The following is a 114,799-nucleotide window of genomic DNA, read 5'->3' on the forward strand; positions in this document are numbered from 1 at the left end:
GCATGACGACGGTGGCGAGCTTGTCGGCGGGGCGCAGGGCGTACGACTTGCCCGAGCCGGCGTCGGTGAAGTCGATGTTCCGGGTGTAGGCGTCGATCAGATTGAGCTGGCCGAGGACGACGTTCTCCCAGGTCGGCGCGGAGGCGTCCTCGAAGTCCGCGAGCCAGATCCGGGCGCCCGAGTTCAGGGCGTTGATCGTCATCTTGCGGTCGGTCGGGCCGGTGATCTCGACCCGGCGGTCCTGGAGCGCGGGCGGGCACTCGGCCACCTTCCAGGAGTCGTCGGCGCGGATCGCGGCCGTCTCCGGGAGGAAGTCGAGCGTGGAGGTGCGGGCGATCTCGGCGCGGCGCTCGGCACGGCGGGCGAGGAGGTCGTCACGGCGGGGTGTGAAGCGGCGGTGCAGCTCGGCCACGAAGGCGAGGGCCGCGTCGGTGAGGACCTCCTCCTGCCGGGGCAGGGGCTCGGCGTCGACGATGGCCAGCGGGGACGGCGCTGGTGCGGACATGAGCTGTCACTTCCTTCAGCGGGCTGGGGGACGAGCGGTCGAGCGTGGCACCGGGTGCCAGTCTTCCCGGATGCGGGGGTGAGCGCCCGCCGGACGGCCGGGGCGCTTCTGATCAGTGGATACTAGTTTCCTCATGGTGGAAGTTCAATGGTTTGTTGATATCGAGATTCTCCGGGTCGAGGAGAGGTGGCGCCGAGTGCCACCACGGTCACTCCAGGTGTGCCAGATCGGCCTCCGTGTCGATGTCGTACGGCCGTGCCACGTCCCCGCACTCGACGAGCGCCACCGACGCCGCGTGCTCCTTCAGATAGGCGCGCGCCCCCCGGTCCCCGGTGGCGGTCGTGGCGACACCGGCCCAGTGGTCCGAGCCGAACAGCACGGGATGCCCCCGGACCCCGTCGTAGACGGCGGAGACGAGCGACGACGGGTCCCGGTACGCCCTGAGGACCCGCGCGACCGCCTCCGGCCCGATGCCCGGCTGGTCGACCAGCAGCACGAGCGCCGCACGCGCGTCCGTACCGGCCAGCGAGTCAAGACCGGCCCGCAGCGACGAGCCCATCCCCTCGGCCCAGTCCGGGTTCTCCACCAGCACGCACCCGTCGAGCGCCGCCCGCTCGCGTACGTCCGCGGCGCGCGCCCCCAGGACGACATGCACGCGCGCGCAGCCGCCCGCGCGCAGTACCCCGGCGGCGTGCTCGACCAGGGGCCGGCCGCGATGCGGCAGCAGGGCCTTGGGCCGTCCGCCCAGTCGTCGTCCACCGCCGGCCGCGAGAAGCAGACCGGCCACCGGGAGGGCTTGTGAGTCCGTCATGCGTCCTGCATACCTGACACCTGCGCGACGAGCCGACCCGCAGGGCTGAATTTCCGTCCGCGCTGTGGCGGATCGGTACGGGGTGGCGTTTACTGACCGGCGTCCCCGGCGCCCGGAGGGGCGTTCGGCGAGGGCGCGCGGCTGGTGGCGCACAACGGCGTGCGAGGGGGAGAGCTTTGTTGCGGAGCTTGGGGCAGAGGTCGGTGACGGGTACGGGCGAGGACCCGAGGGTGGCGGAGCTGCGGACGGCCGTGTCCCGTCTGCGCCGCGAACTCGCCGCGCATCCGGTCGAGTTCCCCGACCGGGGGATCGCCGAGGAGGAACTGGCCGCGCTGGCCGCGATGACGGCCGACGGGGCGCCCGAGGCGCCGCGGCTGCGCCGGTCCTTACTGCTGATCGCCGGGGCCATCGGCTCGGTGAGCGCGCTGTCGCCCGGACTCACCCAGGTCCGCGACGCGGTGGAGATGTTCGGGTCACCGCCGCGCGGGCGGGGCTAGGTCGTGTCCTTCGCGATCTGGAGTGAGGCTCAGCTCGCCAGGCCGTGACGGAACGCGTAGACGACCGCCTGGACGCGGTCGCGCAGGTTCAGCTTGGTGAGGATGCGGGAGACGAACGTCTTCACCGTCTCCTGGCTGATGACGAGGGCGGCGGCGATCTCGCTGTTGGACAGGCCGTCCGCGATCAGCCGCAGCACCTCCAGCTCGCGGGGGGTGAGCGGAACGTCCTCGGGGGCGCCCTCGGTGGGGCGGATGCGGGTCGCGTACCGGCCGACGAGCTGCCGGGTCACCTCGGGGTCGAGAAGCGCCGCGCCCATGGCGACCGTGCGGATGCCGTGCAGCAGGCGGTCGGGCGGGGCGTCCTTGAGGAGGAAGCCGCTCGCTCCGGCACGCAGCGCCTCGTAGACGTACTCGTCGAGGTTGAACGTGGTGACCACGAGGACCTTGGCGGGGTGGGCGACCCCGGCCCCCGCCAGCAGGCGGGTGGCTTCGAGGCCGTCGAGGACCGGCATGCGGATGTCCATGACGACGACGTCCGGGTCCAGCTCGCGGGCGAGGTCGACTCCTTTCCGGCCGTCACCGCACTCGCCGACCACCTCCATGTCGGGCTGGGCGTCGATGATGGTGACCAGGCCCGTGCGGATCAGCGCCTGGTCGTCGCAGACGAGCACCCGGGTCGGTGCGGCCCCCGGGGGAGGAGGTGTGGTCACGAGCGGCCCCCGGCCGGTATCCGCGCCCGGACGACGAAGCCGCCGCCCGCGACGGCGCCCGCGCTGAACTCCCCGCCGAGCACGTCGACCCGCTCGCGCAGACCGGCCAGCCCCCGTCCGCCGCCACCGACGGCGGCGGCCCGTGAGCCGGTGCCGTCCGTGCTGACCTCCACGGTGATCTCCCTCTCGCCGTGCCGCACGGCGACCGAAGTGCGGCTGCCGTGAGCGTACTTGAGGGCGTTGGTGAGTGCTTCCTGCACCACCCGGTAGGCCACGAGGTCGGAACTGCCGGTGGACTCCGGCGGGGTGCCCTCCTCGGTGAACTCCACCGGCTGGCCCGCCCGGCGGGTCTGCTCCACGAGGGTCAGGACGCGCCCGACGGCCGGTGTCCTCGGCTCGGCCGCGGCATGATCGCCGTTCCCGGTGCCGTGATCGGGGTTGAGCAGGTCCAGCAGGTGCCGCAGATCGGTGATCGCCCGGCGCCCGGTGTCGGAGACGGCGCTCAGGGACTGCTCCAGCCGCTCGGGCGCGGCGGTCAGATAGCGGGCGGCCTCCGCCTGCACCACCATCGCCGTCACATGGTGGGTCACGACGTCGTGCAACTCCCGTGCGATCCGGGTGCGTTCGGCGTTCCGTGTCTCCACCGCGACCCGCTCGCGGCGTTCGGCCTCCGCCCGCCGGGTGGTGCGCAGCCAGCTCCCAGCGCCCCACGCGAGGCCCAGCGCCATGTAGAAGGTCGTGAACTCCGTGGCGGTCTCGCCCGTGCCGAGGCGGGAGAGGCCCACCGCCAGTGCCACGTACGCCACGGTGAGGCCGGCCAGGAAGAGCCGGCGGTGCCGTTCCAGGTGCGAGCCGGTGCTCACCAGCGCGACGCCCAGCGCGGAGGCCGCGAACGTGTGGTAGCCGAGGAGCTGGTCGGCGGCGAACCCGCCCGACACCAGGGTCAGGGAGACGGCCGGCCACCGCCGGCGCACCGCAAGGGGCAGGGACTCCAGGAGGATCACGACGACGGCCAGGGCGTCGTGCGGGCGGTCGGGGACACCCCCGATGACCGTTCCGTTGCCGCGGAGGGCCGGGAGGAAGGAACCGATCAGGAGGAGCAGCCCGAACGGAAGGTCCCGGACGACGACGTCCAGCCGGTACCAGACTCCACCGACTCGCTTCCGGGCGCTGTCCGGACGGTGCCGGATGCCGTCCGGGCGGGACTCGCTGGCCAACGGCCGGAGCCGGAGCCCGGCCGTCCGGAACCCGGCACCGCTCTCGCGGGGTCCGGCTCCGGCCGACCGGTGCTCCGGCGAACCGGCGGATCGCTGATCCGTCATCGGGCGAGCGTCGCGAGGCTGTCGACGCGCTCGGCGCGGCGCCGGGGGACGATGGTGCCGCGGCGGTGGGCCACGACCAGGAAGCCGACCGTCAGCAGCGCGCCGAAGAGCACCGAGTAGACGCTCGCCTCGGGACCGAACTCGCCGCCCGTGATCAGGTGGTTGCCCGACAGGGTGGAGTCCAGCAGGCCGTGGGTCTCGCCGCTGCCCGAGACCTGGGTGCTGAAGACGCCGGACTCCATGAAGTTCCAGGCGAAGTGCACGCCGATGGGCAGCCACAGGGTGCGGGTGGCGGCGTAGGCGGCGGCGAGCATGGCGCCGGCCTCGATGGCGATGGCCAGGGCACCGGTGACGGTGGCGTCGTCGTTGAGGAGGTGCATGGCGCCGAACACGAGGCCGGACAGTATCAGCGCGATGTAGGTGCCCGTGCCGCGTTCCAGCAGCCGGAACAGCAGTCCGCGGAAGATGATCTCCTCCGTCGTGGCGGCGGCCGCCATGAAGCCGATCAGCCCGATGGCCCCGCTCACCGAGTCGATGCCGTGGACCTCGTAGTCACCGAGGAGGTAGATGTTGCCGATGACGCAGAGGAACATCAGCGTGCCGATGACCAGGCCCCGGAAGGCCGCGCCCACCGCGCCCTCCCCCCGCAGTTCGGTCACCTCGCGGTTCTCGGTGCGCCGTACGGCCCACCGGTAGACGAAGGTCATCACGGCCACGGTGAAGGCGCCCACCAGGAGCGAGAGCCAGGGGTTGTCCTTCACCCCGTTGGCGAGACCGCCGCACAGCGCGTAGACCGCGAAGACGACGACGATCTGCAGGACTGTCTTCCAGGCTTTCATGACGTGGACTCCCCTTGCCGGTTCCGACTCCGGTTCCTTCTCCGACCCGCGGCCCGGCGTTCCGCGGTGAGTCGAACACTAGGAATTCGGGGTCGGGGGAGTCGTCACCGTGGAGTGGACACTCGCTTGTGGCTCGCGCGGGGGACAGCGGGGCGGGACGTCCCCCGGAAGGGGCTCACGTGCTGTGGGACGCGGCCGGTGTCCGTCAGGACTGGTTCTGGCTGGCCAGTGCCTCGGCCAGTTCACCGGCGATCTGCTGGAGCACCGGCACGATCCGCTCCGTCGCCGCCTCGGTGACCCGGCCCGCCGGGCCCGAGATCGAGATGGCGGCCGGGGTGGGGGAGTCGGGCACGGGCACCGCGAGACAGCGCACCCCGATCTCCTGCTCGTTGTCGTCGACGGCGTAGCCGGTGCGGCGCACGTCCTCCAGTGCCGCGAGGAAGCCGTCGGGCGTGGTGATCGTGCGCTCCGTGGCGGCCGGCATACCGGTCCGCGACAGCAGCGCGCGCACCTCGTCGGCCGGGAAGTCGGCGAGCAGGGCCTTGCCGACGCCCGTGGAGTGCGGGAGGACGCGCCGACCCACCTCGGTGAACATGCGCATCGAGTGCTTGGACGGCACCTGCGCGACATAGACGATCTCGTCGCCGTCGAGCAGGGCCATGTTGGCGGTCTCGCCGGTCTCCTCGACCAGGCGGGCCAGGTAGGGGCGGGCCCAGGTGCCCAGCAGCCGGGAGGCGGACTCGCCGAGCCGGATCAGCCGCGGGCCGAGCGCGTACCGGCGGTTGGGCTGCTGGCGGACGTATCCGCAGGCCACCAGGGTGCGCATCAGACGGTGGATGGTCGGCAGGGGCAGACCGCTGCTGGCGGACAGTTCGCTCAGGCCGACCTCGCCTCCGGCGTCCGCCATCCGCTCCAGCAGGTCGAAGGCGCGCTCCAGGGACTGGACGCCGCCGCTGGACCGGGCGGAGTCGGTGGTGCTGGCGCTGGACGTCGGCACGGCGCGTTCCTTTCGGGACCGGAGAGGGCAGAAGCCTACCCGCCGGTCGGTCGACTCCCCGTGAGGGCGTCTACACGTTCTGCGTGCCGGAAGTGTAATTCCGCTCTACGGAACTGTCCAGAGCCGCGAGGTGAGGTGCACTGTGGAGAAGTGTGCCCTTGACGGCGCCGCGACGGGAGTGAAGACTCCTTCAACAGAACGTTGAATTCCCGTGGTCCGAGTGGCCATGGGAACCAAGGCGGCAGAGAGGGGTCCGGGTGTCCGACGTCGAACTGGTGCTGCGCTCGACGCGCGTCATCACCCCGGAGGGGACACGGCCCGCCTCGGTCGCCGTCGCCGCCGGAAAGATCACGGCCGTCCTCCCGTACGACGCCGGCGTCCCGTCCGGCGCCCGGCTGGAGGACCTCGGCGACGACGTCCTGCTGCCCGGCCTCGTCGACACGCACGTCCACGTCAACGACCCCGGGCGCACCGAGTGGGAGGGGTTCTGGACCGCCACGCGCGCCGCGGCGGCCGGCGGCATCACCACCCTCGTCGACATGCCGCTCAACTCCCTCCCGCCCACCACGACCGTCGACCATCTGCGCGTCAAGCGGAAGACGGCCGCCGACAAGGCGCACGTCGACGTCGGCTTCTGGGGCGGCGCCCTGCCCGGCAACACCGGGGACCTGCGCCCGCTGCACGAGGCCGGGGTGTTCGGCTTCAAAGCGTTCCTGTCGCCGTCCGGCGTGGACGAGTTCCCACACCTCGAACAGGGCCAACTCGCCCGCTCCCTGGCCGAGATCGCCTCCTTCGGCGGACTGCTCATCGTCCACGCCGAGGATCCGCACCACCTCGACGCCGCCCCCCAGCGGGGCGGCCCCCGGTACGCCGACTTCCTCGCCTCCCGGCCCCGGGACGCCGAGGACACGGCGATCGCCCGGCTGATCGACCAGGCCAGACGCCTCGACGCGCGCGTGCACGTCCTGCACCTGTCCTCCGCCGACGCGCTGCCGCTGATCGCCCAGGCCCGGCGGGACGGCGTACGCATCACCGTCGAGACCTGCCCGCACTACCTCACCCTGACCGCCGAGGAAGTCCCGGACGGCGCCAGCGAGTTCAAGTGCTGCCCGCCCATCCGCGAGGCCGCCAACCAGGACCTGCTGTGGCAGGCCCTGGCGGACGGCACCGTCGACTGCGTGGTGACCGACCACTCGCCGTCCACGGCCGACCTCAAGACCGACGACTTCGCCACCGCCTGGGGCGGTATCTCCGGTCTCCAGCTGAGCCTGGCCGCCGTATGGACGGAGGCGCGCCGGCGCGGCCACGGCCTGGAGGACGTTGTCCGCTGGATGTCCACCCGGACCGCCGAACTGGTCGGCCTCGGCCAGAAGGGCGCCATCGAGGCTGGCCGCGACGCCGACTTCGCCGTGCTCGCCCCCGACGCGGCCTTCACCGTGGACCCGGCCGCCCTCCAGCACCGCAACCGTGTGACGGCGTACGCGGGCAGGACCCTGCACGGGGTCGTGCGCTCCACCTGGCTGCGCGGCGAACGCATCTACTCCGACGGCGAGTTCACCGACCCGAAGGGACGCCTCCTCACCCGGGCCGGCCGGCTCCCCACCGACGACGAAAGGCAGACCTGATCACCGTGACGGCGATCCCCAGCTTCACCGGCGACGCACGCCCCTACGGCGGCGGCGACCCGTACGCGGACTACCGCACCGCCGACTTCGACTTCACCCGCCACGCCGATCTCGCCGACCGGCGGCTCGGCGCCGCCGTGATCGCCGCCAACGACGAGTTCTTCGCCCAGCGCGAGAACCTCCTGCTGCCCGGGCGGGCCGAGTTCGACCCCGAGCACTTCGGCCACAAGGGCAAGATCATGGACGGCTGGGAGACCCGGCGGCGGCGCGGCGCCTCGGCCGAGCACCCGTGGCCGACGGCCGAGGACCACGACTGGGCGCTGGTGCGCCTCGGCGCCCCCGGCGTGATCCGCGGCATCGTCGTCGACACGGCCCACTTCCGCGGCAACTACCCGCAGGCGGTGTCCGTCGAGGGCGCCGCCGTGCCGGGCTCGCCGTCGCCCGAGGAACTGCTCGGAGACGACGTGAAGTGGACGACCCTCGTCCCGCGCACCCCGGTCGGCGGCCACGCCGCGAACGGCTTCGCCGTCGCCGTCGAGCAGCGCTTCACCCACCTCCGGGTCAACCAGCATCCCGACGGCGGCATAGCGCGTCTGCGCGTGTACGGCGAGGTCGTGCCCGATCCCGCGTGGCTGGCGGCCCTCGGCACCTTCGACGTCGTCGCCCTGGAGAACGGCGGCCGGGTCGAGGACGCCTCGGACCTCTTCTACTCGCCCGCCACCAACACCATCCAGCCGGGCCGCTCCCGCAAGATGGACGACGGCTGGGAGACCCGCCGGCGCCGCGACCGGGGCCACGACTGGATCCGCTACCGGCTGGCGGCCCAGGCCGAGATCCGGGCCGTCGAGATCGACACCGCGTATCTCAAGGGCAACAGCGCGGGCTGGGCGTCGGTGTCGGTCCGGGACGGCGAGAGCGGCGAGTGGACGGAGATCGTCCCGCGCACCCGCCTCCAGCCCGACACCGACCACCGCTTCGTCCTGCCGGCCCCGGCCGTCGGCACGCACGCGCGCGTGGACATCTTCCCGGACGGCGGCATCTCCCGGCTGCGTCTGCACGGCTCCCTGACCGAGCAGGGCGCCGCGCGACTTCGTGCCCGCCACCAGGAACTCGGCGGCTAGGGTCTTTCGTCTGGATCAGGCCGGATCAGGGTGCGGTGCCAGACCCCGCGAGCCCGGCGTGATCCAAACGAGAGGCCCCAGGGAACGGTCTCGCCCCGCGGCCGTGGTGCTGTGGGGGGTCCGCGGGGCGAGCGATCGGTGGTGCCTTGCCGTCAGGCGTCAGGCGTCAGGCGTCAGGCGTCAGCAGCCGTAGTCGATCAGGTCGAAGGACGCGTAGTGGTCGGCCGTGTAGTAGTCCTCCTGCGGCTCCTCACCGGTGACGATGCGCCGCGCGCCCCGGGTGTCGGAGCCCGGCGTGATCACCGTGTACTCGTGGTAGTAGCCGGTCGACTGGCTCGGCAGGATGGCTTCCCGGTTCTGGAAGACGGTGCCGTCCTGTTCGAAGGGGAAGGGGCCGCCCTGCTCGATGAGGTCCAGGGTGTCGTGGGCCTGCGAGGGCAGGGCGCTCTGGCAGATGCTCCCGACCGCCGCCGCCGCGGGGGTGGCGGACACCGTGCCGCCCACGAGGAGGGCGGACAGCAGCGCCGCCGCGGAGCCGATGCGTGTGAGGTGTGGGGGGAATCTCATGGCCGTATGATGACGCGCGTAGAAGATGGCATGTCAACGTCAACCTCGCGGTTCTCCGCCGGATGTCCCCTCAATTTTCACGCCGTTGCCATCGGCGCGCGAGGCGGTCAGCCTGACTCCCGGTTCTCCGCCACCGCGAACAGCGCGATCGCCAGTACCAGCAGGACCACGCTCGCGTAGATCTCGTAGCCGTCGAGGAATCCGACGCGCTGCACCAGACCCCAGTGCCAGTCGGTGAACTCGTGGACCAGGCCCATGACGCCCTGGACGAGACAGATGAACCCCAGGAACTCCAGCAACTGCTTCATGCCCCGACTCTCGCCGCCCGGCGCCCCGCGCACATCGGCCACCGGGCGCGGACGGTAAGGCCGAAGTCGACGGTCCGGGCGGAGCGATGCCACCAAAGTCTGCGGTGCCGCGACTTTGGTCGCCGATGCCGTCGCGGGACCGCCGCCGGTTCCCCGCGCTGCGTAGATTTGTCGACTGTGAACCCCGATACGCAACAGCCCGCACCGCAGCTCCTCGTGGGGCGGCGCTGGCTGCTGCCCTCCGCCCTGGCGAAGGAGTTCGACCTCGATCCCGACCGCCCCGGCCGGCCCCGGCGCACGGCCCGCGACTGGGTGGTCGACTTCGGCTGCTTCCTGCTGGCCGTGTTCCTCGGCCTGGTCACCGCGGACACCGTGGCACGGGAGGACATCCCGAGCGGCCTCGCCGCCGCCGACCAGCTGATCGGCGCCCTGGCCTGCGCCGCCGTATGGCTCCGGCGCCGCTGGCCGCTCGGGCTCGCCGTCGCCCTGGTCCCCGTGTGCTTCGTGTCGAACACCGCGGGCGGCGCGGGCGTCGTCGCCCTGTTCACCCTCGCCGTGCACCGGCCCTTCCGGTACGTGGCCTGGGTCGCCGGCGCGTCGGTGGCGCTGAGCCCGCTGTACTTCTGGCTGCGCCCCGACCCCGACCTCCCGTTCGCCTCGGCCGTCGTCCTGGTCGTGGTCCTCACCGGCGCCGTCGTCGGCTGGGGCATGTTCGTCCGGTCCAAGCGGCAGCTCATGGTGAGCCTGCGCGACCGTGCGCGGCGCGCCGAGACGGAGGCCCGGCTGCGCGCCGAGCAGGCGCAGAGGCTGGCCCGCGAGGCCATCGCCCGCGAGATGCACGACGTCCTCGCGCACCGGCTGACCCTGCTCAGCGTGCACGCGGGCGCGCTGGAGTTCCGCCCCGACGCGCCCCGCGACGAGATCCAGCGGGCGGCCGGCGTCATCCGGGAGAGCGCCCACGAGGCCCTGCAGGACCTGCGCGAGATCATCGGCGTCCTGCGGGCCGGCGAGTCCGACGACTCCGGCCGGCCCCAGCCGACGCTCGCCGCGCTGGAGGGCCTGGTCGCCGAGTGCCGCGAGGCCGGCATGAAGGTCACCCTCGACCAGCGCGTCCCCGACCGGGCCGGCGTACCGGCCTCCGTGGGCCGCACCGCCTACCGCATCGTCCAGGAGGGGCTGACGAACGCCCGCAAGCACGCCCCCGGCACCGAGGTCACGGTGACGGTCACCGGCGTGCCCGGCGAGGGCCTGACGGTGGCGGTGCGCAACGGGGCGCCCCAGGGGGAGGTGCCGCCCGTGCCCGGCTCCGGCCAGGGGCTCATCGGGCTGCGCGAGCGCGCGACACTGGCGGGCGGGCGGCTCGAGCACGGGCCCGCCGCCGACGGGGGGTTCGGCATCCGGGCCTGGCTGCCGTGGGGGTGAACCCGGGTGTCCCGGACGTCCGGGACCGGCCCGCTCCCGCGCACCGGACGACCGTGATTACGTGAGGGCCATGACTGCCATCAGACTGCTTCTCGTCGACGACGACCCGCTGGTCCGGGCCGGGCTGTCCCTCATGCTGGGCGGCGCCGACGACATCGAGATCGTCGGCGAGGCCGCCGACGGAGCCGACGTCGGACCGCTGGCCGACCGCACCCGGCCCGACGTCGTCCTGATGGACATCCGTATGCCCGGCGTCGACGGCCTCACCGCCACGGAACGGCTGCGCGCCCGGCAGGACCCGCCGCAGGTCGTGCTGCTGACCACGTTCCACGCCGACGAGCAGGTGCTGCGCGCCCTGCGCGCCGGGGCCGCCGGGTTCGTACTGAAGGACACCCCGCCCGCCGAGATCGTCGACGCGGTGCGCAGGGTGGCCGCCGGCGACCCGGTCCTGTCGCCCACCGTGACCCGGCAGCTGATGGACCACGCCGCCGGCACGGCCGCCGACACCCGCCGCGCCCACGCGCGCGAGCGGCTGACCGCCCTCAACGACCGTGAGCGCGAGGTCGCCGTCGCCGTCGGCCGGGGCCTGTCCAACGCCGAGATCGCCGGGGAGCTGTACATGAGCGTCGCGACCGTGAAGACCCACGTCTCCCGGGTCCTGGCCAAGCTGGACCTCAACAACCGGGTGCAGATCGCGCTGCTGACGTACGACGCGGGGCTCCTGGTGGAGGTCGACGACGTCAACGACTAGAGGGGCGCCTCACAGGGCGGCGGTCGTCGTTCCGCCCGGGAGCTCGCCGAGGGCCACCGGTCTTCGATCGCGCCGGGACAGCTCGCACGCCTCGGAGATCCGCAGCGCCTGCAGGGCCTCCCGCCCGTCGCAGGGGTTGGCCCGTTCGCCGCGCACGACCTCGACGAAGGCGTTCAGCTCGGCCTCGTAGGCGGGGCCGAACCGCTCCAGGAACCCGGTCCACGGCTTGTCCGCGGCGGGCGGCCCGGTCGGCTCGGTGGACGCGATCGGCGTACGGTCGTCCAGGCCGACCACGACCTGGTCCAGCTCGCCGGCCAGCTCCATGCGCACGTCGTACCCGGCGCCGTTCAGCCGGGTCGCCGTGGCCGTGGCCAGCGTGCCGTCCTCCAGCGTCAGCACCGCCGCAGCCGTGTCCACGTCGCCCGCCTCGCGGAACATCACGGGACCGGCGTCCGAACCGGCCGCGTACACGTCCACGACCTCCCGCCCGGTCACCCAGCGCAGCATGTCGAAGTCGTGGATCAGCGTGTCCCGGTAGAGCCCGCCCGACAGCGGCAGCCACGCGGCGGGCGGCGGCGCCTGGTCGCTGGTGAGGGCCCGCACGGTGTGCAGCCGCCCCAGCCGGCCGGACCGCACCGCCTCCCGCGCCCCGGCGTACCCGGCGTCGAAGCGGCGCTGGAACCCCATCTGCAGAATCGTCCCGGCCGTCTCCACCTCGGCGATGGCCTGCAGCGTCCCCGGCAGATCGAGCGCGATCGGCTTCTCGCAGAACACCGGCAGACCCGAGCGGGCCGACCGGCCGATCAGCTCGGCGTGCGCGGAGGTCGCCGTGGTGATCACCACCGCGTCCACACCCCACCGGAAGATCTCGTCCATACCCGGCGCCGCCGTCTCGCCGAGCCGCTGGGCCAGCTCCTGGGCGCGTGACGGATTCGCGTCCGTGAGGATCAGCGACCCGACGTCACGATGGCGACTGAGCGTGTTCGCGTGGATGGTGCCGATGCGGCCCGTCCCGATGACCCCGATGCGCATGGAAACAAAGTGCGCGTTCGGTGTGGACGCTGTCAATGACAATGTCCGGACAATCGAACTACACAACTTCCCGTCAATGGGTCGTAGAGCTACAGTCGGGCCGTGCCGAAACCAGAAGTGGACCCGACCGTGGAACTCGAGCTGAGCGTGGACCGGAGCAGTCCGGTGCCGCTGTACTTCCAGCTGTCGCAGCAGCTCGAGGCCGCCATCGAGCACGGAGCGCTCACGCCCGGCAGCCTGCTCGGCAACGAGATCGAACTCGCCGCGCGCCTCGGTCTGTCCCGTCCCACCGTCCGCCAGGCCATCCAGTCCCTGGTCGACAAGGGTCTGCTGGTGCGCCGTCGCGGCGTCGGCACCCAGGTCGTGCACAGCCAGGTCAAGCGCCCGCTGGAGCTCAGCAGCCTCTACGACGACCTGGAGTCGGCGGGGCAGCGTCCCGCGACCAGCGTCCTCGTCAACACCGTGGTCCCCGCGTCCGCCGAGGTCGCGGCCGCCCTGGGGGTCCCCGAGGGCAGCGATGTGCACCGGATCGAACGGCTGCGCCTCGCGCACGGCGAACCGATGGCCCACCTGTGCAACTTCCTGCCGCCCGGCCTGCTGGACCTGGACACCGAGCAGCTCGAGGCCACCGGCCTGTACCGGCTGATGCGCGCCGCCGGGATCACCCTGCACAGCGCCCGGCAGACCATCGGGGCCCGCGCCGCCACCGCCGCCGAGGCCGACCGCCTCGCCGAGAAGGAGGGCGCCCCGCTGCTCACGATGCAGCGGGTGACGTTCGACGACACCGGCCGCGCGGTCGAGTACGGCACCCACACCTACCGGCCGAGCCGCTACTCGTTCGAGTTCCAGCTCCTCGTACGGTCCTGACCGGACCGGCCGGTACGTAGCAATGTCAGGACAAATGGACGGCCACTTCGCGTGTCCCGGCGCCCACCTCCCGCTGCGCATTCCCGCCCGATCCGGGTCACTCGCGGCAACCGTCCCATTGTTCCCCCGCTCGGCACCCCGTGTGGGCGTGCGGCAGAATCGGGCCTGATGAGCACCTACCGCGACTTCACCGCACCGATCGGCTCCCGCCGGGCTCCCGTTCTGCGAACGGTCGGCTCCAGAGAGCGCCGCTCGCATCTGTCGGCTCCCCGCGTGCCCACCGTGGGCATCGACATCGGCGGCACCAAGGTGATGGCGGGCGTCGTGGACGCGGACGGCAACATCCTGGAGAAGCTCCGCACGGAGACGCCGGACAAGTCCAAGAGCCCGAAGGTCGTCGAGGACACGATCGTGGAGCTGGTCCTGGACCTCTCCGACCGCCACGACGTGCACGCCGTCGGCATCGGCGCGGCCGGCTGGGTCGACGCCGACCGCAACCGCGTCCTGTTCGCCCCCCATCTGTCGTGGCGCAACGAACCGCTGCGCGACCGTCTCGCGGGCCGCCTCGCCGTGCCCGTCCTGGTCGACAACGACGCCAACTCCGCCGCCTGGGCCGAGTGGCGCTTCGGCGCCGGACGCGGCGAGGACCACCTCGTCATGATCACCCTCGGCACCGGCATCGGCGGCGCGATCCTGGAGGACGGGCAGGTCAAGCGCGGCAAGTACGGCGTCGCCGGAGAGTTCGGCCATATGCAGGTCGTGCCCGGCGGCCACCGCTGCCCCTGCGGCAACCGCGGCTGCTGGGAGCAGTACAGCTCGGGCAACGCACTCGTCCGCGAGGCCCGCGAGCTGGCCGCCGCCGACTCCCCGGTGGCCTACGGGATCATCGAGCACGTCAAGGGCCAGATCTCCGACATCACCGGGCCGATGATCACCGAGCTCGCCCGCGAGGGCGACGCCATGTGCATCGAACTGCTCCAGGACATCGGCCAGTGGCTCGGCGTCGGCATCGCCAACCTGGCCGCCGCCCTCGACCCGTCCTGCTTCGTCATCGGAGGCGGGGTCTCCGCCGCCGACGACCTGCTCATCGGCCCCGCGCGGGACGCCTTCAAGCGCCAGCTCACCGGCCGCGGCTACCGCCCCGAGGCCCGTATCGCCCGCGCCCAGCTCGGCCCCGAGGCCGGCATGGTCGGCGCCGCCGACCTGGCCCGCCTGGTCGCCCGGCGCTTCCGCCGCGCCAACCGGCGCCGCGTCGAGCGCTACGAGCGGTACGCGCGCTTCACGGAGTCCCGCCGGACCTCCCAGGGGTCGGCGTGACCGTGTCCGTACCCCGTCAGGCCGACTCCCCGGACGAGCCGAAGCAGCCCACCGAGGACCGCCGCCACCGCAACCGCCGCCGCGCGCTCACGCTGCTCATCATCGTGCTGCTCATCGGCGTCCCCGCCGGCTATCTGGTCATCTCCGCCAACCAGAGCCGTGACAGCGGCAAGGACAAGGAGGCCAAGTACTCGGCGACCGGCCTCACCGCGGGCTGGCCCGCCCGTGTCCAGCGCCACATCTACAAGGTCACCATCCCGGTCCCGTCGTACAAGGTCGCCTACTACGAGACCAACAACTGGAAGACCAGCCGGCTCTACGTCCAGTTCGAGACCGTCCCCGCCGGACTCGACTCCTATCTGAAGACGATGGGGCTCGACCGGGGCGACCTGAAGCGGGACGACTTCACCATCAGCGCCCGCGACCAGAAGATCACCGGCTGGAAGTTCACCGGCGAGGGACCCTGGTACGGCGTCGTGGACAAGCGGAAGAACCCGGCACCCACCCACGACATCGTGGTGAACCTCGCCGATCCGCAGAAGCCCTTCGTGTTCGTCGTCGCCCGCACCGTCCCGTAGCCCGCGGACACGGCCCAGGGGCGCCCGCCCCGGTGGCCGGGGCCGATTGTCAGACCCCGCCCGTAGAGTCGGAGACAGTCGGTCCGACGTCGGGGAGGGAGGTGACAGGACGTATGAGCAGCGCACCCGCGACGACCGTGAGCACGGACGAGAGCGTGCCGCCCGTCCGGCTCGCCGCCGTGTTCCTGCCCGCACCGCTCCCGCGCGAGGGCCGGATCGCGTTCTGGGACCCGCGGGGCGGCCCCCTGCCCTCCCCGGACGGCGAGCTCACCGTCGTACGGCCGCACGGATCCACGGTCCGCCGCCGCACCACCCCGTCGCTGACCCTGCCCCTCACCGAGGCGCTGCCCCTGCTCGTCCGAGCCCGGCACGACCCGGCCGCCCACCCCGCCACCGCCTGCTGGGGCGCCGCCGCCCTGCACGCCCTGCGGCTCACCGCGCGCGGCCGCCTCCTGCCCGGCCTGACCTCCACCGGCCACGACGCCTGGCGGGCCGGCCCCCTCGACCCCGACGACATCACCCACCTGCGGGCGATCGCCGCCGCCCTGCCCCCCGAGGGGCATGCCGTCCCGCTGCCCGGCCCGGGTCCGCTGCGGCTGCCCGACCCCGAGGCGCTCCTGCGGTCCTTCCTGGACGCCGTCGCCGACACCCTGCCCCGCACCCCGGCCGCTTCCCACGCCGCCGGCCGCCCCTTCGCCGCGCGCGAGGCGCAGCCCCTGCCCACCGCGCAGGCCTGGGCGGCCGAGGTCGCCGCCGGCATGGACGCGGGCGTACGCATCTCGCTGCGCCTCGACCTGTCGGCGCACACCCTGTTCGACGAGGACGGGGGCGGCTCACGCAGCGCGGGCGCCGCGATCGTCCAGGTGCACAGCCTCGCCGACCCCACCCTCGTGGCCGACGCCGCCGCCCTGTGGTCCGGCGAGGCGGACGCCGCCTTCGGGCCCCGCGCCCGCATCGACGCCGCGCTCGCCGTCCGGCGTGCCGCCCGCGTCTGGCCGCCGCTCGACCGCCTGGCCGAGCAGGACGCCCCCGACGTCCTCGCCCTGTCCGACGAGGAGCTCGGCGATCTCCTCGGCGTCGCGGCGACCCGCCTCGCCGCGGCCGGCGTCGCCGTGCACTGGCCGCGGGACCTCGCCCAGGACCTCAGCGCCGCCGCCGTCGTACGGCCCGCCCCCGGCTCCGCCACCGACGGCACCGGCTTCTTCGAGAGCGAGGCACTGCTCCAGTTCCGCTGGCAACTGGCCATCGGCGGCGACCCGCTCACCGAGGCCGAGATGGACGCGCTCGCCGAGGCGCACCGCCCGGTCGTCCGGCTCCGCGACCAGTGGGTGCTCGTCGACCCGGCCCTCGTCCGCAAGGCCCGCAAACGCGAACTCGGGCTCCTCGACCCGGTCGACGCCCTGTCCGTCGCCCTCACCGGCACCGCCGAGGTCGACGGCGAGACCGTCGAGGCCGTACCGGTCGGCGCCCTCGCGGCCCTGCGCGACCGCCTCACCGCCGGGATCCGCCCGGCCGAGCCCCCGCCCGGACTGCGGGCCACCCTGCGCGACTACCAGCTGCGCGGCCTGGCCTGGCTGGACCTCATGACCTCGCTCGGGCTCGGCGGCTGCCTCGCCGACGACATGGGCCTCGGCAAGACGATCACCGTCATCGCCCTGCACCTCAAGCGCGCCCGCACCGCGCCCACCCTGGTCGTCTGCCCGGCCTCCCTGCTCGGCAACTGGCAGCGGGAGATCAACCGGTTCGCCCCCGGCGTCCCCGTCCGCCGCTTCCACGGCCCGGACCGCACCCTGGACGACCTCGACGGCGGCTTCGTCCTCACCACCTACGGCACCATGCGCTCGGCCGCGCCCACGCTCGCCGCCGCCGACTGGGGCATGGTCGTCGCCGACGAGGCCCAGCACGTCAAGAACCCCTACTCGGCGACCGCGAAGGCGCTGCGCACCATCCCGACACCGGCGCGCGTCGCCCTGACCGGCACCCCCGTCGAGAACAACCTCTCCGAGCTGTGGGCCCTGCTCGACTGGACGACCCCGGGCCTGCTCGGCCCCCTGAAGTCCTTCCGCGCCCGCCACGCGCGCGCCGTGGAGAACGGCGAGGACGAGGAGGCGGTCGAGCGGCTGGCCCGCCTGGTCCGGCCGTTCCTGCTGCGCCGCAGGAAGTCCGACCCCGGGATCGTCCCCGAGCTGCCGCCCAAGACCGAGACGGACCACCCGGTGCCGCTCACCCGCGAACAGGCCGCGCTGTACGAGGCGGTGGTGCGCGAGTCGCTGATCGCCATCGAGACCGCCGAGGGCATGGCCCGCCGGGGCCTCGTGCTGAAGCTGCTGACGTCGCTGAAGCAGATCTGCGACCACCCCGCGCTCTACCTGAAGGAGGACCCGTCGGGCGAGCGCCTCGCTCTCCGCTCCGGGAAGCTGGCACTCCTGGACGAACTGCTCGACACCCTGCTCGCGGAGGACGGCTCGGCGCTGGTCTTCACGCAGTACGTCGGGATGGGCCGGCTGATCACCTCCCACCTCGCCTCCCGGGCCGTCCCGGTGGAGATGCTCCACGGCGGCACCCCGGTCCCGGAGCGGGAGCGGATGGTGGACCGCTTCCAGAGCGGCGCGACCCCGGTCCTCGTGCTCTCCCTCAAGGCGGCCGGCACCGGGCTGAACCTGACGCGTGCGGGCCATGTCGTCCACTTCGACCGCTGGTGGAACCCCGCCGTGGAAGAGCAGGCCACCGACCGCGCCTACCGCATCGGCCAGACTCAGCCGGTCCAGGTCCACCGGCTCATCACCGAGGGCACCATCGAGGACCGCATCGCCGAGATGCTCGCCTCCAAGCGGGCCCTGGCCGACGCGATCCTCGGCACCGGCGAGTCCGCCCTCACGGAGCTGACGGACCGTGAGCTGACCGACCTGGTGTCGCTGAGGAGGGAGTCATGACGGGGGGCGACGAGCGCGCGCAGAGCCCCGCCGATGCGGCCCGGGAGGCGTTGCGGGCCGCCCGGGAGAGGCGTGAGGCGGAGCGGGAGGCGGGTGCCGACGGCGAGGTGTCCGGCGGCGGGTCCGCGCGGGCCGAGGTCCGGCCGGGGGACGCGGCTCGTGCGGCGCTTCGGCGGGCTGCGTCGGCGTCGGCGCCGGATGCGGATACCGGTTCGGAAGCGCGTGCCGACGCCGGTTCCGGTTCCGATGCCGGTGAAGGTGCGACCGCCGGTCACCGCTCGGCGCGGCGGGCCGCCGAGGGGGCGGCTGTCGGTCCCAGCCCGGCGCGGCGGGCCGCCGAGGGGGCCAGGGAGGCGCTGCGCGCTGCCCTGGAGGAGCGGCGGCGGGCCGCGGAGGAGGCCGCTCGGGAGGGCCGGGACGCAGCACGTCGGCCCCTGCGCGCGGCGCCCAGTGGCGCGGCGGGGGAGCGGACGGGAGGGGGAGAGGCCCAGGACACCGCCGCCCAGCGTGCCCGCGAGGTCAGACGCCTGGTGGCGGGCGCTTTCCGGATGCCGTCCTGGGACGAGGGGGACGACGCCGAGCGCCGCGACGATCCGGGCCGCGCCGACCTTGCCGACGACACCGGCAGCGCCGACCGTGCCGACGGCGCCGGCCGCGCTGGGAGTGCCGACGGTGCCGACCGTGTCGGCCACTCCAGCCGTGTCGGCCACTCCGGCCGTGCCGACCGCCCCGGCGACGCCGACGACCTGGGGTCCGACCCGGCCCCGGCGTCACGCACCGACTCCACGATCCGAGCCGCCGACGACGCGCCCCCGGCCGAGCCGTCCCGTACCCCAACCCCCGCCCCGGACCCCGCCCCGCCGGCCACCCCCCAGGTGCCCCGCTCCATGGCCGCCCCCGGCCGGGACGGTGAACTGCGGCGTACGTTCCCGGCGTTCGCGCCGCGTCCGACGGACGACGCCGGGTTCGCGGAGACCTGGTGGGGCAACGCCTGGGTGGCGGCTCTGGAGGAGGGCGCCCTGGACGTCAAGCGCCTGGCCCGGGGCCGCGGTTACGCACAGGAGGGACATGTCGACGCCATCACGGTGACACCGGGGCTGGTGCTGGCGTACGTGCGCGGCAGCCGACCGAGGCCATACCGCGTGCAGGTGCGGCTGCGGACGCTCGGCGACGACGACTGGGCGCGGTTCCTGGACGCCGTGACCGAGCGCCCGGCGCATATCGCGGCGCTGCTCGACAAGGAGATGCCGCAGTCCCTCGCCGAGGGGGACGTGCCGCTGCTGCCGGGTCCGGGTGACCTCGACCCCCGGTGCAGCTGCCCCGACCGGGGGCACCCCTGCAAGCACGCGGCGGCGCTCTGCTACCAGACGGCACGTCTGCTGGACGCCGACCCGTTCGTGCTGTTCCTGCTGCGCGGCCGGGGCGAGCGCGAACTGCTCGACGCGCTGTCCCGGCGCAACGCCGCGCGCGCGGCCCGTGCCGCGCAGGAACGGGAACCGGCGCCCCTGGCGGGCGTACGCGCCACCGAGGCACTGTCACCCGAACGCCGGCTCGCGCCGTTGCCGCCGCCCTTGCCCGCCCTGTCGCACCCCGAGCAGCCTCCGGTGTATCCGGCGGCGCCGGGCGGCCCGGACCCCTTCGCGCTGGATCAGCTGGCCACGGACGCGGCGGCCCGGGCGCACACCCTGCTGCAGTCCGGCCGGGACCCGGTCGGCGGGCTGACGCTCTGGCAGGACGCCGTACGGCTCGCCGCCGCCCGCCCCGGTTCCGGCCTCACCGCCGGCAGCCGTGCGCTGTACGCCTCGCTCGCCTCGGCGGCCGGCCGTACGACGGCGGACCTCGCCCGGGCCGTCGCCGCCTGGCGCCAGGGGGGTCTGGAGGGGCTGTCCGTCCTCGAGGAGCCGTGGGACCCACCGGCGGGCCGCTTCGACCGGGCCCGGCCACTGCTTCTGGCCGCCGACCTGCCCGCGTTCCGGCCCTGGCGCAACCACCTCACCCATCCGCGTGGACACGTCCAGCTCCGCCTGGGCCGGGACGGCTTCTGGTACCCGTACGAGTCCGAGCCGGGCCGGGACGACTGGTGGCCCCGGGGGACCCCCGACCTGGACCCGGTCGGCGCCCTCACGGGACTCGGCGCCGCCCAGGACTGACGCCGAGCCCGGCCTCGGCGGCCTCGGTCGTCAGGCCGGTCAAGTCGGTCAGGCCGGTCAGGTGGTTCACCACGCTCACCACGCCGTCGACGCGCCACACCGACCGGACGATGCCGATCAGCCGGTCCTCCTCGTCCACCACGGGCAGCCGGTCGACACGGTGACGCTCCATCACCCGCGCCGCCGCCGCGACGCGCTGCTCGGGATGCACCGTGACCGCGGGCGTCGACATCACCTCGGCGGCCGTGCAGCGTGCTCGACGTCCGGCCAGATCCGCCCGGGCCACCACGCCCACGACCTTGTCGTCGTGGTCCAGTACGGGCAGACCGCCGATGCGATGCCGGTCCAGCAGACGGGCCAGTTCCCCGGCCGGTGTCTCACCGCGCCTCGACGACCTCCCCGGTCATCACCTCACCGACGATGCGGGTCATCATGCCGACTCCCTTCCCGCGCACGGCCGTTCGGCCCGGGTGTCCCCTCCAGGGCGGCCCGTCCCGCCTCGAGCCGGGCGACGGGCACACGGAACGGGGAGCAGGAGACATAGTCGAGGCCGGCCGTGTGGAAGAAGTGCACCGACTCGGGGTCCCCGCCGTGCTCGCCGCAGACGCCGATCTTCAGATCGGGCCGGGCGGCGCGGCCCTCGGCGACCGCGATCCCGACCAGCCGGCCGACGCCCTCGCGGTCGATCGTCTCGAACGGGGACACCTTGAAGACGCCCTTGTCCAGATACGCCGAGAAGAACGCCGCCTCCACGTCGTCCCGGGAGAACCCCCACGTCGTCTGGGTGAGATCGTTCGTGCCGAACGAGAAGAACTCCGCCTCCTCGGCGATCCGGCCCGCCGTCAGCGCGGCCCGGGGCAGCTCGATCATCGTGCCGACGGGGCACTCCACGACGACGCCGGACTCCTCGGACACCTCCGCCAGCACTCGCCGCACCTCCTCGCCGACGAGCCGCAGTTCCTCGACCGTGTCGATCAGCGGCACCATGATCTCCGCGCGCGGATCACCACCGGCGCGCCTGCGCTCGACGACCGCCTCGGCGACCGCCCGCACCTGCATGGCGACCAGGCCGGGCGCGACCAGACCGAGCCGCACCCCGCGCAGGCCGAGCATCGGGTTCTCCTCGTGCATACGGTTCACGGCGTCCAGCAACTCCCGGTCGTGGGCGCTGGGTTCGGTGCCGCGGGCCTGGGCGGCGGCGAGGCGGACGGCGAGTTCCGTGCGGTCGGGCAGGAACTCGTGCAGCGGCGGATCGAGTAGCCGGATCGTGACGGGCAGGCCGTCCATCGCCTCCAGGATGCCGGTGAAGTCCTGCCGCTGCAGCGGCAGCAACCGGGCCAGCGCGCGGTCGCGTTCGGCGTCCGTACGGGCCAGGATCATCGCCTCGACCAGGGGCCGCCGCTCACCGAGGAACATGTGCTCGGTGCGGCACAGCCCGATGCCCTCGGCGCCGAACCGGCGGGCCCGGGCCGCGTCCTCGGGGGTGTCGGCGTTGGCGCGCACGCCCAATCGCCGTACACCGTCGGCCCGTTCCATGAAGCGGGCCACCGCCTCGACCAGTTCCGCCGACGGCCCCGACCGGTCACCGGTCTCGAAGTACCGCATGACGGCGGAGTCGACGAGCGGGGCCGCGCCCGCGTACACCGCTCCGGCGGAGCCGTCCACGGACAGGACCGCGCCCTCCTCGACGACCGTGCCGCCGACCGTGAAGCGACGGCGGCGCGGGTCGACGTCGATCTCCTCCGCCCCGCACACGCAGACCTTGCCCATGCCCCGCGCGACCACGGCGGCATGGCTGGTCTTGCCGCCCCGGCTGGTCAGCACGGCCTGCGCGGCCACCATGCCCGGCAGGTCGTCGGGTGTCGTCTCCTGCCGGACCAGGACCACCTTCTCCCCGGCGGCGGCACGGCGGACCGCCTCGGCGGAGTCGAACACGGCGGCCCCGACCGCGGCACCCGGCGAGGCCGGGATGCCCCGCGCGAGCGGCTCGCCGATCCCCGAGGTGTCGAACCGGGGGAACATCAGCCGGGCCAGCCCTTCGCCGCCGACGCGCCGCAGCCCCTCGTCGGCGTCGATCAGCCCCTCGTCGACGAGTTCGGCGGCGATCGCGAACGCGGCCTCGGCGGTGCGTTTGCCGACCCGGGTCTGCAGCATCCACAGCCGCCCGCGCTCGATGGTGAACTCGATGTCGCACAGATCCCGGTAGTGTTCCTCCAACGCCCGCATATGCGCACGCAGTTCGTTGTACGACGTCGGGTCCAGGCGTTCCAGCTCGGCCAGCGGAACCGTGTTGCGGATACCGGCGACGACGTCCTCGCCCTGCGCGTTCGGCAGGTAGTCGCCGTACAGACCGGGCCGGCCGGTGGCCGGGTCGCGGGTGAAGGCGACGCCGCTGCCGGAGTCGGGGCCCAGATTGCCGAAGACCATCGTCTGCACGTTGACCGCGGTGCCCAGGTCGTCCGGGATGTGCTCGCGGCGCCGGTAGAGCCGGGCCCGTTCGACGTTCCAGGACGAGAAGACCCCGAGGACCGCCCGGCGCAGTTGCTCTGCCGGAAGCTGCGGGAAGTGGTCGCCGGTGTGCTGGTGGATCAGCTCCTTGTAGGCCTCGACCAGCTCGGCGAGATCGCCCGCGTCCAGGCCGAGGTCGTCCGCCGCGCCCCGGTCCTGCTTGAGCCGGGTCATGACGTCCTCGAACAGCGCGCCGTCGACCCCCATGACCGTACTGCCGAACATCTGCACGAGACGGCGGTAGGAGTCCCAGGCGAAGCGCTCGTTCCCGGAGGACTTGGCGAGCCCTTGGACGGACGCGTCGTTGAGGCCGACGTCGAGGATCGTCTCCATCATGCCGGGCATGGAGAAGCGCGCCCCCGAGCGGACCGACAGCAGCAGCGGGTCGTCGGGCTGGCCGAGCCGCCGCCCGGCGGCCTCCTCCAGCGCGGTGAGATGCTCGGAGATCTCTTGGGACAGACCGTCCGGCTCGGCACCGGTGGCGAGGAAGACCCGGCAGGCCTCGGTGGTCACGGTGAACCCGGGCGGCACCGGCAGCCCCATCCGGGTCATCTCGGCGAGGTTGGCGCCCTTCCCGCCGAGCAGCTCGGCCATGTCCCGGCCGCCCTCGGTGAACGCGTACACGTAACGGACCATGGCGGTGCTCTCCCTTCCGGTCACGCCCGCCCGGGCGCTCCCGGGACGGCCCCGATCGGTGCCGGGCCCCGGAGCGGGCCGCCCGGCGGCTCGGGCCGGTGTGCGGTACCCCTCCAGCGTCGTCCGGGAGACCGGGGTACGGCAGCCGCTGGACGTCCCCGGAGTGAGGCCGATCGGCCCCATGGCGCAACGCCCGCCCCGCTCACTCGGGGGAAGGGCCCCTGACGCGCCCCGCCGGATGCCGGGGGCGGCCCGGCGGGCGACGCTGGTGGAGATGGGCGACGACGGCGAGGGAGTCATCGTGAGCGGTGCGAGCGGTGTCAGCGGTCAGGTGGTCGTGGGCGTGGACGGATCGGCGTCGAGTCTGGCCGCCGTGGAGGCCGCGGCGGCGGAGGCGCGGTTGCGCGAGGCCACGCTGAAGGTCGTCCACGCCTTCGTCTGGCCCGCGCTGCATGTGCCGCTGGGCCCGTCCCCGCTGGGCCCGGACGACGGCGGGCTGCGCAACGAGGTGGAGACGATGGTCGCCCAAGCCGTCGAGCGGGCCCGGACGGTCGCTCCGGGGATCGACGTCACCTCCTCCGTCGTGAGCGGCGAACCCCTGGCCACCCTGGAGGTCCAGTCACGCTCCGCGGAGCTGGTGGTGGTCGGGTCCAGGGGGCTGGGCGGGTTCGTGGGCCTGCTGGTCGGCTCGACGGCCGTCCATCTCGCGGCGCACGGCCGGTGCCCGGTCATGGTCGTCCGCGAGGAGCCCAGGACCGACGGCCCCGTCGTCCTCGGCGTCGACGGCTCGCTCTCCGCCGAGGCGGCGACGGACTTCGCCTTCGCCGAGGCCGACCTGCGCAAGGCCCCGCTGCTGGCGCTGCACGCCTGGACCCCGTGGAACGCGCCGCTGCCCGCCCCGGACGAGGGTCCGTACGCCGCCGCGCCGGGCGCACTGGCGCAGGACGAGGAGCGGCTGGTGTCCGAGGCGATCGCCGGGCACCGGGAGCGCTTCCCGGACGTGCCCGTCACCACCGAGGCCGTGCGCGGCCCGACCCGGGAGACCCTGATCGACGCGAGCCGCTCCGCCCAGCTCCTCGTGGTCGGCGCGCGCGGCCGCGGCGGCTTCACCGGCCTCCTGCTCGGCTCGGTGAGCCAGGCGATGCTGCATCACGCGCACTGCCCGGTGGTGGTGGTACGCGGCGACGTGTGACGTCGGCCGACTCCGCCTCTCTCCGCAGACCCGCCGCCGTCGCAACTCTCCCCACACCCGGCGCCGCCGTCGTGTGTCCCCCGTCCCGCGTCGGGCACTCGGGGGCGGAACGCGATCCGTGAGGGAGGCAGTATGCGGTGGTCGTCACGCCAGAGCCCGCTCCCCGCCCGTGCCGGACCGCCCGTCCTCGACCGTGCCGGACCGCACCTCCCCGCCCGTGCCGGACCGAAGCTCCCTGGCCCCGCCGGACCAGCACTCCTCGCCCGAGTCGAACCGCAGCTCCTCGCCCGCGCCGGACCGAACCTCCCCGGCCTCGCCCGACCGCCCCTCCTCGCCCGCGCCCGACCGTCCCTCCCCGCCGCAGGCGTCCGGAAAGCCGTCGGCCGGTGACCCCGGCAGCCGTCGGCGTCGTCATCGCCACCCGCAACCGCGCGCCCTCGCTCGCCCGGACCCTCCGGCAGCTGACCCGGCTGCCCGAGCGGCCGCCCGTCGTCGTCGTGGACAACGCCTCCACCGACGGCACCCCCGACCTCCTCGCCCGCGAGTTCCCGCAGGTCCAAGTGGTCCGCCTCCCGGCCAACCGCGGCGCCCTCGCCCGGACCGTCGGCGTCCGCGCCCTGGACACGCCGTACGTGGCGTTCAGCGACGACGACTCGTGGTGGGCGCCGGACGCGCTGAGCCGGGCCGCCCGCCTGTTCGACGCCCACCCGCGCCTCGGCCTGGTCTCCGCGCACACACTGGTCGGCCCGTCCGCCGACCCCGACCCGCTGAACGACGTCCTCGCCGTGTCGCCGCTCGGCCCGGCGACCGACCTCCCCGGTACCCAGGTCCTCGGCTTCCTGGCCTGCGCCAGCGTCGTCCGCCGCAGCGCCTACCTGGACGCCGGGGGCTTCCACCCGGTGCTGTTCTTCGGCGGCGAGGAGACCCTGCTCGCCTACGATCTCGCGGCGCGCGGCTGGGGCGTCATCCACTGTGCCGACGTCGTCGCCCACCACCACCCGGCACCGTCGCCCCGCACCGGTCGCCCCGTCACCGTCCTCCGCAACGCCCTGCTCACCGCGTGGCTGCGCCGCCCACTGCCGTACGCGCTCGCCCGCACCCGCGACCTGGCCGGTCAGGCGCGGCACGACGCCCGTGCCCGCCAGGCCCTGCGCGGCGCCCTCGCCCGCCTGCCCGCGGCCCTCCGCGCACGCCGCCCCCTGCCACCGCCGGTCGAACGGGCCGCCCGCACCCTGGACACGGCGACCCGCGAAACAACAGGAGCACCGGGAGCACCGGTATGACCGACCCCACCGACCCCCGTACGACCGTCGTCGTCATCACCCACAACCGCCGCCCCGAACTCCTGCGCACCCTCGACCGGCTGGCCGAGCTCCCCGAACGGCCACGGGTGATCGTCACCGACAACGGCTCCACCGACGGCACCGCCGCCGCCGTCACCCGGCACCACCCCGAGGCCCTGCTGCTGCGCCCCGGCCGCAACCTCGGCGCCATCGGCCGCAATCTGGCGATGCGGCACGTGCGCACGCCGTACGTGGCCTTCTGCGACGACGACTCCTGGTGGGCGCCGGGCTCGCTGACCGGGGCCGCCGACCTGCTCGACCGGCACGCCGGGCTCGGCACGGTCACCGCCCGCATCGTCGTCGAACCCGGCGGCACGGAGGACCCGATCGTCACCGAGCTGCGCGGCTCGCCCCTCACCGGCCCCGCGTGGCTGCCCGGCCCCGCCCTCGGCTCCTTCCTGGCGGCCGCGACCGTCCTGCGCGCCGACGCCTTCCGCGCCGCCGGCGGCTTCCACCCCCGGCTGTGGCTCGGTGGCGAGGAGGAACTGCTCGCCGCCGACCTCGCGGCCGACGGCTGGTGGCTGACCTACGCCGACCACCTGACGATCCATCACCACGCGTCGGTCGTCCGCGACCCGACCCGGCGCCGCACGCACGGCATCCGCAACACGCTGTGGTTCACCTGGCTGCGCCGCCCCGCGGGACGCGCCCTGCGCCGCACCCTGCACCTGGCCCGCACGGTCCCCCGGGACACGGCGTCGCTGCGCGCTTTCGCGCAGGCCGCGGCCGCCCTGCCCTGGGTCCTGCGCGAACGCCGCGTCCTCCCACCGGACGTCGAGTCGCGGCTGCGCCTCCTGGAGTCCGCCCAACGCCACTCGACGGCGCGGCGGTACGTCGGCTGAGCACCGCGAGGGGTGCGTTCAGCGGTGAGGCCGCTCACCGCCTGCCGCCCCCAGCGCCTCCAGCAACTCCTCCGTACCGTCCCCGCCCGTGGTCCGCCGGAAGCCCTCCGCGATCACCTGGGCCGCCCCGCGGCCGGAAGTCGTGCACCACTCCCACCACCTGTCCAGCTCGGCCGCGTCGAGGCGTTCCGCCGGGACCAGCGCGGGCCAACCGCAGGCGCGGGCCTGCGCGGTCACCTTGGCGCCGCCCTCCACCGGGTCGACCGCGAGGGCCGGCACCCCGGCCCGCAGCGCGAGCACCATGCCGTGCAGCCGGTCGGTCACCACCACGTCCAGCCGCGCGAGGACCGCCTCCAGCTGGGCGGGCGTCGCGCACAGCCGCCAGTCGCGCACGTCGAGCCGGGTCTCCAGTTCCAGCCGGGCGCAGTCCCGGCCGGACAGCCAGCGGGTCACCCCCTCGGCGACCCGCGCGTGCAGCTGGCGTGCCCCGTACTCGTGCTGCCCGTGCGTGAGGATCACCCCGGCCACCGGCCGGTCGGGCGCAGCCGGCGCGCGCGCCGCCAGATCCGGCCTCGGTTCCGCACCGGGAGCGTCCCGCGCCACCACCCGGTGGAACCCGGTGACGGCCGGGCAGGAGGCGTCCACGACGGACGTGCCCACGGCGATCCGCACACAGTGCGCGAACCGCCGGTGCAGTTCCTCGAGCTGCGGGCCGTGCAGGGGACCGCAGACGAACACCAGATGGGAGTAGTCCTCGGGCCGGACCTGCGTCAGCGACGGCCCCTCCGGCCGGAACCCGGGACTCCACGCGACGTCATGCTGCACCCCCGCACGCCGGAGCACCTCCCGCACCCGCTCCAGCGCCAGCACGTCCCCGGCGGTCGCCTCCCCGTGCAGAAAGGCGAACCACCCCGTCAGCAGAACCCTGCTCCCCGGCGCCACCGCGCCCGGGTGCCCGCGCCGGCGCACGGGCAATCACCGTCCCCGAAGGCGTGGGCGGCCGGGCCGCTTGCGGTCCCCGGGGAGCCCGTGTCTCATGGGGGAGCGGCCACCCCCGCACGGTGACGGGACGGTCCGGTTCCGCCCGGTGCCGCACGGGAGGCGGGATGTCCGGACGGTCGTACGGCCCCGGTGTCATGGCGGTGGTCCTCCTCGCCACGGCCGGTGCCTGCGCCACACCGGCCGAGCGGCGCGACGCGGTCACCGCGCAGGTGACCCGGTTCGAGCAGGCCCTGGACGCGGAGCAGCCACGACGGCTGTGCGCCGCCCTCGCCCCCACCACCCGCGAGGAACTGGAACAGTCGGCCGGGCACCCCTGCGACCGGGCGATCGGCGAGCAGCGGCTCCCACCGGCAGGCCCGGTCCGGCACGTCGACGTCTACGGCGAGCAGGCGCGCGTGGTGCTGGCCCACGACACCGTCTTCCTCGCGCACTTCCCCACCGGGTGGAAGATCACGGCGGCCGGGTGCCGGCCCCGGCCGCAGCGCCCGTACCAGTGCGAGATCAAGGGCGGGTGAGGACGAGTGCGGACCCTCTTCGTCACGACCCTGCTCGTCATCGCCGTCGGTCTCGCCTACTTCACGGCGGTGGGACTGATGCACCGATGACCCCGGCACCCGAAAGGCCCGGCGGGACCACTGCACGCAAGGTGCGCCGCTTCCTCCGCGACAACGGCCTCGGCCTCTTCTTCCTGATCGCCTTCCTGCTGGCCCTCGCCGGACAGGCGCTGGCGGGGCGTGCGGAGTTCAACGACCAGCTCGTCGCCGAAGGGTTCGCGCCGGTCGGTCTCGGCACGTATCTGACGTCGTCGGACTTCGCCGTGGACGTCACGGAGAACTGGCAGTCGGAGTACCTGCAGTTCTCGCTCTACATTCTCGCCACCGTCTGGCTGGTGCAGCGCGGTTCACCGGAGTCCAAGGAACCGGGGAAGACCGGCACGGAGTCCGACCGGGAGCAGCGGACGGGCCCGTACGCCCGTGAGGACTCCCCGCGCCGGGCCGCGGCCCGCGACTGGCGCGGCCTGCTGTACTCCAACTCCCTCGGCCTGGTGATGGGCGTCGTCTTCCTGCTGTCCTGGCTGGCCCAGTCGGTCACCGGGGTCGCCGCCTACAACGAGCAGCGACTGCGCCGGCTGCAGGCCCCCGTCGACTGGACCCGGTACCTGTCCTCCGCGGACTTCTGGAGCCGTTCCCTGCAGAACTGGCAGTCCGAACTGCTGGCCGTCGCCTCCATGGCCGTCCTGGCCATCTACCTGCGGCAGCGCGGCTCTCCGGAGTCCAAGCCCGTCGGCGCGCCGGACTCCGCCACGGGCGTGGAGGGCTGAGCGCCTGCGGGGCGGGGCACGCCGGGGCGTGCGCGGGGCGCGGGTTGGTACCCCGGGACGACACAGCCGCCGTAGGCCCGCACCCGCACTCGCATCGCGCGGCGCGGCGGATCGTCCCGGAGGTGGGGATGCGTCTCTATCACAGCCGTCCCACCGACCCCGGGCACCGCCGGCTGCGCCACGGCCGCGGCTTCCGCTACCTGGACCCGTACGGGGAGCCCCTGCGCGACCCCGAGGAGCTGGCCAGGATCAAGGCCCTGGTCATCCCGCCCGCCTGGCGCGACGTGTGGATCTGCACCAGGGCCGGTGGACATCTGCAGGCCGTCGGCACCGACGAGGCGGGCCGCCGCCAGTACCTGTACCACCCGCGGTTCCGCGCCGAGCAGGAGCAGGCCAAGCACGAGCACGTGCTCGACGTCGCCGAGACCCTGCCGGCCGTGCGCGAGGCCGTCGAGGGACACCTGGGCGACCGGGGACTGACCCGGCAGCGGGTCCTCGCCACTGCCGTACGCCTGCTCGACCTCGGCTTCTTCCGTGTCGGCAGCGAGCGCTACACCGAATCGAACCACAGCTACGGCCTCACGACGCTCCTGCGCGAGCACTCCCGCTGCCAGGCCGGCGCGGTGCTGATCACGTACACCGGCAAACACGGCAAGGAGATCGTGCGGACCGTCGTGGACCCCGCCGCCTGCCGTTCGCTCACCGCGATGCTGCGGCGCCGGGGCGGCGACGACCGGCTCCTCGCCTACTGGGAACAGCACGCCTGGCACTCCGTGACGGGCGACGACGTCAACACCTACCTCAAAGAACTGGCGGGCTGCGAGATCAGCGCCAAGGACTTCCGCACCTGGCACGCCACCGTCATGGCCGCCGTCGCCCTGGCCGTCTCGCACCCCGTCGCGCGCAGCGAGACCGCCCGCCGCAAGGCCATCGCCCGCGCGGCCCGCGAGGTGTCCGGCTACCTCGGCAACACCCCGGCGGTCTGCCGCGCCTCCTACATCAACCCGAGGGTGATCGAGCTCTACGAGGAGGGCGTGACCGTCGCCGAGGCGCTGCCCCACCTGGGTGACGAGGGCACCGACGGCCTGCCCGCCACCCACGGGCCGGTCGAACAGGCGGTGCTGCGCATGCTGCGGGCAGGTGTTTAGCCGGCACCGCTGAGGTTAGTCGGTCTGTCCCGCCGCCCGTCAGGACCGCCGCCGGAGCCGGCAGCCGGAGGACGGGCCGGCCAGACCCGCGAAGCGACAAGGGGCCGTGATGACCACTCCCGAAGAGAACCGCCCGAAGACCGACACGACCGACGAGGTCCTCACCCGGAAGAACGCCTCGGAGGCCGGCACCCCCGACGCCGGGGCCACCGGACGCACGGTCAAGGAAGCCCTCGAGGAGGCGGGCGTGAGCCCCGAGGACTTCGAGGAGAAGTGACCCAGAGGTTCACGGAGACCCAGAGGTTCACGGAAACAGGAGCCCATGAACAAGGCACCCACGGCCGACCCGGCGGCCCCGGTATCCGACGATCACCTCCCGGCAGGACGCCTGCACGGACTCCTGCGGCGCACCCGACGGGAGTACGCGGCGGGCCACGACCGCCCCCTCGGCGGCTACCTGGCGGCCATGGCGGGCTTCGCCGGCTACACGGCCGCCTGGGCCACCGCCGTACGCCTGCGCGGCCGGCCCCTGCCGGACCGCCCCGAGCCGTGGGACGTGGCCCTCACCTCGATCGCCACGTTCCGGCTCAGCAGACTTCTGACCAAGGCATCGGTCACCAGCCCGCTGCGCGCCCCCTTCACCCGGTACGTCGCCCCACAGGGCCCGGCCGAACTGCACGAGGAGGCGAAGCCGGAAGGCGGCCGCCACACCGCCGGGGAACTGGCCACCTGCCCGTTCTGCATGAGCGTCTGGGTGGCCTCCACGCTGACCGCCGGCCAACTCCTCTGGCCCCGGGCCACCCGCACGGCCATGGGCGCCCTGGCCGCCCTGGCCGGCGCGGACGCCCTGCAACTGGCGTACGGCCGCCTGATCGACAAGACGACGGGCGACTGACCGCGCATACATCGCACCCTCGTCCTGTGTTCCGACGGGGGCGACGCGGGCGGCGATGACAAGCGACCGTGATCGGGTCGATCGGGCCCGCCGCGCGGCGGCTCGCTCCGGTGCGAAATACTTTCCCGATGAGTGCACGCCGTTCCCCGGTCAGCCGACCGGTCATGATCCGGAGGGCCGTCGCGCGGGATGCCAAACGGCTCACGCGGCTGGTGCGTGGCTCAGGGGCCTACCAGGGCAAGTACGCGGCCGCGGTCGCGGGCTACCGCGTCGGTCCGGATTACATCGAGGCCCACCGCACCTTTGTGGCCGTCGGCGCCGACCAGCAGGGAGAGCGGGTCCTCGGGTTCTACTCGCTCGTCCTCGATCCACCGGAGCTCGACCTGCTGTTCGTCGCCGACGAGGCGCAGGGACGGGGTATCGGACGGCTGCTCGTCGCGCACATGCAGGCCGAGGCCCGTGCGGCCGGGCTCGACCGCGTCAAGGTCGTGTCGCATCGTCCCGCCGAGGACTTCTACCACCGTGTCGGCGCGGTGCGGACCGGGACCGCGTTCGCGAACCCGCCCGCCGTGCCGTGGGACCGCCCCGAGTTCGAGTTCCGCATCCCTGCGGAATGACGCGGTGTGCCGGTCGGCGAGGCACGGGCGATCGGTGTCAGCGGCGCGAGGTCGTGCCGTGTGTTAGTGTCACGGGTTTGCGTGGTCGTCGCGGTGGGCGTTTCCGCCCGTTCCGTTCAGCTTCCGCGTGGGCTGTTGAAACCTGCCGGGCCTTCCTCGGTACGTTCCCTACGGAAGGCTGTTCATGAAGCACCCCCATGACTCCGGCGTCGCTCACGTCAGTCCCGCTCAGCCCGGGGCGACGACCCCGGCCGTCACCTTCGCCGGTCTGGAACTGCCGACCCAGGTGCTGCGGACCCTGAGCGAACTCGGGGTGCGCGAACCCTTCCCGATCCAGGCCGCCACCCTGCCCGACGCCCTGCGGGGGCGGGACGTCCTGGGTCGCGGGCGCACCGGATCGGGCAAGACGCTCGCCTTCGGCCTGCCGCTGCTGACCCGTACGGCCGGGCGGCGCGCCGAACCGAAGCAGCCCCTCGCTCTGATCCTCGTGCCCACCCGCGAGCTGGCCCAGCAGGTCACCCAGGCGCTGACGCCGTACGCCGAGGCACTGCGGCTGCGGATCGCCACGGTCGTCGGTGGAACGTCGATCGGCCGGCAGATCGCCGCGCTGCGCGAGGGGGCCGAGGTGGTCGTCGCCACCCCCGGACGCCTGCACGACCTGATCGAGCGCAAAGCCTGCCGTCTGGGACGGGTGAAGATCACCGTGCTGGACGAGGCCGACCAGATGTGCGACCTGGGATTCCTGCCGCAGGTTTCCGACGCGCTCGACCAGGTGCACCCCGACGGACAGCGGATGCTCTTCTCGGCCACGCTCGACCGCGACGTCGATCAACTGGTCCAGCGCTACCTCCACGACCCCGTCGTCCACTCGGTCGACCCGGCCGCGGGCGCGGTCACGACGATGGAGCACCACGTCCTGGTCGTCCACGGCCCCGACCGCTACGCCGTCACCACGGAGATCGCCGCCCGCGACGGTCGCGTCCTGCTGTTCCTCGACACCAAGCACGCCGTCGACCAGCTCACCCGGCATCTGCGGGCCAGCGGGGTGCAGGCCGGGGCCCTGCACAGCGGCAAGTCCCAGCCGCAGCGCACACGGACCCTGGCGCAGTTCAAGAACGGCCAGATCACCGTTCTGGTGGCGACCAACGTCGCGGCCCGTGGCCTGCACGTCGACGATCTCGACCTCGTGGTCAATGTCGACCCGCCCACCGACGCCAAGGACTATGTGCACCGGGCGGGCCGCACCGCCCGCGCCGGTGAGTCCGGCAGCGTGGTCACGCTCGTACTGGGGAGTCAGCGCCGTGAGACGAGCCGCATGATGGCCGAGGCCGGTATCGAGCCGACCGTCACCAAGGTGCGCTCGGGCGAGGCGGAGCTGAGCCGGATCACCGGCGCCAAGGCTCCCTCCGGGATCCCGCTCGACGGCGGGCCCGCCGCCCCCCGGCCCAAGAACACCAACGCCCCCTTCCGCGGCCTCGGCACCAGCAAGGGCGCCTCCCGCGGCACCGGCGGCAAGTCCCGGAAGACGGACGAGGCCCGCAAGCTCGCCGAGGCCCGCAGGGCCGCCCTCGTGCGCCGCAACGGCTGAGAGCCCTTCCCGGGTGCCTCACCCACCGTGCCGCCCGGCCGCAGCTCAGGCGGCCCAGGCGGCCCAGCGGCTCAGGCGGCTCAGGCGTCGATGATGACGGGGATGATGAGCGGCTTGCGGCGGTGGGTGCGGAACGCCCAGTTCGCCACGGCACGGGCGATGAGCTGTTCGAGCTGGCGCGCGTCCCCGACGCCTTCCTCCGCCGCGGTGGCCAGGGTCTTCTCGATGACGGGGATGACCGGCTCGAAGGTGCTGTCGTCGTGCACGAAGCCGCGGGCCAGGAAGTCGGGGGCTTCGGCGAGGGCGCCGGTGTCCGCGTCCACGATCGCCACCACCGTCACGACGCCCTCCTCCGCGAGGGTGAGGCGGTCCTTGAGGGACGCCTCGGTGGCCCCGCCGACCTCCATGCCGTCCACGTAGACGTTGCCGGCGGGCACCTTGCCGGTGATGGACGCGCGCCCGTCCACAAGATCGACCACGACGCCGTCCTCGGCGATGACGACCCGCTCGGGGTCGACACCGGTACGGATGGCGAGGTCGCCGTTGGCCCGCAGGTGGCGCCATTCGCCGTGCACCGGCATGACATTGCGGGGCTTGACGATGTTGTAGCAGTAGACGAGTTCACCGGCGCTGGCGTGCCCGGAGACGTGCACCTTGGCGTTGCCCTTGTGGACCACGTGGGCGCCCCACCGGGTGAGTCCGTTGATCACCCGGTAGATGGCGTTCTCGTTGCCGGGGATCAGGGAACTGGCGAGCAGGACGGTGTCGCCCTTGCCGATGCGGATCATGTGGTCGCGGTTGGCCATCCGGGACAGCGCGGCCATCGGCTCGCCCTGCGAGCCGGTGCACACCAGGGTGACCTTGTGGTCCGGGAGCTTCTCCAGTTCCTTCGTGCTCACCACCAGACCGGACGGAACCTTCAGATAGCCCAGGTCACGGGCGATGCCCATGTTGCGGACCATCGACCGGCCGACGAAGGCCACCTTGCGGCCGTGCTGGTGGGCGGCGTCCAGGACCTGCTGGATGCGGTGCACATGGCTGGCGAAGCTGGAGACGATGACCCGGCGCGGCGCCGTGCGCATCACCTGCTCGATCGCCGGGTTCAGCTCACGCTCGGAGGTGGTGAAGCCGGGTACTTCGGCGTTGGTGGAGTCGGTGAGGAAGAGGTCCACGCCCTCCTCGCCGAGGCGGGCGAAGGCGCGCAGATCGGTGATGCGGTCGTCGAGAGGGAACTGGTCCATCTTGAAGTCGCCGGTGTGCAGCACCATCCCGGCCCGGGTGCGGATCGCGACCGCGAGACTGTCGGGGATGGAGTGGTTGACCGCCACGAACTCGCAGTCGAAGGGCCCGAAGCCGCGCCGGTCGCCCTCCCGCACCCGCACCGTGCGCGGCCGGATGCCGTGCTCCTTGAGCTTGGCCTCCAGGAACGCCAGCGTCAGCTTCGAGCCGACGACGGGGATGTCGCGCCGCTCGCGCAGCAGGTACGGCACGCCGCCGATGTGGTCCTCGTGGCCGTGGGTGAGGACCACGGCGACGATGTCGTCCAGCCGGTCCCGGATCGAGGTGAAGTCCGGCAGGATCACGTCCACGCCGGGCTGGGTCTCCTCGGGGAACAGCACGCCGCAGTCGACGATGAGCAGCTTGCCCGCGTGCTCGAAGACGGTCATGTTGCGGCCGATCTCACCCAGGCCGCCCAGGGCGACGACCCGCAGCCCTCCCTCGGGAAGAGGCGGTGCGGCTTTCAGCTCAGGGTGGGGATGACTCATACCCTGACGGTACCCGCACAGCGGGACACGGTGATCCACCGCCTGTGCGATCTCCACGGAGCAAGTGCCCGTCGGGCCTGTGCAGTCGCAACCCCCGTCATGGGGGGAGCCGTGATACGTGAGAGGGTCTGGGGCGTGAGTGAGACACCCCCGAACACCCTGCAATACCGCTTCGACGGGCCGGAAGAGGCCCCGGTCCTCATCCTGGGTCCCTCACTGGGCACCACCTGGCACAGGTTGTAGAGACCGTCCAGGTACGTCTCTGCCAGTCCAGTGAGGGCATGGAATTGCAGGTCGGAGCCTCTTGGTCCGGGTGGGTCTGACCAGTTGGTGATGGCTGTGTGACACGTGGGTGATACGCCGAGACCCCACCGAGGTCCGTCCGGACGGGATCTCTGCGCAGATCCGTGAGACGGCGAAGCCGCACCGGAGCACTCCGGTGCGGCTTCGCCGTGAGGTCGAACGCGGTGGCGCACAGGACGCGTTCGGCTCCTCACTCAGTGCAGCCGTGAGACGACGGAATCCCGCGGGGAGGCAGGGCGGGGCTGGCGCCAGAAGAGTCTCGTATCAGGGACCATTGAAGCTCCGCCGTGGCTGCGACCACGGACCGACCCGGAGTTTCAGTGCCCCGTCACCGGGGTGAGGGGGTCGTGCTCATGTGCGCAGCTCTCGCAGGAGCCGAGGGTGGACGAGGCAGGGAAGGGATCGGGAGCGGGCAGGGGTACGCCTTCCTGCATGAGGCAGCCGTTCAGGTCGGCCCGCGGCAGATAAGGGTTGGCGGTGTCACGAGCAGAGGAAGGCTCGAAGCGAGCCTCCGAACCGGCCTGCGGCCACAGCCCCGTCACCCAGGGCCGGCTGGCGACGGTGAAGAGACCCTTGGACCTGAGGACCTGCTCGTAGGCGCCGCTGCCCGGAGTCTCCGTCACCAACGTCCGAACCGTCCGGGGTGGAAGGGCTTCCGGAGCAGAGGACGGTCGAGGAGATGGCGTACTGAACGAAGTTTCGAAGGAAGGCGTGAACACCGTGTCGCCGGGCACAAGGGCTATCGCACCGAGGTCCTGAAATTCGGAGCTGGTCGGGATCTTCCCGCCAAGGGACGAACTCAGGCCCTTGTGAAGCACATACGCACACGCGCCTGAGCCGGAATTGACGATGGGGTTAAAATGATCATTCTTGGCCTTATTCTGCTGATCATCGGCCTGCTTGTCGGCATGGGTCTGCTGACGACGATCGGTGGCATCCTCATTCTGGTTGGCGCCATCCTGTGGATCCTGGGTGCGACCGGTCGCGCGGTCGGTGGACGCAAGCACTTCTTCTAAAGTCAGGGCGCCTCACCAACTCCCTGCGGCGACGTGTCCATGACTCCCTCTGCGTCGGGAAGTCCACACAGTGAGGAGCTTCTGGACCACTCGAGGCCGGGACGAGGTGAGAGCCCGGCCAGAGAGACAGCTGGGAACCCCGTGGGCGGGGCCATGCGCCGCCCACGCCCTGTCTCGTGGGCGATGAGTTTGCCCTGAGCCGGGCCCTGCCCTCAGGTCGTCGAGCGCAGAGCCTGGCTGCGGCGTGAGGCGGATGCTGCCGCTTTGGTACAGGAAGCGACGGGCGTGCCGGGCTGGGGCGCAGGGTGGAACGGGCTACGGACCAGGGTGCGCTCGGGCGACCCCTGACGCTTCCCGGACCCGGACGCTTTCGCACTGCACCGTGTCGGCGACCGCCTCGACCCGGAGTACGGCGGCACATCAAGCCACTTCGCCTTCGGCGCAGGCCGGCACTTCTGTCTCGGATCACACCTGGCCCGCGCCGAGATCATCACCCGGTCTGAGGCTGTTGGTCGCGCAATACCCCCGCCTGCGCTGGGTAAGCGGCTTCCGCCCCGTACCGGCCGGCTTCCTCAACCGCTGCCCCAGCCGATTGGAGGTGACCCTGTGACCGGCACCGAGCACTCGGCGGCCGAGGGCTACGCCGACAGCTACGTCGCCCACCACGTCCCCGGAGAACGCGCCCGCCTGCGCACCTTGGAGACCGCGTTCGACCCGGCGACCCTGCGGGTGCTCGGCTGTCTCGAACTGCCCGCGGACGCACACTGTCTCGACTTGGGCGCCGGAGCGCCGACACGGAGACCCGGTTCCTGCGCTTCCCGCCCTCCACGCGGGTCCGGGTGCTCCAGCACGACGCCATACGCGAGGACTTCCCGCCCGAGACGTTCGATCTCATCCACGCCGGCACTCTGCTGTGCCACCTGCCCCAGCGTGAGGAACTGCTGCACCGGGCCGTTGGCCGGGTCCGTCCCGGCAGCTGGCTGGTCATCGAGGACCTCTCTGTCCGCCCCGTCGACGCCTCCGCGCACCCTCTGTTCAGGAACGGTCTCTACAACCTGTGACCACGAGTGGCCCGATGCGTCGGGCGGCGCCCCCGGTGCGGACGCATCCGGGGAAACGATCGGCGAGTTCTGCCGAGGCGCCCTGGCGTGGACCGGCAGCCGAGTACGACGCAGCCGCAGGTGCCCAAGCGCTCGTCCGGTGTCAGCCCTGGTCTTCTGACGAGGGGTAGATCCGCCACAGCTGGGAGAGGTTCGGGCCGCCCCACATGCGGGTCAGACCGACCAGCCGGTCGTTGCCCTGGAGGTGGTCGGCGATGGCCACGGCATAGCGCGGATGCACGACCGAGACCAGGTAGAAGTCGTTGCCCCGCTCCGCGTGGGAAACCAGCCGCCAGTGCTGGCTGAGACTGTCGGTGCCCTCTCGGAGGGTCACTACGTCGGGCGGGTTGGCCCCTGCGGTGAGGCAGCGGCGGTTGGCGTACGACTCGATACGGACGGTGCCGTCGGCGTTCTGCCGCAGGAACCACCGGTGCGAGGTGTTGTCCTTGGCGAACGGGTCCTGTGCCCAGGTCTGGGTGTGGTTGCCGATACCGTCGTGCCAGTCGTTGCACATGAAGTAGGTGCCGGTGACGTGGTGGGTCATCGTCACCGATCCGCCGGCGAGCAGTACGAGGTCGCTCAAGACAGTGCTCCTCAGTCCGGGAGTTCTTCACAGGAGCGGACGCCCCAGACACTCAGCGTAAACAGCCGACTGCCGCTCCACAGCGTGGTCAATTGGCCGTTCTCCGAGGTCAAAGCCTGTCCGAGAGATCTCGAACAGTCGGACGGCGCGACTAGAACCACGTGACCGAGCGTCACCCACATGGGCAGCAGGTGGCGCAACGACGAGGCAGGGCACCGCTGCTTTCGAACGTGCAGGGTGACTCATACAGTGGGCGGCGGTGATCAGCAGGTCCGCCGGCCGGCTGCTCTGCTTCCCTCAGCCGGTCAGCCGGACCTGGCGGGCTCCTGGCAGGAGCCGGGCAACACGGTGGGCCTGAGAGGCGTCGTCCGCCACAAGCGCATGATCCGCAGCCGAGATCGCTCACCCACGTTCCCTTGAACGGGACCCCGACCGGAAGCGTCGCGGTCAGTCCCATTCGCCGCCGCTTCCCTGCGTCTGATGCGTCATCCGCCGTTCTGCTGCCGAAGAACAGCGTCGTCCTGTCTCCTTCACCGTGGTGCCGACGGCGCGGCCGACCATGTACCAAGACGACCGAACTCGCCGGAACCGGCGGTGCCGCTCCGGCGGCAGCGTGGCCGACGACGGCGCCCGCGACCAGCCGAGCAGCAGGACCCAACCAACGCCTGACCCGGCTCGTCGGACACCATGCCCCGCAACTGCTTGTACCGGTGGGTATCGGTCCGGACAGCGCCGTCACTCTCCTGATCACCATGGGAGACAATCCCGAGCGGCTGAACACTGAGATTTGCTGCCCTTTGCGGAGTCACCCCCATCGAGTACTCATCTGGGCGGCGGAGCACGCGCCGGCTCCACTACGGCGGCGACCGCCAGGCGAACGCCGCCCTGCACCGCATCGTCTTCACCCGGCTACGTCACGACCCACACACCCAGGCGTACTACGAACGCCGTACCCAGGAAGGCAAGACCCGACGCGAGGTCATCCGATGCCTCAAACGACGCAGCCCGGGAGGTCTTCAACCTGGTCAGACCAGTGTCCAGCGCCCCCGCGTTATAGGGGCGTCCGTGAGCGCAGGCTGTTACTGGGGGCGGCGTCCGGTGATGTCACCGCCGGGGTCGTCAGGTAGGGCGATGCGGGCAGTGATGCGTTTGCCGACCGGCTCCCGCTGGGCCTCGAAGCCCTGGGCGACGGCCATGACGATCTCCAGTCCGTGCTGTCCGACTCTGCCCGCATCGGCGGCCCGCGCTACTGGCAGGACGGGATCGCTGTCCCACACGACCACTTCCACGACGGCGCCGATGATGCGCAGTTCCATCAGCACGGGGCCAGGGGCGTACTTGCGGGCGTTGGTGACCAGCTCGCTGACCACCAGCTGGGTCAGGTCCATCGCGCGAGCGGACACCGGCAGGCCGTGCTCCGCCTGGACACGGGTGAGGAAGTCCACTGCCCGGTGACGCGCCTCAGCGATAACGTGCCCGTCACCGTCCAGCGCCACGGTGTCCTGTATCTGAGGGACGTCCGGCATTACGCTGCCCTCCCCCTGGGGGACTGATTCAGCCGGGTCCACCCTTGTTCCCCCTTCACACGTCCTGCGCGTACCCGGCACTATGCCTCACATGCCCCGTGAGAACCGCATAACGGGTCGCACGCGTGTTCGCCGTAGCATCGAGGCAGGTTACCGGCGTTCGCGCCGGGGTCTTGAGGTTCCATCAGCGAGAACAGTCGAGGAAACGGTGACAGACACCCACGGAGCAGCCCGGCCCGGCCACCTGTCGATCGGCCACACCGCCATCGACGGCATCCGGGTGGTCACCGTGCATGGCGAGATCGACCACGCCGTCAAGGACATGCTCAGCGAGGCCCTCATGTCCTACGACGGCGCGACGCCCCTGCGGACCGTGGTGGACCTCAGCGGCGTGACCTTCATGGACTCCAGCGGCATCAACGTCTTCGTCGCCGCACACCAGGCCGCGAGTGACGATCAGGGATGGCTGCGTATCGCCGGCGCCCAGGAATCGGTGCTACGGCTTCTTGGAATCGTCGGCCTGGACGAGGTCATCGGCTGTCACCCCACCGTCGACCAGGCACTGACCGCCTGACCCGCGCAGTGCCCGGCCACTGCGTCCTTCCCAGCTTCCGCGCCTGGGGCATCCCGCCGGCGTGAGCACCGCTGCACGGCCGCGTACAGCTCCTGCCCCGCCGTTCCGGCAGCGGCTGCCCCAGCACTCAGGCGATCACCGTCTCGGCCACCGTCTGCAGCTTGGTATGGGTGTGCTGGGACACCTCACGCAGCACCTCGAACCCGACGGCCGGCGCGAGCTGGTGGATCGTGACCGTCGAGGGCGGCGCAGGGACTCCTGCCGCGCTCGTCAACGGCCGACCTGCGGGGCGTCGCAGCTGGAAACGCCCGTCCCGGCCAGTGGAGTTCTCCGCGAGACGCAGTGTTGGCCGGTGCCCGCCGACGGTAGCCGCGGCGCAGTCGGCGACGTCCCGCTCAGCCCGACGTGCTGCGCGGCGGGGGATCCCTGCGCGCCGGACTGAGCCCCGAAGCTGCTTGAACCGTACGTGGACCGGTCGAGGCGGACTGGTCGAGACGGATTACCTCATCGTCGAGTGCACGAAAATCTATGCCAGCCGAAGTAGACATTCGTCTGCGGTGTGGTTATGGTTTCTCTCGTAGCCGAGATCAAGAGAGGCCCGGCAGAGATGAACTGCCGGGCAGCAGTACCGCAGTTGCAGTTCGCAGGACGGTGCGGTGGTGGAGTTCTGAAGCCAGAGCGGTTGCAGGACGGCGACGGGACTGACGACCGGACCGGGTGGCCCGCAGTGATCAGGGGCCGCCATGAGCAGCACCGCAGTGGCAGTACCAGTAAGTGAAGGTTCGCAGTACCCAGCAGTGAAGTCAGTGAGCAGTACCTCGGTGAAGGCGTCAGCTGCGGACGCGCGCACCGGGAAGTTCGGCAGTGGGGTTCCAAGCCAGAGCAGACGCAGGACGGGCGACGGGGCTGGCTGCCGAAGAGTGGCGCTGTTCGAGGCCACCAGCAGTTCACAGTTTCCGTTAGTGAGTAGTTGATCAAGAGGGAAGAACGGAGGAGCCGAGCGCCATCAGGATCGCCCGGGCGGAATTCTTGGCCCCGGGTACCGCAGGACATCGATAGTGAGGTGGTCTCCGGTCAAGCAACCGCGATCCCCGCGCACCCGACAGCGTCTCGGTCGGGTTTGCGGAAACAGAGGGCCGGTGCAGTATCAGGGCCGGCAGATGGTGTAGTAGTTCCTTCGGGGCCCTGGTGCCAGTACGGCGCCAGGGCCCCTCCACACGTTCCACGAGAGGTGCAATGACAGCAGACGACACGTTCGGCCGTCTCGATGACGACGACTACCCCGCCTACACCATGGGCCGGGCCGCCGAACTGCTCGGCACCACACAGGGCTTCCTCCGGGCCATCGGCGAACACCGCCTCATCACCCCGCTGCGCTCCGCAGGCGGACATCGCCGCTACTCCCGCTACCAGTTGCGCGTTGCCGCCCGCGCCCGGGAACTCGTCGACCACGGGACCCCCATCGAGGCCGCCTGCCGGATCGTCATCCTTGAAGACCAGCTCGAGGAAGCCCAGCGCCTCAACGCCGAATACCGCCGCGCCGCCGAATCAGCGAACCCGACGGCAGCAGCATGAGATGAGCGTGCCCGTCAGCGTCGGCGGGCACCGCACGCACGGTCTCGTGTGTGGCGTGATCATTTCCTGTGGTGACCCGGTGCGTGCGCGTGTAACGTCTGCGTCAGCTGTCGTGGTTCGGAATTCCCTGCCCGCGCCTTTGGTGTGGGCGTTTTGCTGTGCTGTGCCGCAGGGACCAGGACGATCACCTCCGTCTGCCAGATGGAGTGGGAGGCGTTCATCGACTGGAAGGCATGAGGCATGGCAACGGGAACTGTGAAGTGGTTCAACGCGGAGAAGGGCTTCGGCTTCATCGCCCAGGACGGCGGCGGCCCGGATGTCTTCGCGCACTACTCCGCGATCAACTCCACCGGCTTTCGTGAGCTCCAGGAGGGCCAGGCCGTGACGTTCGACGTCACCCAGGGCCAGAAGGGTCCGCAGGCCGAGAACATCAACCTGGTCTGACCTCGCGACCTGCTCGAGGGATCGCGCGCCCGCGTCCGGTGGCCGACGCCCACCTGGACGAAGGCGCGTGCTCTCGTGCGGGGCCGATGCAGGATCAGGGGCCGCGCAGCCATGGCTGCGCGGCCCCTGATGTGTGCAGGCCCCGGGCCGCCGCGACAACGGCTTGGAACTTCCTGCCCTCAGTCGCTGCAAGCGTCGTCGGGCACGGTAGCCGCGTGTCTGGCGCGGGGTACCGTGCAGGTGGGGGGAGCCGACGTTCAGACGCTCGTCCAGGCGCCGAGGAAGGCTTTCCGTCCAGCCGGATCGTCCGACCTGCGGTCTGCGTGCAGGACGCGCCAGGCGGTGAGTTCGAGATCTCGGAGCCACAGTTCTCCGATGACCTGTGTCTTGAGGTCGGGCAGATGGTCGGACTCGACGCCCCAGCGCTCCGCGGCCGGCGAGGTGATCGGTCAGACCCGAGAGGATCTGCCGGGCCAGGGCGGTTCCCTCTCCTGCCAGCGAACGCAGCACCGGATCCTTGATGTTGACGGGCAGCAGGTACGCGGTGCCCGAAGACTTCCACAGGGCCGACCAGAAGTGCTCTCCTGCCGCGGTGGGCGCGGGCAGCGCGGCCAGCAGCCCGAGGAGATGGCCGGTGGCCGCGTAGCCATCGGAGTGGACGGCTGCGACCACTGCGACGCCGGCGACGCCCTTCACGTCGAGCTGGCCCGCCTCACCGCGGTCGCAGAAGGCGTCAACGCACTGGGCTGCACCGAGGCCGTACGCCGCCTCAGCCACCGTGCTCACGGAATCGTGGGTCTGGCACAAGGCGGCAATCTGTTTTGTTGCGGGGGGCGGCCGTAGAACTCGCGGCTCTCCTCGACGGGGAGGCGAGGGCGACCGAACCGTCCGGCGCGTACCGCCAGGGCAGGCCGCCCTTCGCCCCGTCATCATCGACGCATGAGCCACACTCGGGCAGGCGTCCGGGGGCGGACGCCGATGTGCACGAGGTGAACCCGGCGACGAGTCGGTCCTGATGTCCAGCGTCATCACGGGCCCACCGGGTCGGCCCGGGCGGCCCGGTGGCGAGCGCTGCGCCGGGCATCCCGCAGCACCTCCAGCAGCTGACCTGCCGCCCGAGCAGCAACATGACGGCCACGGGCATCAGAAACGCGGACAGCCCGGTACCGGCCACGAGGAGAGAAAGTCCGTCAGACATGACGCTCATTAAAGTCCGTCAGACATGACGCTCATTTGACGCTCCGGCCGCCTCACAGCCCACGCCCAAGGCACCCCATGTGAACTGCAGATTTTCCTGCCCTCCACACACCTTGTGACGTGTTTCCGATGACGCATCACGTGGAGTGCGTGGCGATTCCGGAGCCTGCGGACAAGGGCGCCTGACCTCGGGTCCGTGAGCCAGGCGCTTGCAACAATCAGGCGGCGACGAGCTCCTGCTCGCGCTCCGGCGTTTTGACCTTGGGCTCCTTGTTCGGCAGCGAGAGCCGGAAGACCTTGCGCCACGCGGAGAACACCTGCTTGGGCAGCGGCCCGGTGACGTACTCCAGCTCGTACTTCTCGAACAGCGCGCGTACCTTCACCGCGACCTCGGCGTACCGGTTGCTCGGCAGGTCCGGGAACAGGTGGTGCTCGATCTGGTGCGAGAGGTTGCCGGTCATGAAGTGCATGGCCTTGCTGCCGCTGATGTTCGCCGAGCCCATCATCTGGCGCAGGTACCACTGGCCGCGTGTCTCGCCCTTGATCGACCGGCGCTCGAAGACCTGTACGCCCTCGGGGAAGTGCCCGCACATGATCACGGAGTGGGACCAGATGTTGCGGACCAGGTTCGCGGTGAACGTGGCGGCGAGCGTGGGGAGGAACGACGGGCCCGACAGCAGCGGGTGGATCACGTAGTCCTTGAGCACCTGCTTGCGGATCTTGCGGCCCACGGCCTTGGCCCGCGCGCGGAACTCCGGGTTCTTGCGGCGGCGCTTGCTCAGGTTCTTCCCGAGCTCCAGGTCGTAAGCTGCGATGCCGTACTCGAAGAAGCAGGCGTTGATGAAGTTCCACAGCGGCTGGCCGAGGTGGAACGGGTGCCACTTCTGGTCCTCGTCGACGCGCATGATGCCGTAGCCGAGGTCGTTGTCCTTGCCGATCACGTTGGTGTACGTGTGGTGCAGCTCGTTGTGCGAGTGCTTCCACTGGTCGGCCGGCGAGACGTGATCCCATTCCCAGGTGGTGGAGTGGATCTTCGGGTCCCGCATCCAGTCCCACTGGCCGTGCAGGATGTTGTGGCCGATCTCCATGTTGTCCATGATCTTCGCCACGGACAGACCGGCGGTGCCGAGCAGCCACGCGGGCGGGAAGATCGAGAACAGCAGAACGCCCCTGCTGACCAGCTCGAGCTTGCGCTGCGCCGAGATGACCCTACGGATGTAGGCGGCGTCTTTCTCGCCGCGGCCGGCGATCACTTCGTCGCGGATCGCGTCCAGCTCGCGGCCGAGCTCCTCGATCTGCTCCGCCGTCAGGTGGGCGGTGGGGTCAATGGCGGTCAAAGTGCTCCTACCGTTCGATGTCGCAAGGGCCCGCCGCGGCGGACACACAGGTCTGGATGAGGACGCCCGGCTCGGCCTCGGTGATCTCGCCGGTGCGCAGGTCGCGGACGGCGCCCGCCTTGAGTGGTGTGACGCAGCCGAAGCAGATGCCCATACGGCACCCGGAGGGCATGAGCACGCCGGCCTCCTCGCCGACGTCCAGCAACGGCGTGGCGCCGTCCGCGTCGACGGTCTTGCCGGTGGCGCTGAACGTGACCTCGCCGCCGGCGCCGGCGACGACGATGCTGGGGCGGAAGCGTTCGGTGTGCAGGCGCTCTGGTACGCCGTGCCCGTTCCAGAGCTCTTCGGCGGCGTCGAGCAGACCCGCGGGCCCGCAAGCCCAGGTCTCGCGCTCGGCCCAGTCGGGCACGAGTTCGCCGAGACGGGCGATGTCGAGCAGGCCGTCCGTGGCGGTGTGCACCTCGATGAGCCGCAGCTTCTTGTCCGCGACCAGATCGTGCAGTTCGTTGCGGAAGATCACGTCCTGCGGCCGTGGCGCGCAGTGGACCATGACGACGTCGTCGAACTCGATGTCGCGCAGCATGCCCATCACGGGCGTGATGCCGCTGCCGGCCGTCAGGTAGAGCACCTTGGCGGGCTTGGCCTGCGGCGGCACGAAGTCACCGGTCGCCTGGTCGAGCTGGATCAACGTGCCCGGTTTCGCCCTGCGGACCAGGTGGTTGCTGACCTTGCCGTCCGGGATCGCCTTCACGGTGATCGTGACGTGGCCGTCCTGGCGGTTCGTCGGCGAGGTGATGGAATAGGCACGCCACAGGCGCACCCCGTCGACGTCGACCCCGATCCGCACGTACTGACCGGCTGTGTGGCCGCGCCACCCCCGTCCCGGCCTGATCACGACAGTCGCCGCGTCATCCGTCTCGGGGTGCACGGCCTCGATGCGCCCCCGCAGGTCAGCGCCCGCACGCAGTGGGCTGACCAGGTCGAGGTAGTCCGACGGCATGAGCGGCGTCGTGACCATCTCCAGCAGTTTCCACGCCCTGCTGCGAAGGGTTGGACTCGTCATGACTCCAGCTTGCTGCGTCTCAGGGCGTAAAGTCCTGACCGCAGGACGTGAATCTGGTGGGTGGAATTGTTCGCAGGGAATAAAAACGTGAGTCGTGTAACCCAGAGGGCCAGCGCACTGGCCCTGGATGAGACGACGGTCACCGCACTTCGGGCCGCGCTGAAGACCACCGCCGACGAGGTCGTCCAGGCGATCATCGACGAGGTCCCTCCCTACGCCAACGCCCTCTCGGGCCACATGGGCGCCACCATCCGCCGAGCCGTCCGCACCGCCCTGGGGCACTACCTGGACCTCGCGAGCGGGAACGCCACCGGCGGCGACGGCGGTGACGCGGCCTACGAGCTGGGCCGCGGCGAGGTCCGCGACGGCCGTTCGATGGACGCCCTGCTCAGCGCCTACCGCGTCGGTGCCCGCGTGGCCTGGCGATGCCTGGCAGCGGGCGCCGTACCGGCTGGTCTGCCCGCCGCCGAGGTCGCCAAGTTCGCCGAGCTGACCTTCGCCTACATCGACGAGCTCTCCGCCGCCAGCGCCGCGGGCCACGCCGACGAACTGGCCGCCCGGGGCCGGGCCCACGAGCGCCACCTGGAACACCTGGCTCGCGACCTCCTCGCCGGCGCGAGCCCGGACGTGCTGCTGGCCTCTGCTCAACGGGCCGGATGGCAGCCCCCGGATTCGCTGACGGCGGTCCTGCTGCCCGCCGCCCAGGCCCGGCCTGCCTACCGCGCGCTCGACCCGAGCACCCTCGTCCTCGACGATCTGCCGGACGCCACCGGTGTGCTGCTCGTCCCCGATGCCGACCGATCACATCTCTTGCGGCAGCTGACCGACCGCACCGCAGTGGTGGGCCCGGCCCGGCCATGGACCCGTGCGTCGGCCTCGTACGCACGAGCCGTACGCGCGCGCTGCCTCTCCTCTGATATCCGCGACACCGAGGACCACCTGCCCGAGCTGGTGCTGAGCGCCGACGTCGACGCGTACGCAGACCTGCGTGCCCGAGCCCTCGCACCGTTGCACACCTTGCCTGTCGCGACCGCACGGCGGCTGGAGGAGACGTTGCGGGCGTGGCTGCTGCACCAAGGCAGGCGGGACGAGGTCGCGGCGGCGTTGTTCGTCCATCCCCAGACAGTCCGGTACCGGATGTCGCAGCTGCGGGAGCTGTTTCCGGATCTCGCATCGCCACACCGGGTCCTTGAACTGACGCTGGCGGTCGGTCTTCGGGCCAGTTGACGCGTACTTCGACCGTCCACGAACTCTCGGCGGATCCCGGCATCGTGCTCGGTGTCCACCTGGACGTCTCTGTAGCCGGGACGGTTCGGGTGAGCGACGCGATCAAGGTGCAGCAGCTCGGCTGACAGGGAGCGTTCCACCACGAGTCGCCCACCTGCCGATCCGTCAGGCCGGCGTCTCGCACGACCAGCCACACCGGGTCGCGATTGAGCGGGAGTTGACCGAGGAGGACGCCGGTCGCTTCGAGCAGGGTGCTGGCGAAGGCTGGAGCGACCGGGTTGAAAGGGCGGACTGTCGGCCGTGACGCCCCGTTTGACTCCCTGGGCACCCACATGTATGGCGATGGGCCAGGAAATGGGATCTGACCTCGGGTTTTCCGAAGACCGCTCAGGTCGACATCTTTCCGATGACCCACCAGGCCGGTGTGCCGCCACTGAACCGGTCGCGAAGAGCTCCTGAACTGCGGTTGTGGGCGCACAAGGTGCGGTGCGGGCGTTCAGTAGGGGGGACCGTAAGGGCTCGCGGAGCGTATCGAACAGCTCACCGGGCAGATCAATGAGCTGAACCAATGCCTGACCCGGCTCGTTGAACGTCACGCCCCACGGCTGCTCGTACCGGTGGGCATCGGCCCGGACAGCGCCGTCACCCTGCTGATCACCATGGGGGACAACCCCGAGCGGCTGAACACCGAGGCGTCCTTTGCTGCCCTTTGCGGAGTCAGCCCTATCGAGTACTCCTCCGGCCGGCGGCGCACGCGTCGGCTCACCCACGGCGGCGACCGCCAGGCGAACGCCGCCCTGCACCGCATCGTCTTCACCCGCCTGCGCCACGACCCGCGCACACAGGCGTACTACGGACGCCGCACCCAGGAGGGCAAGACCCGACGCGAGATCATCCGATGCCTCGAGCGATATGCCGCCCGAGAGGTCTTCAACCTGGTCAGGGCGGTATCCAGCGTCCCCCTGTTATAGGGGCGTCCGTGATACGTGAGAGGGTCTGGGGCGTGAGTGAGACACCGCCGAACACCCTGCAATACCGCTTCGACGGGCCGGAAGAGGCCCCGGTCCTGATCCTCGGTCCCTCACTGGGCACCACCTGGCACATGTGGGACCGGCAGGTTCCCGAGCTGACCCAGCAGTGGCGGGTCTTCCGGTTCGACCTCCCCGGGCACGGGGGCGCACCCGCCCACCCGGCCGGTTCGGTCACCGATCTCACCGAGCGGCTGCTCGCCACCCTCGACGGGCTGGGCGTGCAGCGCTTCGGCTACGCCGGGTGCGCGCTCGGCGGGGCCGTCGGCATCGAACTGGCCCTGCGGCACCCCGAGCGCGTCGCCTCGCTCGCCCTGATCGCCGCCTCCCCGCGCTTCGGCACCGCCGACGAGTTCCGGCAGCGCGGTGTGATCGTGCGGTCCAACGGCCTCGACCCGATCGCCCGCACCTCGCCGGACCGCTGGTTCACCTCCGGCTTCGCCGCCGCGCAGCCCGCCATCACCGAGTGGGCCGTACAGATGGTGCGCACCACCGACCCCGGCTGCTACATCGCCGCCTGCGAGGCCCTCGCCTCCTTCGACGTACGGCCCCAGCTCGGCGGCGTCACCGTGCCGACCCTCGTCCTCGTCGGCTCCGACGACCAGGTCACCGGCCCCGCCGAGGCCCGCACCCTGGTCGCCGGGATACCCGACGCCCGGCTCGCGGTCGTCCCCGGCGCCTCCCACCTCGTGCCGGTCGAGCAGCCCGCCGCCGTCACCGACCTGCTGGTGCGGCACTTCTCCACCGCCTGGCAGCAGCCCGCCTACGACTCCACCACCGGCCACCTGGCCGTGGTCGCCGCGCCCGTCCGGCCCGCCCCGGTCGTGGCGCCCGCGCAGCCCGCGCCCATCGCCGAGATCGCCCCGGCCGCCGTCGCCCCGTCGCAGGGCGCGGGCCGCCCGGACCCGTACGACGCCGGGATCAAGGTCCGGCGCGAGGTCCTCGGCGACGCCCACGTCGACCGGACCCTCGCGCAGGCGGACGACTTCTCCGGCGACTTCCAGGAGCTCGTCACCCGGTACGCCTGGGGCGAGGTCTGGGACCGGTCCGGCCTCGACCGGCGCACCCGCAGCGCCGTCACCCTCACCGCGCTCGTCGCGGGCGGGCACCTCGACGAGCTGGCCGCCCACACCCGCGCCGCCCTGCGCAACGGCCTCACCCCCGCCGAGATCAGGGAGGTGCTGCTCCAGACGGCCGTCTACTGCGGTGTCCCGGCGGCGAACAGCGCCTTCAAGGTCGCGCAGCAGGTGATCCGCGAGGAGACCACCCCGGAGGGGTGAGCGCCCGCCATCCGCACGCGTCAGGATGGACCCATGAAGCTCACGAAGAAGTCGCATTCGTGCGTACGGCTGGAGAAGTTCGGCCGGACGCTCGTCATCGACCCCGGCGGGTTCACGGAGGCGGACGCCACGGCCGGCGCCGAGGCCATCCTCGTCACCCACGAGCACCCCGACCACTTCGACGAGGGACGCCTGCGCGCGGCCCTGGAGGCCGACCCGGCGACCCAGGTCTGGACGCTGCGATCCGTGGCCGAGCAGCTCTCGTCGGCCTTCCCGGGCCGCGTGCACACGGTCGGCCACGGCGACACCTTCACCGCCGCCGGCTTCGACGTCGAGGTGCACGGCGAGCTGCACGCCGTCATCCACCCGGACATCCCGCGGATCACCAACGTCGGCTACCTCGTCGACGCCGGCAAGGTCTTCCACCCGGGGGACGCGCTGACCGTCCCCTCCCGCCCGGTGGAGACGCTGATGCTTCCGGTCATGGCCCCGTGGAACAAGATCTCCGAGGTCATCGACTACGTCCGCGAACTGAAGCCGCAGCGCGCGTACGACATCCACGACGCCCTGCTCACCGACCTGGCCCGGCCGATCTACGACCGGCAGATCGGCGCCCTCGGCGGCGCGGAGCACCTGCGGCTCGGCGCGGGGGAGACCGCCGAGGTGTGAGGGGCCCGGCCTCGGGCGGGACGGCTCTGTCAGTCCCGCCCGGTAGGTTGTGAGGCATGCGTATCGCGACCTGGAACGTGAACTCGATCACCGCCCGCCTGCCCAGGCTCCTCGCCTGGCTGGAGAGCAGCGGCACCGATGTGCTGTGCCTGCAGGAGGCCAAGGTCGCCGAGGAGCAGTTCCCCTTCGACGCGCTGCGCGACCTCGGCTACGAGGCGGCGGTCCACGCCACCGGCCGGTGGAACGGCGTGGCGGTGCTGTCCCGCGTCGGCATCGAGGACGTCGTCAAGGGCCTGCCCGGCGACCCCGGCTACGACGGCTCCACGGAGCCCCGCGCGATCTCCGCGACCTGCGGCCCGGTCCGCGTCTGGTCGGTCTACGTGCCGAACGGCCGCGAGGTCGAGCACCCGCACTACGCGTACAAGCTCCAGTGGTTCGAGGCACTGAAGGCGGCCGTCGCCGGGGACGCGGGCGGCAGCCGCCCCTTCGCGGTGATGGGCGACTACAACGTGGCGCCGACGGACGACGACGTCTACGACCGGGCCGCCTTCGAGGGCTCCACCCATGTCACCCCGGCCGAGCGCGCCGCCCTCGCCTCGTTGCGCGAGACCGGCCTGACCGACGTGGTCCCGCGCCCCCTGAAGTACGACCACCCGTTCACGTACTGGGACTACCGCCAGCTCTGCTTCCCGAAGAACCGCGGCATGCGCATCGACCTCGTGTACGGCAACGAACCGTTCGCCAAGGCCGTCAAGGACTCCTACGTGGACCGCGAGGAGCGCAAGGGCAAGGGCGCCTCGGACCACGCCCCGGTCGTGGTCGACCTCGACGTCTAGGAGCGCTCCGGCAGGAGGGTCACGGCACCAGCGACCGCAGATCCACCGACCCCGCCAGCGCGGCCAGCCCCGCGTCCCCGGGGTGCAGATGGTCGCCGCTGTCGTAGGCCGGGAGGATGCGCGACGGGTGTGCCGGGTCGCGGACCACGGCGTCGAAGTCGAGCACCCCGTCGAAGACGCCGGACTCGCGGATCCAGGCGTTGACCGCGGTCCGCTCGGCGTCGACGGCCCGGGTGCAGCGCGCCTCGCCCTCGCAGGGCAGGAGCGTCGCCGCGAGCATCCGCAGCCCGTGCGCGTGTCCCCGGTCGGCGAGCGCCCGCAGCCCGGCCACGACCTGCTCGGCGGTGGCCTGCCAGCGCACGTCGTTGATGCCCTCGAACACCACGGCCGTCCGCGCCGACGTCTGGGCCAGGACGTCCCGGTCGAAGCGGTGCAGCGCGCTCACCCCGGCGGCGTCGGTGGAGACGCCGTCGCCGGGGTACCGGTCGGTGACCACGCGGTTCCCGGAGATCCCCTGGTTGAGCACACCGTAGCGCGGCACCTCGCGCTGGCCCCGCAGCCGGTCCGCCAGGACGTCGGGCCACCGCCCGTTGGCGTCCGGCGTCGACCGGTCGCCGTCGGTGATGGAGTCCCCGAGCAGCACCACCGACCCCGGCCCGCCCGCCACGTCGACCCCCGTCAGCAGCGGCCAGCTGGTCAGCACGGTCGGGTAGGCCGCGGCCGAGACGTCCGCCGTGTGGTCCCCGGGCTCGCTCACATACGACCGCTGCTGCGCGAGCCGGTGCACGGGCGCCGCCGGGACGGCCTCGGGCAGATGGAAGCTCACCAGCAGATTCGCGTCCTCGGGCACCCGGAAGCCCAGCGGATCGCTGTACGCCTGGGCGCCCGCCGGGATCCGCACGCCCCGCGCCCCACCGAACGAGACCCGCACCGGTGTGCCCGCCGGCTCCGCGCCCGACCGCTGCACCGCCACCGTCGCGCCGCCGATCCGCACCGGACCGGCCGCGAAGGTGTTGTCGAACCGCAGCCGCACCCGGGGCCCGCCCGCCGACGTGTGCACCACGAGCCGCAGCGTCCGGTCCGTCCAGGGCCCGACGGCCGGGTAGCCGCCGGTCGCGGTCGACCAACTGCCCGTCCAGCCGGCCGCGGGGGCGCGCACGGCGACCGCGAACACATGCATCGCCGGGGCCTGAGGCAGCCGTACCGAGACCACCTTGCGGCCGGGCGCGAGGGGCACGGTCACGACGTACAGCCGGGGCCGTTCGGCGAGCGGGCCGCCGGGTGTGTTGAGGTGCGACAGGGCGACGGCCTTCGGGCCGAGCGGGCCGGTGCGCCAGTCGGGGGCGGTGAGGGCGAACGCGGACCGGGTGCCGCCGGCGTAGGTGACCACGGCCGCGCCGGTCACATCGGCGCCGGCCGTACCCGCCACGAGGAAGGCGAGCGCGTCGCCCCGGCCGCCCAGCCGCACCTCCTGCCCGGCGGCCCGTACGTTGTCGGGGGTGCCGCCGCGCCCACGCCACGTCAGCCGGGCCCCCTGCACGGTGAGCGCGCGGCCGGGCGTCCAGTCCGCGGCGGCCAGGGCCTGCGCGGAGAGCGAGGCGCCCGATCCGTCGAAGTCGGCCTCGGCGGGCCGCGCGTCGTCGCTGACGGCCGTGTTGTCGAAGAGCCGTTCCAGCGGCTGCGGTCCGGCGGCGCGCGCGGGCGCCGCCTGCGCGGCGACCCCGGGCACCAGCACGGTGACCAGAGCGAGGACGACGACGGAACTCCACGTACGTAGGCGCACCTTCGAATCCTCCCGTTCCCGGCCGCTCAGGCCGGTGGACGACCGCACATGACATCGGACGAGTGGTTCGTGAGTGGTTCTGCCGGTTCTGCCGGGACTCAGGACGCACGGAGAAAGTAGGGAGGGCGGAGTGACCCGTCAACGCGCCATGCCCGAACTCGGCGTGAACTCGCCCGGAATCGACGGTCCGCGCGCCTGTGGTGCGTTCGGCCGTGCGAATGACACGCTGGAGGTATGAAGATCCCTTTTCTGGGCGGCCGGCCGGAGAAACGCGGTGCCGTGGACCCCGAGGGCATCGCGGAACTCCTCGCCGAGTGCGAGCTGTTGCGGTCCCTCGCCTTCCGGGCGGGGGTGCGACTCGACGACAGAGCCGAGTCGTTGGAGGCGCTCGACCAGTTGCTGCCGCGCTGGCGGGACGATCCGGAGGTCCTGCCGTGGCTGGGCAACGACGCGGGGCTGTACCTCGGCACGGTCCTCGTGCGGACGGTGCCGGGGGCCTCCTGGATGATCCGGGCGGACGGGCAGCCGCTGGTCCGGCTGGCCTCGGGACGGGAGTTCGACGTCGTGGCCGCCGGGCATGAGTGGGCGATCAACGGGGTGCCCGAACTGTCGCAGTGGTACGGGGAAGTGGCCGAGACGTGAGGCTTTGACCTGCACTTCCGGATAAGAACGGTGTAAATACGGCTTATGCCCGAAAAGTGCGTGTCGTACGTCGAGTCCCCTCCGGCCTGGATAGTTTGCGGCCACCGCATCACAGCTGAAGAGGACTGGGGCTGGGCATGGCCGGCGATCCGATGACCGAACCGCGTGACGTCGACGCGTACGGAGGGGACCCGCCCGCACGGGAGGGCGGCGCGGGCGTGGTCAACGGCGTTTCCCCCACCGCGATCCACGCCCGCCACGACCTCGACTACGATGATTCGTCCGTCCCCAGGGCCATGGAGGTGGCCCCGTCCGCGACCAGGGACGCTGCTGCCGGGTGGGGATCCCCCCACGGCCCCGGGACCACGGGGCGGCAGGGGGCAGCAGTCACAGAGCCATACCCGCCCGGCGCCGGCCGGAGATCACTGCTCGCGCAGGGGGATCGACACGTACGACGGGTCGTCCGCCGGTGAGGAGAAGGTCAGCCGCGCGCCGGACGGGTTGTGCTCGATGTAGAGCGGGTCCACCGTGTCGACGACGAGGGCCAGCCGGTGCCCGGCCGGGACGTCCCAGGCCGTGGAGTACAGCTCCAGGTCCAGTCCGAACGGCTGCCCGGGCGTGCGCCCGTGGAAGGTGTACGGCGCGTTGGTGACCAGCTTGCCGATGCCGAGCGGGCCCACGTCGTACAGATAGGCGACGAGGGTGCCGCTCTCCTCGGTCGGGGTGACGGTCGTGTGCAGCTTGGCCGTTCCCCGGATGTGCTGTGCGGCCGGGTACTTCCCGGACTGCCAGACGGCCGCCCAGCGCCGGGGGAGGAGCGGGATCGAGGCCATCGGGGGCACATGGGCCACCTGGTCGAGGATGCTGGAGAGGAACACGACGCCGGCGTCCGCGCCGGAGTCGACGTTCGCCCGGATCGTGGTCGACTCGCCGAGGGCGAGCTTGCGTTCGGTGGCGGCGACGGACTTCCAGTCGGGGTAGCTCTCGTAGCCGCCGGTCGAGCGGGGCTTGAGCTGGACGGGCGGCTCGCGGTCGATGCCGTTGTCCTCGCCCCGCAGATACCGGTCGAACCAGCGCTCGGTGTCCTTCCACACGTCGTTGGGAAGGCCGAGCAGGCCGGTGATTTCCGGGGTGGCGTGGTCGCCGGGACGCATCTCCAGGCGCTTGGGGCCGGTCAGCTTCTCGTAGAAGTCCGCGACCTGGTTGGGCGGGAAGACGGTGTCGCCCCAGGCGTTGGCCAGCATGACCGCGGCGCCGCTGTCGTTCAGCTGGTCGACGTAGGTCGCGGCCGAACGTTTCTTCCCCCAGTTGATCAGCTCCTGTTCCCGCGACAGGTCGGAGGTGTAGAAGTCGTGCCAGATCCCCTTCAGTTCCGCGCTCTGGCGTCCGGTGATCCGGCCCGCGCCGTCCAGCAGCGCTCCCGCCTGGACGTGCTGGGTGCGCCCCGAGTAGATCGAGCCGATCAGATCGGCCCAGCCGCTGAGCGCGGCGACCGCCCGGACGCGCTTGTCGTGCGCGGCGGCGAGCAGGCTGATCCCGGCGCCGTAGGACACGCCCGCCATGCCGATGTGCCGGGGATCGGCCGGGGTGTTGGCCAGGGCCCAGTCGATGACCTTGGAGGCGTCGGCTATGTCCGGTGGACCGGCCACTTCTATCTCGCCGCCGGACTGCCAGAAGCCGCGCACGTTGTAACTGACCACGACATAGCCCGAGTCCGCGAGTTTCTGCGCCTGCGCGGCGTACTGGACCTGGGGCAGGCCCCAGCTCGTGGGCAGGACGAGCAGCGGGTGGCGGTCTCCGGCGCGGGCGTTGGACGGGGTGACGACGTTGGCCTTGAGCGTGACGCCGCCGTCGCCGGCGATGTCGACGAACCGGATGCCGTGCGGGGCCGCCTGGGCCGCCGGGGCGGACCCGAGGACGCCACCGGCGACCAGGGTCGCGGCGACGATGCCCACGGCGGTCGTGCGCGGGGTGGTGCGTTGGGTTCCCACGGGTCACTCCTCACTCGTGCCAGTGCAAAGTGACCCGACGGTAACCGCGGCCGTTTACCGTAAGTAACCCGTCGGTAAGTTACGTGCCAGTAACGATTAATGGAATGTGATGTACCTCAGGAGGCGCGGTGGCTACCGCGCGCAGGAGCGGGCGCGGGCAGAGCGGTCTGCGCGGCCCGCGTGACGTCCGCGACCAGCTCCACCACGTCCGGGCCGTACGCCTGCGAGTTGACTATCTTCAGCAGCAGCACGAACGAGCCGGTGCCGTGCTTGCGGGACAGCCGCTCGTGATTGCGGGCGAGATAGCGGGTGGCCGCTTGGTTGGTGATCGCGGTCTGCCCGCAGAACAGGAAGACGGGGCGCGGCCCCTGGCTCTCACCGACGGTGAGCCGGGCCAGCAGCGCGTACTCCTCCTTGCCGACCTCGACCTGGTAGCGCTCGGAGCCGATCTGGAACGACCCGCGCTCCGGCCCGGGTTCGGAGTCCGTGTTCACCCGCACCCCCGGCAGCAGCGAGGCCAGATGCGCGGCCATCCGGCGGTTGGAGGCGGGCCCGCCGACGCAGAACTCGGTGCGTTCGCCGAAGCCCTGGCGTGCCGCGTCGTGCGGGATGATCTGCGCGTGGGCGTGGCAGTCCTTGATGAGCGCGGCCAGCTCCAGCAGGGCGAACACGTCGTAGCGCATCACCGTCAGCTCGGGCCCGCCCGCCCCGCGGTTGACCACGAGGAGCGACTCCGCGTTCTCGGGCAGCCCGAAGAACGCCTGCTTGCGGCGGAGTTTGCGCCGCCACAGATAGGTGCGGGCCAGCCAGCCGAGCGCGGCGCTGATGCCGGCCGCGACCACACCCAGGACGATGTTGCGCACGTCGTCATTCATGGGCGCGCATGGTAGCGGGCCGACGCGCTTGGTACGTACCCGTGTTCGACACATGGCGTTCGCGTGAAGCGTGCCGGACGCGGTCTGTCGGGACCCCGGGGATGCGGTTACGCTGCGCGGACGGTTCTGACTGGAGGTGCGGATGCGTCGCCCTGTCGCACGGAAACTGTCGGTCCTGGCGGTCTCGGCCGCCGTGCTGTCGGTGGGGGCGGCGGCTCCGCCCGGCACCGGCGCCGCACGGCCCGTGGAGAAGGTGCCGGTGGCCGCCGGATACGGGGGAGCGGTGTCCAGCGTCGACCCGGACGCCACCGCCGCCGGCATCGAGATCCTGCGCAAGGGCGGCAACGCGGTCGACGCGGCCGTCGCCACCGCCGCCGCGCTCGGTGTCACCGAGCCCTACTCGGCCGGCATCGGCGGGGGCGGCTACTTCGTCTACTACGACGCCACGTCTCGCTCCGTACGCACCCTCGACGGCCGGGAGACCGCGCCGCTCAGCGCGGACTCGGGGCTGTTCGTGGAGAACGGCTCCGCGATCCCCTTCGCCCAGGCCGTCAGCAGCGGCCTGAGCGTCGGCACCCCCGGCACCGCCGCCACCTGGCAGAAGGCGCTGGACGCCTGGGGCAGCGAACGGCTCGGCACGGTGCTGAAGCCGGCCGAGCGACTGGCCCGCGACGGCTTCACCGTCGACGAGACGTTCCGTTCGCAGACCGCCGCCAACGAGACCCGGTTCCGCTACTTCCCGGACACCGCGAAGCTGTTCCTGCCGAACGGCCGGCTGCCCGTCGTCGGCTCCACCTTCAAGAACCCCGATCTCGCCCGCACCTACGCCGAGCTGGTCCGCAAGGGCGTCGGCGAGCTGTACCGGGGCGACCTCGCGCGGGACATCGTACGGACGGTCAACACACCGCCCGTGGACGCCCGTTCCGGCTGGAACGCCAGGCCGGGCGACCTCACCGCCAAGGACCTCGCGCGCTACCGCGTCCGGGCGCAGGCGCCGTCGAAGGCCACCTACCGCGGGCTCGGCGTGTACTCCATGGCGCCGTCCTCCTCCGGCGGCACGACCGTCGGCGAGGCCCTCAACATCCTGGAGAACACCGACCTCTCCCGGGCGAGCGACACCCGCTATCTGCACCGGTTCATCGAGGCCAGCCGGGTCGCCTTCGCCGACCGGGGGCGCTGGGTCGGCGACCCCGCCTTCGAGGACGTACCGACGAAGGAGCTGCTGTCCCAGCGGTACGCCGACTCGCGGGCCTGCCTCATCAAGGACGACGCGGTGCTGACCAGCCCCGTCGCCCCCGGTGACCCCCGCCACCCGGCCGCGTGCGACGCGCGCGGCACGGCGGCCCCCACCACCTACGAGGGCGACAGCACCACCCATCTCACGGTGGCCGACAAGTGGGGCAACGTCGTCTCCTACACGCTCACCATCGAGCAGACCGGCGGCAGCGGCATCACGGTGCCCGAGCGCGGCTTCCTGCTCAACAACGAGCTGACCGACTTCTCCTTCACCCCGGCCAGCCCCGCCGTCCACGACCCGAACCTGCCGGGCCCCGGCAAGCGGCCGCGCTCGTCGATGGCCCCGACGATCGTCCTGGACCGGCACGGCAAGCCGGTCGTCGCGGTGGGCTCACCCGGCGGCGCGACCATCATCACCACCGTGTTGCAGACGCTCACCGGCTTCCTCGACCGGGGGCTGCCGCTCGTCGACGCGATCGCCGCGCCGCGCGCCAGCCAGCGCAACGCGGCCACCACCGAACTCGAACCGGGCCTGTACGACAGCCCGTTGCGGGCGCGTCTGGAGGCGATCGGGCACGGCTTCCGGCTCAACCCGGAGATCGGCGCCGCCACCGGCGTACAGCGCCTGCCGGACGGCCGGTGGCTGGCCGCCGCCGAGAAGGTCCGGCGCGGCGGCGGCTCCGCGATGGTGGTGCGTCCGGCGCGCTGACGCCGGGCGCGGCTCACCACCGGGGCGCGACGCTCACAACTCGGGGGCGGGCGGCAGCTCTTCCGTACGGAAGACGAGCCGTCCGTCCTCCACGTCCACGGTGACCCGGCCGCCCTCGCCGACCCGCCCGTCCAGGAGCAGCCGGGAGAGCTGGTTGTCGACCTCCCGCTGGATGGTGCGGCGCAGCGGGCGGGCGCCGTACTCGGGCTGATACCCGCGCTCGGACAGCCAGTCCACGGCCGCGTCGGTGAACTCGACCTCGACGCCCTGGGCGTTCAGCATCCGGCGGGTCTTGTCCAGCATCAGGTTGGTGATGCTCTTCAGCTGCTCGGTGGTGAGCTGGCGGAAGACGACGATCTCGTCGATCCGGTTGAGGAACTCGGGCCGGAACTGCTGGCGCAGCGGGCGCAGGATGCGCTCGGTGCGGGCCTCGTCGTCGGCCTGCCCGTCGCCCGAGCCGAAGCCGATGCCGGTGCCGCCCCTGCTGATCGCCTCCGAGCCGAGGTTGCTGGTCATCACGATGACCGCGTTGGTGAAGTCCACCGTGCGGCCCTGCGAGTCGGTGAGCCGGCCGTCGTCCAGCACCTGGAGCAGGATGTTGAAGACGTCCGGGTGGGCCTTCTCGATCTCGTCGAGCAGCAGCAGCGAGTACGGGTGCCGCCGCACCACCTCGGTGAGCTGGCCGGCCTCCTCGTGCCCGACGTATCCGGGCGGGGCGCCGATCAGCCGGCTGACGGTGTGCCGCTCCTGGTACTCGCTCATGTCGAGGCGGACCATGCGGTCCTCGCTGCCGAACAGCGCCTCGGCGAGCGCCCGGGCCAGCTCGGTCTTGCCGACGCCCGTCGGGCCGAGGAACAGGAAGCTGCCGATCGGCCGGTCGGGGCTGGCGAGTCCGGCCCGTGAGCGCAGCACCGCGTCGGAGACCACGCGCACCGCCTCGTCCTGGCCGACCACCCGCTGGTGCAGATGCTCCTCCAGGCCGAGCAGCCGGTCCTTCTCCTCCTCGGTGAGACTGCTCACCGGGATGCCGGTCTGCCGGGACACGACCTCGGCGATGTTCTCCGTGGTGACCGTCAGATGCATGCCCTCGTCGACCTCGGAGTCCCCGCCGGCGTCCGCGATGCGCTGCTTCAACTCGACGATGCGGTCCCGCAGATGGGTCGCCTGTTCGTACTGCTCGTCGGCGACGGCCTGGTCCTTGTCGCGGATCAGCTGCTCGACCTCGCGCTCCATGGCCCGTACGTCCGTGCCCTTGGTCCGCGAGCGGAGCCGGACCCGGGCGCCGGCCTGGTCGATCAGGTCGATCGCCTTGTCGGGCAGCCTGCGGTCGGTGAGATACCGGTCGGACAGCTCCACGGCGGCGACGAGCGCCTCGTCGCTGTAGCGGACCTGGTGGTGGGCCTCGTAGCGGTCGCGCAGGCCGCGCAGGATCTCGATGGCGTCGGCCGTGGTGGGCTCGGGCACGAGGATGGGCTGGAAGCGGCGGGAGAGCGCCGCGTCCTTCTCGATCCTGCGGTACTCCTCCAGCGTGGTGGCGCCGACGATGTGCAGTTCGCCGCGGGCCAGCGCGGGCTTGAGGATGTTGCCCGCGTCCATGGCGCCGCCCTCGCCGCCGCCCCCGGCGCCGACGACGGTGTGCAGTTCGTCGATGAAGACGATCAGCCGGTCGGAGTTGGCGCGGATCTCGTCCACGATGGTGGTGAGGCGTTCCTCGAAGTCGCCCCGGTAGCGGGTGCCCGCGACCACACCTGTCAGGTCCAGGGCGATGACCCGGCGGCCGTTGAGCACGTCCGGGACGTCCCCGTCGGTGATCCGCTGCGCCAGGCCCTCCACGATCGCGGTCTTGCCGACACCGGCGTCGCCGATGAGCACCGGGTTGTTCTTGCCGCGCCGCGAGAGCACCTCCACGGTCTGCTCGATCTCCTCGTCACGGCCGATGACCGGGTCGATCCGGCCCTGCCGGGCCAGATCGGTCAGATCACGGCCGTACTTGTCGAGGGTGGGCGTCCCGGTGTCGACGCGCGGGCGCTGATCGGGCCCGGGCCGGGGCGGAGCCGCCTCCGGGGAGTCGGGGGACATCCGGCCGGACGGCGCGAAACGGGCCTCGTTGAGGATGTGCCCGGCGGCCGAGTCGGGGTTCGCGGCGAGGGCGCTGAGGACGTGCTCCGGGCCGATGTAGCCGTGGCCGCGGGTGCGGGCCAGATCGTGAGCGTCCAGCAGCGCCCGCTTGGCGGCCGGGGTGAGGGAGAGCGACGTGGGCGGCGGGGTCTCGCCCGGCGGATGCTGCACGGGGCCCGAGCGCTCGTCGATCTCGGTGGCGAGGGAGTCGGGGTCGGCGCCCGCCCGGCTGAGCAGACTCCGGGTCGGCTCGGCGGACAGGGCGGCCCGCAACAGATGCTGGGTGTCCAGGTCCCGGCTGCCGTGCTCGGCCGCGTACTGGGCGGCGCCCCTCACCAGCTCCCTGGCCGGCTGGCTGAGCAGCCGTCCGATGTCGATCTGGCGGGGGCCTGGGCGCGGTCCGCCGAAGAAGCGGGCGAGGAATTCTCCGAAGGGGTCGTAGTCGTCCGGACCACTGAAGCCACTGGTCATGGGCGTTCCCATCCGGCGTCCCTGCGCGGGCAGGGTCGCCCTCGCTGATCGACTGCCGGAGTCGGGTAACCCCGGCGGGCGCCGGTTACACCTGGCCGCGTTCGTAGAACACCTTCGCACGATCGATGGGCCGGGGCACCTCAGGCGGAGCGCCCGAGGTGCCCCGCCGGAGGGGGCCGAGGTCAGCGTGCCGTGAGGATGCGCGGGCCGTCGTCGGTGATCGCGACGGTGTGCTCGGCGTGGGCGGCGCGGGACCCGTCGTTCGTGCGCAGGGTCCAGCCGTCGGGGGCCGCGTGATAGCCGTCGTGGCCGCTCGCGGTGACCATCGGCTCGATGGCGAGGACCAGTCCGTGCCGCAGGCGCATGCCCCGGCCCGGCCGGCCCTCGTTCGGCACGCCCGGGTCCTCGTGCATCCGGCGGCCGATGCCGTGCCCGCCGAAGCCGTCCGGGACGCCGTACCCGGCCGAGCGGCAGACCGAGCCGATGGCGTGCGCGATGTCGCCGATGCGGTTGCCGACGACGGCCGCCTCGATGCCGGCCGCCAGCGCCCGCTCCACCGTCTCGATCAGCCGGACGTCGGCCGGGCGCGGGGTGCCCACGATGAAGCTGATGGCCGAGTCGCCCGCCCAGCCGCCCAGCTGGGCGCCGCAGTCGATGGAGACCAGGTCGCCGTCGCGCAGCCGGTAGCCGTCCGGGATGCCGTGCACGATCGCGTCGTTGACCGAGGCGCAGATGACCGCGGGGAAGGGCACGGGGGCGAAGGACGGGCGGTACCCCAGGAAGGGCGAGGTCGCGCCCGCCTCGCGCAGCACCCCGCGGGCCACCTCGTCCAGTTCCAGCAGGGACACGCCCACGTCGGCGGCCTCGCGCACCGCGGTGAGGGCGCGGCCCACCACCTGTCCCGTCACCCGCATCGCTTCGATCGACGTGTCCGTCTTCAGTTCCACCATGCCAATTACTATACCGGTATTTGAATGGGGTCCCGGCCGGGGTGGGTGACGGGGAGCGGTATTAGAATGGGCGCCATGGTGCGCACCCCCCTGACCCCCGAAGAGCGCGAACGCGGCGAACGGCTCGGCCGGCTGCTGCGCGAGGCGCGCGGCGACCGGAGCATGCCGGAGGTCGCGGCGCGCGCCGGCGTCTCGGCCGAGACCCTGCGGAAGATCGAGACGGGACGCGCCCCCACCCCCGCCTTCTTCACCGTGGCCGCGCTGGCGTCCGCCCTCGGGCTCTCCATGGACGAGCTGATCGGCCGGTGCGCGCAGGAGGCCGGCGCCGGCACCGAGGCCGCCGCCTGACGATCGTCACCTTCCGGCAGGGCGAGCGCACTCTGCGTTCCGCCGGAAAACTCCCCGTAGCGCGTTCGTAACACGGCTGGTGTTGCCTGACGGACCGGAGTGTTCCGGTCTGGCGGGGAGTCGGTCGATGTCGGTGGAACAACTCCCGTCTCGGGTACGGGAGTTCGCGAACTACTTGGACGGCCTGCTGGCGCGCCTCGACCAGGGCGGCGGCTGGTGCGGGGTGTTCTGGGAACGCGACCCGGAGGGCATGCGCGCCTGCCTCGACGGCCGCGAGGTGCCGCCCTGGGACGTGGTGGAGTCCCTGCTGAGCGACCTCGCCGCCCGCTACGGCACGGTCGACACGGCCGCCTACACCGAACAGGCCCGCGCACTGCACGCCGCCGCCGTCGCCGCCCACGACGCCCGACCCGGCGGACGCGACGCCCTCGGGGACCGCCTCGACGTCATGCTCCGCGAGCAGCGCTACGCCGCCGACCGCCGGACGGCCCTCGAACACGCCCTCGCCTCCGCGGCCACCCGCGCCGAGGCCGACGTCCTGCGCCTCGACCTCGCCTGGGCCCGCGACGACCACACCCGCGCGAGCGCCCGCTGCGAGGAACTGCGGCTGCGCATGGCGGCCCTGGACCTCCGGGAACCGGAACCGCCGATGTCGGGGCGGGCGGGCGAGGTCCGGCACCCGGACGTCCCCGCCGAGACCCCCGCCCCCAAGCCCCGTAAACGCCGCCGGGGCGGAGCCCGGTTCGCCGGGGCCGTCGAGGAGGACACCGGCCCCGTCGCCGTACCACCCGTCGTGGAGGAGCCGGCGCCCGCGCCGGTCGTCAGCGGGCGGGCGTCACCACGCGGTGCCCGGTTCGCCGGGGTCGCCGACGAGCCGGCCGAGGCGCCGCGACCGGTGACCGCACGGCCGGACGCGGCCGACCGCGAGGAGGTCCTCGCGACGGTCGAGGCGCTGCGGCGGCTGCGCGGCGCCGGGCGCACCGGCGAGGCGCACGCCCTGCTCGTGGAGATCGCGTACTGGCCCGCCGTCCGCTTCCCGCTGCTCGCCGAGGAGATGCGGCACGCCGGGCTCGCCGCGGACTGGGCGACCCTGCTCTGGGAAGCCGCCTCCCTGCCCGCCGAGCGCCTCGTGGCCGCCGCCGACGCGCTGACGGCGGCCGGCCACACCGAGGACGGGGAGCGCATCCTGCGGGAGGGCGTGGTCCGGCCCGCACCGGAGATAGGGCGGGCCGTGACCGGCCTGGCCGGCGAGGGACGGCACCGGGAGGCGCGGGGGCTGCTCGACGCGTACGTCCGCGTCCGCACCCCGGAGGAGGCAGCCCGTAGCGCCGCCGCCGACCCCGGCACACTCGTGCCGCTGCTGCTGGAGGCCGCCCGCCGTGTCTCCGACGAACGGCACTGGGACCTGGTGCACGCCCTCAGGGTCGCCGGTTTCACGGCCTGATCGCGCCGCGGGACACCGCCCGTCACATCCCTCCCACCGGCCCCATCCATCACCCTCAGGAGTGTGAAACGAGATGGAGTCAGCGGGTTAACGACGATGGTCTTGGCAAGGCTGTTCCAGGGGCTTACTTTCGAGCCTCTACAGCCCGCTCTACGGGCGTAGAGGCTCTGACGTCCCGTCGAAGGAGCAGCTCATGGCCAACGTCGTTCGTGCCGCTCTGGTCCAGGCCACCTGGACCGGCGACACCGAGTCCATGGTGGCGAAACACGAGGAGCACGCCCGGGAGGCGGCCCGCCAGGGCGCGAAGATCATCGGCTTCCAGGAGGTCTTCAACGCTCCGTACTTCTGCCAGGTCCAGGAGCCGGAGCACTACGCCTGGGCCGAGCCGGTCCCCGACGGGCCGACCGTACGCCGGATGCGGGCCCTCGCCCGCGAGACCGGCATGGTGATCGTCGTGCCCGTCTTCGAGGTCGAGCAGTCCGGCTTCTACTACAACACCGCGGCCGTGATCGACGCCGACGGCACCTTCCTCGGCAAGTACCGCAAGCACCACATCCCCCAGGTCAAGGGGTTCTGGGAGAAGTACTACTTCAAGCCCGGCAACCTCGGCTGGCCGGTCTTCGACACCGCCGTCGGCAAGGTCGGCGTCTACATCTGCTACGACCGGCACTTCCCGGAGGGCTGGCGCCAACTCGGCCTGAACGGCGCCCAGCTGGTCTACAACCCGTCCGCCACCCACCGCGGCCTCTCCTCCTACCTCTGGCGTCTGGAGCAGCCCGCGGCGGCCGTCGCCAACGAGTACTTCGTCGCCGCGATCAACCGCGTCGGCGTCGAGGAGTACGGCGACAACGACTTCTACGGGACCTCCTACTTCGTCGACCCGCGCGGACAGTTCGTCGGCGAGGTCGCCGGCGACAGGGCCGAGGAACTCCTCGTCCGCGACCTCGACTTCGACGTCATCGAGGAAGTGCGGCAGCAGTGGGCGTTCTACCGCGACCGCCGCCCCGACGCCTACGAAGGGCTGGTGCAGCCGTGACCAAGGACCTGCTGGGACGCCATCACGCCGTCCTGCCCGACTGGCTCGCCCTCTACTACGAGGAGCCGCTGGAGATCACCCACGGCGAGGGCCGCCACGTCTGGGACGCCGACGGCAACCGCTACCTCGACTTCTTCGGCGGCATCCTCACCACGATGACCGCCCACGCCCTGCCCGAGGTCACCAAGGCGATCAGCGAGCAGGCCGGCCGCATCCTGCACTCCTCCACCCTCTACCTCAACCGGCCGATGGTGGAACTCGCCGAGCGCATCGCCGAGTTGAGCGGCATCCCGGACGCCCGCGTCTTCTTCACCACCTCCGGCACCGAGGCCAACGACACCGCCCTGCTGCTCGCCACCACCTACCGGCGCAGCAACACGATCCTGGCGATGCGCAACAGCTACCACGGCCGCTCCTTCAGCGCCGTCGGCATCACCGGCAACCGCGGCTGGTCGCCCACCTCCCTCTCCCCGCTGCAGACGCTGTACGTCCACGGCGGGGTGCGCACCCGCGGCCCGTTCGCGCACCTCGACGACGACGCGTTCATCGCCGCCTGCGTCGCCGACCTCAAGGACGTCCTCGGGCACACCCGGCCGCCCGCCGCGCTGATCGCCGAACCCGTCCAGGGCGTCGGCGGCTTCACCTCCGGACCCGACGGCCTGTACGCCGCCTTCCGCGAGGTGCTCGCCGAGCGCGGCATCCTGTGGATCGCGGACGAGGTGCAGACCGGCTGGGGCCGCACCGGCGACCACTTCTGGGGCTGGCAGGCACACGCCCGCTCCGGCCCGCCCGACATCCTGACCTTCGCCAAGGGCATCGGCAACGGCATGTCCATCGGTGGGGTCGTCGCCCGCGCCGAGGTCATGAACTGCCTGGACGCCAACAGCATCTCCACGTTCGGCGGCACCCAGATCACCATGGCGGCCGGCCTCGCCAACCTGGGGTACCTGCTGGAGCACGACCTCCAGGGCAACGCCCGGCGGGTCGGCGGGCTGCTGCGGGAGCGGCTGCGGTCCGTCGCCGCCCAGGTGCCCCACGTACGGGAGGTGCGCGGGCGCGGTCTGATGCTGGGGATCGAGCTCACCCGGCCCGGCACCGACGAGGCCGACCCGGCGGCCGCGTCCGCCGTGCTGGAGGCGGCCCGCGACGGCGGTCTGCTCATCGGCAAGGGCGGCGGCCACGACACCAGCGCCCTGCGCGTCGCCCCACCGCTGACGCTCACCGTGGCCGAGGCCGAGGAGGGCGCCGCGATCCTGGAGAGTGCCCTGAGGAGCCTGTGACGGGCCCCGTCCGGACCCATGAGCGAGGGAACACGGCCATGACCACCACCCCGGAGCCCTGGGAGACCCTCCAGCCCGCCCTGTCGGTCCGTCAGGTCCTCACCCTGGAACGGGTGCTGGCGGGCGAGCCCGAGGTGGTGGCCGCGGCCGGCCAGCTCGACCGCCCGGTGCGCTGGGTGCACGTAGCCGAGGCCCCGGACGTCGGCGTGATGCTCAGCGGCGGCGAGATGGTACTGACCACCGGGGTGCTGCTCGCCGGGGACGAGGAGAAGCAGGCCGAGTACGTCCGCTCGCTGCACCGGGCGGAGGCCGCGGCCCTCGTCCTGGGCCTCGGCCGGGCCTTCCCCGCCCCGCCCGACGTGATGCGCCGGGCCGCCGAGCGGTGCGGGCTGCCCATGGTCGTCCTGCACCGGCCCTTCCCGTTCGCCGAGCTGACCGAGGAGGTGCAGTCCCGGCTGGTGCGGCGCAAGTTCGCCGCCGTCAGCCTCTCGGAGTCGGTGCGGACCGCGCTGACCGCGCTCATCACCGGCGGCGCCCCGCTGCAGAGCCTGCTCGACGAGATCGCCTCCCACAGCGCCTGCCCCGTCGTCGTCACCAACCTCGCCCACCGCGTCCTCGCCACCGCGGGGGAGCGGTCCGCCGTGGACGACGTGCTGCGCGACTGGGAGCGCATCGCACGCCAGGCCGGAGGCACCGAGGGCGACGGCTGGATCCGCGCCGAACTCGGCGGGCGCGGCGAACGCTGGGGCCGACTCGTGCTGTGCGGATACCGCGGCGACACCGCCACCGGGCGGCTCCTCGCCGACCGCGCCGCCGAGGCCGTCGTCCTGCACCGGATGCTCGGCGGCACCGCCGCGCACAGCTGGGAGGAGCAGTCCGCGCAGAGCCTGCTGACCGACCTGGTCAGCGGGGTCGTACCGGCCCGGCAGCTGCTGCCCCGGGCGCGGGCCGCCGGACTGCCCGTCAACCGGCGGACGTTCGTCCCGCTCGTCGTGCGCGACGCCGAGGCCGCCCGTCTGGAGCGGGTCCTGCGGCTGCTGGGCCTGTCCGGGATCGTCGCCGAACTCGCCGACGGGGCCACCGCCGTACTGCTCAGCCTCGCCCGGGACCAGGACGCCGGGGTGCTCGCGGCCAACTTCGCCGCCCGGGTGCGCTCGGAGTCGGGGGACGCCCGGACCGTCGTGGCCGCCGCCGACGCCCGGACCGTGTGGGACGAGGTGCCCACCGGGCTGCGCGAGGCCCAGCACGTCGCCGACGCCGTCGCCGACTCCTCCGCGGTGCTCGAACTCCCCGCCGTCGTACGGCTGCGGGACGTCCATCTGCGCGGGCTGATCCGGCTGCTCCGGGACGACCCGCAGGTGCAGTCGTTCGCCGAGCGCGAGCTGGACGGGCTGCTGTGCGGCCCCGACGAGGACCTGCTCGCCGTCCTGCGCACCTACCTCGCCACCGGCCGCAACAAGTCCCGTACCGCGCAGCTCCACCATGTCTCGCGGCCCGCCCTGTACCGCCGTCTGGAGGCGATACAGAGCCGGCTCGGAGTCGACCTCGACGACTTCGAGCAGGCCGCCTCGGTGCACATCGCACTCCTCGCGCATGACGCGCAACACGGTTGAAACATGCAATGACCTGCGAAAACGGCGGTGAAACATGGGTCCACGACAGGGTGACACCGTGGCACGCCCCACGCCCGCAGACGTGACACGGTGCCACTCAAAGCCGATCACCGGGCTTCCTACGCTCGCTGCACACCGAGCGACCGGAGGTCCCGATGAGCCCAGTGATCCGCGCCGCCCTCTTCCAGACCGCCTGGACCGGCGACAAGGAGTCGATGATCCAGGTGCACGAACAGGCGGTCCGGGACGCGGCCGCCCAGGGCGCCCAAGTGCTCTGCTTCCAGGAGCTGTTCTACGGCCCGTACTTCTGCCAGGTGCAGGACAAGGCGTTCTACGAGTACGCCGAGCAGGTGCCCGAGGGCCCGATCGTCCGCCGCTTCCAGGACCTCGCCCGCGAGCTGGGCATCGTCCTGATCCTGCCCGTGTACGAGGAGGAGCAGCCCGGCGTCCTCTACAACACGGCCGCCGTGATCGACGCGGACGGCTCGTACCTCGGCAAGTACCGCAAGCACCACATCCCGCAAGTCCCGGGCTTCTGGGAGAAGTTCTACTTCCGCCCGGGCAACCTGGGCTGGCCCGTCTTCGACACGGCCGTCGGCCGGATCGGCGTCTACATCTGCTACGACCGGCACTTCCCGGAGGGCTGGCGGGCGCTGGGGCTGGCCGGCGCCGAGATCGTCTTCAACCCGTCGGCGACCTCGCGCGGACTCTCGCGCTACCTCTGGCAGCTGGAGCAGCCCGCGGCTGCCGTCGCCAACGAGTACTTCGTCGGTGCGATCAACCGGGTCGGCGTCGAGGACCTGGGCGACAACGACTTCTACGGCACCACGTACTTCGTCGACCCCGAGGCCCAGTTCGTGGGCGAGGTGGCGAGCGACAAGGAGACCGAACTCGTCGTGCGGGACCTGGACATGGCGAAGCTGCGCGAGGTCCGCGACCGCTGGCAGTTCTTCCGGGACCGCCGGCCCGACGCCTACGGCCCGATCATGGCGCCGTGACCACCCCAGTGCCGACCACGGGAGGAGAGGGAGAATGAGCAGCCGTACCGTCATCCGCGGTGGTCTCGTCATCACCGCGTCCGACGAGATGCACGCCGACGTCCTGATCGAGGACGGCCGGATCGCCGCCCTCGCCGCGAGCGGCACCCCGGCCGCCGGGGCCTGGACCGCCGAGCGGACCATCGACGCCGCCGGGAAGTACGTCATCCCGGGCGGGGTCGACGTCCACACCCATATGGAGCTGCCGTTCGGCGGCACCTTCGCCTCCGACACCTTCGAGACCGGCACCCGGGCCGCCGCCTGGGGCGGCACCACCACGATCGTCGACTTCGCCGTGCAGAGCGTGGGGCACACCCTGCGCGAGGGCCTCGACGCCTGGCACGCCAAGGCGGAGGGCAACTGCGCGATCGACTACGGCTTCCACATGATCGTCTCCGATGTGAACGAGGAGACGCTCAAGGAGATGGATCTGCTGGTGGAGGAGGGCGTCACGTCCTTCAAGCAGTTCATGGCCTACCCGGGGGTCTTCTACTCCGACGACGGCCAGATCCTGCGCGCCATGCAGCGCTCCGCCGAGAACGGCGGGCTGATCATGATGCACGCCGAGAACGGCATCGCCATCGACGTCCTGGTCGAGCAGGCGCTGGCCCGCGGCGAGACCGACCCGCGCTACCACGGTGAGGTGCGCAAGGCCCTTCTGGAGGCCGAGGCCACCCACCGGGCCATCAAGCTGGCCCAGGTCGCGGGCGCGCCCCTGTACGTCGTGCACGTCTCGGCGACGGAGGCGGTCGCGGAGCTGGCACGGGCGCGCGACGACGGGCTGAACGTCTTCGGGGAGACCTGCCCGCAGTATCTGTTCCTGTCGACCGACAACCTGGCCGAGCCGGACTTCGAGGGCGCGAAGTACGTGTGCTCGACGCCGCTGCGGCCCAAGGAGCACCAGGCGCAGCTGTGGAAGGGCCTGCGGACCAACGACCTCCAGGTCGTGTCCACCGACCACTGCCCGTTCTGCTTCGTCGGCCAGAAGGAGCTGGGGCGCGGGGACTTCTCGAAGATCCCCAACGGCCTCCCGGGCGTCGAGAACCGGATGGACCTGCTGCACCAGGCCGTCGTCGACGGGCACATCTCGCGCCGCCGCTGGATCGAGATCGCCTGCGCCACCCCGGCCCGGATGTTCGGCATGTACCCGAAGAAAGGCACGCTCGCGCCGGGCGCGGACGCCGACGTCGTGATCTACGACCCGCACGCCGAGCAGGTCATGTCCGCCGAGACCCACCACATGAACGTCGACTACTCGGCGTACGAGGGCCGGCGGACCACCGGCCGGGTCGAGACGGTCCTCTCGCGCGGCGAGCCCGTGATCACCGAGCGGGAGTACACCGGCCGCGCCGGGCACGGTGTCTACACGCCCCGCTCCACCTGTCAGTACCTGAACTAGGAGCGGAGCACATGGACTTCGGACTCGTCCTGCAGACGGACCCGCCGGCCTCACGGGTCGTCGAGCTGATGAAGCGCGCCGAGGACAACGGGTTCACCCACGGCTGGACCTTCGACTCGGCCGTGCTGTGGCAGGAGCCGTTCGTCATCTACAGCCAGATCCTCGCGCAGACACGGCAGTTGAAGGTCGGCCCGATGGTCACCAACCCGGGCACCCGCACCTGGGAGGTGACCGCCTCCACCTTCGCCACCCTGAACGACATGTTCGGCAACCGCACGGTGTGCGGGATCGGGCGCGGCGACTCGGCGATGCGCGTGGCCGGGCGCAAGCCCAACACCCTGGCCCGGATCAGCGACGCGATGAAGGTCATCCGGGCGCTCGGCAGCGGCCGGGAGGCCGACCTCGGCGGCGGCACGGCCGTCCGGTTCCCGTGGATCAAGGCCGGCGCCGAACTCCCGGTGTGGATGGCGGCGTACGGCCCGAAGGCGCTGAAGATGACCGGAGAGGAGGCCGACGGGTTCATCCTGCAGCTGGCCGACCTCTATCTGACCGAGTACATGGTCAAGGCCGTCAAGGACGCGGCGGCCGCCGCGGGCCGCGACCCGGCCGAGGTGACGATCTGCGTCGCCGCCCCCGCCTATGTCACCGAGGACGACTCGCCGGAGGCCCTCGCCCACGCCCGTGAGCAGTGCCGCTGGTTCGGCGGGATGGTCGGCAATCATGTGGCCGACCTGGTCGCCAAGTACGGCGAGCACTCCTCGGCCGTACCGGAGGAGCTGACCGACTACATCAAGGCCCGGCAGGGGTACGACTACTCCCACCACGGGCGGGCCGACAACCCCGACACCGCCTTCGTCCCCGACGAGATCGTCGACCGGTTCTGCCTGATCGGACCGGTCGAGCGGCACATCGAGAAGCTGAACGCGCTGCGTGAGCTCGGCGTCGACCAGTTCGCCGTCTACGACATGCACGACGCGCAGGAAGCCGTGATCGACGCGTACGGCTCGTCGGTCATCCCCGCCGTCAACTCCTAGCCCGCACAGGCGCGTTCGCAGTACGGCTGCACCCGACCCCCCACCCCTCGTCACCCTCCCCCCTCGTTGCAGGGGGGGGAGGGTCCTGGGGCCCGCACGGCCTCTCCCGTCCCGCCCGATTGATTGGCCTGCCCATGACAGACACAGTCCCCACGGGGTCGTCCATACCGCAGACCGCCCTCCCCGGCGGCCGCGTCGAACTCGCCCCCGAGGCCTTCCCCTCCGAAAGCCCCTTCGCCAACGAGGACCTCCGCCCCGTCCCGGTCGCCGAGCGCAAGTGGACGACGTACAACTTCGCGGCGCTGTGGATCTCCATGGCGCACTGCATCCCCAGCTGGACCCTGGCCTCCGGTCTGGTCGCCCTCGGCATGGACTGGAAGCAGGCCGTCTTCACCATCGCGCTCGCCAACGTCATCGTGCTGCTGCCGATGCTGGCCACCGGGCACGCGGGACCGAAGTACGGCATCCCGTTCCCCGTCCTCGCGCGCGCCTCCTTCGGGCTGCGCGGCGCCAACATCCCGGCGATGATCCGGGCCGCCGTGGCCTGCGGCTGGTTCGGCATCCAGACCTGGATCGGCGGCAGCGGTATCTTCGCCCTCGGCTCCAAACTCACCGGCGGGCACTGGGAGAACGCCGGGAAGATCGCCGGCAACCCCTGGCCGCTGTGGCTGTGCTTCCTGCTGTTCTGGGCCGTGCAGATCGCGATCATCTACCGCGGTATGGACTTCCTGCGGCACTTCGAGAACTGGGCCGCGCCCTTCGTCATCGTCGGCGCTTTCGTGCTGCTGATCTGGATCGCCGTCAAGGCGGACGGTTTCGGCGCGCTGCTCGACCAGCCGTCCAAGCTCGGCTGGGGCGCCGACTTCTGGCCCGTCTTCTTCCCGTCCCTGATGGGCATGATCGGCTTCTGGGCCACGCTGTCCCTGAACATCCCCGACTTCACGCGCTTCGGCTCCAGCCAGCGCGCCCAGACCTGGGGGCAATCACTTGGATTGCCCACCACCATGACCCTGTTCGCCATCCTCGCCGTCCTGGTCACCTCCGGCTCCGAGGCGGTCTACGGCGAGGCGATCTGGGACCCGGTCGCGCTCGCGGCCAAGACCGACAGCGCCTTCGGCCTGCTGTTCGCACTGGTCGTCGTCCTGATCGCCACCGTCTCCGTGAACATCGCGGCCAACGTGGTCTCCCCGGCGTACGACCTGGCGAACCTGGCGCCCAAGCTCATCAACTTCCGTACGGGCGCGCTGATCACGGGTGTCGTCGGCATCCTGATCTTCCCGTGGAAGCTGATCTCCACGCCCGAGTTCTACATCTTCACCTGGCTCGGCGTGGTCGGCGGTCTGCTCGGCACCGTCGCGGGCATCCTCATCGCCGACTACTGGATCGTCCGGCGGACGGTCCTGCACCTCGCCGACCTGTACACCCCCGGCGGACGCTACTGGTACACGTCCGGCTGGAACTGGCGGGCCATCGCCGCCTTCCTGGTCGGCGGCGTCCTCGCGGTCGGCGGCTCGTACTCCGGAGTGGGTGCCGACGGCAGCCGGAACGGGCCGTTCCCGGCCGACGGGCTGATCCCGTTCCTCAAGCCGCTCGCCGACTACGGCTGGGCGGTGGGCCTGGCCACGTCGCTCGTGCTGTACGTGGTGCTGATGGGCGGCCGCAAGGAGCCCGCCGAGTCCTGACGAGTGCCGCGCTGGAGGACGGTCAGCCCTTGGCGCCGTCCTCCAGCGCGGCCACGGCCTCCCGGGCGGCCTTGATGGCGCCCTTGTTGATCTCGTCGGTGGCCGGCGCCTTCTTCGACTCGAAGTCGCTGCCGCTGTAGGTGACCGAGACCAGCGCGTTGGACGTGCGGACGATCACCACGCCCTCGCGGGTCTGCTGCTTGTCCTCGGTGGTGAGGTTCACGACGGAGTAGCCGGCGTCCCCGATGCCGGGCACCTCACCGCCGCCGCTGCGGTCCGCGAGCCGCCCCTTGTAGGACTCCGCCGCGGCCTCCTCCGACTCCGTGATCTCGAAGGACACGTCCAGCCAGCGGTACTCGTACCCCTTGAGCGCGTTCCACGAGCAGGTGCGGCGCAGCGTCTTGTCGGTCGACGGTATCTCCTTGCCGGCCGCCTTGGCCCCCGGCACCAGACCCTTGACCGACTTCTCGGACAGGCTGCCGCACGGCGACGGGGCGGCGGTGTACGTCTTGGACGCGGCGGCCGTCGCGGGCGCGTCCGGCGCCTCCTCCTCGGTCCGCTGCGCCGCCGTACGGTCCTCGGGGGCCGGCGTCGCGTCGGGTCCGGACGACAGCGCCCAGCCCGCCGTGGCGAGCACGACGACGGGCGACAGGCGCGCGGTGAGGGCGAGCGGCAAGGGCAGTGATCGCACGGGTCGCTTTTCGTGGGGGACGGTGCGGAGCGGGTCCGCACAGCGGACGGGACGCCAGTGTCACACGACTCTCCGTGAGGCGGAAGGGTCAACTCGCTCCGTGCCGACGCCATTACGGAAGGAGCCCGAACCCGGGGTGTCCTGGGCGCGTTACGGCGCCTCCAGGGTGATTCGCGTGGAAAGGGAGCTTTCGATGCGGTCCACGGCGACGAAGGCCCCGTAGGCGACCAGATGCACCAGACAGTGGTCGGTGTGCTCCCGGGTACGCCACGCAGCGACGTCCTCCTCGGTGATCCGGTACGGCGCCAGGGCGACCAGCAGCGCGAGCCGCGCCCCGGGGTGCTCGCGCCGGTCCGGGAAGCCGTCCCCGGTGAGCGGCGGATGCGAGCCGTCCCAGTCCTGCAGGGCCGCCTCCACCACCTCGTGCTCGTCGGTGCCGAGCAGGGCCGCACCCCGCATGGCGGCCCGCAGCAGCGCCGCGTACGCGACGCCGACCGGGGTGCCGCCCGCCCATGCGGGGGACTCGCCCGCGTCGACCGGGTCGAGCAGCATGAGGGACGCGCCCGGCCGGGCCGTGCGGCGGACGGTCCGCGTGAGGCTGCGGCCCACCACGCTGCGCACCGCCCGGAAGCGCTGGGCGCCGCCCGGCAGGAGGTTCTCGGTGAGCAGGGCGGAGGCGATCCGGTTGATGAAGTGGAAGCTGAGCGCCGTCCCCAGGTACCCGGGAAGGTCCTCGCGCGGGAAGGGGTACGGCTCCAGCGGGGCGCCCGGCTCCCGTGTGCGCCGCCCCCACTCCACCAGACGGGCGTGCGTCTCGTCCGCGGGCGTCTCCCCGCGTGCCAGCCGCTCGGCGAGCGCGTGGTCGCCGGTGGCGTGCAGCAGGACCGTGTGCGCGTCGACGCAGAACGGGCACCGGTTGGCGAGCGACACCCCGAGCGCCACCAACTCCTTGCCGGTACGGCCGCCCGGGCCGGCGATCAGCGACTCGCGCATCAACGCCCAGGCGGACGCGAGCAGTTCGGGGGCGGAGGACAGGACCACGAAGGTCGACGGGTCGGCGATGCCGAAGTCATGGCGGATCTGTGCGTAGGCCTCCGCGACGGTGCCGGTGGCGGACCGGGGAGGCAGGGGCTCGGTGTGCCGGAAGACGGTGGTCATGGGGAAGAGCGTGCGCCGCGGGGGGCGTGCCCGGCGTCGTACCGGTGGACGCACTCCGGGCTGCTCCGGCCGGGCGGACCCGGGCGCGGCACTACTGCCACGGAAGTAGTCCCCGAGCCGTCCACAGGGCTGACGACGGTGTCGGCGGCGCGGTCTAGGGTGCGGGGCATGGACGGGGAACGCCTCACACGCGAGCGGCTCGCCGATGCGGCCGGCGCGGTCGTGGCCGGCGCGATCACCGTGCTCGCCGCCGTCGCCGACGACCGGGCGGGGCCGCTGGACCTGCTGCTGATCGTGGTTGGTTCACTCGCCATCGCCGCGCACCGCTCCGCCCCGCGCGCGATGCTCGCCGTGACCACCGGCTGCCTGCTCGCAGCCGTCGTGCTCGCCGGGGCCGCCGCCACCCTCGCCCTGCCCGTCGTCGGTGCCGTGCACACGGCGTCGCGGGCCGGGTACCGGGGCACGGCCGCGGTGGCCGCCGCCGGCTTCCTCGGCACCTACGCGGCCGTGGGCGCCGGCGGCTCCACGCCCGTCCGCGAGACCCTGCTGCTCGCCGGCTGGTTCGTGTGCGCGCTCGTCACGGGCCTCGCCGACCGCAACTGGCAGGCGTATCTGCGCCAGACCGAGCAGCGCGCCCTGGAGGCCGAGCGCACCCGGGAGGAGGCCGCGTTGCGCCGTGCCGGTGAGGAACGCCTGCGCATCGCACGGGAGTTGCACGACTCCCTCACGCACAGCATCTCCATCGTCAAGCTCCAGGCGGGCGTCGCCGTGCACCTGGCGCGCAAACGCGGCGAGGACGTGCCGCCCGCCCTGCTCGCCATCCAGGAGGCGAGCGGCGAGGCCATGCGCGAACTGCGGGCCACGCTGCAGGTGCTGCGCACCGATGAGCCGGCCGGCACTCCCGCGCTGCTCGTCGAGCGGGCCCGGGCCGCCGGGCTCGCCGTCGAGCTGACGGTGACCGGTGAGGAGCGGCCCCTGCCGGCGCCGGTCGACCGGGCGGCGTACCGCATCGTCCAGGAGGCCCTGACCAACGTGGCACGGCACGCCGGTCCCGCGAAGGTCGACGTCCATCTCGACCATGGGGACGGGCAGTTGACGGTCCGTGTGGAGGACGACGGCGCCGCCGACCCGTCGTGTCCGCCCGCCCCCGGGACCGGGCTGACCGGGATGCGCGAGCGCGTCACTGCCCTCGGGGGCACGCTGGAAGCGGCCCCGCGCGCGGAGGGCGGGTTCGCGGTGCGGGCGCGGCTGCCGCTGGGGGAGAGGCGATGACCCACGACGCGATGACCCACGACGCGAGGACCCACGACGCGAGGACCGACGGTGTGATCCGGGTGGCGCTCGTCGACGACCAGGCGCTGATGCGGGCCGGTTTCCGGGCCCTGCTGGACGCCGAGGACGGCATCGAGGTCGTCGGCGAGGCCGCGGACGGCGCACAGGGACTGGAACTGGTCCGCGCCGAGGTGCCCGACATCGCGCTCATCGATGTGCAGATGCCGGTGATGACGGGCATCGAGGCCACCCGCCGGATCGCCGAGGACCCCGCGCTGGCCGCCGTCCGGGTCGTCATCCTCACCAACTACGGCCATGACGCGTACGTCTTCGACGCGCTGCGCGCCGGGGCCAGCGGCTTCCTGCTGAAGGACACCGAACCGGCCGACCTGCTCCAGGCGATCGACGTCGTGGCGCGCGGCGAGGCGCTGCTGTCGCCGTCGGTGACGCGCACGCTCATCGGCGAGTTCGTGTCCCGGCCGCCGGACCGCGCCACCCCACCGGGGCTGGAGTCGCTGACCCGCCGTGAGCGCGAGGTGACGGCGCTGGCGGCACGCGGACTGACCAACGAGGAGATCGCCGCGCACATGGTGATCAGCCCGTACACCGCGAAGACCCACATCAGCCGGGCCATGACCAAGCTGGCCGCGCGCGACCGCGCCCAACTCGTCGTGTTCGCCTACGAGTCGGGGCTCGTCGCGGCACGCGGCGCCTCTTGAGGCTCCGTGCCGCCCTCGAAGGCCGCCAGAATGCGTTCCGCCGCCAGCGTCGCCGTCAACTCGCCCTCCCTGACCTGCTGTTCCAGCGTCGGCGCGAGGGAGCGGACCGCCGGGGCCGCGTGCAGGCGGCCCAGAAGTTCGTCGCGGACCATGGTCCACGTCCAGTCGACCTGCTGGTCACGCCGCTTGGCGGCGAGCCGGCCCGTGGAGTCCAGCAGCGCCCGGTGCTGCTCCAGCCGGTCCCAGACGGTGTCCAGACCGATCGACTCACGACCGCTGCAGTGGAGCACGGGCGGCGTCCACACGGCGTCCTTGCCGTGCATCAGGCGCAGGGCGCCCGCCAGTTCGCGCGCCGCCGCCTTCGCGTCCCGCTCGTGGGGGCCGTCCGCCTTGTTGACGGCGAGGACGTCGGCCAGCTCCAGCACGCCCTTCTTGATGCCCTGGAGCTGGTCGCCGGTGCGGGCCAGCGTCAGCAACAGGAAGGAGTCGACCATGTTGGCCACGGCCGTCTCCGACTGGCCCACGCCGACCGTCTCCACCAGCACCACGTCGTAGCCCGCGGCCTCCATCACCACGATGGACTCCCGGGTGGCCTTGGCGACCCCGCCCAGCGTCCCGGCCGTGGGGGAGGGGCGGATGAAGGCGGCCGGGTCGACCGCGAGCCGCTCCATCCGCGTCTTGTCGCCCAGGATCGACCCGCCCGTACGGCTGGACGACGGGTCGACCGCCAGCACGGCCACCCGGTGCCCGAGGCCCGTCAGCATCGTCCCGAACGCGTCGATGAACGTGGACTTGCCGACGCCCGGCACCCCGCTGACCCCGATCCGCCGCGCCCGCCCGCTGTGCGGCAGCAGCTCGGTCAGCAGCCGCTGGGCCAGCACCCGGTGCTGCGGCCGGGTGGACTCGACGAGGGTGATGGCGCGCGCGACGATCGCCCGCTTCCCGTCGAGCACGCCCTTCACATACGCGTCGACATCGATCACAGCTCGTGCCCGAGTCCGTCCGCCAGCCGCCGCACCAGGTCGTACGCCGCGTCCGGGATGACCGTGCCGGGCGGGAAGACCGCCGCCGCGCCCATCTCCAGGAGCGTCGCCACGTCCTGCGGCGGGATGACCCCGCCGACCACGATCATGATGTCCTCGCGGCCCTCCTCGGCCAGCGCCTCCTTCAGCGCCGGTACGAGGGTGAGGTGCCCCGCCGCCAGCGACGACACCCCGACGATGTGCACGTCGGCCTCGACGGCCTGCCGGGCCACCTCGGCGGGCGTCTGGAACAGCGGGCCGACGTCGACGTCGAAACCGAGGTCGGCGAACGCGGTCGCGATGACCTTCTGGCCGCGGTCGTGGCCGTCCTGGCCCATCTTGGCGACCAGGATGCGCGGGCGGCGGCCCTCGGCCTCCTCGAAGTCGGACACGAGGGTGCGGGTGCGGTCCACGGCGGGCGACTCCCCGGCTTCGTTGCGGTACACGCCCGTGATCGTACGGATCTGGCTCGCGTGCCGCCCGTACACCTTCTCCAGGGCGTCGGAGATCTCACCGACGGTGGCCTTCGCGCGGGCGGCGTTCACCGCCAGCTCCAGCAGGTTGCCCTCGCCGCCGGCCGCCCGGGTCAGCGCGTCCAGCGCGTCCCGGCACGCCGTCTCGTCGCGCTCCTCGCGCAGCCGCCGCAGCTTGGCGATCTGCTGGGCGCGCACGGAGGAGTTGTCGACCTTCAGCACGTCGATCTGCTCGTCGCTGTCGACGCGGTACTTGTTGACGCCGATGACCGGCTGGCGTCCGGAGTCGATCCGCGCCTGGGTGCGGGCCGCGGCCTCCTCGATACGCAGCTTCGGGATGCCGGCGTCGATCGCCTTGGCCATGCCGCCCGCCGCCTCGACCTCCTGGATGTGCTGCCAGGCGCGGCGCGCGAGGTCGTACGTCAGCTTCTCCACGTACGCGCTGCCGCCCCACGGGTCGATGACCCGGGTGGTGCCCGACTCCTGCTGGAGCAGCAGCTGGGTGTTGCGGGCGATGCGTGCCGAGAAGTCGGTCGGCAGGGCCAGCGCCTCGTCGAGCGCGTTGGTGTGCAGCGACTGCGTGTGCCCCTGCGTCGCCGCCATCGCCTCGACACAGGTGCGCGTGACGTTGTTGAACACGTCCTGCGCGGTCAGGGACCAGCCCGACGTCTGAGAATGGGTGCGCAGCGACAGCGACTTGGAGTTCTTCGGGTCGAACTGCTTCACCAGCCTCGCCCACAGCAGGCGCGCCGCGCGCAGCTTGGCGACCTCCATGAAGAAGTTCATGCCGATCGCCCAGAAGAACGACAGCCGGGGCGCGAACGCGTCGACGTCCAGGCCGGCTTCACGGCCCGCGCGGATGTACTCCACACCGTCCGCGAGCGTGTACGCCAGCTCCAGATCGGCCGTCGCCCCGGCCTCCTGGATGTGGTAGCCGGAGATGGAGATCGAGTTGTAGCGGGGCATCCGCTGCGAGGTGAAGGCGAAGATGTCGGAGATGATCCGCATCGACGGCTTCGGCGGATAGATGTAGGTGTTGCGGACCATGAACTCCTTCAGAATGTCGTTCTGAATGGTCCCGGCCAGCTTCTCGGGCGGTACGCCCTGCTCCTCGGCGGCGACGATGTAGAGCGCGAGGACCGGCAGCACCGCGCCGTTCATCGTCATCGACACGGTCATCTTGTCCAGCGGGATGCCGTCGAACAGCTGCCGCATGTCGTAGATCGAGTCGATGGCCACGCCCGCCATGCCGACGTCACCCGTCACCCGCGGGTGGTCGCTGTCGTAGCCGCGGTGCGTGGGCAGGTCGAAGGCGACCGACAGGCCCTTCTGACCGGCCGCCAGATTGCGCCGGTAGAACGCGTTGGACTCCTCGGCCGTGGAGAAGCCCGCGTACTGGCGGATCGTCCACGGCTGGTTGACGTACATCGTCGGGTACGGGCCGCGCAGATACGGCGCCATGCCCGGGTAGGTGCCCAGGAAGTCCAGGCCCTCCAGGTCACGCCCGGTGTACAGCGGCTTGACCGCGATGCCCTCGGGCGTCTCCCACAGCGGCTCGTCGCCGCCGGTGGCCTGCTTGACGGCCGTACGCCACTCGTCGGAGCCGCCCGCCGCGGCCGGGGTCCCCAGTTCGATCCCGGTGAAGTCGGGGATTCCCATCAGGACACTCCCATGCGGTCGAGGGTGGCGGACAGGACGGCGACGGCGTCACAGCCCGCGAAGACATGGCCGTCGACGCCGGGGTGGTCCCCGGGCCGCCCGGCAAGGAACACATGCGCGGCACCGGCCGCCTTCAGCCGCCCGGCGACCTCGGCCGCCTGCTCCTCGTACACGGCGTCGCTGGAGCACAGGCACGCCTCGGTGGCACCGCTCTCCTCGAAGGTGCCCTCGGTGACCGGCTCGATGCCGCCGGCCTGGAAGAGGTTGGAGGCGAAGGTCAGACGCGCGGTGTGGGCGGCTGCCGGGCCGAGTGCGGCCAGGTAGATCCGGGGGCGGGTGCCGGTCGCGGCCAGATGCGCGTCGGAGCGGGCGCGCAGCGCCTCGTACGCCTCGTCGCGCCGCACGCGCGGCAGACCGCCGGACGGCGGCTCGGGCGCGGGCTCACGCACCACGGGCTGCTCGCCGAGGTGCGGGAACTCGCTGACCCCGGTGACCGGTTCACGCCGCTTCGCCAGCTTGCCGGTGCGGGCCTCCCAGGTGGCGGCGAGGTCGTCGCGCAGCTGTCCCGAGCGCAGCGCGGCGGCCTGCCCGCCCGCCCGCTCGATCCGCTGGAAGAACTCCCAGCCCGCGTGCGCCAGTTCGTCGGTGAGCCGCTCCACGTACCAGGAGCCGCCCGCCGGGTCGATGACCCGCGCGAGGTGGGACTCCTCGATGAGGATGGTCGAGGTGTTGCGGGCGATGCGCCGCGCGAACGCGTCGGGCAGGCCCAGCGCGTGGTCGAAGGGCAGCACCGTCACCGAGTCGGCGCCGCCGACACCGGCCGCGAGCGTGGCGACCGTGGTGCGCAGCATGTTCACCCACGGGTCGCGGCGGGTCATCATCACCGGCGAGGTCACGGCATGCTGGACCTGGGCGCTCGGCGCCCCGGACACCTCGGTCACCCGGGCCCACAGACGGCGGGCCGCCCGCAGCTTGGCGATGGTCAGGAACTGGTCGGCGGTGGCCGCGTAACGGAACTCCAGCTGCCCGGCGGCCTCTTCGACCGTCAGCCCGGCCTCGGTCAGCTCCCGCAGATACGCCACACCGGTGGCCAGCGCGGCGCCGAGCTCCTGCGCGGCCGAGCCGCCGGCCTCGTGGTACGGCAGCGCGTCCACGGTCAGGGCCCTGAGCCCGGGGTACTCCTCGGCGCACCGCCTGGCCGGCGCGGCGGCCGGCGCGAACGGCAGGGGCGTACCCGTGCGGGCCTCGTGGCCGAGCGGGTCGAAGCCGAGGTTGCCGCGTGCCGCGTCCTTGGCGACGTCGCGCTCCTCGTACAGGGCGAGCAGCGCCAGTGCGGCGGCCTCCGACTCGGCGCCCGCGTCCAGGACGACCGGGGCGAGGTCGAGGTAGACGCCGTCGAGGGCGCTGCGGAGGGAGGACACCGGGATACCGGCCTCGCCGAGGACCAGCCAGAGCGAGGTGACGCCGTTCTCCAGGTCCGCCAGCACCACGCCGTCCGCGGCCGTGGTGTGCCGCTGCCGTACGTCCCAGCCGCCGGCGGTGTTGCCCTCGGGGCGACCACCCCGCACATAGGGGGCGAAGCCGGGCAGGCCGGGGTCGGGCGCGGCGTCACGCGCGGTGTACAGCGGGCGGGAGCGCATCCCGTCCTCGAGTGGGGTGGACAGGGCGTCCTCGGCAGCCGTCCCCGACACGTCCTTGCCCGCCTTGCGCAGCACACCTTCCACCAGGTGTCGCCACTGCTCATGGGTTGCGTCAGGGAACTCGGCGGCCAGCGAGAGCCCGTCGTCAGGCAGGACCGTCATGCTCGGATGCTAGGTCAGATGGTCAAAGGAGCAGCAGGGGGCATGGCTGTGACCTTGCCCTCTTCCAGATTGTGACCTGGGTCTCGGGGCCTCGGCGGTGCCCGCGCGGACCCGCTGAACGACTGGCTCCGGGCCCTGACTTGATAGCCTCGCGGGGCTGGTCGCGCCCCTTTCCGGGGCCAGGGAATCCGGTGCGAATCCGGAACTGACGCGCAGCGGTGAGGGGGACGGGCGGGGCAGGCACGCCACTGGGAGACCGGGAAGGCGCCCCGCCGGGACGAACCCGAGTCCGAAGACCTGCCGGCACCTCCGCGCCTCCGGGCGGGGAGGTCATCCGCAGGCCGGCTCCGCGTACGAGCCCCGACCCTTGAGGCGTGTATGTCCGTCCTTCCACCCCAGCCGTCGTCCGAGCCCCCGCGTACCCCGTCCACGCCCTGCCGGGTCGTGCTCTGCCGGGACTGCTGCTGCGGCAGTCCGAAGGTGACCGGTGTCGACCACGCGGGTCAGGCCGCCCGGCTGAAGGAGAGCGTCCCGGTGCGTGTCTCGGACTGCCTGGACGTCTGCGACCACGCCAACGTGGTCGTCGTCCAGCCCTCCGCCGCGGCGCGCGCGGCGGGCGCCCGGCCGGTCTGGCTCGGGCTCGTCAACGACCCCGACGCCACCGAGGACGTCATCGCCTGGGTGCGGGCCGGCGGGCCCGGAGTTGCTCCCTGCCCGGAGATCCTGGCCTTTCACACCATCCCGGCGCCCTCGTCGCGGGCGTCGGGGAAGGGCTGAACCGACCGCCCGTAGCCGCGCCCTGCGTGCCCGCCATGGGCGCCCGACCTCTCCACACCTTCACGCCACCCTCGCTCCACACCCCCCATGAACGGTTGAACATCGAACAGGCGGTCACGGAAGATCGGACGGACCCGTCCGGCCCCGACCGCGAGGTGACGCCCGCCATGTTCACCACCCGTCCCACCCTCCAGGGCACCTTCGGCATGGTGTCCTCCACGCACTGGCTCGCCTCGCAGTCCGCGATGGCGGTGCTGGAGCGCGGCGGCAACGCCTACGACGCCGCCGTGGCGGGCGCGTTCGTGCTCCACGTCGTCGAACCGCATCTCAACGGCCCCGCCGGCGAGGTGCCCATCCTCCTCGCCCCGGCGGGCGGCGAGGTGCGGGTGCTGTGCGGCCAGGGCGTCGCCCCCGCGGGCGCCACCGTCGCCCACTACCGCGGCCTCGGCCTGGACCTCGTCCCCGGCACCGGACCGCTGGCCGCCGCCGTGCCCGGCGCCTTCGACGCCTGGATGGTGCTGCTGCGCGACCACGGCACCCTGGCGCCCGCCGACGTCCTCGCGTACGCCGTCCACTACGCCGAACACGGGCACGCGCCCGTGGAGCGGGTCGGCGAGACCGTGGAGACCGTGCGCGAGCTGTTCGAGACGGAGTGGACCTCCTCCGCCGAGGTGTATCTGCCGGACGGCGAGCCGCCCCGCCCCGGCGCCCTCTTCCGCAACCCGGCCCTCGCCGCCACCTGGAAGCGCCTGCTGGACGAGATCTCCGGCGCAGGTGACCGCGTCGCGCAGATCGAGGCCGCGCGCGCGGTGTGGCGTACCGGGTTCATCGCCGAGGCGCTCGTCCGGCAGGCGCAGCGGCCCACCCTCGACACCAGCGGCGAGCGGCACACCGGCACCCTCACCGCCGCCGACCTCGCCGGCTGGTCCGCGACCTACGAGGCGCCCGCGACGTACGACTGGAACGGCTGGACCCTGTGCAAGGCGGGGCCCTGGAGCCAGGGCCCGGTGCTCCTCCAGCAGCTCGCCCTGCTCCCGGACGACCTGCCGCCGTACGGGTCCGCCGACTACGTCCACCTGCTCGTCGAGGGCTGCAAGCTGGCCATGGCCGACCGGGAGGCCTGGTACGGCGACGCCGCCGAGGTGCCGCTCGACGACCTGCTCTCCGACGCGTACAACGCCGAGCGGCGCCGGCTGGTGGGCGAGGCCGCCTCCTTCGAGCTGCGGCCCGGCAGCCCCGGCGGGCGCGTGCCCCGGCTGGGCGCCCACGCGCGCGGGGAGGCCGCCGCGCCCGGTTCCGTCGCGCCGGGCGCCGGGGAGCCGACGGTCGCCAAGTCGCCCGTGTCCCCGGTGCCGGCCGAGCCCGAGGTCGCCGCGGACGGGCTCACCCGGGGCGACACCTGCCACCTCGACATCGTCGACCGGTGGGGCAACATGATCGCGGCCACCCCGAGCGGCGGCTGGCTCCAGTCCAACCCCGTCGTGCCCGAACTAGGCTTCCCGCTCGGCACCCGACTGCAGATGACCTGGCTGGAGGAGGGCCTGCCGAACTCCCTGACCCCCGGCCGGCGCCCGCGCACCACGCTCACCCCCAGCATCGCGCTGCGCGACGGCGTGCCCGTCCTCGCCTTCGGCACCCCCGGCGGGGATCAGCAGGACCAGTGGCAGCTGCACTTCTTCCTCGCGGTCGCGCTGCGCGGGCAGGTCCGCGGCGGCCTCGACCTGCAGGGCGCGATCGACGCCCCGAACTGGCACAACGACAGCTTTCCCGGCTCCTTCTACCCGCGTGGGACACGGCCCGGGAGCGTCACCGTGGAGGGCCGCACCGACCCCGCGGTGATCGACGGGCTGCGGCGGCGCGGTCACGACGTCACGGTCGGCGACGCCTGGTCGGAGGGCCGCCTGTGCGCGGTCGCCCGGGACCCCGGCACCGGGGTGCTGTCCGCCGCGGCGAACCCGCGCGGCATGCAGGGCTACGCCGTCGGCCGCTGAGAGGCCGGGGGGCTGAGGGGTAGCGGCCCCGCGAGTTCACCGGGACTCCATCCGCAGGTCACCCGGCGGGCGGGCGTTGTCAGTGGCGCGTGTTTCCATGGACGGGTGATCGAAGAAAACGAAACCATCGAAGAGTTTCTCGCCCAGCACGCCACCGACGTGGAGGACGCCGTCCGCAAGGCGGCGGCCGCCGAGATCATGCCCCGTTTCCGCCGGCTCGCCGACCACGAGGTCGACCGCAAGAGCGGACCGCACGACCTGGTGACCGACGCCGACCGGCTCGCCGAGCGGTATCTCACGGAGGCCCTCGGCGCCCTCCTGCCCGGCTCGGTCGTCGTCGGCGAGGAGGCGGTCCACGCGAATCCGTCCGTGTACGACGCGATCCGCGGCGACGCCCCGGTATGGATCGTCGACCCCGTCGACGGCACCCGCCAGTTCGTGCACGGCGACACGGGCTTCTGCACCCTGGTCGCCCTCGCCCGGCACGGTGTCGTGCTCGCCTCCTGGACCTACGCACCCGCCCTCGACCGGCTGGCCACCGCCGTACGGGGCCGGGGCGCCTTCCTTGACGGCGAGCGGCTGCACGCCGGGGTCCCGGCCCCCGGCAGCGACCTGCGCGTCGCCACCTCGCACCCGGACTTCACCACCGACGAGCAGAAGCGGGCCCTGCTCGGCCTGTGGACCGACGGCGTGGCCCCGCGCCCGTGCGGATCGGCGGGACTGGAGTACCTGGCCGTCGCGCGGGGCGAGTTGGAGGCCACCGCCTTCGGATGGGAGGCAGCCTGGGACCACGCGGCCGGACTGCTGCTCGTGGAGGAGGCGGGCGGCGCCCACCTGACACGCACGGGGGAGCCGTTCCGTATCACCGGGGGCAACGCCCTGCCGTTCACGGCGGCCCGCGACGCCGGCACGGCCCGGCGGGTGGCGGGACTCCTGTCCGGCGGAGCGCGGCGAGTGGCGTAGGAATAGAGTCGGCCGCGGGGGAGCGGAGGTGGGGCGTAGAAGCCCCGGCCTATCCTGATCTCTCCAGGGCCTTTCGTTTGGATCAGCCTGGCTGTGAGACGCGGTGTGTCTTGGCCGACCCGAGCGGGGTCTGGTGCGTGCAGCTGCAAGGCGGAGGAGGGCGTCAACGCGGAGCGTTGGCAACCGACGACAACGCCGCAGATGTGCGTGCCAGATCCCGCGACGCCGGGATGATCCAAACGAAAGGCCCTAGGCCGCCGCCTGACGAAGGGGTCCGAACGTGCCGTCGATGCTCGACGCAGTCGTGGTGGGTGCGGGACCGAACGGCCTGACCGCCGCCGTGGAGCTGGCCCGCCGGGGCTTCTCCGTCGCCGTGTTCGAGGCGCGGGACACCGTCGGCGGCGGGGCCCGCACCGAGGAGCTGACGCTGCCCGGCTTCCGGCACGACCCCTGCTCCGCCGCGCATCCCCTCGGCATCAACTCGCCCGCGTTCCGGGCCATGCCGCTCGACCGCTACGGGCTCGAGTGGCTGCACGCCGGGCTGCCCATGGCCCACCCCTTCGCCGACGGCACCGCCGCCGTGCTGTCCCGGTCCGTCGCCGAGACGGCCGCCTCCTTCGGGCCGCGCGACGCGGGCGCGTACCGCAGGCTGGTCGCCCCGTTCCTGTCCAAGTGGGACACCCTGGCACGGGACTTCATGTCGCTGCCGCTCACCGCACTGCCCCGCGACCCGGTGACCCTGGCCCGCTTCGGGCTGACCGGGCTGCCGCCGTCGACCTGGCTGATGCGCCGCTTCCGCGACGAACGGGCGCGGGCCCTCTTCTCCGGCCTGGTCGCCCATGTGATGGCCCCGCTGAGCGGCTTCGCGACCGGCGCCATCGGCCTGGTCTTCGCCCTCGCCGCGCACGCCCGCGGCTGGCCCGTCGCCCGGGGCGGCAGCCAGTCCATCTCCGACGCCCTCACCGCCTACCTCAAGGATCTCGGCGGCACCGTCCACACCGACTACGAGGTGAAGCGGCTCGACGACCTGCCGCCGGCGCGGGCGTACGTCTTCGACACCTCGCCCACCGCGCTCGCCCGGATCGCCGGCTTCGGCCGGTACTACGAGAACTACCGGTACGGTTCCGGCGTCTTCAAGATTGACTACGCGCTGGACGGTCCCGTGCCCTGGACCGCGCCCGAGGCCCGGCGGGCCGGCACCGTGCAGATCGGCGCGGACAGCGCGGAGATCGGGGCGGCGCTGCGGGCCGCGTCGCGCGAGGGACGCGCACCCGACCGGCCGTTCATGATCACCGTGCAGCCCAGTGTCGTCGACCCCACCCGGGCCCCCGAGGGCAAGCACGTCTTCTGGGCCTACGGCCATGTCCCCAACGGCTGGACGGGCGACCTCACGGACGCCCTGGAACGTCAACTCGAGCGCTACGCACCGGGGTTCCGCGACCGCGTCCTTGCCCGTGCGACCGCGGGCCCGGCCGAAATCGCCGCCCGCAACGCCAACTACGTCGGCGGGGACATCGGCTCCGGTGCCGCCACCGGGCTGCGCCTGCTGCTGCGCCCCAAGCTCTCGCTGTTCCCGTACAGCACCCCGCATCCCGCCATCTACCTCTGCTCGTCCGCGACCCCGCCCGGCCCGGGCGTGCACGGCATGGCGGGACACAACGCGGCCAAGGCGGTCTGGCGCCGCCTGCGCCAGGAGCCCTGAGCCCAGGGGCCCTGAGCCCCGGGGCGCTGAGTCCTGAGCCACGGGCCCCGCGCCTGCGTGGACCGGCCCGTCCTGCTAGGAAGGGCCCATGACCACCATCGAACTCGTCCAGGGCGACATCACACGGCAGACGGCCGACGCGATCGTCAACGCCGCGAACTCCTCCCTGCTCGGGGGAGGCGGTGTGGACGGTGCCATCCACCGGCGTGGCGGCCCCGCGATCCTCGCCGAATGCCGTGCGCTGCGGGCCTCCCGGTACGGCAAGGGCCTGCCCACCGGGCAGGCGGTCGCCACCACGGCCGGCGACCTGTCGGCCCGATGGGTGATCCACACGGTGGGCCCGGTCTGGTCGCGGGACGAGGACCGCTCGGACCTTCTGGCCTCCTCTTACCGCGAGTCCCTGCGCGCCGCCGACGAACTCGGCGCGCGGACGGTCGCCTTCCCCGCCATCTCCACCGGCATCTACGGCTGGCCCATGGACGACGGCGCCCGGATCGCCGTGGAGACCGTGAGGGCGGCGGAGACCCAGGTCGAGGAGGTGCGGTTCGTGCTGTTCGACACGGCCGCGTACGAGGTGTTCGCCAGGCGGCTGGAGGCGTGAACACCGCCCGGGGCTGATCCGTACCCCTCCTCGTGGAAACGCACCAGGCACACCAGCCGGACATGACGAATCGAGGAACCGGAAACCGCAGGGCCGCGCTCGCCGCCGGCCTCGCCCCGCTGCTCCTGGCCACCGCGTGCGGTGGCGGCGACTCGGGCTCGGCAGCCGCGTCGAGCGGCCCGCCCAAGGTCTCCGCCACCGAGGCCGGCGTGGTGGCACCCGCCAAGATCGAGGTGATCGCCGGTCTCACCGGGTGCAAGGTGAAGATCAGGACCGAGGCGGACGAGCTGCGCGAGGGCGTCTGCCGGACGAAGCAGGGCGACTACCTCGTCACGACGTTCCCCGAGGAGAAGCTGAAGCGGACCTGGCTGGAGTCCGCCTCCGTCTACGGCGGCACCTACCTCGTCGGCACCCGCTGGGTCGTCAGCGGCAAGCCCGCCGTACTGGAACGGCTGCGCCCCCGGATCGGCGGCAGCATCGAACGACTGCGCGGCATCGGTCCCAGCGCCGGCCCGAGTACCTGAGAGGACGGCCCCGAGCCCCCGACCTACGTGTCGGATTCTCGCCAGCCGCCACCCACCCCCGTCCCCGATGCTGGACCCATGAACGAGGGGATGCACACCGACGTCGAGCGCTGCGTGCGCGCCGTGCAGTCGAAGGACGCGCGCTTCGACGGGTGGTTCTTCACGGCGGTCGTCACGACCGGGATCTACTGCCGGCCCAGCTGTCCGGCGGTGCCGCCCCGGCCCGGGAACATGCGGTTCCTGCCCAGCGCCGCCGCCTGCCAGCAGGCCGGCTTCCGCGCCTGCAAGCGGTGCCGCCCGGACACCAGCCCCGGCTCACCCGAGTGGAACCAGCGGGCCGACCTCGTGGCCCGCGCCATGCGGCTCATCGCCGACGGCGTCGTGGACCGCGAGGGCGTCCCCGGCCTCGCCGCGCGCCTCGGCTACAGCACCCGGCAGATCGAACGCCAGCTCCTCGCCGAACTCGGCGCCGGCCCGCTCGCCCTGGCCCGCGCCCAGCGCGCCCAGACCGCGCGGCTCCTCATCGAGACGACGTCGCTGTCCATGGCGGACATCGCCTTCGCGGCCGGCTTCGCCTCCGTCCGCACCTTCAACGACACCGTCCGCGAGGTCTTCGCCCTCGCCCCGACCGACCTGCGCGCCCGCGCACCCCGGTCCCCGCAGGGCGGTACCACCGGCGCGCTCACCCTGCGCCTTCCGTTCCGCGCCCCCCTGAACCCCGACAACCTCTTCGGGCACCTCGCGGCGACCGCCGTGCCCGGCGTGGAGGAGTGGCGGGACGGCGCGTACCGGCGCACGCTCCGGCTGCCGTACGGCCATGGCATCGTGGCGCTGAGCCCGCGGCCCGACCACATCGCCTGCCGCCTCACCCTCAGCGACCTGCGCGACCTCACCGTCGCGACCAGCCGGTGCCGGCGGATGCTCGACCTGGACGCCGATCCGGTCGCCGTCGACGACCAGTTGCGCACCGACCCGGTCCTGGCGCCCCTGGTCGACAAGGCACCCGGCCGCCGGGTCCCGCGCACGGTCGACGAGGCCGAGTTCGCGGTACGGGCCGTGCTCGGGCAGCAGGTCTCCACGGCGGCCGCCCGCACCCACGCGGGCCGCCTGGTCACCGCGCACGGCGAGCCGGTGACCGACCCCGAGGGCGGCCTCACCCACCTCTTCCCGGAGCCCGCCGCCCTGGCGTCCGCCGACCCCGAGTCACTGGCGATGCCCCGCAGCCGCCGGACGACCTTCACGACCCTGGTCCGCCGCCTCGCCGACGGCGACCTCCGCCTCGGCCCCGACAGCGACTGGGCCGAGACCCGGGCGGCACTGCTCTCCCTGCCGGGCTTCGGCCCCTGGACGGTCGACGTCATCGCGATGCGCGCGCTCGGCGACCCCGACGCCTTCCTCCCCACCGACCTCGGCGTCCGCCGCGCCGCCCGCGAACTGGGCCTGCCGTCCACACCCGCGGCCCTCACCGCCCGAGCCGCCGCCTGGCGCCCGTGGCGCGCCTACGCCGTCCAGTACCTGTGGGCGACGGACAGCCACCCCGTCAACTTCCTCCCCGCGTAAGGAGACCCAGTGCGCCGGCACAGCGTCATCGACAGCCCGTACGGCCCTCTCACCCTCGTCGCCGAGGACGGCGTCCTGTGCGGCCTCTACATGACCGACCAACGCCACCGCCCCGCCGAGGAAACCTTCGGCCCCCTCGACGCGAGCCCCTTCGCGCAGACGGAGGAAGAGCTGGAGGCCTACTTCGCAGGCGAGCTGAGGCAGTTCACGGTCCCCCTGCACCTGAAGGGCACCCCTTTCCAGCTCACCGTCTGGAACCACCTGCGCACGATCCCCTACGGCGAGACCCGCACCTACGGCCAACTCGCCGAAGCCCTGGGCAATAGGGGAGCCTCCTGAGCCGTCGGCCTCGCGAACGGCAAGAACCCGATCGGCATCATCGTCCCCTGCCACCGAGTCATCGGCGCGACCGGCTCCCTCACCGGCTACGGCGGCGGCCTCCCCCGCAAACAACGCCTGTTGGCCTTCGAGAGCGGGGCTGCGCTGTTCTGAGCTGACTTGCGATCAAGCCCACACGGCGGAGACTTGGAGGTGAGAGCTCTGTCGAGGTGAACTCCGGGGCCGCTCCACGGAGGGCTGAACCATGGTGGAACCTCGTGCACGCAAGATTCCGGATGAGGACGGAGACGTGGCGGGGCGGCGAAAGTCCTCCTGGCACCAGCGTGCCTCGGCGTATGTCGCGGAGCTCCAAGGTGAATTGGGAACGATCGAGGACCGCGGCGAGCTGTCGGGCGAGGCCCGGCATCTCGCGAAGAAGGCCAGGACCCAGCTGCAGGCGGCCCGAGAGGCGATCAACAGCAGAGACACGCCGATGTCCCTGCTGTCCGGCTCGGTCATGGACCGCACCTGGGCGAACATCCACCGTGCCGAGGTGAGCATCCTGAGGCTCTCCGGCGAGGCGGAGCTGGCGTGGTGGGGGCGCGAAGTCCTCGCGAGGGCCCAGCAACACCTGGGCGACGAGGATCCGTTGCGCAACGAGCTGGAGTCGCAGCTCCGCTCCGACGGGCACCATGTGAACAACCACTTCAGGGACCTCGCGGTACGGGCGCTGCGCGCCGCCAACGACGCCCAGGACCTGGAACGGGCGAGAGCCCGCAGCTTCCGCAACATCCTGCTGACCTCGGTGCTCGTCACCAGCGTCATCGCCGGCCTCATCGTCCTGTGGGCGTACTACGACCCGACCGCGATAGCGCAGAAGCTCTGCTTCAGGCCCCAGGCCAACCTGGTCTGCCCGATCAGCGGGACGCCGAGGGGCGGCGACGTGCTCATCGTGGAGTTCTTCGGGCTGTGCGGGGCGGCTCTGGCGGGAGCCGTGTCCCTGCGGCACATGCAGGGCACGGCGACCCCGTACATGGTGCCCATCTGCCTGTTGCTGCTGCGCCTGCCGATCGGCGCCCTGGCCGCGGTCTTCGGTCTGCTGGTGGTCCAGGGCGGCTTCGTGCCGGGACTGACGGACCTGGACTCCAGCGCCCAGATCCTTGCGTGGGCCCTGGTGTTCGGCGTCGCCCAGGAAACCGTCACCCGCCTGGTCGACCAGCAGGGCAAGCGGGTCCTGAGCAATGTCCGGGGCCCGTCACGAGGTTTCGAGGACGACGACGAACCTAACGAGAGGTGAGTCCGCCGTCCGCGCCTTTGCCGCTCAACTCGCCCAGCACCCTGGGCAGGGCGGTGCCGATCGGTTCGCGGATCACCTCGTCGGCCAGGTCGTCGTACGGTGTCGGTTCCGCGTTGACGATGATCAGGCGGGCGCCGTGGTCCGCGGCGATGCCGGCCAGGCCCGCCGCCGGCTGGACCTGGAGGGTGGAGCCGGCCGCGATGAAGATCTGGCAGGCCTTGGTGATCGCGACCGCCTGGCCGAGGACCTCCGGGTCGAGGCGCTCGCCGAACATCACCGTCGCGGACTTGAGGACGCCCCCGCACTCCAGGCACGGCGGGTCGTCCTCGCCGGCGTCGACGCGGGCCAGGGCGTCCTCCATGGGGGAGCGGGCGTGGCACCTGGTGCACACCACCTGCCGTGCGGTGCCGTGCAGCTCCAGGACCTTGCGGGCCGGGAGCCCGGCGAGCTGGTGCAGGCCGTCCACGTTCTGGGTGATCACCCGCACCGGCACCCCCGAGCGCTCCAGCTCGGCCACCGCCCGGTGCGCCGCGTTGGGCTGGGGGTTCAGCGCGCCGGTCTCCCGCCGCATCAGCCACGACCGGCGCCGGATGTCCGGGTCGGCCATGTAGTACTCGTAGGTCACGAGCTTCTCGGCCTCGGGGTCGCGCCGCCACAGACCGTTCGGCCCGCGGTAGTCCGGGATGCCGGAGTCGGTCGAGATGCCGGCGCCGCTGAGCAGGGCCACGAGGGGCTTGGTCATGTCGCCGAGAGTAGGACGGGCGGCGGGAACGCGGCGAATGGATATTCGAGCGAGCGCCCGTAGGCCCGGCAGCCGGTGCTAGCGTGCCCGCATGGCCAAGGTCACCGTCTCGCTCGATGCCGAACTCGTCGTGGAGGCCATGGTCCTCGCGGGCGTCGGCAGCCCCCAGGACGCCGTCGAACTCGTCCTGCGCGACTACGTCCAGCGCGGGCACCGCACCGAGGCACGGGTCGCCGAGCGCGACGACGCCCTGCGCGAGGTGGACGCCCGGCCCCGGGACGTCGAGGGCTGACGTCCGGGTCAGGCCACCCGGCGACCGTTTTCCAGTTCCACCGGCCCCGTGCCGTCCGCCAGGGCGTCCGGCGCGGCCAGGACGCGGCGGCCCGGAGCGCCCGGCAGATGATCGGCGAGCTCCTCGCGGGGCACCAGGCGCCAGGACAGCAGCTCCTCCTCCTGGAGGCGGATCGCCTTCAGGTCGTCCGCGGTGAGCACCCCGCCGTCGTACAGGTCCGCCACCAGCGGCGGCCGGCCCGCCCCCTGCCCCCAGTCCACCGCCGCGAGTGGAACCCGCGCCCGCCTACGCGCCCAGCTCCGCCAGTCGCAGCGTCCGCTCCGCCAGCTCGCTGATCCGCACCCCGTCGAAGCCGAAGACCGCGCTGCGCACCGTGTCCTCCAGCGGCTCCGTCCAGTGCGCCGGGATCGCCGACGCGCCGCCCAGCACGCCCGCCACCGAGCCGGCCGTCGCCCCGTTGGAGTCGGTGTCCAGGCCCCCGCGCACGGTGAGCGTGATGGTGCGGGTGAAGTCCCCGTCGCCGTACAGCAGCCCCGCCGTGAGGACGGCCGCGTTCGGGACGGTGTGGATCCAGCCGAGGCCCGCCGTCTCCTCCGCCACCGTGGCGAGCGTGTCCTCCCAGGGCATCCGCGCCTCGTGCAGCGTCGCCACCCGGCGCACGGTACGGGCGAGCCGGCTGCTCGCCGGGATCACCGCGAGCGCCCGGTCGACGGCCTCCCGGACCGTGGCCGCCGTGAACGCCGCCGCGATCAGCGCCGCCGCCCACATCGCGCCGTACACCCCGTTCCCGGTGTGCGAGAGCACCGCGTCCCGGCGGGCCAGGGAGGCGGCGCGGGCGGGGACGCCGGGCGAGGTCCAGCCGTAGACGTCGGCGCGGATGAGGGCGCCGATCCACTCCTGGTGCGGATTGTCGTAGGTGGCGGTGAGCGGCGGCTTCAGGCCGTTCGCGAGATTGCGGTACGCCGCCCGCTCCGCCGTGAAGGTCTGCAGGAACGGCAGCCGCAGCAGCCACAGGTCCCCGACCTGCTCGGTGCTGAAGCCGAAGCCGTGCCGCTCCAGCAGGTCGAGGCCGAGGATCGCGTAGTCGACGTCGTCGTCGCGGCAGCTGCCGTGGATACGGCCGCGTACGCACTGCCGCCACTCGGGCCGCATCGAGCGCCCGTCCTCCTCGTCGGCCGGTTCCGGCAGATAGTCGGTGAGCGGCAGGGCCGCGGCCCGGCGCAGATAGCGGTCGATCCGGTCGCGCGTCCACACCTCGCCCTGCTCGACCGGCTTGCCGAGCATGTTGCCGGCGATCCGGCCCTGCCAGCCGCCGAGGATGCGGTCGGCGATCTCCGGTTCCGTGCCCACAGCGGTCATAGGACCGGTCTACCCGATTCCGGCGACCGCCCACGCGCCCGGCACGCCAGAGCGCCCCGGACCCCGTCCCACGCTCCGGCGAGGCATGGCGGCTCCGGGGTGCCGCCGGTTAAGGTCGCAGCGGCGCGACTGGCCCCGACCTGTGCGGGGCCCGGAGAGCAAGGGGATACAGGTGACACAGCGCGTGCTCATCGCCGCGGACAAGTTCAAGGGGTCGCTCACGGCCGTACAGGTCGCGGAGCGGGTCACAGCCGGTCTGCGCCGGGCCGTCCCGACGGCGGAGGTCGAGGCCCTGCCGGTCGCCGACGGAGGGGACGGCACCGTCGACGCCGCGGTCGCCGCCGGTTTCGAGCGGCGTGAGGTGCGGGTCGCCGGGCCGCTCGGCGACGAGGTGACGGCGGCGTTCGCGCTGCGCGGCGACACCGCGGTCGTGGAGATGGCCGAGGCCAGCGGCCTCCAGCGGCTCCCCGCGGGCGTCCTCGCCCCGCTCACGGCGTCCACCCACGGCTCCGGCGAGCTGCTGCGCGCGGCCCTCGAAGCCGGGGCCCGCACCATCGTCTTCGGCGTCGGCGGCAGCGCCACCACGGACGGCGGCGCCGGGATGCTCACCGCGCTGGGCGCCCGTCTGCTCGACGCCGACGGGGAGCCGGTGGCGCCGGGCGGAGGCGGCCTCGCCGATCTCGCCACGGCCGACCTGTCCGGGCTCGACCCCCGCCTCACCGAGGTCGACCTGGTGCTCGCCAGCGACGTCGACAACCCGCTGACCGGCCCGAAGGGCGCACCGGCGGTGTACGGCCCGCAGAAGGGCGCGTCCCCGGACGACGTGGCCACGCTGGACGCGGCCCTCGCGCACTACGCCAAGGTCCTGGAGGCCGCCGTCGGCCCCCGCGCCGCCGAGCACGCCTCGGCACCGGGCGCCGGAGCCGCCGGCGGCATCGGGTACGGCGCCCTGCTCCTCGGCGCCCGCTTCCGGGCCGGCATCGAGGTCATGCTCGACGTCCTGGGCTTCGCGCCGGCCGTGGAGCGCGCCGACCTGGTGATCACCGGAGAGGGCTCCCTCGACGAGCAGACCCTGCACGGCAAGGCCCCGGCCGGTGTCGCGGCGGCGGCCCGCGCGGCCGGCAAGGAGGTCGTCGCCGTGTGCGGACGCCTCGCCCTCGCGCCCGAGGCCCTGGGCCGGGCCGGCATCCGGCGGGCGTATCCGCTCACGGACGAGGAGCCGGACGTGGCGGTGTGCATCGCGGACGCCGGACCGATCCTGGAGCGGGTCGCGGACCGCATCGGCCGGGACTTCCTGGTCTGACCCACCAAGCGCCCCGGAAGCACGAAAGGGCCCCGGACCGATTCGGTCCGGGGCCCTTCCCGTCACAGCAGGCGGAGCGCTACGGCAGCTGGGCCGCCCGCGCCTCACGCCGGTTGCCGCGGAAGTTGTTCACCCGGCGGGCCGTGGCGAACAGCGGGATCACAGCGCCCATCACCAGCTGGAGCGCGCAGCCCGTCTGGAGGAGCAGCTGACCGCTCGGGGCCTCGAACGCCCAGGCGGCGAGCAGCCCCATGGACATGACGATCCACGACAGCATCGCGATCGCGAGACGGCCACGCGGCTTCGGGTACTCCACCCGGCTCACCATCAGCCAGGCCGTGCCCAGGATCGCCAGGAGCGTCGCCACGAAGGGCAGCTCGAGCAGCACGATCGAGACCACGGTCAGCGCGCCGAACGGGGAGGGCATCCCCTGGAACATGCCGTTGGGGACGGACACGCACGAGAACCGCGCAAGCCGCAGCACCACCGCCAGCAGCACCACGATCGCTCCGACCGCGGCCACTCTCTGGTGCGCGTCGTTCGCGACCATGCCGTAGACGAGGACGAAGTACGCCGGGGCCAGACCGAAGCTGATCAGGTCGGACAGGTTGTCCAGCTCGGCGCCCATCGGGGACGAGCGGAGCTTCCTGGCGACCAGGCCGTCGAACAGGTCGAACACGGCCGCGCACAGCATCAGGATGACGGCGGTGGCGGCGCTGTGGCGCGCCATGCCGCTCTCCTCGCTGCCCGTGAGGTGCGGGATGAGGATGCCGGTGGTGGTGAAGTACACCGCCATGAAGCCGCACGTGGCGTTGCCGAGGGTGAGGGTGTCCGCTATCGACAGGCGGAGAGAGAGCGGCATCTCCTCCTCTTCGTCGACCTCGTCCGCGCCCGGCACCCAGCCCGGCTGTGTCTCTGGATCAATCACGGTCAATGCGAGTCACCCCAGCCACGGTCTTCTGCCCGACCTCGACCGCGACCTCCACGCCTTCCGGCAGGTAGATGTCGACACGGGAGCCGAAGCGGATCAGACCGATGCGGTCGCCCTGCTCGACCTTCGTGCCCTGCGGGATGTAGGGGACGATGCGACGTGCGACGGCGCCGGCGATCTGGATCATCTCGATGTCGCCAAGTTCGGTGTCGAAATGCCAGACTACGCGCTCGTTGTTCTCGCTCTCCTTGTTGAACGCCGGCACGAACCCGCCAGGGATGTGCTCGACGGACGTCACCGTGCCGGAGAGCGGCGCGCGGTTGACGTGGACGTTGAGCGGGCTCATGAAGATCGCGACGCGGGTGCGGCCGTCCTTCCACGGCATGATGCTCTGCACCACACCGTCGGCCGGGGAGATGACCCGGCCCTGGGCGATCTCGCGCTCGGGGTCGCGGAAGAACCACAGCATGCCCGCCGCCAGAGCGGTGGCGGGTACGGCCACGGCCTTGGCGACGCCGGAGCGGCGTGCGCGGGCCAGGCTGAGGGCTGCGGTGGCGACGGTCGGGAGAAGCCACGGCGATGCTCCGCGCGCGAGGCGTACGCCGGCCCGGCTGTCGCGTGGTGCAGAGGTTTGGCTGTGGGGCATGGATGACCTTCGTAGCGGATGATGCCGCGCTTCAACGGGGGACGGCGGCTTTCCGGGGATCGTACCGGTCGCGGCCCACAACTGGGCAAGCCAGGAAGCCGAGTCGGCGGCTGAAGCGTATGTACGGGGTGTGATCTTCTTCTCGAAGAAAACACCCCGAACTCGGACATTCAGCCTTGGAACCGATACTCTTCGAGCAGCCTGCGACCGATGATCATTTTCTGGATCTCGGCGGTACCTTCACCGATGAGCAGCATCGGAGCCTCACGGTAGAGGCGCTCGATCTCGTACTCCTTGGAGAAGCCGTAGCCGCCGTGGATCCGGAAGGCATCTTCCACGACCTCCTTGCAGTATTCGGAGGCGAGGTACTTCGCCATCCCTGCTTCGAGGTCGTTTCGCTCACCGGAGTCCTTTTTGCGTGCCGCGTTCACCATCATGGCATGCGCGGCCTCCACCTTGGTAGCCATTTCGGCCAGCTTGAACTGGATGGCCTGGTGCTGGGCGATCGGCTTGCCGAAAGTGTGACGCTGCTGGGCGTACTGGACACCCAGCTCGAAGGCACGCTGAGCGACACCGCAGCCACGCGCCGCCACGTTGACGCGGCCGACTTCGACGCCGTCCATCATTTGGTAAAAACCTCGGCCGGTGACGCCGCCGAGCACCCGATCGGCCGGAATGCGCAGGCCGTCCATGATGAGCTCGGTCGTGTCGACGCCCTTGTAGCCCATCTTGTCGATCTTGCCGGGGATGGTCAGGCCCGGACGGACCTCACCGAAGCCCGGCTCCTTCTCCACCAGGAAGGTGGTCATCGACTTGTGCGGGGCCGTGCCCTCGGGGTGTCCTTCGTCACTTCGGACCAGAACGGCCACCAGAGACGACGTTCCGCCGTTCGTGAGCCACATCTTCTGGCCGTTGAGGACGTACTCCTCGCCGTCCTTCACCGCCTTCGAGGTGATGGCGGACACATCCGAGCCGAGGCCCGGCTCCGACATCGAGAAGGCGCCGCGGATGTCGCCGGCCGCCATCCGGGGCAGGAAGTGGTCCTTCTGCTCCTGCGTGCCGTGCTGCTTGAGCATGTACGCCACGATGAAGTGCGTGTTGATGATGCCGGACACCGACATCCACCCGCGGGCGATCTCCTCCACGCACAGCGCGTAGGTGAGGAGCGACTCGCCCAGACCCCCGTACTCCTCGGGGATCATCAGGCCGAAGAGGCCGAGTTCCTTCAGACCGTCGACGATCTGCTGCGGGTACTCGTCGCGGTGCTCCAGCTCGGTGGCGACCGGGATGATCTCCTTGTCCACGAAGTCGCGGACGGTGGAGAGGATCTCCTGCTGGACGTCGGTCAGACCGGCGGTCTGGGCGAGACGGGCCATCGCTTACTTCCCCTGTTCCCTCAGTTCGGGGCGGCCCGGCTGCTCGCCGCCGCGCTCCTTGATGTACGTCTCGGTGGGCACCATCACCTTGCGGCGGAAGACGCACACCAGCGTGCCGTCCTGCTTGTAGCCCTTGGTCTCGACGTAGACGATGCCGCGGTCGTTCTTCGACTTCGACGGCCACTTGTCGAGCACGGTCGTCTGGCCGTAGATCGTGTCGCCGTGGAAGGTCGGCGCCACGTGCTTGAGCGACTCGATCTCCAGGTTGGCGATCGCCTTGCCGGAGATGTCCGGCACGCTCATGCCGAGCAGCAGCGAGTAGATGTAGTTCCCGACGACGACGTTCTTGCCGAAGTCCGTCGTCTTCTCCGCATAGTTCGTGTCCATGTGGAGCGGGTGGTGGTTCATGGTCAGGAGGCAGAACAGGTGGTCGTCGTACTCGGTGACCGTCTTGCCCGGCCAGTGCTTGTACGTCGCCCCGACCTCGAACTCCTCGTAGGTGCGTCCGAACTGCATGACGGTCAGGCCTCCGGGATCTCGAACTTCGACGTGCGCTTCATGCCGGCGGCGCGCCCCTTGCCTGCGATGACCAGGGCCATCTTGCGGCTGGCCTCGTCGATCATCTCGTCGCCGAGCATCGCCGAGCCCTTCTTGCCGCCCGCCTCGGACGTGTAGTAGTCGTACGCGTCCAGGATCAGCTCGGCGTGGTCGTAGTCCTCCTGCGACGGTGAGAAGATCTCGTTGGACGCCTCGACCTGGCCCGGGTGCAGCACCCACTTGCCGTCGAAGCCGAGCGCGGCGGCGCGCTGCGCGACCTCGCGGTAGCCGTCGACGTTGCGGATCTGCAGGTAGGGACCGTCGATCGCCTGGAGGTCGTTGGCGCGGGCGGCCATCAGGATCTTCATCAGGATGTAGTGGTAGGCGTCCGCCGGGTAGCCGGGCGGCTGCTCGCCCACGACCAGCGACTTCATGTTGATGGACGCCATGAAGTCGGCCGGGCCGAAGATGATGGTCTCCAGGCGCTGCGAGGCCTGGGCGATCTCGTTGACGTTGTTCAGGCCCTGCGCGTTCTCGATCTGCGCCTCGATGCCGATCTTGCCGACCTCGAAGCCCATCGTCTTCTCGATCTGGGTCAGCAGCAGGTCCAGCGCGACGACCTGCTGGGCCGTCTGCACCTTCGGCAGCATGATGCAGTCGAGGTTCTGGCCGGCGCCCTCGACGACCGTGACGACGTCCCGGTACGTCCACTCCGTCGTCCAGTCGTTGACGCGGACGACGCGCGTCTTGCCCGTCCAGTCGCCCTCGTTGAGGAACTTCACGATGGTGTGCCGCGCCTCGGGCTTGGCGAGCGGCGCGCACGCGTCCTCCAGGTCGAGGAAGACCTGGTCCGCCGGGAGGCCCTGCGCCTTCTCCAGGAAGCGGGGGTTGCTTCCCGGCACCGCGAGACAGGAGCGGCGGGGACGCAGACGGTTGACGGTCATGCGGGGACCTCCAGGGGGTCGAGCTTGTTCGCTTTCCGGATCTCGTCGACGATGCGGCCGATGATCCCGGTGATGTCGAAGTCCTTCGGGGTGAAGACGGCGGCCACTCCGGCTTCCTTCAGCTGCTCGGCGTCACCATTCGGGATGATGCCACCGGCGATCACGGGTATATCTGTGGCACCGGCCACACGGAGGCGTTCCAGGACGTCCGGGACCAGCTGCGCGTGCGAGCCGGACAGGATCGACAGGCCCACCGCGTGCACGTCCTCGGCGAGCGCCGCGTCCACGATCTGCTCCGGCGTCAGCCGGATGCCCTGGTACACCACCTCGAAGCCGGCGTCGCGGGCGCGCACGGCGATCTGCTCGGCGCCGTTGGAGTGCCCGTCCAGGCCGGGCTTGCCGACCAGGAAGCGCAGCTTGCCCACGCCCATGTCCTTCGCCGTCAGCTCCACCTTGCGCCGCACCTGGGACAGGGCCGAGCCCTCCTCGGCGGGGATCGCGACCGGCGCCGAGGACACCCCGGTCGGGGCGCGGAACTCGCCGAACACCTCGCGCAGCGCCCCGGCCCACTCGCCGGTGGTGACACCGGCGCGGGCGCACTCCAGGGTGGCCTCCATGAGGTTGTCGGTGCCCTTCGCGGCCTCCTTCAGCCGCTCCAGCGCCTTGCAGGGACGCGGGTGGTTGAACGGCGGCTGGTACCGCGTGTCGCGCCAGTGCTGGAGCGAGGCGATGACCCGGGCCTCGACGGCCGGGTCCACCGTCTGGATCGCGGTGTCCAGGTCGGCGGTCAGCGGGTTCGGCTCGGTGCCCTCGAAGATGTTGACGCCGACGATCTTCTCCCGGCCGGACTCGATCCGGCCCCGGCGCTCGGCGTGCGAGGCGACCAGCTGCGACTTGAGGTAGCCGGACTCGACGGCCGCCATCGCGCCGCCCATCTCCTGGATGCGGTCGATCTCGGCGAACGACTCCTCGACCAGCCGATCGACCTTCGCCTCGATGACCTTCGAGCCCTCGAAGATGTCCTCGTACTCCAGCAGGTCGCTCTCGTACGCCAGCACCTGCTGGATGCGCAGCGACCACTGCTGGTCCCAGGGGCGGGGCAGGCCCAGCGCCTCGTTCCAGGCCGGCAGCTGCACAGCACGCGCACGGGCGTCCTTCGACAGCGTCACGGCCAGCATCTCCAGCACGATCCGCTGGACGTTGTTCTCCGGCTGCGCCTCGGTCAGGCCGAGGGAGTTGACCTGGACGCCATAGCGGAAGCGGCGCTGCTTGGGGTTCTCGATGCCGTACCGCTCCCGGGTGATCCGGTCCCAGATCCGGCCGAACGCCCGCATCTTGCACATCTCCTCGATGAAGCGGACACCCGCGTTCACGAAGAAGGAGATACGGGCCACGACGTCGCCGAACTTCTCCTCGGGGACCTGCCCCGAGTCACGCACGGCGTCGAGGACGGCGATGGCGGTGGACATCGCGTACGCGATCTCCTGGACCGGCGTGGCGCCCGCCTCCTGCAGGTGGTAGCTGCAGATGTTGATCGGGTTCCACTTCGGGATGTGGGAGACCGTGTACGCGATCATGTCCGTCGTCAGGCGGAGCGAGGGCCCCGGCGGGAAGACGTGCGTCCCCCGGGACAGGTACTCCTTGACGATGTCGTTCTGGGTCGTGCCCTGGAGCTTGGTGATGTCCGCGCCCTGCTCCTCGGCGACGACCTGGTAGAGCGCCAGCAGCCACATGGCGGTGGCGTTGATCGTCATCGAGGTGTTCATCTGCTCCAGGGGGATGTCCTGGAACAGCCGGCGCATGTCACCCAGGTGCGCGATCGGCACCCCGACCCGGCCGACCTCGCCGCGGGCGAGGATGTGGTCGGAGTCGTACCCGGTCTGGGTGGGCAGGTCGAACGCGACCGACAGACCGGTCTGCCCCTTGGCGAGGTTGCGCCGGTACAGCTCGTTGGACGCCTCGGCCGTCGAGTGGCCGGCGTACGTCCGCATGAGCCACGGACGGTCCTTCTGACGTTCGTCTTCCTGACGCTCTGTCATCCCCCGGCCCTCAGATGTTCCGGAAGCGGTTGATGGAGTCGAGGTGCTTGGCGCGCAGCTCCTGGTCGCGCACGCCCAGGCCCTCCTCGGGGGCGAGGCACAGCACGCCGACCTTGCCCTGGTGGAGGTTGCGGTGCACGTCGTAGGCGGCCTGGCCGGTGTCCTCGAGGGAGTACACCTTCGACAGGGTGGGGTGGATCTTGCCCTTCGCGATGAGCCGGTTGGCCTCCCAGGCCTCGCGGTAGTTGGCGAAGTGCGAGCCGATGATGCGCTTCAGGGACATCCACAGGTAGCGGTTGTCGTACTGGTGCATGTAGCCCGAGGTGGAGGCGCAGGTGGTGATGGTGCCGCCCTTGCGGGTGACGAAGACCGAGGCGCCGAAGGTCTCGCGGCCGGGGTGCTCGAAGACGATGTCGATGTCCTCGCCGCCGGTGAGCTCGCGGATGCGCTTGCCGAAGCGCTTCCACTCCTTGGGGTCCTGGGTGTTCTCGTCCTTCCAGAACTTGTAGCCCTCGGCGTTGCGGTCGATGATCGCCTCGGCGCCCATCGCGCGGCAGATGTCCGCCTTCTGCGGCGAGGAGACGACACAGATCGGGTTGGCGCCGCCGGCGAGGGCGAACTGGGTGGCGTACGAGCCGAGTCCGCCGCTCGCGCCCCAGATCAGGACGTTGTCGCCCTGCTTCATGCCGGCGCCGTTGCGGGAGACCAGCTGGCGGTAGGCGGTGGAGTTCACCAGGCCCGGGGCCGCGGCCTCCTCCCAGCTGAGGTGGTCCGGCTTGGGCATCAGCTGGTTGGACTTGACGAGGGCGATCTCGGCGAGCCCGCCGAAGTTCGTCTCGAAGCCCCAGATCCGCTGCTCGGGGTCGAGCATCGTGTCGTTGTGCCCGTCGCTGGACTCCAGCTCGACGGAGAGACAGTGCGCGACGACCTCGTCGCCGGGCTTCCAGGAGTTGACGCCCGGGCCGGTGCGCAGGACGACGCCCGCGAGGTCGGAGCCGATGATGTGGTACGGCAGGTCGTGCCGCTTGGCCAGCTCGCTGGTGCGGCCGTAGCGCTCCAGGAAACCGAAGGTGGACAGCGGCTCGAAGATCGAGGTCCACACCGAGTTGTAGTTGACCGACGAGGCCATGACGGCCACCAGGGCCTCGCCCGGGCCGAGCTCGGGCAGGGGCACCTCGTCGAGGTGGATCGACTTGCGCGGGTCCTTGTCGCGGGTCGTCAGGCCCGCGAACATCTCCGTCTCGTCCTTGTGCACGGTGATCGCGCGGTACGACTCGGGGAGCGGGAGGGCGGCGAAGTCCTCCGACGTGGAGTCGGGCGACTGGATCGCGGCCAGGATGTCCTTCATGGTCACGGTGTTGCCTCCGGCGGTGAGCACCCTGAGGGAGGGGCGCTGAGGGTTACGTCGGTGCTGCTGAGGGTTTTTTCGGGGATGCCGTCGGTTCGGCCGGTGGTGCTGTTCGGCGGCGCATGGTGGCGCGGGAGGTTGCCTGTGACGCAGGCGCCGGGCGCGCAGGCCCCGGGAGGGGCTTGCGGGGACAGCCGGCGTACGAAAGGTCTCTGCACGCCGGCCGCCCGGACTCCTTCAACGTATGGCACGGCGTGTCATCCGGCAAGGCACTGCGTGCCAGAAGTTGCTCTCAGATGAAATCTTTACGTAACAAATGAGCGATGATCGATCGAACGGCCTCCGGAAGCCCCCCGAAAAGGGCCCCTGACATGCCAAAACGGCCACCCGGGCGGGTGGCCGTCATCACAGCGGGGGAGCGGCCGAACCCACTCCGTACCGGCGTCTCAGCGCTCCTTGAGGGCCTGCTCGATGGTGCGCATGACCTCGTCCAGCGGGGCGTCCGTCCGCGCCACCGTCACCAGGACCTCACCGTCGGAGGCCACCGAGGCCGTCGTGGTGCGCGGGGCGCTCTCGCGGCCCGCGCCGATCCCGGTCCCGAACGTGCGGCGCACGATCGCGAAGGCGTGGTCGAGCTGCGCCTCCACGTCGCCCTGCCCGCCGGCCCGCAGCCAGCGCCGCAGCACGTGGTTGTGGGCGGTGACCACCGCCGACGCCGCGACCTCCGCGAGCAGCGGGTCGTCGTTGGCGTCGTCGTCGTGCGCGTGCTCGTCGAAGTGGCCGAGGAGATAGCGGGTGAACAGACGCTCGTAGCGGGCGACCGAGGCGATCTCCGCCTCCCGCAGGGTGGGCACCTCGCGGGTCAGCTTGTAGCGGGCGACCGAGATCTCCGGCCGGGCCGCGTACATCCGCATGACCTCCTTGATGCCCCGGCACACCGTGTCGAGCGGGTGCTCGTGCGGCGGGGCGGCGTTGAGCACCGCCTCGGCGCGGACCAGGGTGTCGTCGTGGTCCGGGAAGATCGCCTCTTCCTTGGAGCGGAAGTGACGGAAGAAGGTGCGGCGGGCGACGCCGGCCGCGGCCGCGATCTCGTCGACCGTGGTCGCCTCGTACCCCTTGGTCGCGAACAGCTCCATGGCCGCGGCCGCCAGTTCGCGGCGCATCTTGAGCCGTTGGGCGGCGGCTCGGCCGCCGGCGGTGCTCTCCGGCGCGTCGGGCGAAGCTGGTGTACGTGAGGACCTGGCGGGCTGGGACATGACCCGAACGTACTGCATGTCCGCAGCTCGATGCGCGTGTACGGGGTTTCCCCCGCCCTGGGCGGGCGGGGGTCCTCCGGCCGGGTCGAGCAGTCCGCCCCAGTCCCTCTCGCTCCGGAACCAGTCGCCGATGCCGTCAGCGCCGGGCATATTCGCGGAAGCCGCGGCCCGTCTTGCGGCCGAGGCAGCCCGCGGCCACCAGGTGCTCCAGCAGGGGCGCCGGAGCGAGGCCCGGGTCGCGGAACTCGCGGTGCAGGACCTTCTCGATCGCCAGCGAGACGTCGAGGCCGACGACGTCCAGCAGCTCGAACGGGCCCATCGGGTAGCCGCCGCCCAGCTTCATCGCGGCGTCGATGTCGTCGAGCGACGCGTAGTGCTCCTGCACCATCTTGATCGCGTTGTTGAGGTACGGGAACAGCAGGGCGTTCACGATGAACCCGGCCCGGTCGCCGCAGTCCACGGCGTGCTTCCTGATCTTCGCGCAGACCTCGCGGACCGTGGCGTGCACGTCGTCGGCGGTCAGGACGGTACGGACGACCTCGACCAGCTTCATGGCCGGCGCCGGGTTGAAGAAGTGCATGCCGATCACGTCCTGCGGACGCGAGGTGGCGCGGGCGCAGGCGACGACGGGCAGCGAGGACGTCGTGGTGGCGAGCACCGCGCCCGGCTTGCAGACCTTGTCCAGCGCCGCGAACAGCTGCCGCTTGACGTCCAGGTCCTCGGCGACGGCCTCCACGGCCAGGTCGACGTCGGCGAACGCGTCGTAGCTGCCGGCCGCGGTGATCCGGTCCAGGGTCTGCGCGGCGGCCTCGGCGGTCATCCGGCCCTTGTCCACGGACCGCGACAGCGACTTGCCGATCCGGGCCTTGGCGGTCTGCGCCTTCTCCTCGCTGCGGGCGGCGAGGACGACGTCGTACCCGGCCTTGGCGAAGACCTCGGCGATACCGGACGCCATGGTGCCGGAGCCGGCGACGCCGACGGAGCGGACGGTCCGGCCGGGCGTCAGGGCGGCGCCGTCCAGCGGCGTCAGCGCGTCCCGCACGACGGTGGCGCTGCCGGGTGCCTCGTACGTGTAGAAGCCGCGGCCCGACTTACGGCCCGTCAGGCCCGCCTCGCTGAGCTGCTTGAGGATCGGGGCGGGCGCGTGCAGCCGGTCGCGGGACTCGGCGTACATGGCGTCCAGGACCGTGCGGGCGGTGTCGATGCCGATCAGGTCGAGCAGGGCGAGCGGCCCCATGGGCAGTCCGCAGCCCAGCCGCATCGCGGCGTCGATGTCCTCGCGGGAGGCGTACTTGGCCTCGTACATCGCGGCGGCCTGGTTGAGATAGCCGAACAGCAGGCCGTCGGCGACGAATCCGGGGCGGTCGCCGACGGCGACGGGCTCCTTGCCGAGGTCCAGGGCGAGGTTGGTGACCGCGGTGACGGCGGTCGGCGCGGTCAGCACCGAGGAGACGACCTCGACGAGCTTCATGGCCGGCGCCGGGTTGAAGAAGTGCAGGCCGAGCACGCGCTCCGGACGGGCCGAGTCGGCCGCCAGCCGCGTCACCGACAGGGCGTTGGTGCCGGTCGCGAGGATCGTCTCCGGGCGGACGATGCCGTCCAGTTCCCGGAAGATCTGGTGCTTGATCTCGTACGACTCCGGAGCGACCTCGATGACCAGGTCCGCGTCGGCCGCGGCCCGCAGATCGGTGGAGGTGCGGACACGGGCGAGGGCGTCCGCGCGCTCCTGCTCGGTCAGCCGGCCGCGTGCCACCGCACGGGCGGTGGAGGACTCCAGGGCGGCGACGGCCTGGGCGGCCGCGGCCTCGCTGACGTCGATGCCGACGACCTCGCGGCCTGCCTTGGCGAGGACTTCGGTGATGCCGGTGCCCATGGTGCCGAGGCCGACCACGGCGACGGTCTTCAGCGGGGACAGAGAGGTGTCGGACAGGGGAGTGGCCATCGCGGGACTCCAGGAATGAGGGTGACGACTGGGAACGCGTCCGGACGCGCCGGATGCGGAAAAGGTGCGGGTGTTGCCGGGCTGCTGGCGCACACGCCCGGGGCCGTCGCTGCGGACGTGCACACGTCCGAGGAGCGGTGATGACCGACCGGCCCTGTCCCGTGGCCGAGTCGTACTGCGGTACCTGGGGCACCGAACCGACTGCTCTCGCGAGGGCTGCGTCACCAGGCCGCCGCGAGGGGGTGCGAGTGGGTAACTCGCTCGTCTGAGATTAACTCGCGGGTAACGAGCGCGCCACCCCCCGGGTTTGTGATGTAGGTCCCGCGCCCCCGGCCACGCGCCTAATCTCTTCCCATGAGCGAAGAGTTGCGATCACTCACGGAGCGCTTACGGCAGGAGTCCGGAGCGACACCCGCGTACGACCGCCTCGTGGCCACCGGCGACCTCGACGAACTGGCGGACGTGCTGACCGCGCCCGGGCAGCCCCTGTGGGCGCGGGAGTTGGCCGCGTTCCGGCTCGGACTCGCCGGGGACCCGCGGGCGTTCGAATCCCTCGTCCTGCTGCTCAACCACCGGGACCCGCAGCGCTGCGCCTCCGCCGCCCACGCCCTCGCCCGGCTCGGCGACCCCCGTACGGCCCGCGCGGCGGCCGCCCTCGCCACCAACGAGCTGCGGGTCGCCTACGCGCTGCACCCGGTCCGCCTCCTGGTCGAGCTGGGCGCCCCCGAGGCGGTGCCGGCCCTGATCACCACCCTGGAGCGGCGGCTGCGCCCCCACGACCCCTACCGCCGGGTCGCCCTCGCCTGCGTCGAAGGGCTGGGCACGCTCGGCGACGACCGGGCCCGGCGGGTCCTCAACGAGGCGCTGGCCCATCCGGCCCTGGCGGAGGCGGCGGTCCAGGCCCTGGCTCGCATCCCGCGCCAGCGCTGAGCGGCAGGGCCTTCAGCCGGCCGTCAGCTCCCGGGCGTACCGCACCTCGGGCACCGGCACGCCGTCCACCTCGAAGGGCTCCTCGGCGCCGTCCGGCCCGAAGCCCGCCCGCGCGTAGAAGCGCCGGGCCCGGACGTTGTCCCGCAGCACCCACAGCAGCATGCGCCGGTGCCCGGCGAGCGAGCACCGGCGCACCGACTCCGCCAGCAGGGCACGACCGGCCCCGGTGCCGATCCGGGCCGGATCCACGTACAGCGCGTACAGCTCGGCGTCCTCGGTACGGCTGCCGTCGTCCTCACGGTAGGGGCCGTGACAGCCCCAGCCGACGACCCGGCCGCCCTCCTCCGCCACCAGGTTCACCACCGTGCCGTCGGCGCCCGCGAGATGCGCGCGCCGCCGCTCGGCGTCCTCGGAAACGTCCAGGGCGTCCAGGTAGGACTGCGGCACGATCCCCCGATAGGCGGCGCGCCAGCCCCCGACCCGGATCTCGGCGACCCGGTCGCAGTCGTCGGGGGTCATGGGGCGTATGCGCAGGCGGTGATCGTCCATCGGGGCACCCTAAAGGGTGCCTCGCCGATCAGGGCCGGAAGCCGACCAGGTCGTGGAGGTCGGTGCCGCGCGCCGTCGCCTTGGTGGCCTTCGTCGACTTCGCGGGCGCCGGCTTCGGTTCGGGGGAGGCGGCGCAGGTCGCGTCGGCCTCGGCGGAGCCGCGCGGGAGCGTGCCGTCGGTCAGGTAGGCCGCCAGGTGCCGGTCCAGGCAGGTGTTGCCGCCGAGGGTGACGGCGTGGTTGCCGCCGCCCTGCTCGACCACCAGACGGGAGCCGGCCAGCCGCCGGTGGACGGTGACGGCCCCCTGGTACGGGGTGGCCGCGTCGCCGGTCGCCTGGAAGAGCAGCACCGGCGGCACCTTGTCGTTGGTGACGTCGACCGGGGCCAGCGGCTTCTGCGGCCAGAACGCGCACGGCGCGTTGTACCAGGCGTTGTTCCAGGTCATGAACGGCGCCTTCGTGTGCGCGGCCCAGTTGTCCGCCCGCCAGCGGTGCCAGTCGCGCGGCCAGGCGGCGTCCCGGCACTGCACGGCGGCGTACACGCTGTAGCCGTTCCCCGCGGCCTCGTCCGCGGCGCCGAACCGCTCGTACGCCTTGGTGAGCGGGCCGTCGTCCCGGTCGTTCACATACGCCGCGAACGCCTCGGCGAGCTGCGGCCAGTAGCCGTCGTAGTAGCCGCCGGGCAGGAAGGTGTCCTCCAGTTCGGCGGGGCCGACCACGCCGCCGGCCGGGGTCCGCGCGAGTGCCGTCCGCAGCGCGTACCAGCGCTCCTCGACGCGTGCCGGGTCCGTGCCGAGCCGATACGTCCTGTCGTGCCGGGCCACCCAGGTCAGGAAGGCGCGGTGCCGGTCGTCGAAGGCGAGGTCCTGGGCGAGGTTGTCGTCGTACCAGACGCCGGTGGGGTCCACGACGGAGTCCAGCACCGCCCGCCGCACCCGCTGCGGGAAGAGCTTGGCGTAGACCGCGCCGAGGTAGGTGCCGTAGGAGTAGCCGAAGTAGTTGATGCGCGGGGCGCCGAGGGCGGCGCGGATCAGGTCCAGGTCGCGTGCGGCGCTGACCGTGTCGATGTACGGCAGCACGTCGGCGTGCTTCTCGGCGCACGCGCGGGCGAAGTCCTTCGCGCGCAGCAGGTTGGCCCGCTCGACCCAGGGCGTGCTCGGCACCGAGTCCGGGCGCACCGGCGCGAAGTGCGTGGGCCGGCAGTCGAGCGCGGGGCGGCTGCGGCCGACGCCGCGCGGGTCGAAGCCGACGATGTCGTACTGCGCCGCCACCTTCTTGGGCAGGGCCGAGGCGACGAAGCCGGCCAGGGCGAGTCCGCTGCCGCCGGGGCCGCCGGGGTTGACGAGCAGCGGCCCCTGATACTTCTTCGCGGTGTGCGGGACGCGGGAGAGGGCCAGCGTGATTTTGCGGCCCTTGGGGGCTGTGTGGTCGAGCGGCACCTTCAGCGAGGCGCACTGGAGCGTCGGGTATGTGGCGGTGCCGCACTTCTTCCAGGTGAGCGGCGCCGCGGTCGCGGTGGGCGGGGCGCTCGCCTCGGCGGGGACGGCGGTCAGGGTTCCGGCCACGACGAGTGCGGCGCCGCACAGAACGGTTGCGCGTTTTCCCATGGGTGGTCCTCCCAGGACGGAGCGGCGCGGGCCGTGCGTGCCACGGCCCGTGCCGCATTCGTCCCGGAACGGACGCCCGGAGGAACGGGTTCCGCTTGGATTCGACCCGATCGGGTCGCGGGATGCGCCCCGATGCCGCCGATGTCTAGAGCAGCGTCAGCTGAGTGGGGCCGGGCTCCGGCTCGGCGGGGAGGGGCTCGCGGATCCGGCGGGGCATCTCCGGCCGGGCGGGTCCGATGCCGTACTCCTCGGCCAGCTCGTGCACCTGACGGGTGATCCGGCGCTGGTACCACTTCGGCGCGTAGGCGCCGTCCGCGTACAGCCGTTCGTAGCGGCGCACCAGATGCGGGTGCTCACGACCGAGCCACGCCATGAACCACTCGCGTGCCCCGGGCCGCAGATGCAGCACCAGCGGGGTGACGGACGTGGCGCCGGCGGCGGCGATCGCCCGCACGGTGGCCCGCAGCTGCGCCGGCTGGTCGCCGAGGAACGGGATGACCGGCGCCATCAGCACCCCGCACCCGAGCCCGTGCTCGGTCAGGGTCCGTACGACGTCCAGGCGCCGCTCGGGGGCGGGGGTGCCCGGCTCCACGGTCCGCCACAGTTCGCGGTCGACGAAGCCGACGGAGACGGACACACCCACGTCCGTGACCTCGGCGGACTGCTTCAGCAGATCCAGGTCGCGCAGGATCAGCGTCCCCTTGGTCAGGATCGAGTAGGGGTTGGCGTGGTCGCGCAGGGCCGCCAGGATGCCCGGCATCAGACGGTAGCGGCCCTCGGCCCGCTGGTAGCAGTCGACGTTGGTGCCCATCGCTATGTGGTCGCCCTGCCAGCGGCGGGAGGCGAGCTGCCGGCGCAGCAGCTCCGGCGCGTTCACCTTCACCACGATCTGGGAGTCGAAGCCGAGCCCCGTGTCCAGGTCGAGATAGCTGTGAGTCTTGCGGGCGAAGCAGTACACACACGCGTGCGAGCAGCCCCGGTACGGGTTCACCGTCCACTCGAAGGGCATGCGCGAGGCGCCCGGCACCCGGTTCACGATCGAGCGGGCCCGGATCTCGTGGAACGTGATCCCGGCGAACTCGGGTGTGTCGAAGGTGCGGGTCACGACGGCGTCCGCGCCGAACAGGCCGGTGTCGGCCCGGCTGTGGTCCGTCTCCAGGGCGAGGTTCTCCCAGCGCATGGTGCCTCCTCGGTAGCACTGCCCCCAGAATAGAACACATGTTCCCTTGATCGTGCTACCCCTGGCCCGCCTTCGTTTCCGATCGCCTCGCGACCGGTTCCGTGAGCCGTTCGGCACCCCGATTTGGGCGGGGTGCCACCGGGGTGGTTGGCTTGCCCCAACCCCGAGAACTCAGGTCCTGGAGGAAGTCGATGGCGCAGGTCGAGGCCACTACGGAGCGGGTCGTCGCGGCGGACGCGGAGAAGGTGTTCGACGCCCTCGCCGACTACACCGGCACCCGGCAGAAGCTGCTGCCCGAGCACTTCAGCGAGTACGAGGTCCGCGAGGGCGGCGACGGCGAGGGCACCGTCGTCCACTGGAAGCTCCAGGCCACCAGCAAGCGTGTACGCGACTGCCTGCTGGACGTCACCGAGCCCACCGAAGGCGAGCTCGTCGAGAAGGACCGCAACTCCTCCATGGTCACCACCTGGCGGGTCACCCCGGCCGGCGAGGGCACGTCCCGGGTCGTCGTCACCAGCACCTGGCAGGGCGCCGGCGGCATCGGTGGCTTCTTCGAGCGGACCTTCGCGCCCAAGGGCCTCGGCCGGATCTACGAAGCGCTGCTCGCCAACCTCGCCGCCGAGGTGGAGAAGTAGCACCGGGGCACTTCAACCCGCCCGGGCCTGGCGGTCGTTGCCGTCCTCACCGTTTCGAGTGGTTCTGTTCCGCGACCGACCTGCTTCCGTAACTCGTCGCGCTTGCCCGTAGTTGTTCGCCTACGCGGACAAGGTGCGGCAGTGCGACGAGGGGAGCGGGTACGTGGGCGGGAGCACTCTGGTACAGGACGAGCCGGTCGCCGCACCCCCGGACGTCCGCCCCGCCGGCCCCGGGCCCACGGGTGAACTCGGGCCGCGGCGGGTGCGGTTGGTCTTCCTCGCCCTCATGCTCGCGCTGCTCCTCGCCGCGCTGGAGCAGATGATCGTCGCGACCGCGCTGCCGAAGATCGTCGGTGAACTGCACGGCCTCGACCGGATGTCCTGGGCGATCACCGCCTATCTGCTCACCGCCACCGTCGGACTGCCGATCTACGGCAAGCTCGGCGACCTCCTCGGCCGCAAGGGCGTCTTCCAGTTCGCGATCGTCGTCTTCGTCGTCGGCTCCGCGCTCGCGGGCCGGGCCACGACCATGGACCAGCTGATCGCCTTCCGGGCCGTCCAGGGCGTCGGCGCCGGCGGCCTCATGATCGGCGTCCAAGCGATCATCGCGGATATCGTGCCCGCCCGGGAGCGGGGCCGCTTCATGGGTCTGATCGGCGCCGCGTTCGGCCTCGCCTCGGTCGCCGGACCGCTGCTCGGCGGCTACTTCACCGACCACCTCTCCTGGCGCTGGTGCTTCTACATCAACGTGCCCTTCGGCCTGGTCACCCTCGCCGTCGTCGCCGTCGTGCTCAAGCTCCCCAAGCCCGCGCGCCGGGCCCGGCTCGATGTCCTGGGCTCCCTGCTGCTCGCCGCCGCCTCCACCTGCCTGGTCCTGCTGACCAGTTGGGGCGGCACCGAACACGCCTGGGACTCCCGGGTCATCCTCGGCCTCGCCGCCGGGGCCGCCGCCTCCTCGCTCCTCTTCCTCGTCGCCGAGCGCTTCGCCGTCGAACCCCTCATCCCGCTGCGGCTGTTCCGGGACTCCGTCTTCAATGTCACCAGCCTGGTGGGCCTCGTGATCGGCGTCGCGCTGTTCGGCGCCGCGAGCTATCTGCCGACCTATCTGCAGATGGTCGACGGGGCCACCGCCACCGAGTCCGGGCTGCTCATGCTGCCCATGATGGGCGGCATCGTCGGCGCCTCCATCATCTGCGGCCAACTCATCAGCCGCACCGGGCGCTACCGGATCCACCCCCTGCTCGGCAGCGCCCTGTCCGCCGTCGGCATGTGGCTGCTGTCCCGGCTGGAGACCGACACACCCCGGCTGCACTACAGCCTCTGGATGGCCGTGCTCGGCGCCGGCATCGGCATGGTGATGCCCGTCCTCGTCCTCGCCGTGCAGAACTCCGTACGCCCGTCCGACCTCGGCACGGCCACCAGCGCCAACAACTACTTCCGGCAGATCGGCGGCAGCGTCGGCGCCGCCGTCTTCGGCACCCTCTTCGCCGACCGCCTCACCGACGCCCTCGCCGACCGGCTCCCCGCCGACACGGGCGGCGCACTGCCCGCCGCCGAGGCCATCACCCCGCAGCTCGTCCACAGCCTGCCGCCCGCGCTGCGCGACGCCTACATCCAGGCGTACGCCGACGCCATGCCGAGGATCTTCCTGTACCTCGTGCCGGTGCTCGTGCTGGGCCTGCTCATCGCCTTCTTCCTCAAGGAGAAACCCCTGGTGACCCACGACACCCCCACCGAGGAGACCACGATCCCGGCCTCCGTCCCGCAGGCCCGCTCGCCGCGCGGCACATCGCCCACCGTCCGCGGCGCCGTCCAGCACGCCGACGGCACCGTCGTGCCCCGCGCCGCGCTCACCCTGATCGACGTCGCCGGACAGCAGGTCGGCCGCGCGAGCAGCGGCGAGGACGGACGGTTCGCGCTGGCCACGCCGGGGCCCGGGTCGTACGTCATGATCGCCGCGGCCGGCGGGCACCAGCCGCAGGCCGTGTCCGTCACCGTCGGCGAGCGGCCCGTCGACCTCGACATCCTGCTCGGCGGCGCCGGACGCCTCGCCGGACGGGTGCTCAGCCCCGACGGCACCCCCGTGGACGCCACCGTCACCCTCACCGACGTCCGCGGCGAGGTCGTCGCCACCACCCGCAGCGAACGCGAGAACGGCTACGTCATCACCGAACTGATCGCCGGGGAGTACACCCTCGCCGCCAGCTCGGCCGCGTTCCGGCCCGCCGCCGTCCCGGTCACCGTCAAGGCGGCCCGCGAGACCCGGCAGGACATCGAACTCGCGGGCGGCGCCGCCCTGCGCGGCACCGTCCGGGCCGGCGGCGGACGCCCCGTGGAGGACGCCCGCGTCACCCTGCTCGACGCGGCCGGCAACGTCGTGGACACCCTCACCACCGGGCCCGACGGAACCTTCCGGTTCACCGACCTCGCCTCCGGGGAGTACACCGTCATCGCCGCCGGTTACCCGCCGGTCGCCACCGTGCTCCAGGTCGCCCGCGGCGGGCGCACGGAACGCGACCTCCAGCTCGGGCACGAGGGCTGACCCCGCCGCCCGACCCGGCGCTGTCCTGCGGGAAAGGAGCGCGGCCGGATCTTTCCGCCCCCGCGCGCGCCGTCGTGAACCCGGTACATCCAATTCGCCTATTGCCACACATCCCCGAGGCGGGGACCCGTACGGTGGTGGGGGCGCGCAGATCTTGCGGACCGTGGGGAGAGAGGGCCTGGGCCATGGACCGTGGCACCGAAAGGGACGGCACGGCGACGGAGTACGCCGCGACCGGACGCATCCCGCTCGCCGTGGTGGTGGTCGACCGCGCGGGGCTCGTCTCCCACTGGAGCTCCGGCGCGCGCCGCCTCTTCGGCGCCACCAAGGAGGAGGCGATCGGGCACCCCGCCGTCGATCTGCTGCCGGTCTCGGGAGCGCTTCCCGAGGACGACGACATCTCGCCGTACGGGCCGTACGGCGCCTACGACGACGCGGGGCACGACCTCGAGACCTCCCTGGACGGACGGCTCTACTACCCGACGGCCGGGCGGGCCCGGCTGACCGTGCCCGAGCGGGACCGCGTCGACGTCCTGTGGTGGGCCTACCCCCTCGTCGGACCCGGCCCCGAGCGGCTGCTCGTGCTCGGCGCCGACGTCGGCCGGCTCCAGCAGGAGGCCGCGGGGGAGGACCCCGGCTTCGACCGGGTCGCCCCCGCCTTCGCCCTGCACACCGACTTCCCCGGCGCCGAGGAACTCGCCTCCAGGCTCCCCGAGATCCTGCCCAGCATGAGCGTCGACGAAAGCGCCCGGATCGTCGGCCAGATCCTCGAACTCGGCTACCCCGTCCTGGAGTTCAGCCAGAACGACCGGGTGCCTGTCACCCCCGACTGGGGCGTCCCCCGGCGGGTCGAACGCCGGGCCCGCCGGGAACGCGCCGCGCGGGCCGCCGCCCACGGCTTACCGGCGCCGGCCGAGGACCCCGACGACGGTGAGGACCTGGAGTACGTCGCCGTCCGCGAGCGCCTGGAGTTCCTGAACGAGGTCAGTGGCCGCATCGGCACCTCCCTCGACCTGGCGCAGACCATCGTCGAGGTCAGCCGGGCCGTGGTGCCCCGCTTCACCGACGTCGCCGGCACCTATCTGCGTGAACAGGTCGTCGCCGGCGAGGGGTTCCCCGACGGGGTGCCGGACACCACCACGATGTGGCACCGCGTCGCGCTCGAGCACACCGACGAACCCGGCCGCTGGGACGACGTCGTACCGGTCGGCGAGGCCATGCCCTTTCCGGCCCACACCCCGTTCTTCCAGTGCATGACCAGCGGCGAGCCCGTGCTCGTCCCGCGGATCACCCCCGAGATGGGCCACGCCATCGCGTCCCAGTTCGAGAAGCGGGACATCCGCCCGCTGATCACCGGCCGCTCGATGCTCGTCGTCCCGCTCAAGGCCCGCAACGTCGTCCTCGGCTTCATGATCCTGCTGCGCCACCCCGAGCGCGTCGAGTTCAACGACATGGACCGGGTCACCGGCGCCGAACTCGCCGCGAGAGCGGGCCTCG

Annotated in this window: 99 protein-coding genes, 6 pseudogenes and 1 riboswitch (2 of these 106 running past the window's edge); of the genes and pseudogenes, 61 read left to right on the top strand and 44 right to left on the bottom strand. The window is 72.1% G+C overall.

Going from position 1 to position 114,799, the window contains the following annotated elements:
• On the bottom strand, positions 1-505 hold the 5' end (the start) of the coding sequence (gene aceB, locus KBY32_RS19205) for a malate synthase A (protein WP_210980924.1). It extends 1,118 nt beyond the left edge of the window; only the first 505 of its 1,623 coding nucleotides appear in the window; the start codon lies at positions 503-505; its stop codon lies beyond the left edge, outside the window.
• A gap of 208 nt (positions 506-713) precedes the next feature.
• Positions 714-1,316 carry an NTP transferase domain-containing protein gene (locus KBY32_RS19210; protein ID WP_210980925.1) on the bottom strand — a complete coding sequence of 201 codons (603 nt, stop codon included), beginning with the start codon at positions 1,314-1,316 and terminating at the stop codon, positions 714-716.
• A gap of 176 nt (positions 1,317-1,492) precedes the next feature.
• Between KBY32_RS19210 and KBY32_RS19215 the strand changes: the two genes are divergently transcribed.
• Positions 1,493-1,813, top strand: coding sequence for a DUF5955 family protein (locus tag KBY32_RS19215; protein ID WP_115504620.1), 321 nt, complete (start codon positions 1,493-1,495; stop codon positions 1,811-1,813).
• Between the two features lie 29 nt (positions 1,814-1,842).
• Here KBY32_RS19215 and KBY32_RS19220 read toward each other — a convergent pair whose 3' ends face one another.
• The 4 genes from KBY32_RS19220 to KBY32_RS19235 all read right to left on the bottom strand — a co-directional run bounded on the left by KBY32_RS19220 (position 1,843) and on the right by KBY32_RS19235 (position 5,681).
• Positions 1,843-2,523, bottom strand: coding sequence for a response regulator transcription factor (locus KBY32_RS19220; protein ID WP_210980926.1), 681 nt, complete (start codon positions 2,521-2,523; stop codon positions 1,843-1,845).
• Positions 2,520-3,845: a sensor histidine kinase gene (locus KBY32_RS19225; protein ID WP_210980927.1), complete on the bottom strand. Its 1,326-nt coding sequence runs from the start codon at positions 3,843-3,845 to the stop codon at positions 2,520-2,522. Before KBY32_RS19225 ends, KBY32_RS19220 begins: the two co-directional genes overlap by 4 nt.
• On the bottom strand, positions 3,842-4,684 hold the full coding sequence (locus tag KBY32_RS19230) for a CPBP family intramembrane glutamic endopeptidase (RefSeq protein WP_210980928.1): 843 nt from the start codon (positions 4,682-4,684) through the stop codon (positions 3,842-3,844). Before KBY32_RS19230 ends, KBY32_RS19225 begins: the two co-directional genes overlap by 4 nt.
• Positions 4,685-4,889: 205 nt before the next feature.
• On the bottom strand, positions 4,890-5,681 hold the full coding sequence (locus tag KBY32_RS19235) for an IclR family transcriptional regulator (protein WP_055619456.1): 792 nt from the start codon (positions 5,679-5,681) through the stop codon (positions 4,890-4,892).
• A gap of 257 nt (positions 5,682-5,938) precedes the next feature.
• Between KBY32_RS19235 and allB the strand changes: the two genes are divergently transcribed.
• Together allB and alc are read left to right on the top strand one after the other, a co-directional pair.
• The gene (gene allB / locus KBY32_RS19240) at positions 5,939-7,306 is read left to right on the top strand and encodes an allantoinase AllB (protein WP_210980929.1); all 1,368 of its coding nucleotides are present in this window, start codon (positions 5,939-5,941) and stop codon (positions 7,304-7,306) included.
• Positions 7,307-7,311: 5 nt separating this feature from the next.
• Positions 7,312-8,427: an allantoicase gene (alc, locus tag KBY32_RS19245; RefSeq protein WP_210980930.1), complete on the top strand. Its 1,116-nt coding sequence runs from the start codon at positions 7,312-7,314 to the stop codon at positions 8,425-8,427.
• A 180-nt stretch (positions 8,428-8,607) separates the two neighbouring features.
• Here the strand turns inward: alc and KBY32_RS19250 are convergent, their stop codons facing one another.
• Both KBY32_RS19250 and KBY32_RS19255 read right to left on the bottom strand, forming a co-directional pair.
• Entirely contained in the window at positions 8,608-8,994 is a 387-nt protein-coding gene (locus tag KBY32_RS19250) for a ribonuclease domain-containing protein (protein ID WP_210980931.1), read from the bottom strand.
• 107 nt (positions 8,995-9,101) lie between these two features.
• Positions 9,102-9,302 (bottom strand): hypothetical protein, encoded by a 201-nt coding sequence (locus KBY32_RS19255; RefSeq protein WP_055619452.1) that lies wholly within the window; start codon positions 9,300-9,302, stop codon positions 9,102-9,104.
• 168 nt (positions 9,303-9,470) lie between these two features.
• On the opposite strand from KBY32_RS19255, the gene KBY32_RS19260 reads away from it, so the two are divergent.
• A complete protein-coding gene (locus tag KBY32_RS19260) occupies positions 9,471-10,724 on the top strand; it encodes a histidine kinase (RefSeq protein ID WP_247689676.1) in 1,254 nt (417 codons plus the stop codon).
• 70 nt (positions 10,725-10,794) lie between these two features.
• Positions 10,795-11,475: a response regulator transcription factor gene (locus KBY32_RS19265; RefSeq protein ID WP_210980933.1), complete on the top strand. Its 681-nt coding sequence runs from the start codon at positions 10,795-10,797 to the stop codon at positions 11,473-11,475.
• Between the two features lie 9 nt (positions 11,476-11,484).
• On the opposite strand, the gene KBY32_RS19270 is transcribed toward KBY32_RS19265, so the two are convergent.
• The gene (locus tag KBY32_RS19270; RefSeq protein ID WP_210980934.1) at positions 11,485-12,507 is read right to left on the bottom strand and encodes a Gfo/Idh/MocA family oxidoreductase; all 1,023 of its coding nucleotides are present in this window, start codon (positions 12,505-12,507) and stop codon (positions 11,485-11,487) included.
• 129 nt (positions 12,508-12,636) lie between these two features.
• On the opposite strand from KBY32_RS19270, the gene KBY32_RS19275 reads away from it, so the two are divergent.
• The 5 genes from KBY32_RS19275 (at position 12,637) to KBY32_RS19295 (ending at position 20,352) form a co-directional block, all read left to right on the top strand.
• Entirely contained in the window at positions 12,637-13,374 is a 738-nt protein-coding gene (locus KBY32_RS19275; RefSeq protein ID WP_199835346.1) for a GntR family transcriptional regulator, read from the top strand.
• Positions 13,375-13,542: 168 nt separating this feature from the next.
• Positions 13,543-14,691 (top strand): ROK family glucokinase, encoded by a 1,149-nt coding sequence (locus tag KBY32_RS19280; protein WP_055619448.1) that lies wholly within the window; start codon positions 13,543-13,545, stop codon positions 14,689-14,691.
• Positions 14,688-15,269 carry a hypothetical protein gene (locus tag KBY32_RS19285; protein ID WP_055619447.1) on the top strand — a complete coding sequence of 194 codons (582 nt, stop codon included), beginning with the start codon at positions 14,688-14,690 and terminating at the stop codon, positions 15,267-15,269. Before KBY32_RS19280 ends, KBY32_RS19285 begins: the two co-directional genes overlap by 4 nt.
• Before the next feature lie 113 nt (positions 15,270-15,382).
• Positions 15,383-18,202 carry a DEAD/DEAH box helicase gene (locus KBY32_RS19290; protein ID WP_210980935.1) on the top strand — a complete coding sequence of 940 codons (2,820 nt, stop codon included), beginning with the start codon at positions 15,383-15,385 and terminating at the stop codon, positions 18,200-18,202.
• Entirely contained in the window at positions 18,199-20,352 is a 2,154-nt protein-coding gene (locus tag KBY32_RS19295) for an SWIM zinc finger family protein (RefSeq protein WP_210980936.1), read from the top strand. The genes KBY32_RS19290 and KBY32_RS19295 overlap by 4 nt, the downstream gene beginning before the upstream one ends.
• Positions 20,353-20,461: 109 nt before the next feature.
• Here KBY32_RS19295 and KBY32_RS35975 read toward each other — a convergent pair.
• Together KBY32_RS35975 and ppdK are read right to left on the bottom strand one after the other, a co-directional pair.
• Positions 20,462-20,786 (bottom strand): annotated as a pseudogene (locus tag KBY32_RS35975) (HPP family protein); the annotation flags it as partial.
• The gene (gene ppdK / locus KBY32_RS19305) at positions 20,764-23,496 is read right to left on the bottom strand and encodes a pyruvate, phosphate dikinase (RefSeq protein ID WP_210980937.1); all 2,733 of its coding nucleotides are present in this window, start codon (positions 23,494-23,496) and stop codon (positions 20,764-20,766) included. The pseudogene KBY32_RS35975 and the gene ppdK, both read right to left, overlap by 23 nt.
• A 274-nt stretch (positions 23,497-23,770) precedes the next feature.
• Between ppdK and KBY32_RS19310 the strand changes: the two genes are divergently transcribed.
• The 3 genes from KBY32_RS19310 to KBY32_RS19320 all read left to right on the top strand — a co-directional run bounded on the left by KBY32_RS19310 (position 23,771) and on the right by KBY32_RS19320 (position 26,873).
• Positions 23,771-24,688: a universal stress protein gene (locus KBY32_RS19310; RefSeq protein ID WP_247689677.1), complete on the top strand. Its 918-nt coding sequence runs from the start codon at positions 23,771-23,773 to the stop codon at positions 24,686-24,688.
• Positions 24,689-25,074: 386 nt separating this feature from the next.
• Positions 25,075-25,971, top strand: a complete 897-nt coding sequence (locus tag KBY32_RS19315) for a glycosyltransferase family 2 protein (protein WP_210980938.1) — start codon at positions 25,075-25,077, stop codon at positions 25,969-25,971.
• Complete coding sequence (locus tag KBY32_RS19320; protein ID WP_210980939.1) at positions 25,968-26,873, top strand: glycosyltransferase family 2 protein; 906 nt, start codon at positions 25,968-25,970, stop codon at positions 26,871-26,873. The genes KBY32_RS19315 and KBY32_RS19320 overlap by 4 nt, the downstream gene beginning before the upstream one ends.
• Positions 26,874-26,891: 18 nt before the next feature.
• On the opposite strand, the gene KBY32_RS19325 is transcribed toward KBY32_RS19320, so the two are convergent.
• Positions 26,892-27,842, bottom strand: a complete 951-nt coding sequence (locus KBY32_RS19325; protein ID WP_308293756.1) for a polysaccharide pyruvyl transferase family protein — start codon at positions 27,840-27,842, stop codon at positions 26,892-26,894.
• A gap of 137 nt (positions 27,843-27,979) precedes the next feature.
• On the opposite strand from KBY32_RS19325, the gene KBY32_RS19330 reads away from it, so the two are divergent.
• From KBY32_RS19330 to KBY32_RS19360, 7 genes are all read left to right on the top strand, one after another.
• Positions 27,980-28,390 carry a hypothetical protein gene (locus tag KBY32_RS19330; RefSeq protein WP_210980940.1) on the top strand — a complete coding sequence of 137 codons (411 nt, stop codon included), beginning with the start codon at positions 27,980-27,982 and terminating at the stop codon, positions 28,388-28,390.
• 86 nt (positions 28,391-28,476) lie between these two features.
• Positions 28,477-29,196: a DUF6766 family protein gene (locus KBY32_RS19335; protein ID WP_210980941.1), complete on the top strand. Its 720-nt coding sequence runs from the start codon at positions 28,477-28,479 to the stop codon at positions 29,194-29,196.
• Between the two features lie 128 nt (positions 29,197-29,324).
• Positions 29,325-30,344 carry a DNA topoisomerase IB gene (locus tag KBY32_RS19340; RefSeq protein ID WP_210980942.1) on the top strand — a complete coding sequence of 340 codons (1,020 nt, stop codon included), beginning with the start codon at positions 29,325-29,327 and terminating at the stop codon, positions 30,342-30,344.
• Between the two features lie 109 nt (positions 30,345-30,453).
• A complete protein-coding gene (locus KBY32_RS19345) occupies positions 30,454-30,621 on the top strand; it encodes a hypothetical protein (protein WP_199835341.1) in 168 nt (55 codons plus the stop codon).
• A gap of 45 nt (positions 30,622-30,666) precedes the next feature.
• Positions 30,667-31,239, top strand: coding sequence for a DUF1360 domain-containing protein (locus KBY32_RS19350; RefSeq protein ID WP_210980943.1), 573 nt, complete (start codon positions 30,667-30,669; stop codon positions 31,237-31,239).
• Between the two features lie 128 nt (positions 31,240-31,367).
• A complete protein-coding gene (locus KBY32_RS19355; RefSeq protein WP_181890262.1) occupies positions 31,368-31,856 on the top strand; it encodes a GNAT family N-acetyltransferase in 489 nt (162 codons plus the stop codon).
• 184 nt (positions 31,857-32,040) lie between these two features.
• Entirely contained in the window at positions 32,041-33,444 is a 1,404-nt protein-coding gene (locus tag KBY32_RS19360) for a DEAD/DEAH box helicase (RefSeq protein ID WP_210980944.1), read from the top strand.
• 80 nt (positions 33,445-33,524) lie between these two features.
• Here the strand turns inward: KBY32_RS19360 and KBY32_RS19365 are convergent, their stop codons facing one another.
• Positions 33,525-35,210 carry a ribonuclease J gene (locus KBY32_RS19365; protein ID WP_055619437.1) on the bottom strand — a complete coding sequence of 562 codons (1,686 nt, stop codon included), beginning with the start codon at positions 35,208-35,210 and terminating at the stop codon, positions 33,525-33,527.
• A 135-nt stretch (positions 35,211-35,345) separates the two neighbouring features.
• On the opposite strand from KBY32_RS19365, the pseudogene KBY32_RS35980 reads away from it, so the two are divergent.
• A pseudogene (locus tag KBY32_RS35980) lies at positions 35,346-35,444 on the top strand (3-oxoadipate enol-lactone hydrolase); the annotation flags it as partial.
• A 386-nt stretch (positions 35,445-35,830) separates the two neighbouring features.
• Here KBY32_RS35980 and KBY32_RS35870 read toward each other — a convergent pair.
• On the bottom strand, positions 35,831-36,520 hold the full coding sequence (locus tag KBY32_RS35870) for a GTP-binding protein (RefSeq protein ID WP_374224970.1): 690 nt from the start codon (positions 36,518-36,520) through the stop codon (positions 35,831-35,833).
• Positions 36,521-36,892: 372 nt separating this feature from the next.
• On the opposite strand from KBY32_RS35870, the pseudogene KBY32_RS35985 reads away from it, so the two are divergent.
• Positions 36,893-37,006: pseudogene (locus KBY32_RS35985) on the top strand (hypothetical protein); the annotation flags it as partial.
• Between the two features lie 332 nt (positions 37,007-37,338).
• Positions 37,339-37,590, top strand: a complete 252-nt coding sequence (locus KBY32_RS19385) for a trans-aconitate 2-methyltransferase (RefSeq protein WP_247689724.1) — start codon at positions 37,339-37,341, stop codon at positions 37,588-37,590.
• Positions 37,591-37,732: 142 nt separating this feature from the next.
• Here KBY32_RS19385 and KBY32_RS19390 read toward each other — a convergent pair whose 3' ends face one another.
• Entirely contained in the window at positions 37,733-38,212 is a 480-nt protein-coding gene (locus tag KBY32_RS19390) for an RICIN domain-containing protein (protein WP_210980946.1), read from the bottom strand.
• 813 nt (positions 38,213-39,025) lie between these two features.
• On the opposite strand from KBY32_RS19390, the pseudogene KBY32_RS35455 reads away from it, so the two are divergent.
• Positions 39,026-39,097, top strand: a pseudogene (locus KBY32_RS35455) (hypothetical protein); the annotation flags it as partial.
• 194 nt (positions 39,098-39,291) lie between these two features.
• Here KBY32_RS35455 and KBY32_RS19400 read toward each other — a convergent pair.
• A complete protein-coding gene (locus tag KBY32_RS19400) occupies positions 39,292-39,738 on the bottom strand; it encodes an ATP-binding protein (protein WP_210980947.1) in 447 nt (148 codons plus the stop codon).
• Between the two features lie 208 nt (positions 39,739-39,946).
• On the opposite strand from KBY32_RS19400, the gene KBY32_RS19405 reads away from it, so the two are divergent.
• Positions 39,947-40,312, top strand: coding sequence for an STAS domain-containing protein (locus KBY32_RS19405; protein WP_308293758.1), 366 nt, complete (start codon positions 39,947-39,949; stop codon positions 40,310-40,312).
• Positions 40,313-40,439: 127 nt separating this feature from the next.
• Here the strand turns inward: KBY32_RS19405 and KBY32_RS19410 are convergent, their stop codons facing one another.
• Positions 40,440-40,586: an ANTAR domain-containing protein gene (locus KBY32_RS19410; RefSeq protein ID WP_210980949.1), complete on the bottom strand. Its 147-nt coding sequence runs from the start codon at positions 40,584-40,586 to the stop codon at positions 40,440-40,442.
• Between the two features lie 962 nt (positions 40,587-41,548).
• Here KBY32_RS19410 and KBY32_RS19415 point away from each other — a divergent pair.
• Together KBY32_RS19415 and KBY32_RS19420 are read left to right on the top strand one after the other, a co-directional pair.
• Positions 41,549-41,887, top strand: coding sequence for a MerR family transcriptional regulator (locus KBY32_RS19415; protein WP_102909439.1), 339 nt, complete (start codon positions 41,549-41,551; stop codon positions 41,885-41,887).
• Between the two features lie 240 nt (positions 41,888-42,127).
• On the top strand, positions 42,128-42,331 hold the full coding sequence (locus tag KBY32_RS19420; RefSeq protein ID WP_055495910.1) for a cold-shock protein: 204 nt from the start codon (positions 42,128-42,130) through the stop codon (positions 42,329-42,331).
• Positions 42,332-43,746: 1,415 nt separating this feature from the next.
• Here KBY32_RS19420 and KBY32_RS19425 read toward each other — a convergent pair.
• A complete protein-coding gene (locus KBY32_RS19425) occupies positions 43,747-44,865 on the bottom strand; it encodes an acyl-CoA desaturase (RefSeq protein WP_210980950.1) in 1,119 nt (372 codons plus the stop codon).
• 7 nt (positions 44,866-44,872) lie between these two features.
• The gene (locus tag KBY32_RS19430; protein WP_210980951.1) at positions 44,873-45,928 is read right to left on the bottom strand and encodes a ferredoxin reductase; all 1,056 of its coding nucleotides are present in this window, start codon (positions 45,926-45,928) and stop codon (positions 44,873-44,875) included.
• Positions 45,929-46,015: 87 nt separating this feature from the next.
• Here KBY32_RS19430 and KBY32_RS19435 point away from each other — a divergent pair, with 87 nt between their 5' ends.
• The 6 genes from KBY32_RS19435 to KBY32_RS19455 all read left to right on the top strand — a co-directional run bounded on the left by KBY32_RS19435 (position 46,016) and on the right by KBY32_RS19455 (position 50,968).
• Complete coding sequence (locus KBY32_RS19435; RefSeq protein WP_210980952.1) at positions 46,016-47,155, top strand: CdaR family transcriptional regulator; 1,140 nt, start codon at positions 46,016-46,018, stop codon at positions 47,153-47,155.
• Positions 47,152-47,280: a hypothetical protein gene (locus KBY32_RS35710; protein ID WP_282108007.1), complete on the top strand. Its 129-nt coding sequence runs from the start codon at positions 47,152-47,154 to the stop codon at positions 47,278-47,280. Before KBY32_RS19435 ends, KBY32_RS35710 begins: the two co-directional genes overlap by 4 nt.
• A 492-nt stretch (positions 47,281-47,772) precedes the next feature.
• Complete coding sequence (locus KBY32_RS19440; RefSeq protein WP_308293759.1) at positions 47,773-48,126, top strand: IS110 family transposase; 354 nt, start codon at positions 47,773-47,775, stop codon at positions 48,124-48,126.
• A 32-nt stretch (positions 48,127-48,158) separates the two neighbouring features.
• Entirely contained in the window at positions 48,159-49,463 is a 1,305-nt protein-coding gene (gene pcaC, locus KBY32_RS19445; RefSeq protein WP_210980953.1) for a 4-carboxymuconolactone decarboxylase, read from the top strand.
• A gap of 33 nt (positions 49,464-49,496) precedes the next feature.
• A complete protein-coding gene (locus KBY32_RS19450; protein WP_055619404.1) occupies positions 49,497-50,132 on the top strand; it encodes an MBL fold metallo-hydrolase in 636 nt (211 codons plus the stop codon).
• A gap of 56 nt (positions 50,133-50,188) precedes the next feature.
• The gene (locus KBY32_RS19455) at positions 50,189-50,968 is read left to right on the top strand and encodes an exodeoxyribonuclease III (RefSeq protein ID WP_108709360.1); all 780 of its coding nucleotides are present in this window, start codon (positions 50,189-50,191) and stop codon (positions 50,966-50,968) included.
• Between the two features lie 19 nt (positions 50,969-50,987).
• Here the strand turns inward: KBY32_RS19455 and KBY32_RS19460 are convergent, their stop codons facing one another.
• Positions 50,988-52,751 (bottom strand): SGNH/GDSL hydrolase family protein, encoded by a 1,764-nt coding sequence (locus tag KBY32_RS19460; protein WP_308293760.1) that lies wholly within the window; start codon positions 52,749-52,751, stop codon positions 50,988-50,990.
• Positions 52,752-52,985: 234 nt separating this feature from the next.
• Here KBY32_RS19460 and KBY32_RS19465 point away from each other — a divergent pair, with 234 nt between their 5' ends.
• Positions 52,986-53,393 (top strand): DUF6278 family protein, encoded by a 408-nt coding sequence (locus KBY32_RS19465; RefSeq protein WP_210980954.1) that lies wholly within the window; start codon positions 52,986-52,988, stop codon positions 53,391-53,393.
• Positions 53,394-53,815: 422 nt separating this feature from the next.
• Here the strand turns inward: KBY32_RS19465 and KBY32_RS19470 are convergent, their stop codons facing one another.
• Both KBY32_RS19470 and KBY32_RS19475 read right to left on the bottom strand, forming a co-directional pair.
• The gene (locus tag KBY32_RS19470; protein ID WP_210980955.1) at positions 53,816-55,384 is read right to left on the bottom strand and encodes an alpha/beta fold hydrolase; all 1,569 of its coding nucleotides are present in this window, start codon (positions 55,382-55,384) and stop codon (positions 53,816-53,818) included.
• Between the two features lie 116 nt (positions 55,385-55,500).
• Positions 55,501-56,259 (bottom strand): hypothetical protein, encoded by a 759-nt coding sequence (locus KBY32_RS19475; protein WP_181890263.1) that lies wholly within the window; start codon positions 56,257-56,259, stop codon positions 55,501-55,503.
• A 142-nt stretch (positions 56,260-56,401) separates the two neighbouring features.
• Here KBY32_RS19475 and ggt point away from each other — a divergent pair, with 142 nt between their 5' ends.
• On the top strand, positions 56,402-58,204 hold the full coding sequence (gene ggt / locus KBY32_RS19480; protein WP_210980956.1) for a gamma-glutamyltransferase: 1,803 nt from the start codon (positions 56,402-56,404) through the stop codon (positions 58,202-58,204).
• A gap of 33 nt (positions 58,205-58,237) precedes the next feature.
• Here ggt and KBY32_RS19485 read toward each other — a convergent pair whose 3' ends face one another.
• Complete coding sequence (locus KBY32_RS19485) at positions 58,238-60,793, bottom strand: ATP-dependent Clp protease ATP-binding subunit (RefSeq protein ID WP_210980957.1); 2,556 nt, start codon at positions 60,791-60,793, stop codon at positions 58,238-58,240.
• A 182-nt stretch (positions 60,794-60,975) separates the two neighbouring features.
• Positions 60,976-61,743: a type I methionyl aminopeptidase gene (gene map / locus KBY32_RS19490; RefSeq protein ID WP_055619398.1), complete on the bottom strand. Its 768-nt coding sequence runs from the start codon at positions 61,741-61,743 to the stop codon at positions 60,976-60,978.
• 75 nt (positions 61,744-61,818) lie between these two features.
• Between map and KBY32_RS19495 the strand changes: the two genes are divergently transcribed.
• The 9 genes from KBY32_RS19495 to KBY32_RS19535 all read left to right on the top strand — a co-directional run bounded on the left by KBY32_RS19495 (position 61,819) and on the right by KBY32_RS19535 (position 72,616).
• Positions 61,819-62,091, top strand: coding sequence for a helix-turn-helix domain-containing protein (locus KBY32_RS19495; protein WP_210980958.1), 273 nt, complete (start codon positions 61,819-61,821; stop codon positions 62,089-62,091).
• Between the two features lie 127 nt (positions 62,092-62,218).
• Positions 62,219-63,535, top strand: a complete 1,317-nt coding sequence (locus KBY32_RS19500) for a hypothetical protein (RefSeq protein ID WP_210980959.1) — start codon at positions 62,219-62,221, stop codon at positions 63,533-63,535.
• 193 nt (positions 63,536-63,728) lie between these two features.
• Positions 63,729-64,571, top strand: a complete 843-nt coding sequence (locus tag KBY32_RS19505) for a nitrilase-related carbon-nitrogen hydrolase (protein WP_210980960.1) — start codon at positions 63,729-63,731, stop codon at positions 64,569-64,571.
• Entirely contained in the window at positions 64,568-65,851 is a 1,284-nt protein-coding gene (locus tag KBY32_RS19510) for an aspartate aminotransferase family protein (RefSeq protein WP_210980961.1), read from the top strand. The genes KBY32_RS19505 and KBY32_RS19510 overlap by 4 nt, the downstream gene beginning before the upstream one ends.
• Positions 65,852-65,889: 38 nt before the next feature.
• Positions 65,890-67,464, top strand: coding sequence for a PucR family transcriptional regulator (locus KBY32_RS19515; protein WP_210980962.1), 1,575 nt, complete (start codon positions 65,890-65,892; stop codon positions 67,462-67,464).
• Between the two features lie 155 nt (positions 67,465-67,619).
• Complete coding sequence (locus tag KBY32_RS19520) at positions 67,620-68,462, top strand: nitrilase-related carbon-nitrogen hydrolase (protein WP_210980963.1); 843 nt, start codon at positions 67,620-67,622, stop codon at positions 68,460-68,462.
• A gap of 34 nt (positions 68,463-68,496) precedes the next feature.
• On the top strand, positions 68,497-69,900 hold the full coding sequence (hydA, locus tag KBY32_RS19525; protein WP_210980964.1) for a dihydropyrimidinase: 1,404 nt from the start codon (positions 68,497-68,499) through the stop codon (positions 69,898-69,900).
• Positions 69,901-69,911: 11 nt separating this feature from the next.
• Positions 69,912-70,934: a TIGR03842 family LLM class F420-dependent oxidoreductase gene (locus tag KBY32_RS19530; RefSeq protein ID WP_210980965.1), complete on the top strand. Its 1,023-nt coding sequence runs from the start codon at positions 69,912-69,914 to the stop codon at positions 70,932-70,934.
• Positions 70,935-71,068: 134 nt separating this feature from the next.
• The gene (locus KBY32_RS19535; protein ID WP_210980966.1) at positions 71,069-72,616 is read left to right on the top strand and encodes an NCS1 family nucleobase:cation symporter-1; all 1,548 of its coding nucleotides are present in this window, start codon (positions 71,069-71,071) and stop codon (positions 72,614-72,616) included.
• 22 nt (positions 72,617-72,638) lie between these two features.
• On the opposite strand, the gene KBY32_RS19540 is transcribed toward KBY32_RS19535, so the two are convergent.
• Both KBY32_RS19540 and KBY32_RS19545 read right to left on the bottom strand, forming a co-directional pair.
• Positions 72,639-73,307, bottom strand: a complete 669-nt coding sequence (locus KBY32_RS19540) for a hypothetical protein (protein ID WP_055619390.1) — start codon at positions 73,305-73,307, stop codon at positions 72,639-72,641.
• A gap of 150 nt (positions 73,308-73,457) precedes the next feature.
• Positions 73,458-74,465: a carboxymuconolactone decarboxylase family protein gene (locus KBY32_RS19545; protein WP_210980967.1), complete on the bottom strand. Its 1,008-nt coding sequence runs from the start codon at positions 74,463-74,465 to the stop codon at positions 73,458-73,460.
• A 168-nt stretch (positions 74,466-74,633) separates the two neighbouring features.
• On the opposite strand from KBY32_RS19545, the gene KBY32_RS19550 reads away from it, so the two are divergent.
• Positions 74,634-75,737, top strand: a complete 1,104-nt coding sequence (locus KBY32_RS19550) for a sensor histidine kinase (protein ID WP_210980968.1) — start codon at positions 74,634-74,636, stop codon at positions 75,735-75,737.
• The gene (locus tag KBY32_RS19555; RefSeq protein WP_247689678.1) at positions 75,734-76,456 is read left to right on the top strand and encodes a response regulator transcription factor; all 723 of its coding nucleotides are present in this window, start codon (positions 75,734-75,736) and stop codon (positions 76,454-76,456) included. The genes KBY32_RS19550 and KBY32_RS19555 overlap by 4 nt, the downstream gene beginning before the upstream one ends.
• Here KBY32_RS19555 and meaB read toward each other — a convergent pair.
• From meaB to KBY32_RS19570, 3 genes are read right to left on the bottom strand one after another with little or no spacing between them, the layout of a single operon-like run.
• Complete coding sequence (gene meaB, locus KBY32_RS19560) at positions 76,417-77,439, bottom strand: methylmalonyl Co-A mutase-associated GTPase MeaB (RefSeq protein WP_210980969.1); 1,023 nt, start codon at positions 77,437-77,439, stop codon at positions 76,417-76,419. The genes KBY32_RS19555 and meaB overlap by 40 nt on opposite strands.
• A complete protein-coding gene (gene scpA, locus KBY32_RS19565; protein WP_055619386.1) occupies positions 77,436-79,610 on the bottom strand; it encodes a methylmalonyl-CoA mutase in 2,175 nt (724 codons plus the stop codon). Before scpA ends, meaB begins: the two co-directional genes overlap by 4 nt.
• The gene (locus tag KBY32_RS19570; protein ID WP_210980970.1) at positions 79,610-81,412 is read right to left on the bottom strand and encodes a methylmalonyl-CoA mutase family protein; all 1,803 of its coding nucleotides are present in this window, start codon (positions 81,410-81,412) and stop codon (positions 79,610-79,612) included. The genes scpA and KBY32_RS19570 overlap by 1 nt, the downstream gene beginning before the upstream one ends.
• Before the next feature lie 141 nt (positions 81,413-81,553).
• Positions 81,554-81,732: riboswitch (cobalamin riboswitch) on the top strand.
• A gap of 58 nt (positions 81,733-81,790) precedes the next feature.
• Between KBY32_RS19570 and KBY32_RS19575 the strand changes: the two genes are divergently transcribed.
• The 9 genes and pseudogenes from KBY32_RS19575 to KBY32_RS19615 all read left to right on the top strand — a co-directional run bounded on the left by KBY32_RS19575 (position 81,791) and on the right by KBY32_RS19615 (position 91,145).
• The gene (locus KBY32_RS19575; protein WP_210980971.1) at positions 81,791-82,189 is read left to right on the top strand and encodes a (2Fe-2S) ferredoxin domain-containing protein; all 399 of its coding nucleotides are present in this window, start codon (positions 81,791-81,793) and stop codon (positions 82,187-82,189) included.
• Positions 82,190-82,356: 167 nt separating this feature from the next.
• A complete protein-coding gene (locus tag KBY32_RS19580) occupies positions 82,357-84,180 on the top strand; it encodes a gamma-glutamyltransferase family protein (protein WP_055619558.1) in 1,824 nt (607 codons plus the stop codon).
• A gap of 105 nt (positions 84,181-84,285) precedes the next feature.
• Positions 84,286-85,143, top strand: a complete 858-nt coding sequence (locus tag KBY32_RS19585; protein WP_210980972.1) for an inositol monophosphatase family protein — start codon at positions 84,286-84,288, stop codon at positions 85,141-85,143.
• 289 nt (positions 85,144-85,432) lie between these two features.
• Positions 85,433-86,845 carry an NAD(P)/FAD-dependent oxidoreductase gene (locus KBY32_RS19590; protein WP_055619557.1) on the top strand — a complete coding sequence of 471 codons (1,413 nt, stop codon included), beginning with the start codon at positions 85,433-85,435 and terminating at the stop codon, positions 86,843-86,845.
• Positions 86,846-86,933: 88 nt separating this feature from the next.
• Entirely contained in the window at positions 86,934-87,446 is a 513-nt protein-coding gene (locus KBY32_RS19595; RefSeq protein WP_210980973.1) for an O-acetyl-ADP-ribose deacetylase, read from the top strand.
• A 62-nt stretch (positions 87,447-87,508) separates the two neighbouring features.
• A complete protein-coding gene (locus tag KBY32_RS19600; RefSeq protein ID WP_210980974.1) occupies positions 87,509-87,970 on the top strand; it encodes a hypothetical protein in 462 nt (153 codons plus the stop codon).
• A gap of 90 nt (positions 87,971-88,060) precedes the next feature.
• A complete protein-coding gene (locus KBY32_RS19605) occupies positions 88,061-89,530 on the top strand; it encodes a DNA-3-methyladenine glycosylase 2 (RefSeq protein WP_210981027.1) in 1,470 nt (489 codons plus the stop codon).
• A gap of 9 nt (positions 89,531-89,539) precedes the next feature.
• Positions 89,540-90,022: pseudogene (locus tag KBY32_RS19610) on the top strand (methylated-DNA--[protein]-cysteine S-methyltransferase).
• Positions 90,023-90,227: 205 nt separating this feature from the next.
• Positions 90,228-91,145 (top strand): hypothetical protein, encoded by a 918-nt coding sequence (locus KBY32_RS19615; RefSeq protein ID WP_210980975.1) that lies wholly within the window; start codon positions 90,228-90,230, stop codon positions 91,143-91,145.
• Here the strand turns inward: KBY32_RS19615 and KBY32_RS19620 are convergent.
• Complete coding sequence (locus KBY32_RS19620; protein WP_210980976.1) at positions 91,132-91,887, bottom strand: Sir2 family NAD-dependent protein deacetylase; 756 nt, start codon at positions 91,885-91,887, stop codon at positions 91,132-91,134. The genes KBY32_RS19615 and KBY32_RS19620 overlap by 14 nt on opposite strands.
• A 91-nt stretch (positions 91,888-91,978) precedes the next feature.
• Between KBY32_RS19620 and KBY32_RS19625 the strand changes: the two genes are divergently transcribed.
• Positions 91,979-92,179, top strand: coding sequence for a type II toxin-antitoxin system VapB family antitoxin (locus tag KBY32_RS19625; RefSeq protein ID WP_115505605.1), 201 nt, complete (start codon positions 91,979-91,981; stop codon positions 92,177-92,179).
• Positions 92,180-92,187: 8 nt separating this feature from the next.
• Here the strand turns inward: KBY32_RS19625 and KBY32_RS19630 are convergent.
• Together KBY32_RS19630 and KBY32_RS19635 are read right to left on the bottom strand one after the other, a co-directional pair.
• Positions 92,188-92,448 (bottom strand): annotated as a pseudogene (locus KBY32_RS19630) (NUDIX hydrolase); the annotation flags it as partial.
• Positions 92,449-92,464: 16 nt separating this feature from the next.
• Positions 92,465-93,538, bottom strand: a complete 1,074-nt coding sequence (locus KBY32_RS19635) for an ADP-ribosylglycohydrolase family protein (protein ID WP_055619376.1) — start codon at positions 93,536-93,538, stop codon at positions 92,465-92,467.
• Positions 93,539-93,722: 184 nt separating this feature from the next.
• Here KBY32_RS19635 and KBY32_RS19640 point away from each other — a divergent pair, with 184 nt between their 5' ends.
• The gene (locus KBY32_RS19640) at positions 93,723-94,841 is read left to right on the top strand and encodes a glycerate kinase (RefSeq protein WP_210981028.1); all 1,119 of its coding nucleotides are present in this window, start codon (positions 93,723-93,725) and stop codon (positions 94,839-94,841) included.
• A gap of 79 nt (positions 94,842-94,920) precedes the next feature.
• On the opposite strand, the gene pssA is transcribed toward KBY32_RS19640, so the two are convergent.
• The 9 genes from pssA to KBY32_RS19685 all read right to left on the bottom strand — a co-directional run bounded on the left by pssA (position 94,921) and on the right by KBY32_RS19685 (position 105,860).
• Positions 94,921-95,739 carry a CDP-diacylglycerol--serine O-phosphatidyltransferase gene (gene pssA / locus KBY32_RS19645; RefSeq protein ID WP_055619374.1) on the bottom strand — a complete coding sequence of 273 codons (819 nt, stop codon included), beginning with the start codon at positions 95,737-95,739 and terminating at the stop codon, positions 94,921-94,923.
• A gap of 22 nt (positions 95,740-95,761) precedes the next feature.
• Positions 95,762-96,418 (bottom strand): phosphatidylserine decarboxylase, encoded by a 657-nt coding sequence (locus tag KBY32_RS19650; protein WP_048579466.1) that lies wholly within the window; start codon positions 96,416-96,418, stop codon positions 95,762-95,764.
• A 170-nt stretch (positions 96,419-96,588) separates the two neighbouring features.
• Positions 96,589-97,794 (bottom strand): acyl-CoA dehydrogenase family protein, encoded by a 1,206-nt coding sequence (locus KBY32_RS19655; protein ID WP_055619373.1) that lies wholly within the window; start codon positions 97,792-97,794, stop codon positions 96,589-96,591.
• 3 nt (positions 97,795-97,797) lie between these two features.
• On the bottom strand, positions 97,798-98,310 hold the full coding sequence (locus KBY32_RS19660) for a MaoC family dehydratase (protein WP_055619372.1): 513 nt from the start codon (positions 98,308-98,310) through the stop codon (positions 97,798-97,800).
• A 5-nt stretch (positions 98,311-98,315) separates the two neighbouring features.
• Positions 98,316-99,275 carry a CoA ester lyase gene (locus KBY32_RS19665; protein ID WP_115505607.1) on the bottom strand — a complete coding sequence of 320 codons (960 nt, stop codon included), beginning with the start codon at positions 99,273-99,275 and terminating at the stop codon, positions 98,316-98,318.
• Complete coding sequence (locus tag KBY32_RS19670) at positions 99,272-101,314, bottom strand: protein meaA (RefSeq protein ID WP_210980977.1); 2,043 nt, start codon at positions 101,312-101,314, stop codon at positions 99,272-99,274. The genes KBY32_RS19665 and KBY32_RS19670 overlap by 4 nt, the downstream gene beginning before the upstream one ends.
• A gap of 10 nt (positions 101,315-101,324) precedes the next feature.
• On the bottom strand, positions 101,325-102,662 hold the full coding sequence (ccrA, locus tag KBY32_RS19675) for a crotonyl-CoA carboxylase/reductase (RefSeq protein WP_181890290.1): 1,338 nt from the start codon (positions 102,660-102,662) through the stop codon (positions 101,325-101,327).
• A 446-nt stretch (positions 102,663-103,108) separates the two neighbouring features.
• Positions 103,109-103,918 carry a TetR family transcriptional regulator gene (locus KBY32_RS19680; protein ID WP_199835338.1) on the bottom strand — a complete coding sequence of 270 codons (810 nt, stop codon included), beginning with the start codon at positions 103,916-103,918 and terminating at the stop codon, positions 103,109-103,111.
• Positions 103,919-104,054: 136 nt separating this feature from the next.
• Positions 104,055-105,860: a 3-hydroxyacyl-CoA dehydrogenase family protein gene (locus KBY32_RS19685; RefSeq protein ID WP_055619368.1), complete on the bottom strand. Its 1,806-nt coding sequence runs from the start codon at positions 105,858-105,860 to the stop codon at positions 104,055-104,057.
• A gap of 354 nt (positions 105,861-106,214) precedes the next feature.
• Here KBY32_RS19685 and KBY32_RS19690 point away from each other — a divergent pair, with 354 nt between their 5' ends.
• Positions 106,215-106,790, top strand: coding sequence for an adenylosuccinate lyase (locus KBY32_RS19690; protein WP_210980978.1), 576 nt, complete (start codon positions 106,215-106,217; stop codon positions 106,788-106,790).
• Between the two features lie 12 nt (positions 106,791-106,802).
• On the opposite strand, the gene KBY32_RS19695 is transcribed toward KBY32_RS19690, so the two are convergent.
• The 3 genes from KBY32_RS19695 to KBY32_RS19705 all read right to left on the bottom strand — a co-directional run bounded on the left by KBY32_RS19695 (position 106,803) and on the right by KBY32_RS19705 (position 110,125).
• On the bottom strand, positions 106,803-107,339 hold the full coding sequence (locus KBY32_RS19695) for a GNAT family N-acetyltransferase (RefSeq protein ID WP_210980979.1): 537 nt from the start codon (positions 107,337-107,339) through the stop codon (positions 106,803-106,805).
• A 28-nt stretch (positions 107,340-107,367) separates the two neighbouring features.
• The gene (locus KBY32_RS19700) at positions 107,368-108,945 is read right to left on the bottom strand and encodes an alpha/beta hydrolase (RefSeq protein WP_210980980.1); all 1,578 of its coding nucleotides are present in this window, start codon (positions 108,943-108,945) and stop codon (positions 107,368-107,370) included.
• 145 nt (positions 108,946-109,090) lie between these two features.
• A complete protein-coding gene (locus KBY32_RS19705; protein WP_055619364.1) occupies positions 109,091-110,125 on the bottom strand; it encodes an Rv2578c family radical SAM protein in 1,035 nt (344 codons plus the stop codon).
• Between the two features lie 191 nt (positions 110,126-110,316).
• Between KBY32_RS19705 and KBY32_RS19710 the strand changes: the two genes are divergently transcribed.
• The 3 genes from KBY32_RS19710 to KBY32_RS19720 all read left to right on the top strand — a co-directional run.
• Positions 110,317-110,760, top strand: coding sequence for an SRPBCC family protein (locus tag KBY32_RS19710; RefSeq protein WP_210980981.1), 444 nt, complete (start codon positions 110,317-110,319; stop codon positions 110,758-110,760).
• 163 nt (positions 110,761-110,923) lie between these two features.
• Entirely contained in the window at positions 110,924-113,302 is a 2,379-nt protein-coding gene (locus tag KBY32_RS19715; protein ID WP_210980982.1) for an MFS transporter, read from the top strand.
• A gap of 185 nt (positions 113,303-113,487) precedes the next feature.
• Positions 113,488-114,799, top strand: partial view of a SpoIIE family protein phosphatase gene (locus tag KBY32_RS19720; protein ID WP_210980983.1) — the 5' portion only. Its footprint extends 1,124 nt past the window's final position; the window shows 1,312 of its 2,436 coding nt (coding positions 1-1,312); its start codon is at positions 113,488-113,490; its stop codon lies off the right edge, out of view.

The organism is Streptomyces sp. RK62, assembly GCF_018070255.1.
Lineage (GTDB): Bacteria > Actinomycetota > Actinomycetes > Streptomycetales > Streptomycetaceae > Streptomyces > Streptomyces nigra.

Coding starts and splice junctions, on each gene's coding strand:
- KBY32_RS19210 (WP_210980925.1), bottom strand. CDS start 1,316: ATGACGGACTCACAAGCCCTCCCGGTGGCCGGTCTGCTTCTCGCGGCC.
- KBY32_RS19225 (WP_210980927.1), bottom strand. CDS start 3,845: ATGACGGATCAGCGATCCGCCGGTTCGCCGGAGCACCGGTCGGCCGGA.
- KBY32_RS19230 (WP_210980928.1), bottom strand. CDS start 4,684: ATGAAAGCCTGGAAGACAGTCCTGCAGATCGTCGTCGTCTTCGCGGTC.
- KBY32_RS19250 (WP_210980931.1), bottom strand. CDS start 8,994: ATGAGATTCCCCCCACACCTCACACGCATCGGCTCCGCGGCGGCGCTG.
- KBY32_RS19255 (WP_055619452.1), bottom strand. CDS start 9,302: ATGAAGCAGTTGCTGGAGTTCCTGGGGTTCATCTGTCTCGTCCAGGGC.
- KBY32_RS19265 (WP_210980933.1), top strand. CDS start 10,795: ATGACTGCCATCAGACTGCTTCTCGTCGACGACGACCCGCTGGTCCGG.
- KBY32_RS19270 (WP_210980934.1), bottom strand. CDS start 12,507: ATGCGCATCGGGGTCATCGGGACGGGCCGCATCGGCACCATCCACGCG.
- KBY32_RS19280 (WP_055619448.1), top strand. CDS start 13,543: ATGAGCACCTACCGCGACTTCACCGCACCGATCGGCTCCCGCCGGGCT.
- KBY32_RS19290 (WP_210980935.1), top strand. CDS start 15,383: ATGAGCAGCGCACCCGCGACGACCGTGAGCACGGACGAGAGCGTGCCG.
- KBY32_RS19295 (WP_210980936.1), top strand. CDS start 18,199: ATGACGGGGGGCGACGAGCGCGCGCAGAGCCCCGCCGATGCGGCCCGG.
- ppdK (WP_210980937.1), bottom strand. CDS start 23,496: ATGGTCCGTTACGTGTACGCGTTCACCGAGGGCGGCCGGGACATGGCC.
- KBY32_RS19310 (WP_247689677.1), top strand. CDS start 23,771: ATGGGCGACGACGGCGAGGGAGTCATCGTGAGCGGTGCGAGCGGTGTC.
- KBY32_RS19320 (WP_210980939.1), top strand. CDS start 25,968: ATGACCGACCCCACCGACCCCCGTACGACCGTCGTCGTCATCACCCAC.
- KBY32_RS19330 (WP_210980940.1), top strand. CDS start 27,980: ATGTCCGGACGGTCGTACGGCCCCGGTGTCATGGCGGTGGTCCTCCTC.
- KBY32_RS19335 (WP_210980941.1), top strand. CDS start 28,477: ATGACCCCGGCACCCGAAAGGCCCGGCGGGACCACTGCACGCAAGGTG.
- KBY32_RS19340 (WP_210980942.1), top strand. CDS start 29,325: ATGCGTCTCTATCACAGCCGTCCCACCGACCCCGGGCACCGCCGGCTG.
- KBY32_RS19345 (WP_199835341.1), top strand. CDS start 30,454: ATGACCACTCCCGAAGAGAACCGCCCGAAGACCGACACGACCGACGAG.
- KBY32_RS19350 (WP_210980943.1), top strand. CDS start 30,667: ATGAACAAGGCACCCACGGCCGACCCGGCGGCCCCGGTATCCGACGAT.
- KBY32_RS19355 (WP_181890262.1), top strand. CDS start 31,368: ATGAGTGCACGCCGTTCCCCGGTCAGCCGACCGGTCATGATCCGGAGG.
- KBY32_RS19360 (WP_210980944.1), top strand. CDS start 32,041: ATGAAGCACCCCCATGACTCCGGCGTCGCTCACGTCAGTCCCGCTCAG.
- KBY32_RS19365 (WP_055619437.1), bottom strand. CDS start 35,210: ATGAGTCATCCCCACCCTGAGCTGAAAGCCGCACCGCCTCTTCCCGAG.
- KBY32_RS19400 (WP_210980947.1), bottom strand. CDS start 39,738: ATGCCGGACGTCCCTCAGATACAGGACACCGTGGCGCTGGACGGTGAC.
- KBY32_RS19415 (WP_102909439.1), top strand. CDS start 41,549: ATGACAGCAGACGACACGTTCGGCCGTCTCGATGACGACGACTACCCC.
- KBY32_RS19420 (WP_055495910.1), top strand. CDS start 42,128: ATGGCAACGGGAACTGTGAAGTGGTTCAACGCGGAGAAGGGCTTCGGC.
- KBY32_RS19430 (WP_210980951.1), bottom strand. CDS start 45,928: ATGACGAGTCCAACCCTTCGCAGCAGGGCGTGGAAACTGCTGGAGATG.
- KBY32_RS19450 (WP_055619404.1), top strand. CDS start 49,497: ATGAAGCTCACGAAGAAGTCGCATTCGTGCGTACGGCTGGAGAAGTTC.
- KBY32_RS19455 (WP_108709360.1), top strand. CDS start 50,189: ATGCGTATCGCGACCTGGAACGTGAACTCGATCACCGCCCGCCTGCCC.
- KBY32_RS19465 (WP_210980954.1), top strand. CDS start 52,986: ATGAAGATCCCTTTTCTGGGCGGCCGGCCGGAGAAACGCGGTGCCGTG.
- KBY32_RS19475 (WP_181890263.1), bottom strand. CDS start 56,259: ATGAATGACGACGTGCGCAACATCGTCCTGGGTGTGGTCGCGGCCGGC.
- ggt (WP_210980956.1), top strand. CDS start 56,402: ATGCGTCGCCCTGTCGCACGGAAACTGTCGGTCCTGGCGGTCTCGGCC.
- KBY32_RS19485 (WP_210980957.1), bottom strand. CDS start 60,793: ATGACCAGTGGCTTCAGTGGTCCGGACGACTACGACCCCTTCGGAGAA.
- map (WP_055619398.1), bottom strand. CDS start 61,743: ATGGTGGAACTGAAGACGGACACGTCGATCGAAGCGATGCGGGTGACG.
- KBY32_RS19495 (WP_210980958.1), top strand. CDS start 61,819: ATGGTGCGCACCCCCCTGACCCCCGAAGAGCGCGAACGCGGCGAACGG.
- KBY32_RS19500 (WP_210980959.1), top strand. CDS start 62,219: ATGTCGGTGGAACAACTCCCGTCTCGGGTACGGGAGTTCGCGAACTAC.
- KBY32_RS19505 (WP_210980960.1), top strand. CDS start 63,729: ATGGCCAACGTCGTTCGTGCCGCTCTGGTCCAGGCCACCTGGACCGGC.
- KBY32_RS19515 (WP_210980962.1), top strand. CDS start 65,890: ATGACCACCACCCCGGAGCCCTGGGAGACCCTCCAGCCCGCCCTGTCG.
- KBY32_RS19520 (WP_210980963.1), top strand. CDS start 67,620: ATGAGCCCAGTGATCCGCGCCGCCCTCTTCCAGACCGCCTGGACCGGC.
- hydA (WP_210980964.1), top strand. CDS start 68,497: ATGAGCAGCCGTACCGTCATCCGCGGTGGTCTCGTCATCACCGCGTCC.
- KBY32_RS19530 (WP_210980965.1), top strand. CDS start 69,912: ATGGACTTCGGACTCGTCCTGCAGACGGACCCGCCGGCCTCACGGGTC.
- KBY32_RS19535 (WP_210980966.1), top strand. CDS start 71,069: ATGACAGACACAGTCCCCACGGGGTCGTCCATACCGCAGACCGCCCTC.
- KBY32_RS19545 (WP_210980967.1), bottom strand. CDS start 74,465: ATGACCACCGTCTTCCGGCACACCGAGCCCCTGCCTCCCCGGTCCGCC.
- KBY32_RS19550 (WP_210980968.1), top strand. CDS start 74,634: ATGGACGGGGAACGCCTCACACGCGAGCGGCTCGCCGATGCGGCCGGC.
- KBY32_RS19555 (WP_247689678.1), top strand. CDS start 75,734: ATGACCCACGACGCGATGACCCACGACGCGAGGACCCACGACGCGAGG.
- scpA (WP_055619386.1), bottom strand. CDS start 79,610: ATGGGAATCCCCGACTTCACCGGGATCGAACTGGGGACCCCGGCCGCG.
- KBY32_RS19570 (WP_210980970.1), bottom strand. CDS start 81,412: ATGACGGTCCTGCCTGACGACGGGCTCTCGCTGGCCGCCGAGTTCCCT.
- KBY32_RS19575 (WP_210980971.1), top strand. CDS start 81,791: ATGTCCGTCCTTCCACCCCAGCCGTCGTCCGAGCCCCCGCGTACCCCG.
- KBY32_RS19580 (WP_055619558.1), top strand. CDS start 82,357: ATGTTCACCACCCGTCCCACCCTCCAGGGCACCTTCGGCATGGTGTCC.
- KBY32_RS19590 (WP_055619557.1), top strand. CDS start 85,433: ATGCTCGACGCAGTCGTGGTGGGTGCGGGACCGAACGGCCTGACCGCC.
- KBY32_RS19595 (WP_210980973.1), top strand. CDS start 86,934: ATGACCACCATCGAACTCGTCCAGGGCGACATCACACGGCAGACGGCC.
- KBY32_RS19600 (WP_210980974.1), top strand. CDS start 87,509: ATGACGAATCGAGGAACCGGAAACCGCAGGGCCGCGCTCGCCGCCGGC.
- KBY32_RS19605 (WP_210981027.1), top strand. CDS start 88,061: ATGCACACCGACGTCGAGCGCTGCGTGCGCGCCGTGCAGTCGAAGGAC.
- KBY32_RS19620 (WP_210980976.1), bottom strand. CDS start 91,887: ATGACCAAGCCCCTCGTGGCCCTGCTCAGCGGCGCCGGCATCTCGACC.
- KBY32_RS19625 (WP_115505605.1), top strand. CDS start 91,979: ATGGCCAAGGTCACCGTCTCGCTCGATGCCGAACTCGTCGTGGAGGCC.
- KBY32_RS19635 (WP_055619376.1), bottom strand. CDS start 93,538: ATGACCGCTGTGGGCACGGAACCGGAGATCGCCGACCGCATCCTCGGC.
- KBY32_RS19650 (WP_048579466.1), bottom strand. CDS start 96,418: ATGCCCCACAGCCAAACCTCTGCACCACGCGACAGCCGGGCCGGCGTA.
- KBY32_RS19655 (WP_055619373.1), bottom strand. CDS start 97,794: ATGGCCCGTCTCGCCCAGACCGCCGGTCTGACCGACGTCCAGCAGGAG.
- KBY32_RS19660 (WP_055619372.1), bottom strand. CDS start 98,310: ATGCAGTTCGGACGCACCTACGAGGAGTTCGAGGTCGGGGCGACGTAC.
- KBY32_RS19665 (WP_115505607.1), bottom strand. CDS start 99,275: ATGACCGTCAACCGTCTGCGTCCCCGCCGCTCCTGTCTCGCGGTGCCG.
- KBY32_RS19670 (WP_210980977.1), bottom strand. CDS start 101,314: ATGACAGAGCGTCAGGAAGACGAACGTCAGAAGGACCGTCCGTGGCTC.
- ccrA (WP_181890290.1), bottom strand. CDS start 102,662: ATGAAGGACATCCTGGCCGCGATCCAGTCGCCCGACTCCACGTCGGAG.
- KBY32_RS19680 (WP_199835338.1), bottom strand. CDS start 103,918: ATGTCCCAGCCCGCCAGGTCCTCACGTACACCAGCTTCGCCCGACGCG.
- KBY32_RS19685 (WP_055619368.1), bottom strand. CDS start 105,860: ATGGCCACTCCCCTGTCCGACACCTCTCTGTCCCCGCTGAAGACCGTC.
- KBY32_RS19690 (WP_210980978.1), top strand. CDS start 106,215: ATGAGCGAAGAGTTGCGATCACTCACGGAGCGCTTACGGCAGGAGTCC.
- KBY32_RS19695 (WP_210980979.1), bottom strand. CDS start 107,339: ATGGACGATCACCGCCTGCGCATACGCCCCATGACCCCCGACGACTGC.
- KBY32_RS19700 (WP_210980980.1), bottom strand. CDS start 108,945: ATGGGAAAACGCGCAACCGTTCTGTGCGGCGCCGCACTCGTCGTGGCC.
- KBY32_RS19705 (WP_055619364.1), bottom strand. CDS start 110,125: ATGCGCTGGGAGAACCTCGCCCTGGAGACGGACCACAGCCGGGCCGAC.
- KBY32_RS19710 (WP_210980981.1), top strand. CDS start 110,317: ATGGCGCAGGTCGAGGCCACTACGGAGCGGGTCGTCGCGGCGGACGCG.